This window comes from Ruminococcus sp. (assembly GCF_024684275.1).
The window spans coordinates 1-83761 of record NZ_JAIKXF010000053.1 but is presented as its reverse complement, the minus strand read 5'-3'; the positions used below and the strand labels follow the sequence as shown (position 1 = coordinate 83761).

Genomic DNA, 83761 nt, shown 5'->3' with positions numbered 1-83761 from the left:
TTTTTCGTTGCCTCTGTAGGTGGTGCGAGGAAGCTCTCGTCACCATCGTAAGGAGTGTAGTTCTTCTTGATAAAGTCTCGAACGTTTACGGAAGTGGTGCTCCAGCGGCCTTCTGTAAAGCCGTCCCATTCCTTTGGCCATGTATTGATCATAACACATTACTCCTTTATAACATAATTATTATCCATAGATATATTATCACATTGATTAATTTTTGTCAATCTCTCTATTTGCCTGAATCAGCCTGAAAATGGCGTTTTTGGTTTTATCAGATTACAAAACCGCGCCGTGACATAAAAACCGCCTTTGAACTTCAGCGTATTATTGAAGCGTTTCAGCGGTCGATGAATTACGGATATCAAAATGTTGTGAACTTGTTAGGGCAATTTGTGCATTTAATAGAACTTAGAACTAAGAGCTAAGAACTAAGATCGTAGGGACTCGCATTGCGCGTCCGCAAGCCGTTAGCTTGTAGTGAATTTCGCACTTGCGGACTGCCAAAGGCAGCCCCTAAAGATTGTTACTTGTAATTTCATTGTATACTGTGGGACGTCGAGGACTCCCAACAGGAGCTGCGACCCTCTGTCCTTCGGACATCTCCCTGTACTACAGGGAGTCACCGTCCCCTACAGATAATTATTTTCTGCTTACTTTTTTAGGCTTTTGCTTTGCCTTTTTTACGGGCTTTTCGTCAGTGGGAGCTATCCCGCGTTCGGCTTCCGCGCTTTCAAGCTTTTCAAATGAAAGCTTATAAAGTGTGCCTGCAAGGGGAACGCCCAACAGCATACCGAGGATACCGAAGAGTCCGCCGCCGATAGTTACTGCGGCAAGAGTCCAGATACTCGGAAGTCCTACAGTACCGCCCACTACCTTTGGGTAGATGATATTTCCCTCAAGCTGCTGCAATATAACTAAGAAAATGAGGAAAATAAGTGCCTGCATGGGATTTTCCGTAAGGATTATGAACGCGCTTACTCCTGCACCGATGAATGCACCGACTATAGGGATAAATGCGGTCACTCCCACAAGAGTACCCGACATAGCGGCATATGGGAGCTTTAACAGCTTCATGCCTATAAAGCACAGCGTACCCAGTATGATAGCTTCTATAAACTGTCCTACAAAGAAACTCTTGAAAGTATCGTTGGCAGTGTGTATAAAGTGAGAAGATTTATTGTTGAAGCTCTCGCTGAACCATAAACGCCTTAAACGGTTTATGTCGCATATGAGCTTATCCTTGCGCAGTAGCATATATATTGCGAAGATTATGCCGAGGACGATGTTGGTGAGGGTAGATGCTACTCCTCCTATTATTCCCCAGGCAGAGGATAATATGCCTGCAACTCCCGATGTAAGGACCTTTGACAGCTTTCCTGCAATGCTTGCCCAGTCAAATTCGAGATTTTCTATTTTCTCCTGTATATCGGGATATTCATTGAGCTTGCCTATGACGAAATCCTTTGATTTTGTAAAGGCAGGCGGTATCTCATCGTAGAGTACGCCGAATGCCTTGATTATCTCGGGGACCACTATACACATTATCAGTATTATCGCCGATATAGCTATTGTAAAGGAAAGCACAAGGCAGGTAGGGCGGCGAGTTTTGACTATCAAAGGCTTTTGGCTTTTGGGAAGGTAATGCTTTTCAAAGAAATTCATCACGATATTGAAGATGTAGGCTATGAAAAAGCCTATCATCAGCGGCTTCAGTGCTCCTAAAAGTATAGAAACCAGCTTTGTGAATATATAAAAATTCTGTACGGTAACGCATACTGTTATAGCAAGGAGAGCTATAAAGATATAGCGCCTTATCTCTTGTTTACTCATAGTCGGCTACAGATAAGCCATATCCCTCCGTTCATATCTCTATAATCTCATTATACATTATATGCAGGCATATGTCACGGGGATAAATGTTAAATTTGTGTGAACATTTGCAGTACTTGACCGCAGGCAGATTTCATGGTATAATATAACATATAGACTAACAACAGTTAATTATTTTATTTTATTATATTGAACGGAGGTATACATCATGCCAGGTTTAGACGATTACGCTCCTGCTGTCAGAAAGGTAATGACACTTTTTTATGTCATCGACACTTCCGGAAGTATGCAGGGAAGCAAGATAGGACAGGTAGAATCTGCTCTTGAGGAGGTCATGCAGACCTTACAGGAAATAAGCGACGAAAGTGATGACGCTGAGATAAAGATAGCAGTACTGGAATTCTCCACAGGTGCTTCGTGGGTAACTCCCGAGCCTGTATCCCCTGAGGGATACCGCTTCAAGACATTTGAAGCCTGCGGTGTTACAGACCTTGGTGCTGCCTGCAAGGAGCTTGACAAGAAGCTTTCGAGAAATGAATTTTTACAGACTGCCGCAGGTGCATATCCGCCTGTAATACTCCTTTTCAGTGACGGCGGTCCTACAGATAACTGGGAGAGCGGACTTGACGCACTCAAGAAGAACAACTGGTACAAGCGTTCCATAAAGATAGCTTTTGCTATCGGTGATGATGCTGATAAGGACGTTCTTGCACGCTTCTCGGGAAGCTCTGAGACTGTTCTCGATGTAAAGAACAAGGATCAGCTCAGACTTATGATAGAAAAGGCAAGCGTTATCACAAGCGTTTTTGCAAGCCATTCAAGTACTGTTGACAGCGATACAGACCCCGTTGAGATATCCAAGAAGCTGGCTGAGGACGTTCAGACTCAGACCAACGATGCGCTCAGCGATGCCAATACTGCCGACTGGGACGAATCCGACTGGTAAGGAGAAAATATGGAGAGATTATCTTCCTTTGCTCAGACAAGCATCGGAGCTTCTCATCTTAGCCGTGAGCTTATATGCCAGGACAGCTCTCTCTGCGGTGACTTTGAGAATTATTCATTTGCGGCAGCTGCCGATGGTCACGGAAGTCTCTGCTATCTGCGTACAGATAGAGGTTCTAAATATGCGGTCGAGTGTGCTGCGGAATGTGTAAAGGAGTTTTTGGAGGGGCTTGATGATGCTGACGAGGTACTTAAAGACGAGCGTCAGCGCGAGCAGCTCTTCAATCAGCTGTGGCGCAGTATCATTGCCCGCTGGCATGACCTTACGGAAAAGGATTTCCTTGACAACCCCTTTACCGAGGAGGAGCTTGACCGTATCCCCGAAAAATTCGCAGGCTATCGTACAAGATACGAGGAGGGCGATTATATAGGTGCATACGGTACTACCCTTGTGTTTGCGGTAGTTACCGATAATTATGCCTTCGGTATGCAGATAGGCGACGGAAAATGCGTTGTCATTGACGGCGACAGCAATGTTTATGCGCCTATTCCCGAGGATCCGCGCTGCTATGAGAATGTTACCACTTCCATGTGTCAGGACGATGCAGCTCTTTCGGCAAGATTTTTCTATCTGCCAAAGGGACTTATGCCTGCGGCTGTATTCCTTTGTACGGACGGCGTTGAAAACTCATACTGGAACGAGGAGCAGCTTTTCGGCTTCTTCCGCGGTCTTGCACTTACCTTAGTGGAGAACGGCATGGAGGAAGGAATACGTCAGCTTGCGGAATTCCTGCCTGCTATGACCCGCAAGGGCAGCGGCGATGATGTTACCTGTTCAGGTATAATTGATATGAGAAGGCTCAGTGCCTGCTCGGACGGCATACGTGAGGATCTTGCCGCAGCAGCACCTATCGTAGATGAGAATGTCAGCGATGATGATATCATTTACATTGATGAGTCTCAGCCGCAGGTCGTTACAGATGCGGTCTCAGATGAAAATAACGATGCCGAAAACTCTGACGATGAGCAGCAGTCTGAGTGATAATTAAATGATAGTGTAGGGGCGTACAATGTACGCCCCTTTGTTATGCATATAAGTTTTTGTGAAGCAGTACGGTGATGATAGCTTTAAATAAAAAGTGACAAATGTCACTGGGATAGTGACAAATGGCATCTTGTATAAATAAAGCCTCGGTGTTAAAATAAACACATATTATGGGGGCGTTCATTTTTGGGGTGAAAAACGTTTACGGTACCGAACGTTTTATTATTTTATTTTAGGGAGGTTTTATTTTATGAGATCAATTTTGAAGAAGGCTTTATGTTTACTTTCGAGTGCTGTACTTCTGTGCAGTGCAACGGCTATTACAGCAAGTGCGGACGATCCGCCTGCAATATCCGGCGTCAGTGATAGTATCAATGGTCAGGTGCTCAGGCAAACGAGAAAGGTGTATTACATTGAGGATAAGGATTACGAGTTAGAGCCCGGGGAAAAGTAGAACTGAAGGTGGAAAAGCGGAGAGTGGATTCAGAACTTGCCAGTATCAGAATAAGCTATCAGTGGTACAGGGACGGCAAAGAGATACCAAATGCAACATCATCAAGCCATCTTGCATCATCAAAGGGCAATTATTATTGTAAGATAACTCGCAGATCGACAAAAAAGGTCGGCTCAAAGCTAACTCATACATCATCGTCTGTAGATACAAACACTGTAACGGTATACAGAAAGCTTTACATAGACTATCAGAATGAGTTATCATACATCGGAAATGCAGGTACTGCTACGATATATGTTGTTGCAAGCGGCGGAAAGGGTCCTTATACCTATGAATGGACGCTTGACGGAAAGAAGAAGAGTGATTATACGAGGTATATTATAGGTGTAGATGAAATAGGCACATGGCAGTGTAAAGTCACTGACAGCAGAGGAAAGGACGTAACGAGTAAGCCTATTAAGGTGTCTTATCCGCCGCTCGCAGTTTTAAGCTATACAGAAAGTGCGCTTATCAACTCATGGACTGAGGCTGATATGCGTCCCGATGCAACAGCAACGATAACTGTCAAGACCTCGGGCGGAACAGGGCATAATACATACTTTTTAGAGAAAAAGACTGAATATGGCGGCTGGAAGGAAGTTGCATATTCGTATGAGCCTAAGTTTGATATCAGAAGAGATCAGATAAAAGATAATCCCGATACTTATTCTACAGTAAATTACGGTATTGACGGCTGGTACAGGACTTATTTCTCGACTAATACAAATTACTACCGCATAATAATAAGAAGCTATGGCGATTGGGGAAAAATAATAGATCGTACTGAGACAGGAGAGATAAAAGTTACCTGTGATAACGGTGCTGTATCTTACCAGAAGCTGGACGGCTTTGAGTATCCTTGAACTGTATAATTTTTGGGGCGTACTTATGTGCGCCCTTTAATTATGCCCTGACTATGTCGTGATTTGTCGTATTTTGTCGAAATAGACGATTTTGAAAAAAGCCCTTGACATTACAGAACGAATGTTCTATAATATAATCACAAGGAATAGAACGTTAGTTCGCAAAAGCTATCTTATCAAGGGTACAGCGTAATGCTGTTCGTGCTTCTTTATTTGTTTTTTAGGGGGCAAATAACTATGACCAAGCTTATCAACGATTACACCAAGAGCTGCTTCATGGTGAAGCGGCGTATCTCAGAGCTGACCAGAATGCGTGATTCTCTTATGAAAAGCGGCAATATCCTTAGGGTCAGGGAGCTTGACCTTGACCGACGTATAGAACTGCTGTATGAGGAGCATGGAGAAATGCAGGCGGTCATAGCTCATCTTACCGCTTATAAGAGGAGGCGTGAAGGCATTGTCGAAACGTAACTCTTATAAAGATACATTCACCGGGGAGGCTGACAAGGGCATACGACGCATACTGGGCTGCGATAAAGAAGAGGAGGGAAATACGCAGAGACTGCGCCGTGTACTGTTAAAAGTTATTAATAATGAGCTTACCCCGAGACAAAAAGAGATAATTATGCTATACTATTTTAAGAACATTGATACTTCTGATATAAGTGAAAGGCTGGGAGTGTCGCCGCAGGCTGTTTCGGCGGCGATGTCAAGGGCACGTATGAGAATGTTCAGGATACTGCAATATTACATCTGAGGAGGGGACTATGGATACACCTATATATGACTTTCTTGTGAAATATGCTTCATCGGCAGTGCTCCGCGCTCATATGCCGGGACATAAGGGAAAAGCTCCTGTTAAGGAGCTGGAGGGCCTTTATTCTCTCGATATAACTGAAATAAAGGGGGCAGACAGCCTTTTCGAGGCTGAGGGCATAATCGCTGAGAGCGAGAGAAATACTGCGGAGCTCTATAGTAGCGTGGCTTCGGCTTTTTCAGCAGGAGGCTCGACACTGTGCATACAGGCTATGCTGGCTTTGATGAAAATGGAGAGACGCAGAGTTATCGCCGCAAGGAATGTGCATCGTGCATTTCTCAACGCCGCTGCTCTTTTAGGGCTTGATGTTACGTGGATAATGCCCGAATACAGCGGCGGGATACTTTCGGGAGAGCTGTCGCTTGCAGATGTGGAGAAGGTGCTTTCTGCAAGCGCTGAGCCTGCCTGTCTTTATGTGACTTCTCCTGATTATACAGGCAAGACCGCTGATATATCGGCTCTTGCGGAGCTTTGTCACCGCTATGGAGCAAGACTCCTTGTGGACAATGCTCATGGTGCGCATCTTGCCTTTTTTGAGAAAAATCTGCACCCTATCGCTCTGGGAGCTGACCTGTGCTGCGACTCTGCACATAAAATGCTGCCTGCACTGACAGGAGCGGCTGTGCTGCATACCTCATGCAGTGAGTATGCGCCGCTGCTCAAACAGGCTATGAGCTTTTTCGGGTCAACCAGTCCGTCTTACCTTATCATGGCTTCTCTTGACCTCTGCAACCGCTACATCGCCGAGTGCATACGAGGCGATATTGCTGCGGCTTTGCCGCAGATAGTCGCACTCCGCGAAAGCTTTAAAGGAAGGCTTGTTTTTGCCGAGGGAGAACCGTTCCATATAACGGTAAAGGCTGCCGAAAGCGGCTTCGACGGAACAGAGCTTGCGGAGCTTCTCCGTGCCGAGGGCGTTGAATGTGAATATGCGGACAGTGAGCTTGTAGTGCTGCTTATGTCGCCTTTTTCTTCCGACCTTGATTTTGTAAGGCTTCGCGCCGCGCTTGAGAGCGCGGTGGCGGGAGCTTCACGGAAAAGCTGCATAAGACCGATAATTACGCCGAAGCTCCCGCATATGGCTTTAGCCATACGCGAAGTCGCCTTTGCTCCGTCAGAGGAGATACCTGTAGGAGAGGCTGAGGGACGCATCTGCGCATCGGTAAAGGTGCCTTGTCCGCCTGCAATACCCATAGCTGCAAGCGGTGAGGTCATCGACAGTAACTGCATAGAGCTTTTCAGGGCATACGGCATAAAGACGGTAGTCGTCGTGAAAAAATAGGCTGAGCTATTGCAATTTTCAGCGATATGTGTTAAAATGAGATATATTATTTTTGCGGAGGTGTCTGTATGAGTGACATGAACGAAAAGGAACTCGATGAGCTTGAAGAAGAGGAAGCAGCAGAAAACTATATCACGCTCACCGATGATGACGGTAACGAGGTATCCTTTGAGATAATCGGTACTGTTGAATATAAAGAGCATCTTTATGCCGTACTTCTTCCATTCGATGATGAGGACGATGAGGTAGTTATTCTTGAAGTTATCCCGGGTGAGACTCCCGAGGAGGACGACTTTGTATCAGTTGATGATGACAAGTTTCTCGGTGAAGTTTTCGAGGAGTTCAAGAAGAATTACGAAGGCGAATACGAATTTGAGTAATGCATGATTAAAGGGCGCACAATGTGCGCCCTTATTTTTGTTGTTATTTCATTGAATGAGAGAGCGGCGCAACGCCGCTCTCTGACAATAGTAATTATACATAAAACTAAGCGTGAAACTTTGTTCAAAACGCAGAACATAAAAAATACTTTTTCAATAATCAACGGTTTTCCATTGAATTTCAGTCTTTTTCAGCCCTATTATAGAAAGGTAGCGGGACGTCGAGGACTCCCAACAGGAGCCGCGACCCTCTGTCCTTCGGACATCTCCCTGTACTACAGGGAGTCACCAGCCCCTACAATTCAAATCCGTCCGCGAAGCAGACACATTAACTCTCAATTCTCAACTCTCAACTCTTAACTTGCGGACGACCAACGGTCGTCCCTAAAAGCTAACGGCTAAGGGCTTAAAGGCTTGCGGGCGGCGGGACGCCGCCCCTACAAGCTATTTGATAGCGCCTGCCTTGTAGGCTTCAAGAAGCTGGCGCAGGTCGTTTATCTTGTCAACTATCTCCTCGCCCTTGTCGGTGTCGGAAATATTCGCACGGCGGTCAAGCTTCTCGACAAGGTGTATTGTCGGAGTATTGCCGCTTTCGCCAGCCACAAAGGGCTTGTGCTCGGCAAGATTGAGACTGTGTGAGTCGTATATCAGGGTATAGCCTGCAATTCCTGTTGTGGACTGGTAAGCTTTGGAAATACCGCCGTCGATGACGAAAAGTTTTCCGTCAGCCTTTACGGGGCTTTCTCCGTTCTTTATTTTTACAGGCACATGACCGTTGATGATGTGACCCTTTTCGGGGTCAAGTCCGAATAATTCCAGCAGGGACATACAAACCTCTGCATTTTCCGAGAATGTATAATAGGCGTTGTAATTCTCTGTGTGCAGCGACTTATCGGAAAGAAGTCCGCGCTCAAAGAAAGCCATTTTGTCCTTGCCGTAAAGAGGAGACTTTGCTCCGCACCAGAGATACCACATATAATCGCTGGCAAACTCCTTGTCCTCGCCGTTTCCGAAATATGCCTGATTTACAAGCTCGCCCAGCTTGTCAAGGAGTGCCTTGCCCGAGTATTTTTCGCCCTTTATGCTGACGCTCTGGAGCTGGCAGTTTTCGTCCATAGGTATACAGCCGTGGAAAAGGAGATTGTTGTTGCAGGTCTTGTACATTGCTCCCTTTGCGTAAATGAAGCGGATATGCCTCTGGAGCTTTTCACTGTGTCGGAAGGACGCTGTAAGCACCTTCATAAGCTCTGCCTCACCCTCCGAAAGAGTGAGAGGAGACTCAGGGTCAACGGTAGGGAAACTCTTATCAAGAAGCATATGTATCTTGCCGTTTATGGTGACTGAGCCTGCTTTGAAGTTGGTCTTTCCGAAAAGGTCGCGGTCCTGCATTTCCCATTCGGGGTGCTTTGCAATGAGCTGACCTTCCAGCTTCATCTGTATAACGGTTATGGCTTTGTGCATTTTTGCCGCAAGGTCGAGGTCAACAGGGTCGTATATATTGTCATCGAGAGTGCTTGGAATATAGCGTTTGCAGTCGTCGCCTGCATAGGTCTCGCTTGCAAAGACGGCAAGTGCGCGGAGGTTCAGTCCGTAGCCGTCTTCGAGCACATCGAAGTTGTTGTAGCGCATAGCGATGCGGATAACGTTTGCAATAAGAGCAGGATTTCCTGCGGCGGCACCCATCCATGAGATGTCGTGGTTGCCCCACTGTATATCAACATCGTGCATCTTCATAAGCTCGTCCAGGATAATGTCCGCACGGGGACCTCTGTCGAAGATATCGCCGATGATATGGAGCTTGTCTATGCACACGGACTGTATCAGCCTGCACAGGGAGATTATGAAGGTCTCGGCAATGCCTGTGCTGATGATAGCGCTGATTATCTCGTCGTAGTAGTAGTCCTTGTTTACGTCATCAGTGACGTTTAGGAGCTCGTCAAGTATGTATACCATATCGTTAGGTATGCGCTTTCTGATGCGCGAACGGGTATATTTTGCGGAAACTGCCTCGCATACGAGTATGAGCCTGTAGATGCTGAGTCTTTTCCATTCGTCGGACATCTCGCCGCTGTTTGTAAGGCGTGATATCTCCTTTTCGGGGTAGTATATGAGCTCCGCAAGCTGTTCGCGGTCACGGGCGGAAACAGTCTTTCCGAGGACTAAGTCTATTTTTATCTTTATCATGCCCGAGGCACTTCTCAGCATATGCAGAAAGGCTTCGTATTCGCCGTGCATATCACTGAAAAAGTATTCCGTACCCTTTGGGAGACTGCGTATAGCTGACAGATTTATTATTTCACTGGCGGCACTTTCGATAGTTGGGTACTCCTTTGCAAGTAGTCTGAGATATTTTATATCCATTGATGTCCTCCCTTCAGAGCTGTTCCATAAGCTTGTCTATGAGTTCCTTTTTTGCAAGTCCGTCCGAGAAAGCCGTAGCACCGCCGCAGGCTGTGCCAAGCTTCAGAGCGTAGTCATAGCCCTCGGAAACGCCTGCGATAAAGCCTGCAAGCATAGAGTCGCCTGCGCCTACAGAGTTCTTGACCGTGCCTGTACAGGCTCCGCATTTGTAGAGCTTGCCTGTTTCGTCAAGGAGCACAGCTCCCTTTTCAGCCATAGATACGAGAACGTTCCCTGCGCCCATAGCCTGAAGCTTTACTGCGTGTTCAACTATCTCATCGTAGGTGGTTATATTTACGCCGAATATCTCACTTAGCTCAAAATTATTGGGCTTGATGAGAAAAGGACGGTATTTCAGCATATTCATGAGCAGACGCTTGCTTGCGTCGGCAACTATCCTTATATCACGGTCTGACAGCCTTGAAAGTATCTTTTCGTATATGTCGTCGGGGAGACTGTTTGGTATGCTTCCTGCCAGCACAAGGGTGTCGCCGTCTTGTATTTCATCGAGCTTTTCCATGAGCTGCCCGATAGACTCGCTGTCGATATGCGGACCCTGTCCGTTTATCTCGGTCTCTTTGTCAGCCTTTATTTTTACGTTGATACGTGAGCTGCCGCTTTTCAGCCTTACGAAATCAGCGTCTATGCCCATATCCTTTACGCCCTGCTCAATGGCTTCACCTGTAAAGCCTGCCGTAAAGCCGAGTGCCTTGCTCTTTATACCAAGCTCGGCAAGTACAGCGGATACGTTTATGCCTTTGCCGCCGAAGAATATCTCCTCAGACTCGGAGCGGTTGACACAGCCTGGCTGTATTCGTTCGGTGCGCAATACGTAGTCTATTGCGGGATTGAATGTGACCGTGTAAATCATTTTTTAAGACTCCTTTTTTATTTCGGATCAAAAAGAAAGAAGCGTCTACCATTGGTAAACGCTTCCTTGGTGCGAGTAATGGAAATTGAAATTAATGCAGCCGTGATAAAATTTCCTTGTTATCTCAATAACGGCAGATCATCCATGATAGAGCATCGCCGTCAGTGTTTACCAAATGATATTATATCACAGATCTATCGCTTTGTCTACCACTCCGGGGATCAAGGACAAAGAGTGAGCATACCTTATCAATTTCAGCCGTTCCACCAGTTATTGTTGTTATTGTTCCAGTTGTTGTTCCACTGGTTCCAGTCGTTGTTCTGCTGCTGATTATTGTTCTGGTTGTTCCAGTTGTTATTCTGGTTCTGGTTGTTGTTCCACTGGTTCCAGTCGTTGTTCTGCTGCTGATTATTGTTCTGGTTGTTCCAGTTGTTCTGGTTCTGGTTGTTGTTCCACTGGTTCCAGTCGTTGTTCTGCTGCTGATTGTTGTTCTGGTTGTTCCAGTTGTTCTGGTTCTGGTTGTTGTTCCACTGGTTCCAGTCGTTATTCTGCTGCTGATTGTTGTTCTGGTTGTTCCAGTTGTTCTGGTTCTGGTTGTTGTTCCACTGGTTCCAGTCATTGTTCTGCTGCTGATTGTTGTTCTGGTTGTTCCAGTTGTTATTCTGGTTCTGATTATTCCAGTCCCAATTATTATTGTTCCAATCATTATTTACAACACCATTCCATGTGTTGTTGTTCTGATTGTTCCAATCCCATGTATTATTCTGATTCTGGTTGTTCCAGTCGTTATTCTGCTGGTTCTGGTTGTTATTCTGGTTATTCCAGTCGTTGTTGTTCTGGTTCTGGTTGTTGTTCTGATCGTTCCAGTTGTTCTGGTTCTGATTCTGATTATTCCAGTCCCAGTTATTATTGTTCCATTCGTTATTTACAACGCCGTTCCATGTATTGTTGTTCTGATTGTTCCAGTCCCATGTGTTGTTCTGGTTCTGATCATTCCAGTTGTTCCAGTTATTGTTCTGCTGGTTCTGGTTATTATTCTGATCGTTCCAGTTGTTCTGCTGGTTCTGGTCGTTATTCTGGTTATTCCAGTCGTTGTTCTGGTTCTGATCGTTATTCTGCTGGTTCCAGTCATTGTTCTGCTGCTGGCTGTTATTGCCGCTGCCGCCGCCGTAGACCTTTGTTACACCCGGGATAGTTGACTCTGTAGAGCCTGTCTTGTAGAAGTGGTAAAGACCTGCTGCTGCGCCTACGAAGCCTGCATTATAGTCGCAAGCTACCTCGTTGCCCACATAGTCGGAACGAATATCTCTGTATGTACCGTTAGCGTCTGTAGGACCGCCGCAGAGAGCGCCTACAAGAAGATTTTTGTTCTGTACGCTGTCATTTCTCTCGCTTGCGTCTGCATCGGGAGAAGAAGCTCTGTGATGCGGGTTCTTTGAGGAATTAGACTTGAAGCCTACAACGAGACAGTATGACTGTCCGTTTGCAAAAGCCTTGTCGCCTGTAAGGTACTGCATCTGACCCTTAGCCCATGCGGAGTCTGCCTTGTTGTACTTGGAAGCGATAAGCGAGCACATCTGTGCTGTAGCGTTGTGTCTTGCGCTGCCCCACTTATCATAGAACTTATAGCCGTCGCCGCTGCCCAGGTCGTGAACGCCGCTCCAGTCGCCTGTGATCTCAGCCTTGAGGATAGCAGCTCCGGGAGCTACGTTTTCCCAGTTCATTACCCACCATGCTTCGGGGCAGTCGTTGAGGTCGTTAAGGTACTGGTTGTCCTTTGTAGCAAGGTAAAGCCATGCTGCTGCCCATGCGAGCTCGTCCTTGGAGCCGCTTTCACCGCTGCTGTAGAATTCGCATGAATAAGTTGCAGGATTTTTCTTTGAGAAATCATAAAGAGCCTTAGCGTATTTAAGATCCTCTGTGTTGCCGAAGTTTACATAGTTAGCTGCAAGAGCTGCTGCGTATTCGGCAGTTACGTTTGCTGCACCGCCTGTAGACCAGAGCATACGTCCTCTGTCGCCCTGATTTTCAGGAGCTCCCCAGTAGGAGTGGTCAACGCCGCCTTCGCCCTTTTCGATAAGCACCTTTGAAACGGTGTTGCCGTTGAGGACTGTAGCGTCGCGGAAGAACTTAGCAAACTTGTCTGTGATGACCTTGAGGTGAGCGGTCTGACCTGTTGCGTCAAAAGCGTCCTTGAACTCGTAGTAAGCCCAGCCGAGAGTAGCTGCTGTGTAGCCCTGTGGCTGACCGAACATTACGTGGTCGCCTGCGTCGTGGAAACCACCCGGTACTTCGTCGTTTGTGTGGCAGTTGCCTCTCCATGAGAGAGCGCAATCGGAATTATTGCCGCACATATTTGCGTCATAGAAATAGAGGGAATACTGAAGGAGTTTTGCGTAATTGTCGCCGTCTGCTGCATTTGCTGAGAGAGAGGGAGTTACTGCTGCGATAGGTGAAACAAATGCTGCAATAGCAGTTGCACTGCTGATTATGGCTGATTTTAGCTTTTTTGATGATATCATGTTATCACACTTCTTTCATAAATTCTATGCCTATAACATGTTCGACTATGATTATACAGGGTTTGAAATGAAATTTGGTAACAAAATAGTAACAGTGAGGTTACAATACAGTAAAAACGAGCGGTTTATTTACATTTTTGTCGTAATGCACAAAAAGTTTTATCAAAATTGTGCGCAATAACTATAACTATTGTGCTGAAAAGATGAGAAAATAGCAAGGTACAAATTTCACTCCTGCCGAAACTTCGGCTGGTAACTTGTCAAACTCAATGCCTTATGTGTGATGTACTATTGTGTCGGATAGTTCGGAGCACGGCTGATGAAAGAGGGGCGGCTTTGATATCAGGCTTGGAACAAAAGGAAAAATAACAAATATGGACTTGTGAAAACTGTGTATGTTAAGGTTTGTTTGCGGTTTAAAAGCGGTTTTGAAAAATATATAAATCAGGTGCTTTAAAATGTGCCTGCTTATACGGTTTGTACAAGTTGTAGTGCTATTCATTGACATATTGCTATATTAATGGTATAATTAACACAAGATTTCGTTTGAAAATGTCAGTTTTTGTAATTAAAAATACGGAATGTAATTAGAAACTGTTAATATACGCAATGAACATGATACTGCGGCAGCAGCGGTCTGAGAACAGGGATTTCGTCTGAAACTGATAAAAGCATTTTTGCATTAAAGCATATGGAAGGGTATAAAAGTTAAAAACTGATAACCGTCCATTGGATTTATAAAGGAGAAAAATATGAAGATCCCGTTTGTATCTTTCCTTCCTATGGAGAAGGAATTGAATAATGACATCAGAGATGCCTTTGAACGTGTTTTTGCTCGTTCATGGTATATTGAAGGCAAAGAAGATGAAGCGTTTGAGCAGGCTTTTGCCGAGTATTGCGACTCGAAATACTGTGTAGGCTGCGGCAATGGTCTTGATGCGCTAATGCTTGCGCTGAAAGCGCTCGGTGTTGGAGCAGGAGATGAGGTCATCGTTCCCTCGAACACATATATCGCAACAGCCCTTGCGGTCACATATGTGGGAGCAACACCTGTATTTGTCGAACCCGATATCAATACATTCCTGATCGACCCTGCACTGATCGAGGCGGCTGTTACCGATAAAACCAAAGCAATAATGCCCGTGCATCTTTATGGACAGGCTTGTGATATGGACGCTATTATGAGCATAGCAGGGAAACACGATCTATATGTGGTCGAGGACTGCGCACAGGCTCACGGTGCTACATATAAGGGCAGGAGAGTAGGCTCATTCGGTGATGCCGCAGGCTTCAGCTTCTATCCCGGTAAAAATCTTGGAGCGCTGGGCGATGCGGGAGCTGCTGTCACCAACAACAGGGAAATTGCAGATAAGATCCATGCTCTTGGCAATTACGGTTCCGATTATAAGTATCACCACATATATAAAGGAAATAACAGCCGACTTGACGAAATGCAGGCTGCGTTCCTTTTAGCTAAACTCTCTCATCTTGATAGAATGAACGAAGAGAGAAGGCGGATCGCAAAGCTGTATTCAGAAGGAATCAGCAATCCTAAGGTCATTACTCCTGTAGTAAAGGGAGAATGTGTTCCTGTTTGGCATATCTATGGCATAAGATGTGCTGAGAGAGATGCTCTTGAAAAGCATCTGAATGAAAAAGGCATCGGTACGAATAAGCATTATCCTATCCCGATGCATTTGCAGGAGTGCTATAGAGATTTGAACATTCCGCAGGGAGCACTCCCCATTGCTGAGGAGATCAGTGCTACCGAATTGAGTATCCCTATGTATTATGGTATGAAAGATGAAGAGATCAGGTATGTGATCTCTGCTATAAATGAGTTTTAAAAGGAGATTGCTATGTTATTAAGAAGACTTGAATTGAGAGATGCTCCGTTGATGCTTGAATGGATGCACGATAAGCGTGTGGTTGAAAATCTTAAAGCGGATTTCGCTTCAAAGACTCTGTCTGACTGTGAGGATTTTATCAGAGCAAGCTGGGAAGATAAGCGCAACATACATCTTGCAATTGTTTCGGATACAGATGAGTACATGGGAACAGTCAGCCTTAAATATATCGAAAATGAAACGGCTGAATTTGCTATTACAGTCAGAGCTGAAGCCATGCGCAAAGGATACGCGTGGTACGGCATGGAAACCATAATAGAAAAGGCATTTGATGAATATGGTCTTGAAAGCGTTTATTGGTGTGTATCGAGAGCTAATGAGCGTGCTGTAAGATTTTATGATAAGCACAACTTCCACGAGGCTCTTGATATTCCCGCACACGTATTGGTCAGATATTCGGGCATGGATAACCTGAAATGGTATTCGGTTCTTAAAGGCGATGATTTTACGACCCGAGATGCAGTTGCAGGCTGTAAGGTGATACATATTAAGACAATTCCTACGGTGAATGCAGGAGAGCTTTCCTTCTTTGAGACTACACACGATATCCCGTTTGATATCAAGAGAATATACTATATCTCAAAAGTGCCTGAAGGAGTTAGAAGAGGTTTTCATGCTCATAAAGAGTTAAAACAACTGTTGTTCTGTCCCTATGGAAGGATACAATTGATCCTTGAAAATACAAACGGTCGTGAAGAAATAGAGCTGTTCGACCCGTCTATCGGTGTAATTATAGATCAGCCGACCTGGAGAGAGATGCTGTGGCTGCAAAAGGATTCTGTACTGTGTGTTGCGGCTTCTGATTTCTATACGGTCGAAGATTATATCAGAGATTACGATGAATTCTTGAAATTTATAAAGAAATGAGAATTATAATAATTCGAGAGACCGTGTTTGACTATATAGATCCATAAGCTTAGACAAAAAAGAGGCTCGCTGCTCATAGGAGCAGGAGCCTCGGCGGCTTATGATTTTGCATAAAAAAGAAGCGCTTACCATTGGTAAACGCTTCCTTGGTGCGAGTAATGGGACTTGAACCCATACGTCCTTCGACACACGCCCCTCAAACGTGCCTGTCTGCCTATTCCAGCACACTCGCATTGCTGTCTCTCGACTGCTTTAATATTATACCAGATAAAAAAAGTTTTGTCAACCCTTTTTTAAAAAAAATCCAAAAAAATTTTTTTGCATGAAAAACAGGCAGGAATAGATTTGTTAATATAAAAAATAAAATATGTTCCTCTTGACTTTTTTTCGCAGTTGCTGTATAATATTATCTGTTGATGCTGATGTGGCACAGTCGGTAGCGCAACGCCTTGGTAAGGCGTAGGTCGTCGGTTCAAGTCCGATCATCAGCTCCAGCGGGGAGCCCCCGCAGGCAAGTTCGCGTCTCGGTAAATCCGGGGCGCGAATTTTTTCCGCGCATGAAGTAGTATCAATATTGTAACACATACACAGTGGGGAGCCCCCACAGGCATATTCGCGTCTTGGTAAATCCGGGGCGCGATTTTTATTTCGCGCATGAAGCCGTTGACAAATCGGATAAAGGTGCTATAATATCTATATACAATATAACTAAGGGAGGCTCTTTATGATAAAGAGGATTATTGCTACATTACTTTCAGTCACTATGGTTTTCGGCACTTCTCTGTGTGCCAATGCCGCAGATACTGACGCAAACAAAGCCGCAGCTAACATCGCAGTAAAGCTTGGCGACGCAAACAGTGACGGCGCAATAAACGCTGTTGACGCATCTATCACACTTTCAAACTACGCAAGGTACGCTACATCTAAGGACAAGCCCACCGAATTCGAGCTTGCAACTCAGGACGTAAACGGCGACGGATCTGTAAACGCTGTTGACGCCTCGACTATACTTAGCTATTATGCATACACATCTGTGGGAGGAAAGCTAAATTTCCCCGAATACCTAAAGGACCCGAACGCTGATCCCAAAGACAGCACAACAACAACAACAACAACTACTACCACTGCTGCAAAGACTACAACAACCACATCTATTTCTGTTACAACAACTTCTGCCACTACAGCTAAGCTTGTTTCTTCCACAACTACAACCACCTCTGCTGTAACAACAACTACCACAAAGGTTACAACTACTACGGCTAAGCCTGTATCCACAACAACTACCTCAAAAGCAACAACTACGACCAGCGCCACAAGCACAACAACAGTAACATCGACAACTACATCACCTGTAAGCACTACTACAATTATTAACCCCAAGGAATATGATTGGGAAAAAGATAATTTGTCTTTTATGACCAATGCACTCCTCGAAGAAATTGTTACTGATGATAACAAGATTGATATCAGTGGTTTTTTCAATAAAGCAGACATAAAACCAGATACAGATATTAAAATCAAAGACACAGATATAGCTCTTGTAGATCGTATAAACCCAGTCATTTTTGTAATAAGCGATAACACATTAACAATTTATCCGCCAGGCACTAAAAAAGAAGTTGTTACGATTGACTATACTGCAAATACAACAACTTTTGTTCCTTATTGTTTCAAGGACTTCAATGGCAATAAAGTGAAAGATTCTATTATGGACATATCCACATTTGAATTAATTATGGAATTAGATTCAGAATGTGAATTAAATCCAGCAGGTTTTTCAGATTATTTAAAAAGCAAAAACGGCAAATTTTCAGAGATTGATAAAGGATTCTATTACGTACGTTACTATGATAATAATAGCATACGTACTTGTGCGGTTGTGACTCCTGATTCTTATTCAAAATATTTTGTTGAATGTGAAATTGACGAGATGATACTTAGCTATCCAGTAAAAACAACTGTGCCATGTCTACTTGATACAACATATCTGTATATCGAAGATGCTATGGTTTATCCATCGCTGATTTCAGGCGTTGCTACTAACAAAGAGTTGAACTCTTTAATTAAAGCTTTCAAAATAGTTGATGAAACTGATGATAATGGCAAGATTCATCATATTCTTCGTCCTGTTGAAGAATTAGAAACCACCCCTGTATAATAACAAACAGCCATACAGCGGAAAGCTCCGCTGACATATCCGCGTCTCAGCAAAACGGGACGCGGATTTTTTGTGCTCAACTAAAGTTTTTCCGCCGTAATCATTGCTATTCGAGTAATTATGTGATACAATATCTTTATATGAAATTCATATGTATAAGGAGAATGAGATGGAATACAAATACAAAGCTTTTATAAGCTATCGACATATCGAGCCCGATATGCAGGCGGCAGAAAGGCTTCAAAAGCTCCTCGAAGCCTACAAGCCACCAAAGTCACTGGGCATAAAAAAGGAAAACTGGCGTATCTTCCGTGATGTTTCAGAGATCCAGTCCAGCAGCGACCTCAGCGAGATAATCAAGAACGCTATAGAGTCGTCGGAATACCTGATAGTTATCTGTTCACCGCAGTACACCGAATCCAAATGGTGCTTACAGGAGCTCACCCGTTTCCGCGAGCTCCACGACAACAAAAACACCAACATCATTACCCTGCTGGTAAACGGCGATCCGAGAGAGTCATTCCCAAAGGAGCTGACCTACGCCGAGGTCACCACCACCAACGAAAAGGGTGAGGAGGTAACGGTAAAGGTAGATGTTGAGCCCCTTGCCGCAAATATTGTTTCAGACAACATCAAGGACTCGATGAAGAAGCTGAATACCGAGTATCTCCGTATAGCCGCTCCCCTGCTGGGCTGTGATTTCAACGACCTGTTCCAGCGTGAAAAGCGCCGTGAGGCTGCAAGAAGAAGACGTATCTTCGGCGGAGTTTCAGGCATACTCTCGCTTATTTCCATTATCAGCATAGCTTCGGCAGTCACCATAAACGGCAAAAACAAGCAGATACAGAAGCAGAATGACCAGATAAAGGAACAGAACGCCGAGATAGAAAACAAGAACAGCGAGCTCCTTGTTGAGAACGCAGGTCACCTTGCTGTTGAGTCTGAGAACCTGTTCAAGGAGAGCAGTCTTATCCCTGCCGTAAAGAAGGCTGTAGAGGCTCTGCCCTCTGAGGGAGAAGAAAAGCCCGTGCTCCCCGAGGCGGAGTATGCCCTCTCACGCGAGCTTGGTATGTTCAAGCACACACAGACAGTCCCTCAGCTGTCATTGAAGCATGAATGTGCAGTTGAACAGCTTTCATTCATGGGCGGAGGAAAGTCCGTAGTATCACAGGACGCTACAGGAGTATACTTCTGGGACGCTGAAACAGGCAAGCTTATTAAGAAGCTGTCCGTCACAGACAGCGAGTTCGCCTCAGAAGCAGGAAGCTCCAACGAGCTGACAGCTTATTTCGACATTGATACGGATAAAACAGGAACTTATTTCAACAATACAAGCGCACCCAGCAGTGTTACCTACGAAAACAGCTCTGTTTTCAATAAAATATACACCTGTTTCGTACACGCTGTTGACAAGGACGAGCCCGGCACAGGCGGAGATGTATACATCACAAACTCCGACAAAACCTTATGGCGCATTGACGGCGCTACAGGTGAGATAAAGTGGAAAGCTCCAAAGTCAGAGAAGGCTTACTTTTACAAAAGTGTCATTGTGGACGAGAAATACGTTCTGCGTATGTTCAATGACAAGCGTGAGCTTGTGAGCGGCAAGGCTATAATGGGTGACAACATCTTCCTTGAGATAATCGACCGCGAAACAGGCAAGGAAGTTGACACCGTAAAGCTTGACTTCAATAACAAAGCCGCAAGTCTGTACTTGGACTTCGAGATAAAGGCAGTCCGTGACGGAGTCGTTTATGCTGCCTTTGACTCAGGTATTCTGGCAGCTTACGAGATAAAGGACCACGCTCTAAAGCTCAGAAACAGTATTGAGCTGAATTACCCCGTTGCGGCAGGCATAAACACCAATTACCTGCAATTCATCAATAACGAGCCTGTCATTGCAGCCTGCAGCGTAATGGCTTTCACCCTGACCACCGACATCTCACGCTGCGACAAGGATATGAAGGAGAAAAAGTGGACAGCTTCCCTCCCCGTCAACTATCAGAACAATGGCAAGATGTTCCTTATGTCTGCCGACACCACAGGCTATGAACATGACGTACTTGCCGTCACCACAAACCGCACCCTTTCCTTTGTGGACTATGAAAACGGAAAGCTCATAAAACACCTCCCTATAGACGGCGAAATGGTAGACGTATCCTTCAGTCAGAGCGGACTTGTTATGTTCACTCTTGCCAGCGGCGAGGAATACACAGTAAGCCTGAAAAGCTTCACAACGGGCAAGGATTCCGACCAGGCAGCATACAGAGTCCAGACCATGACCACAAAGGTATCCCTTTGCAGCTACAGTCTCGGCAGGTATGTCACCGCAGAGAATTACTCAAATACTGCCTATATCCAGTACCCCAAGACAAACTCGTCCTTCACAGATATTGACACAGGCGAATTTATGTATAACCGCAATATCCTTGCAGTATCCGATGACGGCTCAAAGGCTGCTGTTGTCTCTACATACTACCCAAACGGCGAGTACAAAACGGACAGCAAGCTCACAAACCACCTGTTCATCTATGATACAGCGTCAGGCTCACTTACAGAAGTGACCGACCTTGAAGGCAGCAGGATAAACTCTGCCGCATTTATCGGCAATGACAAGTTCGTCGTGAATACAAACATCAAGGACGCCAATGAGGACTCCACCATGCTAATAAACGTGGCTGACGGAAAAGCTTCAGAAATAAAGGACGCACCACAGGCTAAGCGCAGAAATAATGACCTTATCCCGACAGAGGGCGGCGCTTATTACTTGGCAGATATGGGCAAAAATATTGTGTTCATCTCCGCTGACGGCGGCTTCAGGTCATGGGCACAGAAAGATGAGGATTCTATACTCGCAGACAAGGCAATAGTCAACGAGATGTACGCCGTTTCGGGCAGCAAGGCTGCTATGCTGGCTGAACTCAGCAATGACGAGGGCAAGACTGCTCTGATCGTTCACGATTTCTCAGTGGGTCAGCACATAGAGCTCAAATTCAACGCAGACAGTGATACTGCTCCCGAGGTACAGCGTATCTTCTGGCAGGGCGCCGACACTGTGGGAGTGCTTTTCAGTGACCGCACAGTCGGTCTTTTTGACGCCACAAAGGGTGTGCGTAAGGCAACTGTTTCCCTTAACGGCACAAGTCAGGAGCCTGTTTCCGTCGTTCCTGTCAGCGATGATAAATTTGCTGTGCTCTGCCGCGATTCCCACCTTTACGAGATGAACGCAGAGGGCTTTACAGGAAGAAGCTGCCGGCTTGATTTTGCAAGTGACTATGACAATAATATCTATGAATCCGATAGCTCATCTGCTGCTTTGCTTGAAACAAAGCCCTCAGCAGACGCAGGCAGAGTTTACGCAGTATGGGACAAGTCCCACGCATGGCTGCTTGATACCTCACGCTTCAATGTGCGCTACAGGATAGACGATTTTTCCGCAGCATCAAAGTCAGGCGACAAGGTTTTCATAAGCGATGAAAACAAAAACAAGACAGGCTTCTTCCCTGTTTATACCACAAAGCAGCTTCTCGGCGCCGCAAGAGATTACCTTTCGGCTCTGGGCGAGGCATGAAAGGACTGACAAATGAGCAACAATAAAAGTCGTAAGAATACTACGCGGATGATATTTCTGCTGGCAGTGCTTTCATTCCTGATAGCCACTGCACAGGGTATCATATACTACAAGAATTACGATTCCTTCTTCAAGGTGCTTCTGGTACTGCAAAACAGTATCAACGCATTCGGCTTCAAGGCTTCGGTAACTATCAAGGACACCGTCGCCTTTATGAAGGATAATCCCTCGGTGCTCAACAAAGGTATCGGCTATGCATACTGTATCGCAGTATTCACCGCTCCCTACTGTACTATTTCTTTCATATATAAATTCTTAGAGCGCCTGCTCAGATTCATAATATTCTTCCGCAGAGACAAGAACTGCCGCCATATAGTAATTTTCGGCTATAACAGTGACATTAAGTCAATGCTGAAAAACAACAGGTCTGACCCGAAAAAGACCTGTATACACATAGTTACCAACGAGTCTGTCGACAACGAGGAGATATACCGTCTCAACAAGGCAGGCTATGTCGTTCATTACGCAGATGTGCTCAAGGCGGCAGACTCCGAGCTGCGGACTCTCCTTGCAAAGACACGTATCGACATCGCCACCAATATCATACTCTTCGAGACCTCGTCAATACGGAACTTCTCACTTTTACAGCTCTTCCGTCTCAACGAAAAGGACTCCGAGGATAGGATAAAGCTGGCACAGGGAGCTAAGGTATCATGCAGGTGTGAGGAGGAGGGCATAGGCAGACTTATCGCCGAGTACTATAACAGCGCCGCAGGCACTGACGCATACTTTGACCTTGAGCTTGTGGGACTTCCCGAGATGCAGATACACAAGATGTACTCAGACCACCCTATCCACTCGGTATATCTCGGCACAGACACTCCCCTGAAGGACTGGACAGCACATCTTCTGGTAGCAGGCTTCGGTCAGCTTGGACAGCAGGCTGTATTGCAGGCAATGAATCTGGGAGTAGTCCACGAGAGCAACCGCATAATCATCGACGTTTTTGACAGCAATATCAAGGCAAAAAAGGCAGTGTTCCTCAATCAGCTCAGCCACGATACCTTTGAAATTACCGACAGCAGCGTTATACTGAAAAGCAGCGCCGCTGACGGGCTTCTGGAGATAAACTTCCACGAGCTGAACATCTCACATCTCAGCTTCTATGACACCATACGCAGCAAGCTCGACGCCGAGCCCTACACATACGCAGTCATAGCCCTTGAAAACATCGACCTCTCGGTACACTGCGCTATACAGCTTGAGGAGCTCTTTGACGAACGCGGATTAAAGCTGCCCATACTCATGAGAATGGACACCGACAGGCGCCTTGCAGGCTATATCTCCGCAGAAAACAGCACTCTTGCCGACGTAAGCCTTATCGACGACAGAAGCATCGTCATAACCCTCGACATGATAATCAACCGCGAGATAGACCGGCTTGCCAAGAACTACAACCACTTCTACAACAATATCAAGCTCATTACCGCCGATGAAACAGGCACTGCCGACAACGCTGAGGCGGACCCCGAGCAGGAATGGAACAGGCTGCGGCTTTTCCGCCGCTCATCAAGCAAGGCTGCCGCATATCACGACGAGGTGAAAAACGATATAATCCCGAAGCTTGCCGCAGAAAACGGCACAGAGCTCTCTGAAAAGCTGGAGGAGCTCATCGGCAGTAATGGCTCACTTATGAAGTACACAGGCTCAGCATGGCAGATGAACGGCAGTGAGGAGGAGGTCCTTGAAAAACTGAAACAGGACAGCTTCGCCTACAGCCTCGCTTCCTTAGAGCACCGCCGCTGGTGCTGCTATATGGCTTCTATCGGCTGGCGCTCGGGAGAACGCAGTGACAGGTTCCGCAGAAATCCCTGCCTTGTGCCTCAGAAGGAGCTCATGGAAACAAATCCCGAAATGTGCAAGTACGACCTTATGTCGCTTATGGCAAGATACAAAGCCCGTAATTAGCTATGCTAATTCGGGCTTTAGCCTTTAGCCTGTAGGGAACGCCGCCCTCGGCGTTCCGTCAAAAAATATACACCTGCCATTAAGGGACGCCCTCTCTTGCAGGGCCCCCTAATCGGGTCCGTCCCCTCTGTCCTTCGGACATCTCCCCATCTTATGGGGAGTCACTCTGCCAAAGGAACACAGTCCCTTTGGAATCCCATTCATAGGCTCAACAAATTTAACTGTTAACACAACTCCGCAAGTTATGCGTTGACATTTGCGCCGATATGGGGTAAAATGAAATCAGACCGATAGCTGACGGCTATCCAACAGAAAGGACTGAGTTTATGAAGATATTCAAGCGCTTATCCGCTTTTACTGCGGCGGCAGTAACTGCCGTGTCTGCTTCAGCGGCGGCTCTGCCTGCATTTGCAAAAACTACTCCTGACGTTGTGGACTATGAGGAGACCGAGAACAACTGGGCTAAACTCTTGCAGTACACCCTCTACTTCTATGACGCTAATATGTGCGGTACGGGAGTTTCCGAAAACAACCGCCTTTCATGGCGCGGAGACTGCCACGTTTACGACGCAAAGGTACCCATGCACTCAATTGATGACAACCACTCGGGAACCAATCTCCCCGAGGCATTCATGACCAAGTACAAGGACATACTCGACCCCGACGGTGACGGCTTCATTGATGTTTCGGGCGGCTTCCACGACGCAGGCGACCACGTAAAGTTCGGACTTCCCGAGGCTTATGCGGCTTCTGTTGTGTCATGGGGCTACTATGAGTTTCGCGACGCCTACAAGGAAACAGGTCAGGACGCTCATGCAGAGACTATATGCCGCTATTTCTGCGACTACTTCATGAAGAGCACCTTCCGCGACGAAAACGGCGATGTCCTCGCATTCTGCTATCAGGTTGGCGACGGAAGCGTTGACCACGAGTACTGGCAGTCCCCTGAGATAGACGCTATGGGACGTCCTGCTTTCTTTGCAACCTCTGAGCTCCCCACCACAGATGACGTATCTGAGAGTGCGGCGGCTCTTGCTATCAACTACTACAACTTCAAGGACACCGATCCCGAGTACGCTGAAAAGTGTCTCGACTACGCAAAGGCACTTTTCGACTTTGCCAACAAGAATGAGAAAAAAGTGGGCGCAGGCGGCGACGGTCCTATGAGCTTCTACACATCAAGCAAGTGGGAGGACGACTTCTGCTTTGCCGCAGGCTGGCTATATCTTATAACAAAGGACCACGATTACCTCGAAGCCTGTGAAAAATACATCGACTACTACGCTCCTCCCGGATATGTCCTCTGCTGGAACGATATGTGGAACGGCGTGGGACTCATATTCGGACGCATACAGGACATCTATCCCGAGGTATGTGAGGAGACCCGCGTGGCTATCGGCAGAGGTCAGTATGAGGTTCTTGACTTCTGGGAAATGGAAGCTAAAGCCCTCAATACCGTTATGAACAAAAAGCTCACTCCCGCAGGCTATTTCCACCTTGATACATGGGGAAGCGCAAGATACAATACCGCGGTGCAGTTCACGGCTCTGGTATACGACAAGTACAACAAGGGCAAGGACAAATACAACGAAAAAAACCCCGACTATACCTTCTCAGACTGGGCTCTGGGACAGATGGAATACATCATCGGCGATAACCCTCTGGGCAGGAGCTATGTTGTAGGCTACGGCGAAAATTCCGTAAAATATCCTCACCACCGTGCGGCTTCGGGACTTACTATGGCTGAGGATCCTGCCGAGCACAAGCACGTTCTCTACGGCGCTCTTGCAGGCGGTCCTGACGAAAATGACGAGCATAACGACGTCACAAAGGACTGGGTATACAACGAGGTGACTATAGACTACAATGCAGCTATAGTCGGTGCGGCAGCAGGACTTTACCTCTACAAGGGAGACAAGACCATGAAGCCCGAGGAAAACTTCCCTCCTGCCGAGAAGGTAGACGATACACAGCTCTTCTCAGGCGATGATTTCTGGGTATCGGGCTATTGCTCAGAGGCTCCAGAGGCTACAGGCTCAGGCGTTACAAAGCTGACATTCTTCGTGAATACGGATTGCTTAGAGCCCCATACAGACCTGTCAGTGCGCTATTATTTCAGCATAGAGGAATTCGAGAACAAGGCTATCCCGGGAAGCTTTGTACTGCAAAAGACCTACGACCAGGTAGAGACTGAGGTTACTGACAAATCCGCTGTGCTGTCACAGCCAAAGCAGTACAAGGACGATATATACTACATCGAGGTATCATGGCCTGACTATGCAGTTGCCAACTCCAACAAGAAGTATCAGCTCATTATCGGAAACTACTTCGGTGAGAAGTGGGATTCCTCCAACGACTGGAGCCGAAAGGGCATGATAGACCTTGACGAGCTGGGCGAGGACTATGACAACATCGTAAGCGGTGTAGAACTGGCAAAACGCTGTGACAACGTGTGTGTTTACGCAGACGGCAAGCTTGTAGGCGGTACAGAGCCCGACGGCACAAAGCCTGCTAAGGTATACAAGGTGGCACAGCTTGTAAGACTCCGCAAGATGATACTTGGCGTATCTCCGTTCAGCAGCAAGGAAGCCGCAGAACAGTTCGACTTCAACGGCGACAAGAACGTAGACCTGTACGACGAGATACTGCTTAGAAAGCTCCTTATCAAGCAGGGCTGATATAACGAAAAAACATAACATTACGAAGAAAGGCTCCCATTGGGAGCCTTTCTTCTTTCTCTGTTTTCTTTTCTATATTTATCATGTTTTCTTTCAGTCTGCAACGGTCTGAGGAATTGCAAAACATACAAGTTCCTCGTCGATGTTCATGAACTTCATATAGTTCTTCATCTGTTCAATGACCTTTTCCTGCTCTTTGATATCAAATGTGCCCAGATATACATAAACCTGCTTGTCACCCTGACTGATTGATGTAATCATGGAAACAGGGAGCTTGTGCTCTGTCTCATAGGCAATCAGAAGAGCGTTTACGTCGTTAAGGTCGGTTATCTTTTTCTCGCCGAGAGGGAGCTTCACGCTTTTCAGCGACTTTGCAAGCTTCATAAGCTCTGCTTCTGATCCGAAACATCTTACCTTGCAGTAATGTCCGTCGTCTAAAGCGAAAATCACGCTGATATCGTTCTGACCGTCCTTGCTGCTGTCGAAGATAAAGTATTTATCGTCGATGACCTTTGTTACATTAAAGCCAAAGCGGTTCTTTATATAATCAGACATAGACTGACCTGCGTAATCCTTGCCTCTGTTGAAGTAGTATAACTGATAGTTCATGTCATATGCCTTTACATGATAGAGAATGCCTATATCCTCAAAATTCGCATAAGGACCGAGCCAGACAGGCGGATTTACATAGTCGTCGCGGAGCTTTACTGCGTCATCGCCTGTGACTTCGGCAAAGCGATAGATAAAACCGTCCTTTTTGAAGCTCTCGAACATCTGCTTCATGGTCTCGTGGGCGTTTACATTGTAGTCGTTAAGGTCATAGCTTCTGATAAGCTTTATTGCTTCGTCTGTTGTATTAACGCCTACAGATTGTGCTAAAGGAGTTAAAGGCTCGCTGTCATCATCGAGACCGAGAAGCTTCATCTGTATCTTCTGAGCATCGCCAACTGTGAGACCGTTGCCGTCAAGGTCTGCGTTTTCCTTGCCCTGTGCTGTGAGATGTACCTTTGCAGTACCATTTTCACCGTATTTATTCGGATTTGCAAGAGACTGCATAATGAGAACTACATCTGACATATCCATCTGACCGTCGCAGTTAGCGTCGCCCTTCTCTTTGCTGACTTCAACGATATCTATGTTCACATAGCCTGTGAACGCACAGCCATTTGTCCAGCAGCCAAACATTGCCTCGCCTGCTTTGAGAGCCGTTACCTTAAAAGTATCGCTTCCATCGGTATACTCAACTGAAATATTGTCTGTTCTTGCTTCTACCCAGCCGCCTTCATTCTTCTTTGTCTCGGGATTGTAGAAGCGTCCCTCTCTTGTCTCGCCTGCTGTCATAGGAGACTTGTCAAACTCTACTGTAGGCCAAAAATCATATATCACAGTAGTCGTAGAGGTAGATGTTGTAGTCGCAGTGGTAAGATATGTGGTCTGAGAATTTGCCTGTTTAGTTGTTGTAGTTGTGGGGCTGTCTCCGTTTTCATCAACTACTTTGAATTCAACGCTGCCCATAAATGCGCAACCCTTTGCACCAAAGTTGATATGCGCACGTCCGGGTTCAAGAGCTGTTACCTTAAAGGTGTCGCCGCCCTCTGTATACTCGACCTTTACCGTCTCAAAAACAGCATAAACAGAGCCGCCGTCAGTCTTTTTTGTCTCGGGATTGTAGAATTTTCCCTCACGTACTTCGCCCACTTTCATAGGAGATGTGTCAAACTCTACTGTAGGCATAAAATCATATATCACAGAAGTAGTCACTGTCTGAGTTGTGGTAACAGTAGTTGTCGGCACAGTCCATACAGCTGTGGAAGTAGTTACATCGGCGGGCGCGTCTGATACTGTGACATAAGCCTTTACAGTAACGTCTCTGTCCTTGTAGGTGATAGTCGCTTTTCCCGGTTTAAGACCTGTTGCCGCAAGACCGCTCTCGTCAAGTGAGATAACGTCCTCGTTATCAACTGTCCATGATTCGGGACGGGCAGTGCCGCAGTAAGCGATGTATGTCTTGTTGCCTACAGCAACATTGTAATCCTTCCACATAAGCGAAAAGTACTCGTTATTAGCTTTTGTTGTTGTGGTGGTAGTAGTTATTGTAGGATCATACATGGTAGTTGTCATAAGAACGCCGTTGCTGAACGCCATGTATGTAAAGCTGTTTCTGTCAATATGGTTTGCCGAAGCAAATTTAAGAAGCTCGATATAGTCGTCCTCGTTCATATCGAACTCTATTACTACAGTATCCGAATACTCGGGATATTTGTCAGGTGCTGCGCACGTTATGTTCAGACCTTCCTCCTCAATGAATTTATTAAACATCTCACGGATCAGAGAAAGATCGGTTATTTCCGCCTCATCTGATATAGCCGCAGAAGGCGCCATGTCCTCCGCAACAACATAGTTCGGCGTGAATGCCATAGATGTCATACCCATTGTCAGCGCAGTGATGAACGTCAGTATTCTCCTTTTATTCATAGTAATACCTCCCTTTTGAATAAAGAATGGCAGCTTGCTGTGCAGAACCTTTTTTTGGGGAGCAAATTGCCTGATTATTTACTGTTCACTTATTAGACGTTTGAGAAATGGAAAACTCTCACACTTTTTCAAAAAATTTTTTGAGAGCACAAAAAAGGCTGTACCCAATTGGTACAGCCCTGATGTTTTATGCTATCCTTATGCAGTTTCTGCCGCTGGACTTAGCCTCATACAGCGCATTATCCATACGTCTGTAGGCTTTCTCAAAGTCATCTGATGGATTAAGCACCGTAACACCGATACTGCAGGTGATATTTCCGACAACTTCAAATTCCTCTGAAGCAACCTTCTGACGGACTTCCTCTGCTATCCTTGCAGCTTTTGAACGGTCTGCCCCGTAGCATACAGCCACGAATTCTTCACCGCCCCAGCGTCCGACTACTCCATTACAATTATCAAAGTAAGTTTTAAGTATATCAGCGAAATGCCTGAGAGTAATATCACCGACAGAATGACCGTGATTATCGTTTACGTGCTTGAAGAAGTCAATATCCATTATCATCATAGAGACAACCTCGCCTTTTTTTACCTGATTTATAAAAGCGTTTGTTATCTCTGTTTCCATTCTGCCGTGATTGAATATCTTTGTAAGAGCATCTTTATAAGCAAGAGCTTCAGATTTATCCAGTGCTTCTCTGAGAGCCTTAGTCGCATCATTGATATCCTGAACCATGTATATAAAACGATAGTCCTCGGGATTGCTGGTACGCACACGGCTGAATATGAGCTTTACCCATATCTCTTTTCCCTCAAGGTTCATCATAAGGCAGTCTAATGATTCTGTAGCTCCGGGAGCAATTGTATTTTTTAGATTTTCAGGATCGGACAATTCGAGGAATTTACCCGTAAACTTTGAATTAATAGCATTTACTATCATCATTCGCCACTGAGTATACTTCAGTTCCTGATTCACTACATCATCTGACAATTCAGTAACACTGATACTGTTGATAGTATCCTTTGCTATATCTATATACATAGAGAACAGATAAGTATTCTGGAAAGATTTGACCTTCTGAGTAGTCAGAGTATCGTCTACAGACTGGCTTTGATCAAGCTCGTCAAGTATAAACAGATATGTTTCTTTTTCCTTTAACGGATAAACAGTCACCTGTATGTCTTTAGATACATCGTTAATGACGACCTCTACCTTTCTTGAGTAAATTCCTGAAAACAAGCCTGATGTCTTAACAAACCCCTTATATTCACTGACCACAGTGTCAGAGGAATTGCTTAAATGATACCAGAGCTTCTCAATAAGGTCATGGTACTTGCCTGTATCCTCTAATACAGCGTTGAAAATACCCTTTTTATGAACAGATCTATAGGAATCAGCGTTACTGTCGGCAACGACAATAGCTCCGACATTATCTTTGAAATAGGCGATAGCATCGTCTAATGTCATATCATTGATATTGAATTTTTCCATAATAAGTCCCCCTAATAATGTTTTTTGATGAAGCAATACAAGCTTCTGAGCAAATAAAAATAATAAAGTGGTGATATTCAGACAGCTTTTTCACAGCTGTTAACATATATTGTACATAATAAATAATAACACATTTTTATCTAAAAAATGAGAACAAATTATGAACGAGCCCCAAAAGCAGGTTCAATTTGTAGCTTTGAACAATGAAGAGCATAGTTCTTTGGAAAATTTGACAAAAAAGCTTCCCTGCAAAATACAGGGAAGCTCATAATTTGCCGTTAATTATTCAAATTCGTATTCACCGTCGTAATTCTTCTTGAATTCCTCGAAAACCTTGCCGAGAAGCTCGTCATCGTCAACAGAAACAAAGTCATCTTCATCCGGAGTCTCTCCAGGGATGACCTCAAGAATGACTACCTCGTCGTCCTCGTCGTCGAATGGCAGAAGAACTGCGTAAAGGTGGTAGCTGTACTCAACATTGCCGATTATCTCAAATGAGACCTCGTTGCCGTCGTCATCTGTGAGGGTGATATAGTTCTCTATTTCGTCTTCCTCCTCAAGCTCGTCGAGTTCTTTTTCGTTCATATCGCTCATGGCTTAACCTCCGCAATAGTATTTTACTATATTCTATCATAAATACTGAGAAATTGCAATAGTCTGCGCTAATTTTTCACCACAAGGACCGTTTTTATGCCATATGCACGGAACAGGTCTATGCACTCACTGTCGATCAACTCACCGCTGACGGCTATGGGTATTGCAGGCGGACATGGTACCTTGACCGACGCACAGATACGTCCCTCAGCTTCCTCAACAGGAATTTCCTCAGACTCTGCAAAGGCGGCTTCACAAATGGCTAAAGCCATTTGCGGGAGCTTCGGCTGAAAGCTAAAGGGCTCAATACATACGGGAGAAGCTCCCGATGCCGCGCTTTCCAGCGCGGCTTGAAGCCGCCTGTAGTCCTCCTCAGCCGAAAAAGGTGACATAAGAAGTATAACCAGCTCATCATCGGCATACTCACATTCCACGCCCTCTTTTCTAAGAAGCTCCGCTAATTCGCTGCCGCAGAAGCCGCTTTCAGCGGCTTCGACCGTAATATGAAATGGTTCGGAATCCGCAAATACATAAATCCCTGAGAGTGCGGAGCGAAGCTCCGCAAGCCGCGGCATCGCCGCGGCAATGTCGTCCCTGATACTCTCTGAGATATAGCGGTTGCACAGGTCAAGAGATGCCATAATAAGATATGACGGACTTGTTGAGCCAAAAAGGCTCGTCGCCTGCTTGAGTCTCGGGACATACTCCTCACATGAGGTATGCAGTATCGCTGCTCCCGTAAGAGCAGGCAGCATTTTATGTGCAGAATCGCAGCAAAGATCAGCTCCCAGAGCTATAGGGTGCTGATTCTTCTCCATAAACGCCAGATGTGCGCCATGGGCATTATCCACAAGGAGCTTCGCTCCATAGCTGTGGCATAGCCGAGCCAGTGCGGCGGTATCCGCCAGCCTGCCCGTGTAATCAGGTGAGGTCACATAAACACAGGCTGGCGTGTGGTCGGCGGCTAATGCCGCCGCCACGTCGGCGAGCTGAAGCTCGCCCGACAGGATACCGCCGCTGTATCTGGGCATTATCCACTGGACGTCCAGACGAAGCAAAGCCGCCGCATTGAGAAAAGCGCGGTGAACGTTCCTGACCGCTATTACGCGGCGGCGCTCCTGCTTCATAAGAGCCAGCATAGCCTGTATGCAGAGTGTTGAACCTCCTGCTGAAAACACAGAAGCCTTGCTGCCGTATAGTCTCGAAGTATTGTGCTCGCTCTGAGCGATTATTCCGTCAGCCTCAAAAAGGCTGTCCGCCCCATTTATCTCGGTGATGTCAAGTGCAAACAGCTCACCAAGCTCTGCATCGGTATTCCCTTTGTGACCGGGCATATGAGCTCTGAGCGTACCCGAAGCAGCGTAGCTTCGCAAAAAATCATATATAGGAGTATCCATAATGCCTCCTCAGATGTAATATTTAAGTATACTGTAAATTTTAGTTTTGGCGCGTGACATAGACGCATAGACCGCCTGCTGGGACACACCAAGCCTTTCGCTTATAGCTGCCACATCAGCGTCCTTAAAATAGTATAGCATAATTATCTCTTTTTGTCTCGGTGTCAGCTCATTATTAATAACTTTTAACAGAATACTGCGGAGCCTTGACGCACTTTCGTCCTTTTTTCCGCGGCTGAGGATTCGCTTAATGCCAATATCCTCTCTGCCCTTCATTTTGTCTGAATACCTTATATCAATATTTCTCAACGCTCTCACGCCTCCTGTTGTACGAAGTGAGATGAGAAATTATCGCCTGCATTTCGCCGTGCTCCTCATAGAGCAGCTGAATGCGGCGGTCAAGGTCCAGCTCTGAGACTCTGCGGATATCCCCCCTTTTAAGCAGAGCCCTCCTGAGTGTGGAAAGCTCGGTTATGCGCTGTTTTACCATATCACGGCTGTTGGTGTAGTTTTTGATGAGTTGTGTCATGATTTGCCCCCTTATTAATAAAAAAGAAGCACGAGTAGCTTGTCGCTGCACCCTTGATAAGATAGCTTTGAGAACTAACGTTCCATTCCTTGTAATCATATTATAGAACATCTGTTCTGATTTGTCAAGAGCTTTTTTCAAAAAAATTATTATTCGACACTTTTCGACATAAAACAGCATGAAAAAGAGGCGAACCATGTTCGCCCCTACGTTTCATTCTTCATTCTCTATTTTTAATTCTTCATTTTCTACGTCTGAAATGACCTGCTGGGATTCCTCGTCAGCATATTCGATATTCTCGGGTACTGCCTCCTCAGCCATTGCCGCTGCGGCAGCAGCCTCAAGGTCCTCGCGTATTCCGTCCGAGCAGGCGCCCAGCTTCGGCATATTGATGATACCCGAGCAGGTAACATCGTCGCCGCTGCCCTTTTTCGTCATAGCAGGCAGAAATTCCGCCAGCTGTGTCACTCCGTCCTCTAAGCCGTTTTCAACTATAGTAAGGGCAAGACCGCGGAAGAAGCCGAAAAGCTGCTCCTCATTCCAGTATGAGTTCTCAACACCGTCAGTGCAAAGAAACACAGCCGCAGGCATAAGTCCCTTTGGAAGATAGAAAAATCTTGCCGAAAGTGCTGCGTCGTCCTGACACATGGACGTGGTAACGTTCTCATAGCACCGCGGATCATCGGGTATAGGCGCACATACATTGCTGTCGCCGTCGATGACTACGCATTTTCCGTCACCTATCTGAGCACCAAAGGCATAGTCCTCGGTGACTACCGCAAACAGAAGCGTCGTTCCATAAGCGCCGATATACTCACCGCTCTCATAGCGCTTTATATATGAAGCAAACTTCTCCGGGATACGGCTGTACTCCTCCTCGGTAAAGGGCTCGTTTTTAAAGTCCTGCTCTGTCTTGTCATGCCAGCGCGCGATGATACTGCGCCAGAGCTGATTGAAAAGCTCCTCTCGCTGTCTCTCATCGGCAAGTACCTCGGCGGCATTTCCGACACTGTCAAGGAACTCTGCAACGCACTCTGCCGCGCACTCAACAGCAAATCTTGAGCCTCTCTCCGTGCGGAGATAGCATGGACTGCCGTGACCGTCAGCCGCCGCCGCAAATGAGTAGCTCTCATGGTCTTCGGAAAGAGAGCTGTCCTGACATACTATGTCTTTGCTGAGATGTGAGGCGCCGACGATCGTCTGAGCAAAGGAAATTATTTTTTCCATAGCCTCACCTTACCAGTCTGCTTCGTCCCAATCGGCGGTATTGGCGTCGCTGAGAGCCTCTGATGTCTGAGTCTGAACGTCCTCAGCAAGCTTCTTTGATATTTCAACAGGATCAGTGTCGCTGTCAACAGTACTTGAATGGCTTGCAAATACGCTGGTGATAACGCTTGCCTTTTCTATCATAAGGCGGAGCTGATCCTTATTCTTTACATCGAGAACCGTTTCCGAGCTTCCCGAAAAACGTGCAAGAACGTCCTTATCTGCATCATCGCCGATAGCGAACGCTATCTTGATAGAGCGCTTGTACCAGTTATTCTTTTTAAGAGCGTCAAGTCCGCTCTCCCAGTTATCTGTAGGACCGCCGTCACTGAAAAGGAGTATTACAGGCGGATATGCGCCGGCGGCAGTCTGTAAGAACTCATTTCGTGAGAGCTTTTTGTCAAGCTCCTTGCAGGCAGCTCCAAAATCGGTGACACCGCAGGCTTCAAAGGTCTTGAAGCGGTATCCCTCGGGAGAAACAGGCTCGGGAGTTACCCATGAAGCACCTGTAGAAAACTCCAGAACGGCAATTTTGATCTCTGCATCATCACTTTCATCGCTTATTTCCTGTAATGTCTGCATAACCTCTTCAAGAGCTGATTCTACTTGTCCTATTTTACTGCCCTGCATACTTCCCGAAGTATCAATGACATAGAAAAGTGTCATGACCTTTCTGACAGCAGGAGCGTAATCATCTAAACCTGGCATGATATTTACCTCCGTCCTATTCTTTATTAAGTACATAATAAACTAAATGTATTATAGCATAAAAGTACAGACAGGTCAAGTATATATAGGGCAGGTATGTATTTTATCCTCGTTCTCACAATTGTTCACACAAATTTAACATTTAATATCGTGACATCAACACATATATAATGTATAATAAATGTAAACTCAGTAACTGCCTTCAGGCGGTTACTGCCCCGAACACAGTTCGGTGAGCGCAAATTAATAAAGACATGATATATGATTGGAGGGCTTGCCGTTTTTCGGCTTACTATGAATAAAAACGACATAAAAAAATATATCTTTATCGCAGTTCTGGCTGTCGCCGTCTGCGTAATAACCCAGAATTTCCATGTACTTGCAAACCTGATATCTTTAGTGCTTGGCGCTTTAAAGCCACTTGTTATGGGCTTTATGATAGCCTATATCTTCAACATCATCATGAATTACTTTGAAAAGCACTACTTCCCGAAAAGCACATCTAAGGCTGTTACAGTAACGCGGAGACCTGTTTGTCTGCTGTGTTCATTTGCCATTGCCATTGCGATGGTGATCCTTGTCATGTATATAATCGTTCCCGAAATAGCCTCTGCTTTCGGAGTTCTCTACGCCGAGATACCGCCTGCCTTTACATCTGCTAAGGATTTCGTAATGGGCAAGCTCAATGAATACCCAGAGATACAGGAACAGATAAGCACCGTCGAATTCGATTGGGCAAATATTGCTGAAAAGGGTTCAAAGCTCCTGACATCGGGGCTCGCAGGCATACTCAGCTCCGCACTGGGCATAATAGGAGGGCTTACCTCTGCTGTTACGAACATCGTGCTGGGACTGATATTCGCAGTCTACCTTCTCCTCCGCAAGGATAAGCTCTTCCGCGACGGCAACCGTATCAGAAAGGCGTATTTCAGCGATGAATTCAACAAAAAAAGCTCTCATATCTTCCATACAGCCAACGAGACCTTCCAGAGCTTCTTTGTTGGACAGTTCGTGGAAGCTATAATCCTCGGCTCGCTGTGCTTCATCGGCATGAAGATATTGAAGCTCCCCTTCGCCGCAATGTCGGGAACTCTTGTGGGCGTAACCGCATTTATCCCTATCGTGGGTGCATTCATCGGTGCAGGCATAAGCGCATTCATTATCCTGACGGAAAGCCCGATGCAGGCGCTGATATTCCTCATATTCCTTATCATACTACAGCAGATAGAGGGAAATATCATCTACCCAAAGGTAGTGGGCGGCTCTGTTGGACTGCCGAGTATATGGACTCTTGCGGCTGTTACTCTCGGCGGCGGACTTTTCGGTATCTTCGGTATGATACTGGGCGTACCGCTGGCGGCTACGCTGTATAAGCTAAGCTTCCATGTCCTTGAAGCTAAGGAATCCGAGCTGGGGATAGCTTCTCCCGATGACAAGAAGCAGGTTAAGCTGCCCAAGCCAAAGAAACCGCAGAAGCCTAAAAAAGTGAGTAGAAAGTAGTAAGTAGTGATTAGTTTGTAGGGGCGGATATTATCCGCCGTAAAAAAGGAAACAACATGGAAGGATACAAAAATATCACCGAAGAAGAACTTAAAAAGCTCTTCGGCAAAACGATAACAGAGATAGAAACGCTTTACAACAGCGGAAAGATAAGCTGTATTTATCATATGCTCGGCAAGTGGTATATCTCCGAGCCAATTCCGTCTGCGTCAAGGCTTATACACGAAAGTCCTGACTGCCGCGGCGAGACCTTTGACAAATTCACCCTTGATGACGGCAGAACCGTAAAAAACAGAGTGTGGGTATTCGACACGGGAGCAAGAGTCGTTAAGGAAACAATCATCAGCGGTGAAACCGCTTTCTAATTGCTAATTACTTGTGGGACGTCGAGGACGCCGTCCCCTACTTAGCTCTTAGTTCTTAGCTCTTAGTTCTAAGTTCTATCTAATGCACAAATAAGCCAAACAAGTTCACACATTTTTGATACTCATCATTTCGGCATGAGCCGAATGTTCCAATTCTCCGCAAAAAATAATACGCCGCCTCAGGGGACGGCTGATAATTTGTAATCTGATAAAACGAAAAACGGCATTTTCCCGTTACCTGACGTTAATAGGCAGATTGACAATAATTAAACAATGTGGTAATATTATCTTAGATCATTGTAAAGGAGTAATGTGTTATGATCAATACATGGCAAAAGGAATGGGACGGCTTTACAGAGGGCAGATGGAGTCATACTTCTGTAAACGTCAGAGATTTTATCAAGAAGAATTACACTCCTTATGAGGGCGACGAAAGCTTCCTCGCCCCCCCTACGGAAGCAACAAAAAAGCTGTGGGACAAGGTAATGTACCTCTCCCGGCAGGAGCGCGAAGCAGGCGGCGTTCTCGACATGGACACCAAGATCATATCAACTATAACTTCACACGGTGCAGGCTATCTTGACAAGGACTTAGAGCAGATCGTAGGCCTCCAGACGGACAAGCCATTCAAGCGTGCATTACAGCCTTTCGGCGGTATCCGTATGGCTCAGCAGGCTTGCAAGGAGTACGGCTATGAAGTTGATCCCGAGGTAGTTGAGATATTCACAAAGTACAGAAAAACTCACAATCAGGGCGTTTTCGACGCTTATACTCCCGAGATGAGACTTGCACGTCACTCGGCTATACTCACAGGTCTCCCCGACGCTTACGGCAGAGGCCGTATCATTGGCGACTACCGTCGTGTAGCACTCTACGGCGTTGACCTCCTTATCGAGGACAAGAAGCACCAGATAGATACTTCACTGGTGAGAATGACCTCAAAGAATATCCGTCTCCGCGAGGAACTTGCAGAGCAGGTCCGCGCACTTCAGGACCTCAAAAAGCTTGGCGAGATATACGGCTTTGACATCTCAAAGCCTGCGGCTAACGCAAAGGAAGCCGTTCAGTGGCTCTACTTCGGCTATCTTGCTGCTGTAAAGGAGCAGAACGGTGCGGCTATGTCACTGGGAAGAACTTCCACATTTCTCGATATATTCATTCAGCGCGACATGGAGCGCGGTATCCTCACAGAGGAACAGGCTCAGGAACTCATCGACCACTTCATCATGAAACTCCGTATAGTAAAGTTCGCACGTACTCCCGAGTACAACGAGCTCTTCTCAGGCGACCCCACATGGATAACAGAATCTATCGGCGGCGTTGACGTTGACGGTCACCACCTCGTAACAAAGAACAGCTTCCGCTATCTCCACACACTGGAGAACCTCGGAACAGCTCCCGAGCCTAATATGACTATACTCTGGTCAACGAAGCTCCCGAGAAAGTTCAAGGAATACTGCGCTAAGATGTCTATCAAGACCTCGTCTATCCAGTACGAGAACGACGATATGATGAGAGTTGTCCACGGTGATGACTACGCTATCGCCTGCTGTGTATCATCAATGCGTGTAGGCAAGGAGATGCAGTTCTTCGGCGCGAGAGCTAATCTGGCAAAGTGCCTGCTCTACGCTATAAACGGCGGTGTGGACGAGCGTCTCGGCTTACAGGTAGGTCCTAAGTACAGACCTGTGGACAGCGAGTATCTCGACTTCGACGATGTTTGGGAGAAGTACATGGATATGATGGAGTGGCTGGCAGGACTTTATGTAAACACCCTCAACGTTATCCACTATATGCACGACAAATACAGCTACGAGAGACTGCAAATGGCTCTCCACGACAGAGATGTAAAGCGTTATTTTGCAACAGGTATCGCAGGTCTTTCCGTTGTGGCAGATTCTCTCTCAGCTATCAAGTATGCTAAGGTAAAGCCTATCCGTAAGGATATTGAAATAAAGGACAAGGCAGGCAATGTAACAGGCGTTGCAAAGAATGTAGTCGTTGACTATGAGATCGAGGGAGATTTCCCGAAGTACGGCAACAACGACGACAGAGTTGACCAGCTTGCAGTTGAGGTAGTACGCCGCTTTATGGACTGCATAAGAAAGCACCACACCTACCGCGACGGTGTACCTACAATGTCTATACTCACTATCACATCTAATGTTGTATACGGCAAGAAGACAGGTAATACTCCCGACGGCAGAAAGCAGGGTGTTCCTCTCGCTCCGGGAGCTAACCCTATGCACGGCAGAGATACTCACGGCGCTGTAGCTTCACTCTCATCTGTAGCTAAGCTCCCCTTCAGACACGCACAGGACGGTATCTCCAACACCTTCTCCATAGTTCCTAACGCTCTCGGCAAGGATATGGAGGTATTCGCAGGAGACCTTGATCTTGATAAGCTCAGAGGAGAATGATATGGGTGTTCCCGAAAACAAAAGCTCCCCTGCTGAGCTTGCAGACCTTATAGATCAGCTCATGTCGCAGGGAAGTGGTCATGTAAATATAGTCGGTAACGGCTCGGAGCTGAAAGTCAATACCGTGAAGAGTACGGATATATGCGGCACTAAAGGTGCCTGCTGTCAGCCCACAGAACTCGATCCCGATGATGATGAATTATGATCTATCGCCGTCAGGCAGTACAATAATTATGCATTATTAATTAATAATAGGAGGTTCATTATGGATAACCAGAAACAAGTTGACAACCTTATCGAGCTTCTTGACGGATACGTTGAAAAAGGCGGTCATCACCTTAACGTAAACGTATTCACACGCGAAACTCTCCTTGACGCTCAGGCTCACCCCGAGAAGTACCCACAGCTCACAGTAAGAGTTTCGGGCTATGCAGTAAACTTCGTAAAGCTGACTAAAGAGCAGCAGGACGATGTTATCTCAAGAACATTTCACTCAAGTCTCTGATAAACAGAAAAAGGCTGTACCGATCAAGGTACAGCCTTTTTCGTTTTATTTAGTGGCATTATCTGCATATATAGACAATATCATTGAAGCATCAACAGCGTCTACGCTTCCGTTTGTGTTCATATCAGCGGCAGTTTTCTGAGCTGCGGAAAAACGCGAGCCTCTTCCCGAGGAAACACTTGCATACTCTGCAAGAACTTCCGAAGCGTCGATAGCATTAATAGCCTTATCGCCGTTTACATCGCCCTTTGACAGGCTGCTCTGCACCTTCACAGTCGGAAAATCCTTGTATTCCACAGGAGAATCCATAAACAGCTGAACCCAGTTGGCAATACCGCCCTCATTGACGTATCCCACGCCGATATACTTATATTTGGAATTAAGGATATTATTTCTGTGGCCTTCAGAATTCATCCAGCCATTCATAACATCTTCGGGAGTAGGATAGCCTGCGGCGATATTCTCACCTACCCAGCTCCAGCTGAGCCCTGCGTCCTCAACAGCGGTGTAGCCGCGTCTTCCGTCGGGGCGTGTGTGGTCAAACTTATTCACTATTTCCTTTGCGCGGACAGAAGCCGCCTTATTCATGGATACAAGCGCCTTGACAGGCTGGAGACCTCTTTTTGATCTCTCGTTGTTCACAAGCTTTACTACCTGCTCAGCATAAGCGTCAGCATTTGCCGAAGAAGCTTCAACTATGTTGTCGCCAAGCACAAATGCAGTATCAGGGGCAGCAAAACTCGTCATCGGCAGCAGAGCCGATAAAGTCAGCGCTATTGAAATTACAGACGCAAAAAGCTTTTTCATAAAAACCACTCCGTTTCTGCATATTTCCCCCAAAACAATGCACTTTTTATCTTTTCAAGCCGCTGAACTGCGGCAGCAGCGGCAAACATTATACACAGTGTTTATCTGCTGCTTAATGTCATTATATCATAAGTTGACTGACAAGTCAACAGGAATGACGAAAATTCGCATATTACACAGTGAGAGGAACCTCTCGTTCAGCACAATAAACAAAGGGAGCTGTACCAAATAGTACAACTCCCTGTATAGTATACGATCCGTAATAAATTACTTGATCTCGATTGTAGCGCCAGCCTCTTCAAACTTAGCCTTGAGCTCGTTAGCCTCAGCCTCAGAAACGCCTTCCTTGATAGCCTTAGGAGCAGACTCAACGATCTCCTTAGCCTCTTTAAGGCCAAGACCGAGAACTTCCTTAGCAACCTTGATAACGCCCATCTTAGCGTCGCCGAAGGAAGCAAGGATTACGTCGAACTCTGTCTTAGCAGCAGCAGCGCCGCCAGCAGCACCGCCAGCAGCAGGAGCAGCAGCGATAGCAGCTGTTACGCCGAATTCCTCCTGGATAGCGTCTACGAGCTCAGAAAGCTCGAGAACAGAAAGAGTCTTGATATCTTCAACAAATTTTGTGATCTTCTCAGAAGCCATGATAATAATCTCCTTTTTTAATAGTATTTGCCCTTGTGGGCTATGGTTTTAAGCTGCGGAGCTTGTCTCCGCAAATGTGTAATGGAAGCTCAAGCGGCAATTAAGCAGCTTCTTCCTCCTTCTTCTTGTCTGCAACAGCGTTGAGTGTAGCAGCAAGCTTCTGCAGTGGGCCCTGGAGAGAGCCAACGAGCTGAGCGAGAAGAGTGTCCTTTGAAGGGATCTTGGAAAGAGCGATAACTCCAGCCTGATCATAGATCTCACCCTCAACGTAACCAGCCTTGAGATTGAACTTGTCATCTCCAGCCTTCTCAGCGAACTTACCGAGGATTCTTGCAGGAGCAGTCTGATCGTCGTTAGAAACAGCGAGAGCAGTTGTGCCGTTGAGAGCCTCTTCAAAGCCCTCGATACCGCATTCCTTGAAAGCGCGGAGAAGCATTGTGTTCTTCTCTACAAAGTAGTGGACGCCAGCCTCACGAAGCTCCTTTCTGAGCTTGGTATCCTCTTCAACAGTGATACCCTTGTAATCAACGAGAACGCCTGAAACGGAATTCTTGATGATCTCGGTGAGCTTCTCGACCTTAGCCTTCTTTGCTTCGAGTACAGCATTGCTTGGCATAGTGTGTATTCACCTCCGAATGAATTTTCATCGTATTCAGAGAGCAATAAAAAAGCCCATTCCGACAGCGCAGAATGGACAATGATAATTCTATCAATTGCTATTCCTCGGCGGGACTTACTGAGCCTTAGCTCTGCCAGCTGTCTTTAGAATACGATACTGTTTTTCACAGCTTGATAATTATACCATATTAATTTATGTTTGTCAAGTACTTTCTGAAAATTTCTTTAGAACTCAGAGCTAAGAGCTTAGAATTTAGAACTAAGTTTGTAGGGGGGGCGGCGTTCCGTCATTTGCGCACCGTAATATACATCATCATCACCTTCGGGCGTCCCTACAGGGGGCATCGGTACAACGACTATTATAATCTCAAATTTGTCCGCAGAGCGGACGCAACAATTACGCATTACGAATTAAAAGGGGCGGATAAGGGGAGCCCCCTCTGGCGGAACGCAGGTTACATTTACGAAGCTGAAATTTCAGGCACGGTAACCATATTTTTCCGTTAAGAGGAGGCGACTAATATCCGCCCCTACATATTACTTTTTAAGGTTTGCCTTTACTGTCTTAACGATGTTCTCAGCTGAGAGACCGAACTCCTTGAGGAGTTCAACAGCAGGCCCAGAGTGACCGAACTCGTCGTTGACGCCGATCTTGATAACTGGAACAGGACAGCACTCTGTAACAGTCTCTGCAACAGCAGAGCCGAGACCGCCGATAACGCTGTGCTCCTCGGCAGTAACGATGAGGCCTGTCTCCTTAGCACACTTGCAGATAAGTTCCTTATCGAGAGGCTTGATAGTGTGGATATTTACTACTCTTGCAGAGATGCCCTCAGCCTCAAGAGTCTTTGCAGCCTCTACTGCCTCATTGACCATAAGACCTGTAGCAACGATAGTAACGTCCTTGCCGTCCTTCATAACAACGCCCTTGCCGAGCTCGAACTTATAGCTTGCTGCGTCATTGATGACCGGTACAGCAAGTCTGCCGAAACGCATATATACAGGACCGTTGAAGTCGAGAGCAGCCTTTACGGCAGCCTTTGCCTCAACATCGTCGCATGGGTTGATGATAGTCATACCCGGGATAGTTCTCATAAGAGCAATATCCTCGTTGCACTGGTGTGTAGCGCCGTCCTCACCAACTGAGATACCTGCGTGTGTAGCGCCTATCTTTACGTTGAGGTGTGGATAGCCGATAGAGTTTCTTACTATTTCAAAAGCTCTGCCTGCCGCGAACATTGCGAATGTGCTTGCGAAAGGTATCTTACCGCAGGCTGCAAGACCTGCTGCAACGCCCATCATGTTAGCCTCTGCGATACCGCAGTCGAAGAAACGGTCAGGATAAGCTTTCTTGAAGATACCTGTCTTTGTAGCAGCAGCAAGGTCTGCATCGAGGACTACTAAGTCCTTATATTCATCGGCAAGCTCCTTGAGAGCCTCGCCGTAGCTTTCTCTGGTAGCCTTTTTGATCACATCTGCCATTGTATTAGTCCTCCAATTCCTTTAACTGCGCGTTAAGCTCTGACATAGCCTGATCGTACTGTTCCTTGTTAGGAGCTGTACCGTGCCAGCCTACCTGATTTTCCATGAATGAAACGCCCTTGCCCTTTGTGGACTTCTGGATAATAGCCACAGGCTTGTCCTTTACTGAATCAGCCTCTGTGAAGGCTCTGTCGATGTCGTCGAAGTCGTGAGCGTCCATAGTGATAACGTGCCAGCCGAATGCTGCGAACTTATCTGTGATAGGCTCAGGTGAGCATACCTCGCTGATAGGACCGTCTATCTGGAGACCGTTGTTATCTACGATAGCAACGAGATTTGTCAGCTTCTTATGAGCTGCGAACATAGCAGCCTCCCATACCTGACCTTCCTCGATCTCGCCGTCGCCGAGGATAGTGTATACTTTGTATGACTTGCCGTCTATCTTGCCTGCGAGAGCCATACCTGCTGCTGCGGATATGCCCTGTCCGAGAGAACCGCTTGACATATCAACGCCCGGGATATTGATACATGGGTGTCCCTGTAAGAGCGCACCGATGTGGCGGAGAGACTTGAGCTCCTCTACTGAGAAATAGCCCTTCTGAGCCAGTACAGAGTAAAGAGCAGGAGCAGTATGTCCCTTTGAAAGAACGAATCTGTCTCTGTCGGGAGCGTCAGGATTCTTAGGATCGTTGTTCATCTTGTTGAAGTAGAGATAAGTAAGCGTATCGCTGATCGAGAGGGATCCGCCGGGGTGGCCCGATTTGGCATTGTAGGTGCCCTCGATAACGCCCATTCTTACCTTGCAGGCTGTTTTCTGCAATTCTTTTTTAAGCTTTGCGTCCATAGTGACCTCCAAAAATTTAACGGCTTAACGCCGCTTTATACAAATTAATAAACTTTGACAGCAGTAGGCGGGTGACTCGGTCGCCCCCTAATAATATATACTATTCAGACAGCCGCCCGCCCCTGCAATTATAGCTACACACATATTATACCGCAAAAAATGGGTAAATGCAAGACATTTTTTGCTCTAAATGTAAAATATTTATGTCCTTCACCTGAAAATCATCATTACTATGACAATTATATAAAATATCGAGAAGCCCGTACACGCTATGGCAGGAACAGATATGAGCATCTTATTCTGCCTTTCGTGGAGAGTTCCTCTGAGCCTCAGCGCCTTCATAAGGCACAGCGACGCTATCCACATGGGTATCGCAAATACCGCCAGTGCCAGCGTTGCCACATCGCTGAGAGTAAAGCTTGCGGCAGAGTCTGAGCTCCTGCCGTTCATGCTGCTGTAAACAAGCAGCCCGATAAGCCCCAGCACTATTATTACTGCGACTATATATACTATTATTGCCGCCTTCTTTTTCATTGTTCTACTATTTGCACCTTTCGATTATGTAGTCAATAAGCTCTGCTACAGCGCCCTCGTCGTTGGTGCGTGAGAGTACGATATCCGCCTTTGCCTTTACTGAATCCTCCGCATTGGCGGGACAAGCTCCCACATCGGCTTCGACTATCATCTCTATATCGTTGTCGAAGTCGCCGATAGACACGAAGGTACAGCCCTCCATGCCGCCGAGCCTGCGGTACTGTGCAAGAGCCGAGCCCTTGCTTACTCCCTTTGGGAGCATTTCAAGGAATATTTCCGAGGACTTTACAAAATCCACGCCCTCATAGCGCAGCTGTTTTACAAGGAGCTCCATATGGTCAACGTCCTCGGGTGACAGCGAGAACAGCACCTTGAGCCAGCCGCCGTCCTCTATGTCAGAGAGCTCCGCATAATTAGGCACTATACCGCACAGCTTTGTATGCAGCTGCTGGTAATCCGTATTGCTGAAAACGTAAGTGCCCTCAGTTTTCAGCACCTCTCCGCCTGCCTGCGGCATAAGCTCCAAAAGCTCTGCCGTGTAAGCCTTTGCTTCAAGCGGGAGAGGGTGTGTGAACAGCGTCTTTCCTGCGATATAATCGTGGATAGCTGCTCCGTTGTACATGATTATAGGATATTTCAGTCCCAGCACAGAGCAGAACTGGTCAAATGACTGGATAGTTCGTCCCGTTGCAACGGTAAAGCGCCCTCCCAGCTCTGTAAACCGCTGTATAGCGGCTCTGTCGGTGTCGGTTATCTCCTTTTTTGAGTTGAGGAGAGTTCCGTCCATGTCGCTGAGCAGGACTACTTTCGATATATCTTCAAACAAGGATATGCCTCCTACATCTTTTCAAGCTTTGCAAGTATGGATACAAAGTAATCGGGCAGGTCGCTGACGAACTCCATATACTCCCCTGTGGTCGGGTGGATAAAGCCTATCTTACGGGCATGGAGACATTGTCCGTCTATACCCTTATATGGCTTTCCGTAGACGTCATCGCCCAGTACAGGATGTCCGATATAGCCGAGGTGAACACGTATCTGGTGGGTGCGTCCTGTTTCAAGGCGAAGTCTCACATGAGCATAGCCGCCGTACTGCTTTATGACGCTGTAATGAGTAACAGCGTTCCGGGAGTTTTCCGCGGTAACGCACATCTTCTTTCGGTCGGTCTTATGCCGTCCGATAGGAGCGTCAACAGTGCCCTCGGTCTCTTTGAAATAGCCGCAGGCGACTGCCTCATACTCACGGGTGAAGCTGTGCTCTTTTATCTGCTCTGCAAGCTTTAAGTGAGAAGCGTCGTTCTTAGCCACTATGAGAAGTCCGCTGGTGTTCTTGTCGATACGATGTACTATCCCGGGGCGTATCACGCCGTTTATGCCCGAAAGGCTGTCTCCGCAGTGATAGAGCAGAGCATTTACCAGTGTTCCCGTATAATTCCCGTGAGCAGGGTGTACCACCATGCCCTTCGGCTTGTTTACAACGAGAAGGTCATCGTCCTCATAGACTATATCCAGCGGTATATCCTCGGGTACAGCGTCCATAGGCTGAGGCTCGGGTATCTCAACGGATATTTCCTCGCCGCCTCTCAGCTTGTAATTCTTGCTGACAGCCTTTCCGTCTGCAAGGACAAGTCCCTTTTCGATGAGTCCCTGCACAGCAGACCGTGTAAGCTCAGCAATATTGTCCGAAATATACTTATCTATACGGCTTCCCTTATCGTCGTGAGAAGCGCTGAGTATCACCTGTTCATTCATTATCTTCCGCCTTTTCGGACTCTGACGCCTCGGCTTTCTTAGCCTTTTCTATCTTGGGATCAATGAAAAGTGCGTACCAGATAAGCATGATGAAAGCAAAGGTAACGCAGATGTCAGCCACATTAAAAATAGCGAATCTGAACGGCTTGAACTCGAACATATCCACCACATAAGCAAAGCGGAAACGGTCGATAAGGTTTCCGATACCTCCTGCGATAAACAGCGCAATGGCTGTGCTGAGGAACTTAGAACGGCGATGCACCTTAAAAAGCACCACTGCGCCTGCTATGACAACAAGGCTTGTGAAGCCGATAAGAAACCACCTCTGCCCCGACATACTTCCGAAGATAGCGCCGTCATTTTCAAGGTAGGTCAGGTCGAATATCTTGAAATCGCCGATACGGATAAAATCCATAGTACCTACGGGTTTGAGCTCATGTACAGCCCAGTATTTAACGAGCTGGTCAGCTCCTACAAGGACAGCCACCAGCAAAGCAAGTATTATCAACAAGTGTGTATCCTTTCAATAAGACTGCCTGTCAGCCTAAAAAGCCGACAGGCAATATAGTACAAATTAAGCTTCTACAGCTATAGCGCATCTCTCACAGAGAGTCGGGTGGTCATGATTTGTGCCAACGTACTTGCTGTAGCACCAGCAGCGCTCGCACTTTTCGCCCTCAGCCTTAGCTACGGCAAATCCTGTCTCAGCTGCGCCTGATTTCTCGACCTCAACGCCTGAAACGATGAGGATATCCTTGAGCTGATCAGCCAGTGAAACGTATCTGTCATAGTCAGCGTCAGAGCTCTTGATGATTATCTTAGCCTCAAGAGACTTACCGATAGTCTTTTCGTTACGTGCGTCCTCAAGAGCCTTGTTAGCTCCGAGACGTGTATTGTAGATGAACTCCCACTTGTCCTTGAATTCGTCACTGAACTCAATACCGCTCTTCTCGGGCATCTGGTTGAGGAATACGCTGAGCTTGTCGTCGCCTGCGGAGTGAGGCATGAACTGCCATATCTCCTCGGCTGTGAATGAAATGATAGGTGCGGCAAGTCTTGTCATCGCACTGATTATGCGGTACATTGCCGTCTGAGCTGCGCGGCGGAGTACAGAATCCTCCTTCTCGCAGTAGAGTCTGTCCTTGATTATGTCAAGATAGAAGTTAGACATATCTATTACACAGAAGTTGTGGAGAGCGTGAAGAGCGATATGGAAATCGAATGCGTCGTAGCCCTCCTTCATCTTGTCGATGAGGTTATCCAGCTTCATAAGAGCCCATTTGTCCAGCTCTGTGAGCTGATCGTCACTTACGCTGTCCTTGTCGGGATCGAAGCCTGCACCATTTCCGAGGTTGCCCAGAATGAAACGAGCAGTATTTCTGATCTTCTTGTAAGCGTCGGAAAGCTGGCTGATAATAGGCTTTGAGATACGTATATCGCTGTGGTAGTCCGAAGAAGCTGCCCACAGACGGAGTATATCCGCACCGAACTGGTCGATTATCTCGCTTGGATCAATACCGTTTCCGAGGGACTTGTGCATTGCCTTGCCCTCGCCGTCAACTACCCAGCCGTGAGTGCAGACAGCCTTGTATGGTGACTGTCCCTTATATACAACAGATGTAAGGAGCGATGACTGGAACCAGCCTCTGTACTGGTCAGCACCCTCAAGATAGAGGTCAGCAGGCCATGAAAGGCTTGGGAAGTCCTTGCCCTCCATAACAGATGTATGTGATACACCGCTGTCGAACCATACGTCCATGATGTCATATTCCTTTGTGAACTCGCCGCAGCCGCACTCGCACTTGACGCTTGCAGGGATAAATTCGCTTGGATCCTTAGTCCACCATGCATCGCTGCCCTCCTTGCGGAAAAGCTCGGAGATAGCAGAGATAGTCTCGTCATTGCAGATAGGCTTGCCGCAGTCCTTACAGTAAACAACAGGTATCGGAACGCCCCATGTTCTCTGACGCGAGATACACCAGTCACTTCTGTCACGTACCATGCCCTTTATTCTGTCCTCGCCCCACTCGGGTATCCACTTTACGGACTCGATAGCCTTTATAGCCTCGTCCTTGAAGCCGTTTACCGAGCAGAACCACTGCTCTGTAGCTCTGTATATGATAGGGCTGTTACATCTCCAGCAGTGAGGATACTGGTGGACGATCTTCTGAGTAGCCAGCATAGCGCCCAGCTCTGTGAGCTTTGCAGCGATAGCCTTGTTAGCCTGATCTGTGTCCATTCCCTCGAATTCGCCTGCTTCAGCAGTCTGTCTGCCCTTTGAGTCAACACATACGATGATACCGATGTCGTCGTACTTCTTGCATACCTCAAAGTCCTCGACACCGTAGCCGGGAGCTGTATGTACGCAGCCTGTACCGCTCTCAAGAGTAACGTGGTCGCCGACGATGATCGGTGACGGACGGTCATAGAGAGGGTGCTTTGTCTTCATACCCTCAAGCTCTGCACCTGTGAAGATATGCTCTGTGGTATACTCGGTGATACCTGCGGTCTCCATAGTAGTCTTTACGAGCTCCTCAGCCATTACGTAGTACTCATCGCCTACGTGAACGAGGGTGTAGTTATACTCAGGACCGAGGCATATAGCAAGGTTGCCCGGGATAGTCCATGTGGTAGTTGTCCAGATAACGAAATATATTTTAGAAAGGTCAAGTCCAAGTCCCTTGAAGATACCCTTATCATCAGTTACATTGAACTTTACATAAATAGAATAGCATGGATCGTTTGAGTACTCTATCTCAGCCTCAGCGAGAGCTGTATTACAGTCAGGGCACCAGTAAACAGGCTTTAAGCCCTTGTACATATAGCCCTTCTTTACCATTGAGCCGAATACCTCTACCTGCTTTGCCTCATACTCGGGGCGAAGTGTCAGGTAAGGATAGTCATAGTCGCCCAGTGAGCCCAGTCTCTTGAAGCCCTTCATCTGATTTGCGACCTGTGTCATAGCATATTCACGGCAGTGCTTTCTGAGATCAACAGCAGGGATAGCTCCGTTCTCAACACCGATAGCCTTCATAGCCTTGAGCTCAATAGGAAGTCCGTGAGTGTCCCAGCCGGGGACATATGGAGCACAGAAGCCGTTCATATTCTTATACTTAACGATAAAGTCCTTGAGCGACTTGTTAAGCGCATGGCCGAGGTGTATCTCGCCGTTAGCATAGGGAGGTCCGTCATGCAGAACATAAGAAGGCTTGCCCTTGTTCTTCTCTATCATATTATAGTAGAGTCTTTCATCTTCCCATTTTTTGAGAGTTTCAGGCTCTCTCTTAGGCAGATTTCCGCGCATGGGAAATTCTGTCTGCGGTAAATTAAGAGTACTGTTATAATCCTGTGCCATACTATCCGATCCCTCTTACAAAAGACTGAGGGATCCTCCTTTCGATCTTTTTAATTTTTGATTATTCCTCGACCTCTGCCGCTACAGCAGCAGCGATCTCCTCTGCTGTCTCAGCCTTGTCCTCTGTCTCATCTTCCTCTGCCGACTCGTTGTCAAATGTCTCAGGCATAGATGAGATGAGCTCTAAGTGGCTCTTATACATATCGAACAGGCTCTTCTTGAAATCAGCTACCTGCTGCTGAGCCTCGATGAGAGCTTCCTTTTCCTTAGCGATCTCAGCGCGGTTCTTCTCCATAGCCTCAGCGTGCTGACGTACAGCCTCGTCCTCAAGTGCAGCAGCCTTTTCCTTAGCCTCTGCGATTATCTGCTCAGCCTTTTCGTTAGCGTCGTTGAGTACCTGATGTCCCTGCTTCTGAGCGCCGAGAAGAGCGTCCTTGAGAGCGTCCTCGTCTCTCATATACTCTCTTACCTTATCTGCAAGAACCTGTATCTTGCTGTTAGCCTCTGCACGCTCGCGCTCCATTTCGTCAAGTTCTGCCTCCAGCTGATTGAGGAATTCATCGATCTCCTCCTGCTTATATCCGAAAGCTGCCTTTTCAAATCTCTTATTTCTGACATCCTTTGAAGTTATCATTTCATTCACCTCTAAATATATTTTTTAAGATCAATGTGTATGCGTCCCTTTTTAGTAGAGCCGTTTATTTCTGAAAGCACAAATCTTCCAATTCCCCTAATTGACAATACATCTCCGCCCCTGAGTTCGTAGGAGACAGATGAAACAGGCAGATGATTCACCTCTGCCTTATCTGAACGGATAAGTGCCGCTGACTTTTCACGGCTGAGATGAGCAGCAAGCCCCACCACGCAGTCGAGCCGCAGTGAAGCCACTGTACCGCTTATGGTCTGGAATTTCTGAGCATTTTCCAGATCAAAGGGCTTGTCATCGGCTATTTTCACGCCGACTCTGCCGATCTTTGAGACAGATGAGATAATGCTCCTTGCAGCCACCTCGGTGACAAAAGCCTGAGTGATACCCTCAGAAACGACAATATCTCCGATTATCTCACGCTTGAGCTGCAAGCCCATAAAGCTGCCGAGGAAATCCCTGTGGGTGAGCCTGTCCTCGCTTCGGTAAGTAAAGGTCAGGCAAATAAAGGGGTATTCTCCCTCCACATAGTCCTCGCAGTAATCGGGATAGACCGCAAGCATTTTCCGTCTTGCGTCATCGTATCCGCCCCACAGCCTGTATTTCAGCTCACCTGTGTTCACGGCACACCATGCCTCGGCTTCCGCGCACTGTCTTTCATCGAAAAACGACGAAAAGACCGCTGAACCGTTTCTTTCACACAGGCTGACCATATCCGCAAGCCTTGCGGCAAAAAGCTTATCCGACGGCTCGTTCATCAGATGAATACGCCGTTGTTCTCCAGCTCGCCTACTAAGTCTTCGCCGATAAATCCTACATTATAAGGAGTAATGATGTAGGTAAGGTTAGCTACGGGCTTTAAGCTTCCGCCGTTTGCATATGCAACGCCAACGAGGAAGTCGATTATTCTTCTCTTGTTCTCGGGAGAAGCTGTCTCAAGGTTGAGAACTACTGTTTTCTTAGCAATGAGGTGGTCAGCGATCTGCTTAGCGTCTGTGAAAGCAGAGGGCTTTACCAGTACCACCTGCAGCTGTGCTGTAGTCTGTATATTAACGACCTTATTTCTTCTGCCGCCGCCGCCAAGACCGCTCGGTGCGCCCTCGTTCACGGGAGCATCTTCCTGATCGGAAGGCTGGAAACCGCCGCGCTCACGCTCGTGACGAACGGGAACATCAGCTTCAAAATCATCATCATCTGCAGCAAAGAAAAAATCCTTAATACCGTCAAAAAGTTTCATCTTAATACTCCTTCTCCGCATTATTTGTTTTTTATATTTCTCTTCACAGGATCAATGCGGAGTATCCCGTGTTGATCTCAGCATTCCGCTGCGAGTTACTTTGAGTAGTCTCTTGCGCCGAAAAGACCTGTTCCGATACGCACCAGTGTTGAGCCATACCTTATGGCTTCTGCGTAATCGTGAGTCATTCCCATTGAGAGCGTATCCATACCCTTTCGCTCTGAGGAGACCTTATCATAGAGCTCCTTCATTCGTCCGAGGAATATATCGCTGTCTGAGGGCGGCGGGATTGTCATAAGTCCTCTTATACGTATGCCTTCGAGCTCCGAGAGCCCGTCCATAAGCTCGTCCAGTCCGTCAGGAGCGACTCCGCTCTTGGAATCCTCTCCGCCGATATTGACCTCACAGAGGATATCCATTACCCTGCCGTTCTTAACGGCGAGGCGGCTTATCTCCTGTCCCAGCTTCAGGCTGTCAACGGATTGTATCATGCTTACGGAATTTATGATATATTTCACCTTGTTGGTCTGTAAATGTCCAATAAACTGCACCTCGGCAGACTTGTCATAAAAGTCAGCCTTTGAAAGGTACTCCTGCACCCTGTTTTCACCGAGAAGTCCGATACCCAGCTCAACGGCATGATTTACCGCCTCGGGAGCAACGGTCTTTGTGACCGCCATTATACGGACATCATCGTCGGAGCTTCGGTACTTATCCTTTGCTTCGGCGCATCTCTCTCTTATTATGCGCAGGTTCTCGTCGATATAAGCGAGATCATTATTTTTCGTCATCCTTATCGACTCCCTCTAACATAATATCATCGTAAAGCTGAAGATACTCGCTTTCGTGATGTACCTTTGAAAGGACATAATCGCTTCCCTCAAATCTTACATCTATCTTTTTAAAGAGCACCTGCTCACCCTTACGGATATAAACGCCCTTGCTTGTCATTACCTTTTCCTGCTCATTGCCGCTGTCGTCGGTATAGGTCTCCTTGACGTCGGCGAATCGGATAGCCTCACGGGGAACTTTAAGTCCCTCGCACTTCTCCTTGCCGTCTATAAGTGAGATGAGCTCGACTATCTCGGCTCTGTGCTGGACAAGCTCATAGTTGAACTTGCTGCACGAAATGATGATAAGGCTCCTGTCGGGCTTTTCATCGCGGATATCGTAAATAACAGCAGGGTAAGTCTCGGCGGAGGAATCAAATTTCAGCTTGACCTCCTTGCCGATCTCATACTCCTTTTTGGAGTTGTCAGCAACCACGGCGAGATACCAGCCATAGCCGTCGATAAGCTTTCCGACGACATTTGGTGCTGTTGATTTTTTATCAGTGATCTCATCTATCTTGGCACAGGTGAGCTTGTCCAGCGTCTTGCTGCTGAGCTCCTCCTCATAGCCGTCGATATAGCTGGCGAAATAAGCTGATCTCTGAGATTTTATGGTCTCGCTGGAGGGCAGCGAATCTGCGTCAAGCTTTGCGATCTCTGACTTTATATCGGATATCTTCTGGTCAAAGCCCTGTACCTCTTCCGTCATTATCTGGTATGTACTGAGCTGTACGAGAAGATCGTCCTTCACTGTTTCAAGGCTGCGGTAATCCCCCATATCCCTGTAGTAGATAAAGCTCCTGTAGCTCTCGTTGATATTTTCCGAGATGCTGGCAGGCTGGGCAGATTCCATAGTACCCGGATTCTGTATCTTTTCAAGGATATTCAGTTCCTTTTGCAGCGCAGCTTTCCGGCGCTTTATGCTGAGCTGTTCGTCGGAGGGATAGGCTTCCGCGATAACACTGCCGCTGCCTACCTTGCCGCCGTCGGACACATTATAGCTGAGTACGCCGTTTCCGCTGTAGAGGATTATCTCTTCATCTCTGATGAATACGCCCTTGTACTCCTTTGAGGACACCGAAGACGCCATGAGAGCCGAGACCGTATTGCTCTCTCTGTTGCGGAAGTTATAAACTATGCTGACAAAGATTATCAGAAGCAGCACAAGCACGACGTTTCTCAGCGCCTTGACCATGAAGCTGCCTTCCGACCTGGTAAATCTCATTCAGATCACCCTTAGTCGTTCTTTTCTGAAGCGTCGAGGATAGAAACTGCTCTTGCGGGGATAATAGTGGAAATAGCGTGCTTGTAGACCAGCTGCTGCTTACCGTCACAGTCGAAGATAGCAACATAGCTGTCAAAGCCTCTTACCATTCCCTTGAACTGGAAGCCATTGGTCAGGATAATAGTTACCATTATCTTGTCTTTTCTGCACTGATTAAGAAATACATCCTGCAAATTGATTGTTTTGTTCATACACATTCTCCTATCTGGCATATTTGTTTGTCTGCGTATTTTGATGTGTAAAATATTTTGTCAAATACAGTACACATAAATACACACAGTTCATTATATCACATTTAAAAATAATTTGCTATAGTTTTTTTGCATTTTTCTAATATTTCTTCATTTTTATTAAATCTGTCCAAAAAAAGCCATTCTATACGCCCGTTTTTCCGGAACCACGTCAGTTGACGCTTGGCATAATGCCGCGTTTCCTGCTTGATCGTGCCGATACAGTCAGAAAGCTCTGCTTTTCCCTCGAAATACGGGATAAGCTCCTTGTAGCCGATAGCGTTTGCAGCGGTCTTCATGCCGCTTTCCTCCCACAGCTTACGTGCCTCATCGACAAGCCCTGCCTTCACCATTTCGTCAACGCGCAGGTCAATGCGGTCGTAGAGAGTCTGTCTGTTTTCGTAATTAAGCCCTATTATCAGGGAGCTATAGGGACTTTCCACTAATTTGCTCTCACGTTTCAGTTCGCTGAATCTCCGTCCCGTAACGTGACCGACCTCCAGTGCGCGAACAACTCTCACCAGATTATTGGGGTGTATGCCCTCTGCGGCTTCGGGGTCAAGCTCCGCAAGCCGTGCATGGAGCGCCTCGTTTCCGTGTTCCTTTGCGAAGGCATAAAGCTCCTGACGGTAAGCCTCGTCGCTGCCGCCCTCGGAGAACTTCACATTTTCAAGGAGAGAATCCACATAAAGTCCCGTACCGCCCACTATTATGGGGAGTTTTCCGCGGGAGAGCACTTCCTGTATCTTCTCGTTTGCAAGCTGTACATAGTCTGCGGCACTGAAGCTCACGTCCCTGTCGAGGATACCCATGAGATGATGTGGTGTCCCCTGCTTTTCTGCTTCTGTGGGCTTTGCAGAGGCTATGTCCATGCCCTTGTATATCTGCATGGAATCGGCGGAGATGACCTCTCCGCCGTAAATCTTCGCAAGCTCAACGCCCAGCCATGTCTTGCCCGATGCCGTAGGTCCGACCACCGCCAGCACGAAGGGCTTTTTATTCTTTTCGTTCATTATCAATTTCTCCGGACTTTATTCTCTTTATCATTTTTGCTGTCTGCGCCTTTTTCTTACCTTCACTATTATAATAGCAGCTGTTATTATGAAAAGCAGCACAGCAGCTGTTAAAGGCACCAGCACTATCATGAAATAGGGCGGTCCATTATTCACATTGCAGGTCAGACTGCTGCCGTTTGCCGCTATAGTGTACGCAGGCATACCCCAAAATGATTTTTTGACCTTGACCTCGTTGGTGATACCAATGACATTTCCGTCCTTATCACAGTATGCGAGCTTTATGTGACGGAAGTGGCTGAATATCTCATCGCTTGGGATACTCAGCTTAAGGAGCATACGCTTTTGGTCAAACTCAGGCGTAATGTCACATTCCTGCAATTGCGCGAAATTATGCCTGAAAAGCATACTTGTATAGCCGTCCTTGCTGTATTTTGCGATCTCGCTGTCACGTCCTGCTTCCAAAAGCTGTCCATTGTTCTCGTTAAAGTCAGTCTCCGCCTTATTCCAGCTGCCTTTCAGCAGTATATCAGCAAATACAGTCCCATCGGGGACTTCACCGAGACTTATTCCCAGACGAGATTGGTCAACATTCCACGCAAAAGCATTTATACCGCCGAATACGCACATAAAAAACGCAAAATAAACTGCAATAAAGGCTTTAACTGCTCGTTTCATACTGTCTCCTTACGTTCTTTTGAACTGATGTGAGATATTGCTCTTGGTCATGGTGAACATAACAGGTCTGCCGTGGGGACAATGGCGTATCCTCTCGTCGAAGTAGACCTGCTCCGCAAGGGATTGAAGCTCCGCGATATCGTTCTTGTCGTTGCCCTTTATTGCCGATTTGCAGGCAACTGTGTGGAGCATATCGTCCAGCACATGAGACTGTGGGTCATGGCTGTACATACGGAGATTATTGGCAATCTCCGAGATTATGTCCTCCATGTCCAACTCCATAATGAAGGTGGGAACAGCCGTTGCCACAACACAAGGCTTCTCCGAGAAATCAAAGGCAAAGCCTAAGTCTGCAAGGAGTTCCTGATTTGCTTCAAGTGCGCTTATCTCGTCACCTGTGAGGAGCACTCTTACTCCCGTAAGGAGCTGCTGGCTGTACTGTCGGCAGTTGCGGCTTTTCAGTCTCTCGAATATGATACGCTCGTGGGCAGCGTGTTTGTCTATCATTATCATAGTGTCATCGCCGACTTCCGCAACCACATAAAGCCCGAATGCCTCACCGATAACACGTATCTTAGGCTTTTCTGTCCATACAGACTCCTTAGGAGCTTCGGGCTCCGCAGACTTCTGCACAGGCGCAGCCGTGAATGCCTGCTGTGTGATGTAGCTGAATCCCTCCACTGCCTTCGGCGGCTCGGGCTCCGAAACAGGCTCGGGAGCTTTTATTGTCTCGGGAACTGTCTCCGCTGCGGGAGCTGTTTCAATGAACTTATCAGCTATGGGAGCTGACGCCTGTACAGGCTTTTCATCGTATGCCGGACTGGGCGTTATATCCGCAGTATACGGCTGTTCCTCTGTAACAGGCTTTGGCGCTGTATATGCAGGCTTTGGCGCTTCATACACAGGTGTGGGAGCTTCTGCCAGCTTCTGCTCGGTCTCCTCTATCTTGTCAACAGGAGTGAACATGAATTCCTGCTGCTTCATCTCCTCCTGCTCGGGAGCAGCCTTAGTCCAGTCCGCATGAGGCTTCAGCTCAAATTCATAGATAAGGCCGTCCTGCATCATGGCATTCTTCACCGCAAAATAGACTGCGTCGGACACGGCTTTCTCGTTGGTGAAGCGCACCTCTGCCTTAGTGGGGTGGATATTTACGTCCATAGTGCTGGGCGGCAGGTCAATGAGAAGTACGCAGGCAGGGAATTTCCCTGTCATTATCATATTGGTGTAGGCGTTTTCCAAAGCCGCAGAGCACAGCCTTGAACGGACGTATCTGCCGTTTACGAAAAAGTTCTGGAAAGCACGGTTGTTCTTTGAGTACAGTGGCTTTATGACATAGCCGCCAACCTTCACGCCCTCGTATTCGTAGTCTACGGGGATAAGGTCACGGGCGAAATCACGTCCGTAGACCGCATATATCGCCGAAAACAGCTCCCCGTCGCCGCTGGAGTTGAATTCCGTGCGGTTGTCGCGGATAAATCTGAAAGCTATATCGGGGTGTGACATGGCTATTTTCTGGAGGATAGTGCTTACCGCATTTCCCTCGGTGACGTCCTTTTTCATGAACTTGCGCCTTGCCGGGACATTATAGAACAGGTCGCGGATTATGACGGTAGTACCGTCGGGGCAGCCGCTTTCCTCGTGGGACTTCTCAACACTTCCCTCAATGGTATAGAGAGTGCCGTAGAGTCCCTCTTTCTGCTTGGTCATGATCTCTACACGGGCTACAGCGGCAACAGAGGCAAGAGCTTCTCCGCGGAAGCCGAGAGTAAGGATATTGTCAAGGTCCTCTTTAGCGCTTATCTTGCTTGTGGCATGACGAAGAAAAGCCTTTGGTACGTCATCAAAGGACATTCCGCAGCCGTCGTCGGTTACGCGCATATATGTGGTTCCGCCGTTTTTTATCTCAACGGTGATATGAGAGGCTCCCGAATCTATGGAGTTTTCCACCAGCTCCTTGATTACCGATGAGGGACGCTCGATGACCTCGCCTGCGGCGATAAGCTCTGATATTTCCTTGCTAAGGACGTTGATAGGGGGCATTTATTTACTTCCTTTCTGATTTGAAGCGCAGTTCAGACCAGCTTTATCCGGTTTGGTGTGAGTATTACTCCGCCGTACTCGATATGCTCGGCAGTATAATCAGCTGTGTCCATGCGTCCGAACTGCTTTTCCGATACAATAGCGAATGGACAGGCACTCGGAGCAGCCCCCTCCTTTATATCCATTTCGGGAGTTATCCCCTCACCAAGCTCCAGCTCAGTCTGCATGGTGCGTGTTTTCGGCAGTATCCAGAGCTTTGAAGCTATGGCTTTCAGCTTCTCAACAGCTTCCTTTTTGTAGGTATCTCCCTCAACGTGAACCTCCTCCTGAGGTATCAGCAGGGTAAAGGTATACTCTCCGCGTATAGGCGACTCATTCATGATAAAGCCGCGGAACTCGGAAAAGCCGTCATATTCAAAGCGCATCTGCTTGTAATCGTTGGAAGCGTCCTCGTCGTAGCCCAGCTCGAAGTCCTCCTCCAGCTTTTTCTGGTTCCATTCCATAATGTCCTCTATGGACTCATTTTCATAGCTATTCAATCCGCCCTTGAATCCAAGTCCTGAGTGCTTGATATAAGCGGTAAGCTCCTTCATATTGTCAAAATCCAGCTCTGCGCGGCTGTATTCCATTATCAAAGAAAAATAAGCAGGCATGATTTGCACCTCTGTTTCAATTCATAATTCATAATGCATAATTTTATATTTGCGGACGACCATTGGTCGTCCCTACACGTTTTCTAAAGTTGAGAGTTTAGATTTGAGAGTTGACGAGACGTCGCCCCTACTTAGCTCTTAGTTCTTAGCTCTTAGCTCTAAATCGGCTAAAGGCTCGGAACGCCGAGGGCAGCGTTCTCTACTGAATAGCTTTCAGCATATCTCTGAGGAGCTCGCGGCACTCGCTGTCCGTAAGCTCGTCGATATTGGTCTTTTCCAACATTTCCAGAGCCGCTTCTCTGCCCAGACTGCCGAAGCTTATCTGCCCCGACTCCTCGCGGACTGCCGCAGGACGCTCCGCAGCATGAGCTCTCTCCATTTCTTCAAGGAGCTCCTTTGCCCTTGTGACCACCTTTGCAGGAAGTCCAGCCAGCTTTGCAACGTCAACGCCGTAGCTCTCGTCCACACCGCCGCGGACTATCTTGCGCAAAAAGCGTATGGTGCCGCCGTGCTTGTTTACGGCGATGCTGTAGTTCTTTACACCCTCCAGCTCGTCCTCAAGCCCGATAAGCTCATGGTAGTGGGTAGCGAAAAGAGTCTTGCAGCCCAGCTTCTTTGAATTGCAGATGAACTCCGCAACAGCACGGGCTATGCTTACACCGTCAAATGTAGAGGTTCCCCTGCCCACCTCGTCAAGTATAACAAGGCTGTCCTTAGTGGCGTTTTTCAGTATATCCGATACCTCGCTCATCTCCACCATAAATGTGGACTGACCTGCCGTAAGGTCATCGGAAGCTCCCACACGGGTGAATATCTTGTCCACCACGGATATTTTAGCGGAATCCGCAGGCACGAAGCTGCCTATCTGCGCCATGAGCACAATAAGTGCTGCCTGTCTCATGTATGTGGATTTACCTGACATATTAGGTCCCGTGATTATGGACATACGGTCAGCCTTTGTGTCGATGTAGAGGTCATTAGGCACAAACATCTCATCGGTAAGCATGAGCTCCACAACAGGGTGGCGTCCTGCTTTTATGTCGATAGAGCCGTCAATGACGATGTCGGGCTTGACGTACTGATTCCGCAGAGCTACGTCCGCAAAAGAGCATAGCACGTCCACAGCCGCAACAGCCGAGGCAGTTTTCTGTACCGCTTCCAGCTTTGTCGCAAGGAAGTCACGCACCTCAGAGAATATATCAGCTTCGAGGGAAAGAGCCTTGTCCTTTGCACCGAGTATAGAGTTTTCGGCGTTTTTCAGCTCCTCTGTGATGAAGCGCTCTGCGTTTGCGAGAGTCTGCTTGCGTATCCAGCCCTCGGGGATAAGGTCATAGTATGAGCGTGTTACCTCAAGATAATAGCCAAACACACGGTTGAAGCCTATTTTAAGGCTTTTGATGCCTGTTGCCTCTTTTTCGCGCTGTTCTATCTCGTCGATTATGCTCCTGCCGTTGTTCATTATGTGGCGAAGCTCATCAAGCTCCTTGTTGAAGCCCTCCTTGATAACACCGCCGTCCTTTACGGAGATAGGCGGCTCGTCCATAATGGCATTCTCAACAAGGTTTACCAGCTCGTCTAATGTAGATATTTCGTCATTATACCTCGCAAGGAGCTTTGAATCGGAAAGCTTTGCAAGCTCCTGCTTTACGAGTGGCAGCTGCATAGCTGTAGCCGAAAGGGATTTGAGGTCACGGGGATTGGCGCTCTTGTACATGACCTTTGTCATAAGGCGCTCCAGATCGTATACCCTGTCCAGCAGGTCTGTAAGGTCTGTGAGGACAACGCTCTTGCGGTAGAGTGCTTCAACTGCGTCAAGGCGCTCGATTATCCTTGCAGGGCTTTTCAGAGGCTGCTCTATCCAGTTTCTCAGCATACGGCGTCCCATTGAGGTCTTTGTAGAGTCCAGCACCCACATGAGAGAGCCTTTTTTCTCCTTACTGCGTAGAGTTTCCGTAAGCTCTAAGTTTCGCCTTGCATTGAGGTCAAGCCCCATGAACTGCTCGCCGCTCAGAAGCTCGATAGACGTAAATCTTGAAACCGATGTCTTCTGTGTATCGTTTATGTAATCGAAAAGTCCGCATACCGCCGCGCAGTCTGCTCCGTCCTCGCTTATGCCAAGCTCTGTTACGGATTTCACGCCGAATACTGCCGCAGCCATATCCCTTCGCGCAGATGGAGTGAAGCATATAGTATCGCGTAGAGTCACCGCACAGGAAAGCCTTACCTTTACGAACTCAGCAGCTGCTTTAAGTGACAGGAAGTTCTGTGGGAAGATTATCTCCGCAGGCTTGCAGCGTGAAAGCTCGTTGATGACGCCTGCCTCCAGGTCCTTGCCCTCGAAATAGCTGAGAGCCGCCTCACCTGTCGAAAGATCGGCAGAAGCAACGCCGCAGGTCTTAGTTTCCTCGTCGTAGAAGATACTGCATATATAGTTGTTGCTGCCGTCATCAAGCATACTGCTCTCTGTCAGCGTACCCGGAGTTACCACGCGGATAACATCACGTACAACTATACCCTTGGTCTCGGCAGGATCGGTGAGCTGCTCACACACAGCCACCTTGAAGCCCATGTCTATGAGCCTCTTTATGTACATATCCGCCGCATGATAGGGCACTCCGCACATGGGAGCGCGTTCCTCAAGTCCGCAGTCTCTGCCTGTAAGGGTAAGCTCAAGAGCCTTTGATACCACTACAGCATCATCGAAGAACATCTCGTAGAAGTCACCGAGGCGGAAGAACAGTATACAGTCCTTGTACTTGTCCTTGACCTCGAAGTACTGCTGCATCATGGGGGATATTTTACTTCTGTCGATTTCCATTGGTTTAGCTCCTTTACATCTTAGTTACGATAAAAAACAACAGCACGGTAAAAGCCGCAACGAACAGCACCGCTCCCACAGCCATAAGCACCTTAATGGAGCGTGACGGCTCGCCGTCGGTGTTTTTTATGGCAATATCATAGGCTTTTGCCCATTTTATCAGCTCTTCGCAGCCTGTGTCCGCCTTTTTGAGCCTGAGTACGGTCTTTCCGCCGCTATGCACCTTCACGTCCATGCCTTTGCAGCTTATCATGTCGATATCACTTGCAAAATAACCTCTGCCGTTTATCCTCAGCTCCTCGCCTGTCACATGGACAAGCCCTTTTCCGCCAAAGACCGCCAGCACCAGCAAAACGATACTGATGACACCGATAACGAACTCAGGTAAGCCACCATTATCTCCCGACAACTCACGGCGCATGAAGAATATCAATACGTCCCCTGCAAGTCCCGATAAAGCTGCCCCGAGGTATACCTTATTGACTTCCCTTGTCTGGGACGAGACCTCGATATCGAAGCTCCGCTTCGGCGGCGCAGAGTCATTCACGCCTATGATACGGTCTATCCTGTCGCGTCTTATCTCGCCTTCGGCACCTATGTATCTCAGCTCTGCCTGCTGATCCTTATCAAGCTCAATACTCATGGCTTATCTGCCTTTCAGTCCTAAATACAGCCCTATGAACACAGCTAATATCATAACGATAACTGCTGTTATCATATAGATATTCTGTGCCTTTTTCGGATCAGCGTCGGGATCGTCGTCTATCCTGATATGATTGCATCTTGCCCATTTTATAAGCTCGCCGCAGTTGTCAAGAGCTTTGCTGAATTTGACAATGTCCCTGCCCGCCGAAACTATCTTCAAGCCGTTCATAGCCGAGCCCTTAATGCAGTCTATCTCTCCGCAGTTATAGGTTCTGCCCTTTATTGTTATATTGTCACCGTCAACTTCAGCTATGACAGCCTTCTCCATACAGGCAGAATATATAAAACTGAATATCGCACAGATAAAGCACAAAGCTGCCAGTATAATGCCTGATACACTAAAAAAATCCCATCTAAAGAGCTTCATTCCAAGCATGGAAATTCCACAGACTAAAGCACTCCAACCACACCGTCTGTTTACCTTTATTGCCTCGGCACTGTTTCTGAGCTGAAAGCTGTATGGCGGCACACTTCCGTCAAAGCTGCCGATAAGATAGTTGACATATGCGATCTTATCATACAGTGCTCTGTTATTATTGTCCATATATATCAGTGACAGCCTGCGCATGAAGCACAGCTGCCTGTGCAGCCTGCCTCGGGTATCTGGCAGGTCTCAGGGTCCTCACCGTTTGCGCAGAGCTGGATTATCTGCTGGATATTGGTCACCAGCTTTTCAAGAGCCTGCTGTGCGCCTGAGAAAACTATCATCTTCGGGTTCTTCATTATCTTGTTGTAAACTGTCTTGAGTTCAGTATCCAGAGCCTTGATGTTGTCGGAATCGGGCTCCTCAGCACTCATAGCGCTGCCGAGGTTCATGCGGAGGTCCTCAAAATGTGCGATGTCCTCCTGAAGCTCCTTATCCTCATCGTTAGCCTTTTTAGCCAGCATATAAGCTGTGTATCTGTCATCGTTCTGAAGTGCCTTTCCAAGCTCTCTTGTTAATTCCATAATATCCATGTTTTTATTCTCCTTTAAATTATTGATTTATTCGTTATGCTGCAAAGATCAGCAGATATGATCGAGGTAAAGTCCGTCGAACTCCTCAGAAGTACCGTCTCCATGCTGGAAATACGACTTTATCTCACTGCTTGCATCGAATTTGTAAGCTCCCACGAATTCCATGCGTCTTATGCCCTTTTCTTCAAGAACAGCATCATACGAAGGAGTCTGCTCGTCAAGATTAAAGTCATAGTGGTCTGTTTGCTTTAATGTACCGTTTTCCCATACATTATACATTATGCTTGCCGAGCCCATATGTCCCCACAGGAGAACAAAATTCCCCGTGTTCTCGTCATAGCAGAAAGAAGTATGTCCGCCGCCGAACACTCCGAGGTCCTGAAGCTCGCAATTCTCATCATATCTGTAAATGTGTATGCGGAAATCAGCCTCACAGGTGCCGTATTTCAGGATAAGCTCGGGGATACCGTCAACATCGAGGTCACGGAGTGCATACTCGATGCTCACCAAGCCGTTATTCTCGGCAGCTGTTTCATCGAAAACTCTCTTTACCTCGCCCTGATAAACGGCAGGATACATATCCATTCGTCCCCCTGCGGAAACCATTCCGTCGGGCTCCTTTGTTGTATCGGCTTCTGTTGTTTCCTCGGCAGCTGTTGCTGAAGCAGCCTCTGCGGTCGTTGTCTCGGCAGCCGTTGTCACCTCAGCGGAAGCCGCTGTAATGCTTATGGGCTCTGTGGCTGCATTAGCGCTCTCAGACGAAGAGCTGCTCTGACCTGTTTTTCCGCAGCCTGCCAGAAGCAGTGCTGCAAGGCAGGATATTGCAATAATTCTTCTCAATTATATCGTCCCTTTCTTTATATGTCCCGAAACAGCCCAATTCATGGCATCGGTTATCTCAACGTCCACGAACTGACCTATAAGGGAGCTGTCTCCCTCAAACTCGACTATTATGAACTCGCTGCTCTTTCCTGTGAGCCAGCCGTCTTTTTTCTTCGATACGCCATCTGCAAGAACTCGCATAGTCCTGCCGATAAAGCGCTTATAGTGCTCGGTGGAGACCTCTCTCTGTACCTCAAGAAGCTCTCTCATGCGCTGTCCCTTTTCCTCATCGGAGATACTGTCGGGCATTTCTGCCGCCTTAGTACCCGAGCGCTTTGAATAGATAAATGAGTAGATATTGTCGTATCTAACCCTTTTCATCAGGTCGAGAGTTTCGCGGAATTCCTCATCGGTCTCGTCGGGAAAGCCCACGATAATATCAGTAGTCAGTGAAAAATCCGGGTCTCTGCGGCGTATCTCATCTACGATGCCGAGGTACTTTTCCACGGTATATCTGCGGTTCATGCGTTCAAGAACCGCACTGCTGCCGCTCTGTACAGGCAGGTGCAGGTGCTTTGCCGCTTTTTCGCAGTCAAATATGGCATCGATAAGCTCCTTTGAAGCGTCCTTCGGATGTGAGGACATGAAGCGTATCCAGAAATCCCCGTCTATTTTATTCAGCTCGCGGAGAAGCTGCGGAAAGCTGCATTTTCCATCAAGGTCATTGCCGTAGGAATTGACATTCTGTCCCAGCAGCATTATCTCCTTGTAGCCCTGTGATACAAGCTGTTTTACCTCGCCGACTATATCCTCGGGACGGCGGCTGCGCTCACGTCCGCGGACATAGGGCACTATACAGTAGGTGCAGAAGTTATTGCAGCCGAACATTATAGGCACTGAAGCCTTGAAGCTGCTGTCCCTCACCTGCTCCACAGTCTCGGAGAAATCGTCGTATTCGGTAATATCCGCCGAAAAACCTGCTCCCCTGAGAGCTTCGAGAAGAAGCTTCGGCAGGGCGCTTATTGCAGAGGTGCCAAGCACAAGGTCAACCTGTGGGTATGACTTCTTTATCTTTTCGGCAATATGGCTCTGAGCCGTCATACAGCCTGCAATGCCGATAATAAGGGACGGTTTGAGCTCCTTGAGCTTCTTCATGCTGCCCACAATGCCGAAAACTCTGTCCTCGGCGCTTTCACGCACGGCGCAGGTGTTGAGAATGATGAGGTCGGCTTCGTGTTCGTCCTCAGTAAAGCCGTATCCCATTTTTTTTAGCAAGCCCTTTATCTTCTCACCGTCAGACACATTCAGCTGACAGCCAAAGCTCCTTATGTAGGCTTTTCGGGGCTTATTCCCCAGCAGTGCCTTTATTTCGCTTATTTCCGCGGTATTGTCCTTCAATTGGCAAAACCTCGCCTTCTATGAAAATCCTGTAATGTATAATTATACCATATATAAAAGGAGATTTCAAGTGCCGATAATTGCGGACATCAAGTTTTACAAAAAAAGGACCTTCCGCAAGGGAAAGTCCTTTTCAATACAGCGATGTAATTATCTTACATAGAGATATCTTGAAAGAAGTACTGCGTCAGTGACATTTATCTTGCCGTCCTTGTTGAGGTCAGCGCGGGTTCTCTCAGCTTTTGTCAGAGGATCTACACCGTTGATATAATCAATGATAGCGTCAAGATCCTCGTTTGTTACATATGAACGGCCTAAAACGTTGCCTGATCTGATAGGACTAAAGCCGTTGATATCATAGGAGATAAGTGAGATATCTGTAACATCTACCTTGCCGTCCCAGTTTACGTCTGCTCTTGCAAGTCTGCTTGCAGGAATAGCCTTGATGCCCTTAACGTGCCAAGTAACAGCCTGAAGATCCTCGATGTCGATATCTGTATCACCGTTGATGTCGCCCTTCATTGCTCTTACTGCCGGAGATGAAGATGATTTCTTTGCGGCAGCTGCTCCCATAACTGTTGCTGCGCCTGCTGTCATAACTGAAGCCATAAGAATTGCTGCGATCTTGTTGAATTTCATTTTGAAATTCCTCCTTTAAAAATATTGTTTGCTAAATATATGACTTGTTTATGTCAAATATCAAGCATTTATATATTAACATTTTATCTCGATTTTGTCAATAGATATTTATATAAGATTTTTAAAGCTTTTTTTAAGATTATATGATATAATATATTATGTGAAAGTGTATACTCACTTACGAAAGGGGAAATTATTATGCTGAATATCAAAAAAACCGCAGCCCTGCTGCTTTCATCTGCAATTGCCGTTTCTTCTCTCTTTTCATGCAACGAAAAGAAGCCCCACGATATGGCAGAAGCCAATGAGTTCAAGGTAACGTTCCTCGACGTAGGAAAGGCTGACTCTATGGTGCTGCAGTCCGAAACAGGAACCGTAGTCATCGACTGCGGCGAGAAAGGCGACGGAAAGAAGGTATCGGCTCTCCTTGAAGAAAGCGGAACTACCGTTATCGATTACCTGATAATCACTCATTTTGATAAAGACCACGTAGGCGGAGCTTCAAAGGTGCTGAAAAACTTTGAGGTCAAGAACGTACTTACTCCCGATTATGAGGGAAATGTCAGTGAATACGACAAATTCAAGGAAACTCTTGACGGCGAAGGAATTACTCCTATGAAGCTGAAAGAGGATATATCATTCACCCTTGACGACGTGGATTACACGGTATATGCGCCGAAAAAGGACTTCTACGGAGAGGGCGACAGCTCAGAGAATGACTTTTCACTGGTCACTAAGGCTGTCCATCACAACAACACCCTGCTTTTCACGGGTGACGCTATGGAACAGAGACTTGACGAAATTATGGACATAGGGCAGTGTACCCTGCTGAAAGTTCCCTATCACGGCAGAAAGCTGGATAATATCGGCGATTTTCTCAAGGCTGTATCCCCGAAATGTGCTGTTGTATGCACCGAAAGCAGTGAATTTTCAGGAAAAGTACAGGAAACTCTCAAAGAAATGAAAATAACCACCTACGCTACCTGCTTCAACGGCGAGATAACCGCTGTCAGCGACGGCAGTCAGATAAAAATCGAAACCGAAAAAGGTTCATCTTTGTAATATTTAACAAAAAAGCGGCAGCAATGTCGCTTTTTGTTATATTTTATTGACTGGCGCTGTGTGAAATGATATAATTATCATATAGCCCACTTTAATAAATATATTGCCCGACAGAGGGGGAAACTATATGAGTAAACACGAGACCCAAATAAGAGCACGTAAGCGCAATTTCATAATAGCGCTCTCTTTACTGCTGATCACAAATATACTTATGGCTCTGACGCTTTCCTTACTGGCTAAGAAGGATCTGCGCGAGCAGATAGATCAGCGTATGCTCGACATCTCAAATACCGCAGCTTATATGCTGAACGGCGATGAGTTAAAGTACCTGCAAAAGGAGGACGAGGGTACAGAGCCCTACACCAGAGCTCTCGAAACTCTCCGCGCCTTTCAGGATAATATAAATCTTGACTACATCTATGGCATACGAGCTGAAGCCGACGGCTCATTTACCTTCACAATAGACCCTGCCGTTGAAGACCCCGGAGAATTCGGCTCGCCTATCGTTTCCACAGAGGCTCTCAGAAGCGCTGCAAACGGCATTGCCGCTGTTGACAAAAAGGCATATTCCGATGCATGGGGCAGATTCTATTCCGCATACAGCCCAGTTTTTGATTCCGACGGCAAGGTCTCAGGAATTGTCGGCGTTGACTTTAACGCCGAATGGTACAACGGAAAGCTCAATAATCATAAGCTTATATCTGTCATTATCCTTATTGCGTCTCTTATTGTAGGTATCGCAGTCTCATTCGTGATCATGTCCCAGTACCGCAAGCACCTCAAAGCAACCCTGAAGGAAATAGAACAGCTTGATTATACTACACAGAGGATCAGCGACTCTATGACTCAGTCTGCCATAAAGAAGCTGGATTTTCTTCCTAACAGCGAAAGAGATTTGCTGAAAACACTTGCAAACGGCGAGGAGAATAAGCAGTCCTATAATGATGAATACGAAGAAATAACGTCTAATATCCACTCAGTATGCAATAAGCTGAATAAATACATAAAGTACATGGATTCCAATATGTACAGAGACGCACTTACAAATGCCATGAACAAGGCAGCATACAGGAATACTATCAGACAGCTTGACGAGGATATAAAAAATGAACAGCCTGTTTTCTCTGTCGGCTTCTTTGACCTGAACGGTCTTGAAAACATAAACGCCCGATACGGCTTCGAGCCAGGTGACGAGCTGATGTTCCACTCCGCAAGACTGCTGAAAAATGTGTTCGGAAACGACAATGTCTACCGTGTTGCAGGCGACGAATTCATCGCTATCATGCGCGATAAAACAGCACTTGATATGGAGGAATATTTCGATGAATTCGACAAGGAAGTAAACAGCTTCAACGAAAGTAAAAAGATAGCTCACAGCCTCAGCATCGCAAAGGGATTCAACGTCTACAAAAAGGATATGCACGAGAATTACCGTCAGGTGCTTATTACTGCAAGAGAAAATATGCAGAACGACAAGGCTGAATACTACAGAAACAAAAAGGCGTGATGATCTATCACGCCTTTTTCGTCATCTTTCGGCGCCGCATCTGCACATTGACAGCAAAAAATGCCTGAGATTCAGCAATTTTAACTGTTGCATTTTCTGTTATCATGTGTTATAATAGATTGTAACCGTGCTTTTTAGGCAGATAATGCTTTTCTGGCACAAATTTTAATATTATGAAAAGAGGAAAACAAATGCCTGCAAATATTGTAGTCGGAACTCAATGGGGAGACGAAGGAAAAGGCAAGATCATTGATATCCTTGCTTCCCGCGCAGACGTTGTAGTACGCTCACAGGGCGGCAACAACGCAGGTCACACTGTTGTAAATAACGGTGAGGTATACAAGCTTCACCTTGTACCTTCGGGTATTCTTTACCCCAATGCACTCAACCTCATCGGCGCAGGTGTAGTTCTTGATCCTAAGGACTTTATCGGCGAGCTTGACAGCCTTGAGTCAAGAGGCATAAAGACTCAGGGACACCTTAAAGTAGACCCCCGCGCTCAGATCGTTATGCCGTGGCATATCGCTCTTGACGGTCTTTCCGAGGCTTTCCGCGGCGGCAAGGACATCGGCACTACCAAGAGAGGCATTGGCCCTACATATATGGATAAATACGAGCGCTGCGGCATTCGTATGTACGACCTCGTTCACCCTGAGGTGCTGGCTGAGAAGATACAGTCCACAGGCAAGCTCAAAAACGAGATAATCACTAAGGTATACGGCGGTGAGGCTTTCGACCTCGACGCTGTTACTAAGGAGTACACAGAATACGGCAAGAGACTTCTCCCATACATGGACGATGTTTCCGTTCTCACATTCGAGGCTCACAAGGCAGGCAAGACTATCATGTTTGAGGGAGCTCAGGCTACTCTCCTTGATATTGACTTCGGTACTTACCCATATGTTACCTCATCGCACCCACTGTCAGCAGGCGTTTGCGTTGGTACAGGCGTAGGTCCTAAGGTCATAACAAACATCATCGGCGTTGCAAAGGCTTACACCACCCGTGTGGGCAAGGGACCATTCCCGACTGAGCTTGACGACGCTACAGGCGATCAGATCAGAAACGTCGGCGGCGAGTTCGGTACTACTACAGGCAGACCAAGAAGAACAGGCTGGTTCGACGCTGTTATCGTTCGTCATTCAGTAAGAGTAAACGGTCTTGACAGCCTTGCTATCAACAAGCTCGATACTCTCGCTAATATAGATACTCTCAAAATGTGCGTGGCTTACAAGAAGCCCGACGGCAGCGTTATCAAGGAGTTCCCGCCCACACTGGAGGAGCTTGAGGGCTGTGAGCCTATCTATGAAGAATTCCCCGGCTTTACCGAGGATATATCCAGGTGCAGCAGCTTCGACGAGCTGCCTGCTAACTGCAAGAGCTACATCGCTCGTCTCGAGGAGCTGGTAGGCTGCCACGTAAGCATGGTAGGTATCGGTCCTGACAGATCTCAGATTCTGGAAAGATAATCACCAACGTCAGCCGCTTCGGCGGCTGTTCGCTTATCAGCATGATCTGCTGCGAAGGGAGGCTTTGCATGAAATTCTCCGTAAAAAAACTGGCTGCTGTCACAGCTATTGCTGTACTTAGCGCTTTTTCCACGCCTGTAACGGCTTATGCGGCTCAGGTATCCGTTCCCGAAGTATCACATAGCTGCGTTTTCAGCTCTACTGACGACGCCGCTATGCAGATGAGAAAGTATATCAAAGAGAGAACTGCCGATTTTGAGATAAATATCGACGCTTCTGTTGCTTCAAAGGAGACCGTTGGACAGCTCATGATATTCAAAGCCTTCGATGAAACAGGCAGCGGCTCAGAGGGAGATTATCTCCGCTTTTCTGTAAAAAAGCTTAACTGCAAGATATACTGGAAGAATAATGAATACAGGCTGGTCTATCATCTGAATTACTACACTACAGCCGCAGAAGAAGCAAGTCTCACACAAAAGCTTGACACGGCGCTTGCTTCGCTGAATACAGAGGGACTTTCGGACTATAACAAGTTCCTCCTGCTGTACAGATATGTCACCTCAAATGTGACCTATTCATCGGATATCTCGGATAAATACGCCTACACAGCCTACAGTGCCGTGGAAAACGGTCATGCCGTATGTCAGGGCGTAGCTCAGCTGCTATACAGGCTATGCAACGATTCGGGCATACCCTGCCGCATAATAGCAGGTATCGCTCATGACACGAGCGGAGCCCGTGAGGACAACTATCATGTGTGGCTGGTAACAAAGATAGACGGCAAATATTACCTCTCCGATCCTACGTGGGACCTCAGTGCAGAGGGCGATAACTTCCGATATTTTCTCAAGGGGAGCAACGATTTCGACAGTACCTTCAACATGAGGCATATTCCTCAGAATGACAACGGTCTGACCTTCCCCGAATATGATTCCGACGAATTCCGAAATGCATATCCCGTCTTTTCCGAAAATGCTCCCTCACCTAAATGCAGCGAGGGAGACATCGACGGAAACAACAGCATAAACGCTGTGGACGCTTCGGCTATCCTCAGCGACTATTCCCGCGTTTCTACCTGCGGTACAAGTGCTCTTACCGTATCGCAGAACAGCTGTGCCGACGTCAATAATGACGGCCGTGTAAACGCCGTGGACGCCTCCTGCGTTCTTGCGTATTACGCTTATGTCTCATGCGGCGGCAAAGGCTCTATAGATACTTATATTAAAAACGAGGTGTTGAAAAATGTACGATGAAAATAATCTCGGCGGCATCATGCCGGAGGAGATAGAATATAATCCTGACGCCCCAAAAAAAGAAGCTCCCACAGGAGTAAGCGCTCCCGTGCTTGACGACTTCGGATATGTAGCTCCTACAGCTAAAAAAGACGGACCTACAGGCGTCAGCGCTCCTGTTCTGGACGATATGGCATCATATAACCCTGCCGCAGAGAAAAAAGGCGCTCCTACTGGAGTTTCCGCACCTGTGCTTGATGACAATATCCCTTATACAAGCGAAAAGAAGGGCGCCCCCACAGGAGTAAGCGCTCCCGTACTCGATGATGCCTCTGTACCATATACTCACCAGCAGCTGGTCCTCTCCGACGAGGATATCATAGGCGGACTTACTCCCGAGCTGAAAGCACGTTTCGACGCTCTCCCTGCTGACAAGCAGCAGCAGATAATAGATATGAGAAGAACTCAGCTTGGTGCAGTCGCTCCTCCCGCACAGGTAACAGCTCCTGTGCTCGACGAGGATAATTACACACCTCCTCCGAAAAAGGAAGAACCAAAACAGCCTGAGGCTCCTATAACAGCTCCTGTACTGGATGACGAGCCTGAGCCCCCTAAGTATCAGCCGAAATACGTGGACGAGGACCTTGAAAGGGTAAAGGCTGAGGCTTCCAAAAAGGCAGTATCATCACAGCTTGTATCAGAGCAGAAGGATTCAAAGGAAAGTCTGCGCATGATGCTTCAGCTGAAAGAGGAAGCAAGGCAGAGAGAGGCAGAAAAGGGCTTCAAAATATGTATCGTGCTTGCTGTTATAGGCGTTATATCTGCTATCGCATTCTATCTGCTCTATTCTGGACAGTTAGGTCTTGGCTATAAGAACGGTCTTGAGGGCTTCGGCAAGATAATAAAGAACTCCTCACTGTACATTGCAGGTATCGTTGGCATATGTACACTTTCACTCATAGCAGGCATCAAGGGACTGAAATCCCTGTGCTCACTGGTGCTCCTGCTTTTCGGTATCGTTCAGATATTCCCGGGACTTCCCATGATACCACAGCACAAGGGCAATATGGGACTGGTAGTTGCACTGTATGCTATTGCGCTTGCAGGAACTGTAGTTTCATTCTTCATGCTCTCGGGCAGCGAGCCTGTGGGTAAGTATTTTACCAGAAACGATAATCTCAACAGACGTGAACGTGACGATTATTAACAGCAAAAAAGGCGCGACCAGTCGCGCCTTTTTGTTACTGTTCTTCTTTTTTAATACCGAATATGGCTCTCAGTATCCCCGATATGAATTTCGGGCTCTTGATGACCACTATCTTCAATATGTACCCCCTCCTTTGCAGGATATATGGGCATCTCTAAAAAACTATTTGGTCAAGGAAAAAACAGATAGGTTTTTAGAGATGCCCATATGTAATTATATTCCGCAGGAGGTCTTTTTGTTACACAACTATCTTAGGGGTTATGATGACCAGCGCAAGTCCGTCCTTTATGCGCAGCGACGCCTTTTCGCCCTCTATCTCATTGCTGACGCCTATGGGGAAGGACTGCACCATGCGGTAGTCCTCTAAGGGGTACTTTACGCCGCGGAGGTACTCTATCCCCACGCTTTCCGTCAACGCAAAGACTGAGAAATATACACCGCAGTCCATATTCTCGTATGTGACCGTTCCCTCATCAGCCTCCTGCACAAGCAGGTGACTCTCGCCCTTTATTTCAAGGTTACAGCCTTGCTGCAAGGCATATATCATAGCCTGTATATTGGCAAAGCTGTGCTCAAAGCGCTTTCCGCCAAGAGCTCCGTAGAGGTCTATGTTGCTGTAGCCAAGCTCTATAGCCTTTTTTACAGCCATAAGGGTATCCGTATCGTCCTTCTCGGGAACGCTTCTCAGCTCCTCAACGCCCTTAGGCAGCTCCTCGGTGTAGGAATCAAAATCTCCCACTATCACATCGGGAAGCAAGCCCAGCCGCAAAGCGTGTCTGTAGCCGCTGTCGGCACAGATGAAGCAGCTGTATTTCTCCCAGTACGACCACTGCTTGTAGCATCTGAGGTCAGGCATATCTCCGCCTGCAAATATCGCACATTTTTTCATTTGAGCTCCCACTCCTTTAACTGCTTTGCTTCTTCGTACATCGTCTTATAGCTTTCGTGTCTGCTTCGGGAAATATCTCCCTTTTCCACTGCCTCGACCACTGCACAGCCCTTTTCGCAAAGATGAGCACAGTCTCTGAAGCGGCACTTGTCCGTAAGTCCGTCAAACTCGCGGAAGCAGGCCGCCAGCTCCTCCTTGCGGATAATGTCATAGCGATTGGTCTCAAAGGTGGAAAATCCGGGAGTGTCGGCAATATAACCGCCGCCGCTGAGCTTGTAGAACTCTGCGTGACGGGTGGTATGTCTGCCTCTGCCAAGCTTTCGGCTTATCTCGCCTGTGGCTATATTCAAAGTAGGGTCAACGGCATTGAGCAGAGTAGACTTTCCTGCGCCCGAGTTGCCTGTAAAGGCACTTATCCTGCCGCTGAGCAGCTCACGTACTCTCTCAATGGAAGCCTCGTCGCCGTAGCTGACCTCAGCCACATCAATGCCGATACTGCCGTATATCTCGTGTATAGGACGGCTGTCCCCCAGGTCTGTCTTGGTTATGACCATTACGGGGGTTATGCCCTTGTACTCCGCAATGGCTATAAACTTGTCCAGAATAAGGTAATTCGGTGCAGGCTCGCAGGTGGACACTATGAATATGAGCTGGTCGAGATTTGCAAGGGGAGGTCTTATGATACAGTTTTTTCGCGGAGCTATCTCCGTGATGACGCCATCCTCAACGTCAACGCGGTCCCCCACGCAGGGACTTATCCCCCTGTTGCGGAAAACTCCTCTTGCCTTGCACTCATATATACCGTCAGGGGACTCTACACTGTAGAGTCCCCCTAAGCATTTTATGATTATTCCGCTTACAACGTTTTTACTCATCAATAGTGAACAAACTCGCTATCGCCGTTCCAGTAGCCTTCCCAAACCCAATGATCGTTATCATCAAAGTGTCCGTACCACTCCCACTGACCTTCGTTGTTGTACTTGCCGTAGTAGGTGTTGCCCTCTACGATAGAAGGATCTCTGCCAGCCTGTGTAGGAGGCTCTGTAGGAGTAGGTGCCTGTGTAGGAGGCTCTGTTGAAGGTTCTTCCTTCTTGAATGCGCCTACCTGCTCAAATGCGCCCCATGCGTTCTCGCTGTCTGTGGTATATGTGCCCTTAGCGAAGTTGAAGGTATAGGTTCCGTAATTAGCCTTAGCGCCTGTTGTAAGGTTTGTAAGGATAGCTGTAGCTCTTACGCTCTGTCCTGAGCCTTCGATAGTAAGTGAGTAGCCAGCCATTTCAGGACAGATGATAGTACCTGTCGATTCAGCCTTTGTCTTGTTCTTCTCATCTGTGAGGATAAAGTCTACGCTGAAACGTCCTGAAGCCTCACCCGGGAAGCTGAGATTAATGTCTACCTTGCCGTTAGGGATAGTACCGTCGCTGACAAAGAGAGTGATCTCTGAACCAGCTTCGATCTTTGTGCCCTTCTTAGGCTCCTGATCTACTACGATGCCCTCCTTCTCGTAGGAAGGTGTAGGCTCTGTCTTTACCTTGAGGTTCTTATAGCCTGCAAGAATAGCAGCATCCTCTGCGGTCTTGCCCACATATTCGTCCATAGTTACCTGCTCTGCGTTAGCGCCCATGCTGACATAGAGTACGACTGATGTGCCCTTGTGGACCATAGTGCCCTCCTCAGGCTCGGACTTGATAACGTAGTCAGGCTTGATTTCAGCGTCAGAGGTCTTTTGTACCGTGAACTGAAGTCCGCGTTCCTTGAGCTGAGTCTTTACAAGCTCAAGGTTTACATTTCGTACATGAGGTACCTCAACGGTCTCCATACCCTTACTGATAACTACCTTGCAGACATCGCCCTTGCTGAATACAGCACCCTTTTCGATGCTCTGACTGATGATAGTTCCCTCATCGGCTTCGTTGTATTCCTGTCCGTCGATCTCAAACTTGATATCGCTGCTGTAGGCTGCATAAGCCTGGTTGTAATCCCAGCCTACGAGATCGGGCATGGTCTTGCCGTTTTTATTAGCGCTGTTTCTGAGAAGTCCGCTGAGCATAGTTGCCACGAATATAACAGCAACTATGATAACAACTACGACTACAGCCGTAAGAACGGGGACCACCAGTGAGGAACGCTCTTCCTCCTCCTCGTCGTCATCGTCCTCGTCGTCGTCATATTCGTCGTAATTATCTGTATAGGCGTCGTTGTATCTCTGCGATACAGAGCCGCCCGATGAATAGCCCGAACCGTTTCCTGCCGAAGCTGCTGCCATTGCAGGAGCCTTTGCTGCATAAGCATTGGCTACCTCCTGACGACTTTCGGACTCGACCTCTGTGCCTGTTGAGCTGTCAAGTATCTCCTCGGGCTCGTCGGTCTCCTCTGTATAATAGCCGAAGGAGATATGAGGATCAGCCTTGAAGGCTTCAATATCGCTTATCATCTCGGCAGTTGTCTGGTATCTGTCCTCGGGAGCCTTTTCCATAGCTCTGAGAACTATCTCCTCAAGACCGTCGGGGATAGATGGATTGATAGCTCTTGGGCGCTCGGGAATATCGTGCATATGCATAACTGCGATAGCAACGGGGTTATCGCTGTCAAATGGCTTTCTGCCTGTGAGCATTTCGTACATCATAGCGCCCACAGAGTAAATATCGCTCTTTGCGTCGGTAACGCTGCCGCTTGCCTGCTCGGGGCTGATATAGTGAACGCTTCCGATAGCCTGATCGGTAGCTGTCTTTCCCTCCTCACGGGCAAACTTTGCAATGCCGAAATCCATGACCTTGATAGTGCCGTCAGTGAACATCATGATGTTCTGGGGCTTGATATCGCGGTGAACGATGCCCTTGTCATGAGCATGCTGGAGAGCACGAAGTATCTGTATAACGAAGTGAACCGTATCCTTCCATGTGAGGACCTTTTCCTCCTCGATGTACTCCTTGAGAGTGATACCGTCGATGTACTCCATAACGATGTACTGTATCTTCTCGGAGAAGCCCACATCGTATATCTTTACGATATTCGGATGTGAAAGAACTGCGATAGCCTTTGACTCATTGCGGAAGCGGCGGAGAAATTCCTCATTCTCTGCAAATTCCTTTTTGAGTATCTTAATGGCAACTGTTTTGTTGTCGATAACATCGACACCCTTGTAGACCTCAGCCATGCCTCCGACGCCGATGAGCTCGGTTATCTCATATCTTCCGTCGAGCTTCTTGCCAATATTCTTGTCCATTTCCTTTCCTCCTGCGTTAGTCAGAAATTACCGCAACGGTTACATTGTCGCGGCCGCCCTTGGTGAGCGCTAATTTTATAAGTTGATCTGCGGCGTCATCAAAATCTGAGTTTAGTATAACGTCGTATATTTCATCATCACTGCAATATCCCGAAAGGCCGTCCGAGCACAGCAGCAGACTGATCTTATCCTCATAGTCCAGCATGAATGTATCGGTGAGCACTGTTTTATCCACGCCGACTGCTCTTACGAGCATATGCTTCTGAGGGTGTACCTCCATTTCCTCCTCTGTGATCTTGCCCTGCTCAAACAGCACAGCGGCTACATTATGATCAGTGGTTATCCTGACGAGACCTGTGTCGGTGATGAGATAGGCTCTGCTGTCGCCGACATTGGCTATGAAGGCTGTTTTCTTGGTGACAAAGGCAGCTACACAGGTGGTACCCATGCCGAAGTTCTTGAAATCGAACCTTGCCCGTGTATATATCACGGAGTTTGCCGCCGATATCGATGATATAAGGAGCTTGCGGATATCCTCATCACTGAGGCTCTCCTTATAATCCGCCGAAAAACGCTGGAAGAATTCTTCTATTGCGAGCTCGCTGGCTTCTTTTCCAGCTCGTTCGCCGCCCATACCGTCGCACACGACGGCGAGCACATTATGGCCGAAGTATTCGCATCTGACCGCGTCCTGGTTTTCCTCACGCTTCAGACCTATATCCGTGCCGTAGCGAAACCTCAAGTATCCGCACCCCCATTCTGTTGACTTTGCTCAGCAGCGTCACGTCTTAGCTGTCCGCACGCCGCTTCTATATCGCTGCCGAGAGTTCTTCTCACGGTAGCATTTATCCCCCGCCTGCCCAGCTGCTTTGCAAATTCCGCAACGCCTGAGCGGGCTGTACGATAATTTCGTTCCCTGACCTTATTAACGGGAATAAGGTTCACATGGCAGTTCATGCCCCGCAGCAGCTTAGCCAGCTTATCGGCGTCCGCCGCGGAATTATTCACATCGTCGATGACTGCGTACTCAAAGGTTACGCGGCGTCCCGTTTTTTCGATGTAGTATCTGCAAGCCTCCATAAGACTTGACAGCTCGTATTTTTTATTTACGGGCATTATCTCGCTTCTGCCCTCGTTGTCTGCGCAGTGGAGCGAGACCGACAGAGTGAGCTGGAGCTTCTTGTCAGCCAGCTCATAGATACGCGGCACGATGCCGCAGGTAGAAAGCGATACGTGACGAAGGCTCATATCGTTGCCGTCCTTATGGGAGAGCAGCGCGAGGAACTTCATAACGTTATCGAAATTGTCAAGGGGTTCACCGATGCCCATGAGCACCACCCCTGAGACCTTTTTGCCCGAGTCCCTCTCAGACTCATATATCTGCATGAGTATCTCTGAGGGAGAAAGGCTTCTCACGTAGCCTGCAATAGCAGACGCACAAAAGCGACAGCCCATTTTGCACCCCACCTGAGTGGACACACAGATACTGTAACCGTAGCTGTACTCCATCAGAACGGTCTCCACAAAATTGCCGTCAGAAAGCCTATAAAGATATTTTACCGTATTATCTATAGCAGATTCAAGCTTTTTTTGCATAAATAGGCCATTTATACAAAATTTTTCTTTTAAAGTACTGCGCAATTGGATAGATATATCAGACATTTTGTCGAAATCAAGGACTCTTTTTACATGAAGCCACTGAAATATCTGCTTTGCGCGGAATTTCTTCTCTCCGAGAGCGGTGAGAGCCTCAGTAAGTTCGTCCAGATCAAGACTTAGAATATCTACTTTTTCCAATTTATCACCTTACTTTTTTCTGAATTTTGCAATAAAGAATCCGCTTCCGAATTTTGGCGGCATAAGTGTAGCCATTGTGCCGAATTTCTCTCCCATGAGCTGCGGCAGCTCTACAGCCTCGACCTCGGGGTGTTCGCGGAGAAGCCTCTCGCATACCGCTTCGTTCTCGGCTTTTCTCACCGTACAGGTGGAATATACCAGAGTACCGCCAGATTCAAGGTAATTCAGCGCATTGCACACTATTTTGTATTGTATATCGGGGAGTCCTGCAAAATCCTGGATATTCTTGTACTTTATCTCAGGCTTGCTGCCGATGACTCCCAATCCCGAACACGGGACATCACAGAGTATCTTCGTGAATTTCGGCAGTTCGGGGTTGAACTTCGTGGCGTCCCCTGCCGCCGCCTTTATATTGGTGAGACCAAGTCTCTCTGCACCTTTGCGGATAAGCTCTGCGCGTTTTTCGTGAAGGTCAAAGGCGTATATCTCGCCCCTGCCGCCCATGAGCTCAGCCATAGTAAAGGTCTTTCCGCCGGGAGCTGCGCATATATCAAGAACTCTGTCCTGCTCTGTGGGTGCAAGGCTCATGCAGCACAGCTGTGAGGCAAGCCCCTGAACGTGGAACCAGCCCTTTTTGAATGCCTCCGTCGCCGTAACATCACCGCTTTCCACAATAAAGCAGTTATCCATGAGCTTTTCAGCTTTGATACTGCCCAGTGCAGAAAGCAATTCTTCCTCCGTACACCTGATCGGATTGAGACGAAGATATGTGACATTTTTTTCAAGAGAAGCCGCAAGAAATCTCTCCGCCGCCTCCCTGCCGTAGTCCTCGGTGAGGCTCTTGACCAGCTCCGCAGGCGCGGAATACTTCACGGACATGGCTTTTTCGCTGTCTTTGGGGAGCTTCAGCTCCCTGCCGCCGCGTATAAAATTCCTCAGCACCGCATTTACCATGCCCGAAGCGCTGGTCTTGCGGAATTTCTTTGCGAGCGCCACGCTCTCGTTTACTGCGGCGTTGTCGGGAACGCTGTCCATATACATTATCTGGTATATGCCGCAGCGCAGTATATTCAGTATTATGCCGTCAAGCTTCCCTATGGGGCGCGAGCTGAGTCCGCCGATGATATGGTCGAGAGTCAGCCTGCGCTCTATAACTCCGTAATATAATGCGGAGCAGAGCTTTTTGCCGCGGTCGTCAAGGTCTGAGCCCTTCAGACCACTGTCAAGCTGGAGATTTGAATAGCTTCCTCCCGAAAATGTCTTATCGAGAAGCTTTACGGCAAGGTATCGCGGATCTGTCATTATCTTCTTCTGACTGAAAGGAGAAGTCTTATCAGCTGCATTATTGAAGCAAGAAGTCCTGCAACATATGTGAGAGCAGCTGCCCTGAGGACCTTGCCTGCGTGTGGGACCTCGCTCGGTTCAAGAATACCGTCGTTTGCAAGAGTTTTGAGAGCTCTGCTGCTTGCATCAAACTCTACAGGGAGGGTAACAGTCTGGAACACTACAACTGCCGCAAACATTGCGATAGAGAGATAAACAAATACTGTTCCGATAGAAAGGCTGCTGAGAAGAATGCCTGCGATAAGCACTAAATACCAGAGATGTGAGCAGATATTGGTAACAGGTACAAGCTTTGATCTGATAACTATAGGAGCATAGCTCTCAGCATGCTGAACGGCATGACCGCACTCGTGAGCCGCAACGCCGATAGCTGCTACCGAACGCTGTCCGAAGGTTGAATCGGAAAGTCTTACAACGTTTGCCTTTGGGTCAAAGTGGTCGCTGAGCTTGCCCTTTATGTGCTGGATCTCAACATACTGAAGTCCGTTTGCGTCAAGTATCATTCTTGCCACCTGATCTGCGGTAAGACCTCTTGAATTTGCTATCCTGCTGTACTTATTGAATGTTGAGCTTACATTTATCTGTGCTAAGAGCGGTAATATAAGTATCGCAAGATAAAGCACGATATAGATGCCGATATGGTCGCTTGCAGAACGTGTACCGTAGCTGCCTCCATAGTAGTGGTAATATCTTGCAAGCACCATAAACATATTCATGATATACATAATTATTCCTCCTTATCCGAGGATCTCGCCCTTTACGAGCTTCTTTCCTCTGAGAAAGTCCTCTGTTTTCATGCGTTTTTTGCCCTCGGGCTGAACCTCGCGGAAGATAACGGCTCCGTCGCCGCACTTCACCGCAAAGCTTGCCGTATCGACTACAGCACCGTTTTCTGCGCCGTCAAAGCTGCCCTGAGCTATCTCAGACTTAAACACCTTCAGGCGCTTGCCCTCCAGCATAGTAAATCCCGTAACACCGCGTATGGTATTGTGTACCTCGGCGGCAGACTTATTGAAGTCCAGTGCGCTCATCTCCTTGCGTATCATAGGAGAATAACAGCTGAGGCTGTCGTCCTGCACCTCGGGCTTCAATGCACCCTTTTCAACAGCGTCTATTGTCTCTGCAAGGACCTCTCCGCCCATTGCGGAAAGTCTTGCATAGAGCTCCTCATAGGTCTCGTTTTCGCCTATTTTGGTTGCTCTCTTTATGAGCATATCTCCTGTGTCAAGTCCCTCGCTCATCTGCATAGAAGTGACACCAGTCTCCTTTTCGCCGTTCAGAAGCACCCAGTTTATGGGAGCTGCTCCCCTGTACTTCGGCAGGAGCGAAGCGTGGATATTGATACAGCCGTATTTGGGCAGCTCCAGTATCTCCTTCGGGAGTATCTGACCATATGCCGTTACGACTATGAGGTCGGGAACTATATCGCGGAGTATCTTCATAGACGCCTCTGCGTCATCGCCCTTTCTCAGTGAAAGGGGCTGATAAACGGGTATCCCGTATTCCTCAGCCGCAGCCTTTACAGGGGTAGGTATAAGCTTATACCCTCTGCCCTTTGGCTTGTCGGGCTGTGTGAATACTGCCGCCGTCTCATGGCTGCTCTCTGCAAGAGTGCGCAGGCATGGTACGGCAAATTCGGGAGTTCCCATAAATACTATTTTCATTGCTTAGTCTCCTCGGGTACGAAGAATTCCTCGACTATCTCAGTGAAAACATGACCGTCGAGGTGGTCGTTCTCATGACAGGTACACTGTGCACCAAGCTCGGTGAAATCACGCTCGAACCAGTTGCCGCTGCGGTCCTGAGCCTTGAGGTGACAGCTCATAGGTCTTGTTACATAGCCCCATACATTCGGGCATGAAAGACAGCCCTCCTGAACTCTCTGCTTGCCCTCTTTCTTAGTTACCTCAGGGTTGATAGCCTCTATGCTGTCATTCTCGTCAAGGTGCATGATGAATATCCTGCGGCATATGCCTATCTGCGGTGCCGCAAGACCTACGCCCTCAGCCTTGTTGAGTGTCTCGTGCATATCGTCAAGAAGCTGTGCAAGCTTTTCGTCAAACTTCTCCACGGGCTTGCAAACCTTATGGAGCATCTCGTCCTTATCTGTTAAAATCCTTCTAAGTGCCATATTATCTATCCTTTTCTATTATACGCCCACATCGCCGTTCATATCAGCGTAAAGGGCTATGCCTTTCATTTCCTTCAGCTTTGCCGAATCCGTAAGGACTTCACTTATGAAGCCGCGCATTTCGGCATTATTCTTGCATTTCATTATTATCCTGTAGCGGTACTTTCCGTTTATCCTGCCGTATGAGCAGCGTACAGGTCCGAGGACTCTCACGGGAGTTTTAGGCTGCAATTCCTTTAATTTCCCGTTCATCAGCCTCAGCACAGCTTCCGCACCCAGTCTTACGGATACGTCCTCATTTCCCGAAAAGCAGAAAATGCACATATCACACAGGGGCGGAAATATCATCGCACGGCGGATAGCTATCTCCTCATTGTAAAAGCCCTTGTAATCCTGAGCGGCTGCAAGGTTCATGATATAGTGCTCTGGGATAAAGGTCTGTAGTATGGCGCGTCCGCGGCGCTCACCGCGTCCCCCTCGTCCGACTACCTGAGTGATAAGGGAAAAGGTGCGCTCATAGCTTCGGAAATCTCCCGCATACAGAGCCTTGTCGACAGAAAGGACTCCCACCAGCGTAACATTGGGGAAATCCAGTCCCTTGCCTATCATCTGAGTGCCTATCATTATGTCGTATTTGCCGTCGCGGAAGTCCGTGAAGCTCTTCTCGTAGGAATACCGCGAAAAAGTGGTATCAGCGTCCATTCTGAGTATCCTTGCCGACGGAAAGAACGTGGACAGCTCCTCCTCAAGCTTCTGTGTGCCGAAGCCCATATTTTTAAGGTGCTTCGAGCCGCAGCTCGGGCAGGTATCTATAGGCGGACTGACGTAGCCGCAGTAGTGGCACATCAGCTTGTCGTTTTTCTTGTGGTATGTCAGCGGTACAGAGCAATTCGGGCAGTACACAGGCTGATAGCAGTCGCAGCAGCTTATAATGGTGTGATAGCCGCGCCTGTTGAGCAGCAGTATAGACTGCTCGCCGTTTTTTAGGTTAAGGCTTATCTCCTCAGCTAATTTGCGGCTGAATTCCGTGCGGTTGCCCTCCTCGCGCTCAAGGTTCATATCTATGATACTCACCTCCGGCAGCGGTGCATTGCCGTACCTTTCCTTCATTTCGAGAAGACGGTATGCGCCCCTTTCAGCAAGGTAATAGCTCTCGATAGAAGGAGTTGCCGAAGCCAGCAGAAGCACTGAGCTATGCTGAGCACAGCGCTGCTTGGCAATATCATGCGTGGTATATCTTGGGGAGCTGTCCGATTTGTAGGAGCGCTCACCCTCCTCGTCGATTATTATAATGCCGATATTACTCAGCGGAGCAAATACAGCACTTCGCGTACCTATTACGATGTCCGCGTCGCCCCGCTTTATGCGCTTGTACTCGTCAAGCCTCTGACCGAGAGAGAGACCGCTGTGGATAACGGCTACTCTTTCGCCGAACAGTGAGCGAAAGCGCTTCAGTATCTGCGGAGTAAGACCTATTTCGGGAATGAGCAGCATTGCCTGCCGTCCCATTTTCACCGTATCGTCTATGAGCTTTTCAAAGACTGAGGTCTTGCCGCTTCCCGTAACGCCGTGAAGAAGAAATACCGCAGGCTTATGCTCATAAAGCTGTGCAAAGACTGCGTCATGGGCACTCTGCTGCTCGGGAGAAAGAGCTATATCCTCGGGACTTCTCTTTTCCTCCGCGTCGCCCTCAACTCGTCTCAGCACCTCTGCTTCGTATTCCTCTGCCGCGCCGTTTGCGCAGAGCCGCTTCACAACGGATTCCGTAACGCCGCACATATACGCAGCCTCACGGACTGTCGCAGAACCATACTCGCTGAGAAATTCCGCTACCTGCTTCTGCTTGGGCGTAAGGTCAAAGCTTTCGGGAGCGCTCATATACTTATCGGAAAGCCGCACCATTCTTACAGCCGCGTCGCCTACCGCCTGTCTGAACACATTGTCAGAGTCAAGGGCACCTGCGTCGCAAAGCTCGTCAGGGAGCCTTCTGCCGTTTTCGATGATATGCTCCTCAATAAGCGAATTAAGCTCCTTATTGTCCTCCGCACAAGCAAGAGCGTCAAGAAGCTC

The 83761-nt window shown here is 47.4% G+C and carries 74 protein-coding genes and 2 tRNA genes; 25 read left to right on the top strand and 51 right to left on the bottom strand.

Going from position 1 to position 83761, the window contains the following annotated elements:
- Nucleotides 1-636: 636 nt before the first annotated feature.
- Entirely contained in the window at nt 637-1827 is a 1191-nt protein-coding gene (locus K5677_RS05845) for an AI-2E family transporter (RefSeq protein WP_296725759.1), read from the bottom strand.
- A gap of 208 nt (nt 1828-2035) precedes the next feature.
- Between K5677_RS05845 and K5677_RS05840 the strand changes: the two genes are divergently transcribed.
- From K5677_RS05840 to K5677_RS05805, 8 genes are all read left to right on the top strand, one after another.
- Nucleotides 2036-2773: a VWA domain-containing protein gene (locus K5677_RS05840; protein WP_072952572.1), complete on the top strand. Its 738-nt coding sequence runs from the start codon at nt 2036-2038 to the stop codon at nt 2771-2773.
- A 9-nt stretch (nt 2774-2782) separates the two neighbouring features.
- Complete coding sequence (locus K5677_RS05835) at nt 2783-3814, top strand: PP2C family serine/threonine-protein phosphatase (protein WP_072952571.1); 1032 nt, start codon at nt 2783-2785, stop codon at nt 3812-3814.
- Nucleotides 3815-4067: 253 nt separating this feature from the next.
- Nucleotides 4068-4271: a hypothetical protein gene (locus K5677_RS05830; RefSeq protein ID WP_296725757.1), complete on the top strand. Its 204-nt coding sequence runs from the start codon at nt 4068-4070 to the stop codon at nt 4269-4271.
- Between the two features lie 23 nt (nt 4272-4294).
- The gene (locus tag K5677_RS05825; RefSeq protein WP_296725756.1) at nt 4295-5173 is read left to right on the top strand and encodes a hypothetical protein; all 879 of its coding nucleotides are present in this window, start codon (nt 4295-4297) and stop codon (nt 5171-5173) included.
- 237 nt (nt 5174-5410) lie between these two features.
- Nucleotides 5411-5644: a hypothetical protein gene (locus tag K5677_RS05820; RefSeq protein ID WP_072952569.1), complete on the top strand. Its 234-nt coding sequence runs from the start codon at nt 5411-5413 to the stop codon at nt 5642-5644.
- The gene (locus K5677_RS05815; protein WP_296725752.1) at nt 5622-5930 is read left to right on the top strand and encodes a sigma-70 family RNA polymerase sigma factor; all 309 of its coding nucleotides are present in this window, start codon (nt 5622-5624) and stop codon (nt 5928-5930) included. Before K5677_RS05820 ends, K5677_RS05815 begins: the two co-directional genes overlap by 23 nt.
- Before the next feature lie 10 nt (nt 5931-5940).
- Nucleotides 5941-7272, top strand: a complete 1332-nt coding sequence (locus K5677_RS05810) for an aminotransferase class V-fold PLP-dependent enzyme (RefSeq protein WP_296725751.1) — start codon at nt 5941-5943, stop codon at nt 7270-7272.
- Nucleotides 7273-7340: 68 nt separating this feature from the next.
- Entirely contained in the window at nt 7341-7652 is a 312-nt protein-coding gene (locus tag K5677_RS05805; protein ID WP_296725749.1) for a DUF1292 domain-containing protein, read from the top strand.
- A 444-nt stretch (nt 7653-8096) separates the two neighbouring features.
- Here the strand turns inward: K5677_RS05805 and K5677_RS05800 are convergent, their stop codons facing one another.
- From K5677_RS05800 to K5677_RS05790, 3 genes are all read right to left on the bottom strand, one after another.
- Complete coding sequence (locus K5677_RS05800) at nt 8097-10013, bottom strand: fructose-1,6-bisphosphatase (protein ID WP_296725747.1); 1917 nt, start codon at nt 10011-10013, stop codon at nt 8097-8099.
- A 13-nt stretch (nt 10014-10026) separates the two neighbouring features.
- On the bottom strand, nt 10027-10923 hold the full coding sequence (gene pfkB, locus K5677_RS05795; protein ID WP_296725745.1) for a 1-phosphofructokinase: 897 nt from the start codon (nt 10921-10923) through the stop codon (nt 10027-10029).
- Nucleotides 10924-11177: 254 nt separating this feature from the next.
- Complete coding sequence (locus tag K5677_RS05790; RefSeq protein WP_296725744.1) at nt 11178-13445, bottom strand: glycoside hydrolase family 9 protein; 2268 nt, start codon at nt 13443-13445, stop codon at nt 11178-11180.
- A gap of 752 nt (nt 13446-14197) precedes the next feature.
- Between K5677_RS05790 and K5677_RS05785 the strand changes: the two genes are divergently transcribed.
- Both K5677_RS05785 and K5677_RS05780 read left to right on the top strand, forming a co-directional pair.
- On the top strand, nt 14198-15292 hold the full coding sequence (locus K5677_RS05785) for a DegT/DnrJ/EryC1/StrS family aminotransferase (protein ID WP_296725742.1): 1095 nt from the start codon (nt 14198-14200) through the stop codon (nt 15290-15292).
- Between the two features lie 12 nt (nt 15293-15304).
- Nucleotides 15305-16219, top strand: a complete 915-nt coding sequence (locus tag K5677_RS05780) for a GNAT family N-acetyltransferase (RefSeq protein WP_072952345.1) — start codon at nt 15305-15307, stop codon at nt 16217-16219.
- Between the two features lie 147 nt (nt 16220-16366).
- On the opposite strand, the gene K5677_RS05775 is transcribed toward K5677_RS05780, so the two are convergent.
- A tRNA-Leu gene (locus tag K5677_RS05775) sits at nt 16367-16451 on the bottom strand.
- Nucleotides 16452-16637: 186 nt separating this feature from the next.
- Here K5677_RS05775 and K5677_RS05770 point away from each other — a divergent pair.
- The 5 genes from K5677_RS05770 (at nt 16638) to K5677_RS05750 (ending at nt 26594) form a co-directional block, all read left to right on the top strand.
- Nucleotides 16638-16713: transfer RNA gene (locus K5677_RS05770), tRNA-Thr, on the top strand.
- 230 nt (nt 16714-16943) lie between these two features.
- A complete protein-coding gene (locus K5677_RS05765) occupies nt 16944-18377 on the top strand; it encodes a dockerin type I domain-containing protein (RefSeq protein WP_296725738.1) in 1434 nt (477 codons plus the stop codon).
- Between the two features lie 169 nt (nt 18378-18546).
- Nucleotides 18547-21948 carry a TIR domain-containing protein gene (locus K5677_RS05760; protein WP_296725736.1) on the top strand — a complete coding sequence of 1134 codons (3402 nt, stop codon included), beginning with the start codon at nt 18547-18549 and terminating at the stop codon, nt 21946-21948.
- A 12-nt stretch (nt 21949-21960) separates the two neighbouring features.
- On the top strand, nt 21961-23916 hold the full coding sequence (locus K5677_RS05755) for a hypothetical protein (protein ID WP_296725733.1): 1956 nt from the start codon (nt 21961-21963) through the stop codon (nt 23914-23916).
- Between the two features lie 326 nt (nt 23917-24242).
- Nucleotides 24243-26594 (top strand): glycoside hydrolase family 9 protein, encoded by a 2352-nt coding sequence (locus tag K5677_RS05750; RefSeq protein WP_296725731.1) that lies wholly within the window; start codon nt 24243-24245, stop codon nt 26592-26594.
- A gap of 93 nt (nt 26595-26687) precedes the next feature.
- Here the strand turns inward: K5677_RS05750 and K5677_RS14450 are convergent, their stop codons facing one another.
- The 8 genes from K5677_RS14450 to K5677_RS05710 all read right to left on the bottom strand — a co-directional run bounded on the left by K5677_RS14450 (nt 26688) and on the right by K5677_RS05710 (nt 35052).
- Nucleotides 26688-29069, bottom strand: coding sequence for a hypothetical protein (locus K5677_RS14450; protein WP_366849003.1), 2382 nt, complete (start codon nt 29067-29069; stop codon nt 26688-26690).
- 187 nt (nt 29070-29256) lie between these two features.
- On the bottom strand, nt 29257-30558 hold the full coding sequence (locus tag K5677_RS05740) for a GGDEF domain-containing protein (protein ID WP_296725730.1): 1302 nt from the start codon (nt 30556-30558) through the stop codon (nt 29257-29259).
- 282 nt (nt 30559-30840) lie between these two features.
- Nucleotides 30841-31152, bottom strand: a complete 312-nt coding sequence (locus K5677_RS05735; RefSeq protein ID WP_296725727.1) for a DUF1292 domain-containing protein — start codon at nt 31150-31152, stop codon at nt 30841-30843.
- Nucleotides 31153-31220: 68 nt separating this feature from the next.
- A complete protein-coding gene (locus K5677_RS05730; protein WP_296725722.1) occupies nt 31221-32549 on the bottom strand; it encodes an aminotransferase class V-fold PLP-dependent enzyme in 1329 nt (442 codons plus the stop codon).
- A 9-nt stretch (nt 32550-32558) separates the two neighbouring features.
- A complete protein-coding gene (locus tag K5677_RS05725; protein ID WP_296725721.1) occupies nt 32559-32858 on the bottom strand; it encodes a sigma-70 region 4 domain-containing protein in 300 nt (99 codons plus the stop codon).
- The gene (locus K5677_RS05720) at nt 32845-33078 is read right to left on the bottom strand and encodes a hypothetical protein (RefSeq protein ID WP_296725719.1); all 234 of its coding nucleotides are present in this window, start codon (nt 33076-33078) and stop codon (nt 32845-32847) included. Before K5677_RS05720 ends, K5677_RS05725 begins: the two co-directional genes overlap by 14 nt.
- A 213-nt stretch (nt 33079-33291) precedes the next feature.
- Complete coding sequence (locus K5677_RS05715; protein ID WP_296725716.1) at nt 33292-34305, bottom strand: PP2C family serine/threonine-protein phosphatase; 1014 nt, start codon at nt 34303-34305, stop codon at nt 33292-33294.
- Between the two features lie 9 nt (nt 34306-34314).
- Nucleotides 34315-35052, bottom strand: a complete 738-nt coding sequence (locus tag K5677_RS05710) for a VWA domain-containing protein (RefSeq protein ID WP_296725713.1) — start codon at nt 35050-35052, stop codon at nt 34315-34317.
- Between the two features lie 294 nt (nt 35053-35346).
- On the opposite strand from K5677_RS05710, the gene K5677_RS05705 reads away from it, so the two are divergent.
- The 5 genes from K5677_RS05705 to grcA3 all read left to right on the top strand — a co-directional run bounded on the left by K5677_RS05705 (nt 35347) and on the right by grcA3 (nt 39842).
- A complete protein-coding gene (locus tag K5677_RS05705) occupies nt 35347-36552 on the top strand; it encodes an AI-2E family transporter (protein WP_296725712.1) in 1206 nt (401 codons plus the stop codon).
- Nucleotides 36553-36608: 56 nt separating this feature from the next.
- Nucleotides 36609-36917 (top strand): hypothetical protein, encoded by a 309-nt coding sequence (locus tag K5677_RS05700; protein WP_296725710.1) that lies wholly within the window; start codon nt 36609-36611, stop codon nt 36915-36917.
- A gap of 317 nt (nt 36918-37234) precedes the next feature.
- Complete coding sequence (gene pflB, locus K5677_RS05695) at nt 37235-39337, top strand: formate C-acetyltransferase (protein ID WP_296725709.1); 2103 nt, start codon at nt 37235-37237, stop codon at nt 39335-39337.
- Nucleotides 39315-39542, top strand: coding sequence for a hypothetical protein (locus K5677_RS05690; protein ID WP_296725707.1), 228 nt, complete (start codon nt 39315-39317; stop codon nt 39540-39542). The genes pflB and K5677_RS05690 overlap by 23 nt, the downstream gene beginning before the upstream one ends.
- Before the next feature lie 60 nt (nt 39543-39602).
- The gene (grcA3, locus tag K5677_RS05685) at nt 39603-39842 is read left to right on the top strand and encodes an autonomous glycyl radical cofactor GrcA3 (protein WP_019679089.1); all 240 of its coding nucleotides are present in this window, start codon (nt 39603-39605) and stop codon (nt 39840-39842) included.
- A 45-nt stretch (nt 39843-39887) separates the two neighbouring features.
- Here grcA3 and K5677_RS05680 read toward each other — a convergent pair whose 3' ends face one another.
- From K5677_RS05680 to K5677_RS05550, 27 genes are all read right to left on the bottom strand, one after another.
- Nucleotides 39888-40649, bottom strand: coding sequence for a CAP domain-containing protein (locus tag K5677_RS05680; protein ID WP_296725704.1), 762 nt, complete (start codon nt 40647-40649; stop codon nt 39888-39890).
- Between the two features lie 267 nt (nt 40650-40916).
- Nucleotides 40917-41291, bottom strand: coding sequence for a 50S ribosomal protein L7/L12 (gene rplL, locus K5677_RS05675; RefSeq protein ID WP_296725702.1), 375 nt, complete (start codon nt 41289-41291; stop codon nt 40917-40919).
- Between the two features lie 100 nt (nt 41292-41391).
- Entirely contained in the window at nt 41392-41907 is a 516-nt protein-coding gene (gene rplJ / locus K5677_RS05670) for a 50S ribosomal protein L10 (protein ID WP_296725699.1), read from the bottom strand.
- Nucleotides 41908-42446: 539 nt separating this feature from the next.
- On the bottom strand, nt 42447-43391 hold the full coding sequence (locus tag K5677_RS05665; protein WP_296725697.1) for a transketolase family protein: 945 nt from the start codon (nt 43389-43391) through the stop codon (nt 42447-42449).
- Nucleotides 43392-43395: 4 nt separating this feature from the next.
- A complete protein-coding gene (locus K5677_RS05660) occupies nt 43396-44235 on the bottom strand; it encodes a transketolase (protein WP_296725695.1) in 840 nt (279 codons plus the stop codon).
- 210 nt (nt 44236-44445) lie between these two features.
- Nucleotides 44446-44769 carry a hypothetical protein gene (locus K5677_RS05655; RefSeq protein WP_296725692.1) on the bottom strand — a complete coding sequence of 108 codons (324 nt, stop codon included), beginning with the start codon at nt 44767-44769 and terminating at the stop codon, nt 44446-44448.
- Between the two features lie 7 nt (nt 44770-44776).
- Entirely contained in the window at nt 44777-45595 is an 819-nt protein-coding gene (locus K5677_RS05650; protein WP_296725691.1) for an HAD family hydrolase, read from the bottom strand.
- An 11-nt stretch (nt 45596-45606) separates the two neighbouring features.
- Nucleotides 45607-46521 (bottom strand): RluA family pseudouridine synthase, encoded by a 915-nt coding sequence (locus K5677_RS05645; protein WP_296725688.1) that lies wholly within the window; start codon nt 46519-46521, stop codon nt 45607-45609.
- Nucleotides 46514-47029, bottom strand: a complete 516-nt coding sequence (lspA, locus tag K5677_RS05640; RefSeq protein WP_296725686.1) for a signal peptidase II — start codon at nt 47027-47029, stop codon at nt 46514-46516. Before lspA ends, K5677_RS05645 begins: the two co-directional genes overlap by 8 nt.
- A gap of 66 nt (nt 47030-47095) precedes the next feature.
- On the bottom strand, nt 47096-49876 hold the full coding sequence (gene ileS / locus K5677_RS05635) for an isoleucine--tRNA ligase (RefSeq protein WP_296725684.1): 2781 nt from the start codon (nt 49874-49876) through the stop codon (nt 47096-47098).
- A 61-nt stretch (nt 49877-49937) separates the two neighbouring features.
- Complete coding sequence (locus K5677_RS05630) at nt 49938-50510, bottom strand: DivIVA domain-containing protein (protein ID WP_296725681.1); 573 nt, start codon at nt 50508-50510, stop codon at nt 49938-49940.
- A gap of 11 nt (nt 50511-50521) precedes the next feature.
- Nucleotides 50522-51280 carry a YlmH/Sll1252 family protein gene (locus K5677_RS05625; protein ID WP_296725679.1) on the bottom strand — a complete coding sequence of 253 codons (759 nt, stop codon included), beginning with the start codon at nt 51278-51280 and terminating at the stop codon, nt 50522-50524.
- The gene (gene sepF / locus K5677_RS05620; protein ID WP_028516112.1) at nt 51280-51759 is read right to left on the bottom strand and encodes a cell division protein SepF; all 480 of its coding nucleotides are present in this window, start codon (nt 51757-51759) and stop codon (nt 51280-51282) included. The genes K5677_RS05625 and sepF overlap by 1 nt, the downstream gene beginning before the upstream one ends.
- A 95-nt stretch (nt 51760-51854) precedes the next feature.
- Nucleotides 51855-52550, bottom strand: a complete 696-nt coding sequence (locus K5677_RS05615; RefSeq protein ID WP_296725674.1) for a YggS family pyridoxal phosphate-dependent enzyme — start codon at nt 52548-52550, stop codon at nt 51855-51857.
- A complete protein-coding gene (locus tag K5677_RS05610) occupies nt 52537-53814 on the bottom strand; it encodes an HlyD family efflux transporter periplasmic adaptor subunit (RefSeq protein ID WP_296725673.1) in 1278 nt (425 codons plus the stop codon). The genes K5677_RS05615 and K5677_RS05610 overlap by 14 nt, the downstream gene beginning before the upstream one ends.
- Nucleotides 53815-53825: 11 nt before the next feature.
- On the bottom strand, nt 53826-54065 hold the full coding sequence (gene hfq / locus K5677_RS05605) for an RNA chaperone Hfq (protein WP_019679069.1): 240 nt from the start codon (nt 54063-54065) through the stop codon (nt 53826-53828).
- Nucleotides 54066-54169: 104 nt separating this feature from the next.
- Nucleotides 54170-55117 (bottom strand): tRNA (adenosine(37)-N6)-dimethylallyltransferase MiaA, encoded by a 948-nt coding sequence (gene miaA / locus K5677_RS05600; protein ID WP_296725672.1) that lies wholly within the window; start codon nt 55115-55117, stop codon nt 54170-54172.
- A gap of 30 nt (nt 55118-55147) precedes the next feature.
- Nucleotides 55148-55795: a hypothetical protein gene (locus K5677_RS05595; protein WP_296725670.1), complete on the bottom strand. Its 648-nt coding sequence runs from the start codon at nt 55793-55795 to the stop codon at nt 55148-55150.
- A 9-nt stretch (nt 55796-55804) separates the two neighbouring features.
- Complete coding sequence (gene mutL / locus K5677_RS05590; protein ID WP_296725668.1) at nt 55805-57835, bottom strand: DNA mismatch repair endonuclease MutL; 2031 nt, start codon at nt 57833-57835, stop codon at nt 55805-55807.
- A gap of 32 nt (nt 57836-57867) precedes the next feature.
- A complete protein-coding gene (locus K5677_RS05585) occupies nt 57868-58488 on the bottom strand; it encodes a hypothetical protein (RefSeq protein WP_296725666.1) in 621 nt (206 codons plus the stop codon).
- Nucleotides 58489-58687: 199 nt separating this feature from the next.
- Nucleotides 58688-61306 carry a DNA mismatch repair protein MutS gene (mutS, locus tag K5677_RS05580; RefSeq protein ID WP_296725664.1) on the bottom strand — a complete coding sequence of 873 codons (2619 nt, stop codon included), beginning with the start codon at nt 61304-61306 and terminating at the stop codon, nt 58688-58690.
- 13 nt (nt 61307-61319) lie between these two features.
- On the bottom strand, nt 61320-61949 hold the full coding sequence (locus K5677_RS05575) for a hypothetical protein (protein WP_296725662.1): 630 nt from the start codon (nt 61947-61949) through the stop codon (nt 61320-61322).
- Nucleotides 61950-61952: 3 nt separating this feature from the next.
- Nucleotides 61953-62555 carry a hypothetical protein gene (locus K5677_RS05570; RefSeq protein WP_296725659.1) on the bottom strand — a complete coding sequence of 201 codons (603 nt, stop codon included), beginning with the start codon at nt 62553-62555 and terminating at the stop codon, nt 61953-61955.
- Between the two features lie 5 nt (nt 62556-62560).
- Nucleotides 62561-62968, bottom strand: coding sequence for a YlbF family regulator (locus K5677_RS05565; protein WP_296725658.1), 408 nt, complete (start codon nt 62966-62968; stop codon nt 62561-62563).
- A gap of 48 nt (nt 62969-63016) precedes the next feature.
- The gene (locus K5677_RS05560; protein WP_296725656.1) at nt 63017-63808 is read right to left on the bottom strand and encodes a hypothetical protein; all 792 of its coding nucleotides are present in this window, start codon (nt 63806-63808) and stop codon (nt 63017-63019) included.
- A complete protein-coding gene (gene miaB, locus K5677_RS05555) occupies nt 63809-65188 on the bottom strand; it encodes a tRNA (N6-isopentenyl adenosine(37)-C2)-methylthiotransferase MiaB (protein ID WP_296725655.1) in 1380 nt (459 codons plus the stop codon).
- Nucleotides 65189-65338: 150 nt separating this feature from the next.
- Entirely contained in the window at nt 65339-65827 is a 489-nt protein-coding gene (locus tag K5677_RS05550) for a dockerin type I repeat-containing protein (protein ID WP_072300636.1), read from the bottom strand.
- A gap of 198 nt (nt 65828-66025) precedes the next feature.
- Here K5677_RS05550 and K5677_RS05545 point away from each other — a divergent pair, with 198 nt between their 5' ends.
- From K5677_RS05545 to K5677_RS05525, 5 genes are all read left to right on the top strand, one after another.
- Entirely contained in the window at nt 66026-66889 is an 864-nt protein-coding gene (locus K5677_RS05545; protein WP_296725652.1) for an MBL fold metallo-hydrolase, read from the top strand.
- Nucleotides 66890-67016: 127 nt separating this feature from the next.
- Entirely contained in the window at nt 67017-68396 is a 1380-nt protein-coding gene (locus K5677_RS05540) for a diguanylate cyclase (protein ID WP_296725650.1), read from the top strand.
- 191 nt (nt 68397-68587) lie between these two features.
- A complete protein-coding gene (locus K5677_RS05535; RefSeq protein WP_296725648.1) occupies nt 68588-69865 on the top strand; it encodes an adenylosuccinate synthase in 1278 nt (425 codons plus the stop codon).
- A 68-nt stretch (nt 69866-69933) separates the two neighbouring features.
- Entirely contained in the window at nt 69934-71118 is a 1185-nt protein-coding gene (locus K5677_RS05530; protein ID WP_296725646.1) for a transglutaminase domain-containing protein, read from the top strand.
- Nucleotides 71108-72304, top strand: coding sequence for an ABC transporter permease (locus K5677_RS05525; protein ID WP_296725643.1), 1197 nt, complete (start codon nt 71108-71110; stop codon nt 72302-72304). The genes K5677_RS05530 and K5677_RS05525 overlap by 11 nt, the downstream gene beginning before the upstream one ends.
- Before the next feature lie 34 nt (nt 72305-72338).
- Here K5677_RS05525 and spoVM read toward each other — a convergent pair whose 3' ends face one another.
- The 11 genes from spoVM to priA form a co-directional block, all read right to left on the bottom strand.
- Nucleotides 72339-72413 carry a stage V sporulation protein SpoVM gene (spoVM, locus tag K5677_RS14445; RefSeq protein ID WP_366208667.1) on the bottom strand — a complete coding sequence of 25 codons (75 nt, stop codon included), beginning with the start codon at nt 72411-72413 and terminating at the stop codon, nt 72339-72341.
- Between the two features lie 129 nt (nt 72414-72542).
- Nucleotides 72543-73193: a thiamine diphosphokinase gene (locus tag K5677_RS05520; protein ID WP_296725642.1), complete on the bottom strand. Its 651-nt coding sequence runs from the start codon at nt 73191-73193 to the stop codon at nt 72543-72545.
- The gene (gene rsgA / locus K5677_RS05515) at nt 73190-74068 is read right to left on the bottom strand and encodes a ribosome small subunit-dependent GTPase A (RefSeq protein ID WP_296725640.1); all 879 of its coding nucleotides are present in this window, start codon (nt 74066-74068) and stop codon (nt 73190-73192) included. The genes K5677_RS05520 and rsgA overlap by 4 nt, the downstream gene beginning before the upstream one ends.
- On the bottom strand, nt 74068-76419 hold the full coding sequence (gene pknB / locus K5677_RS05510; protein ID WP_296725638.1) for a Stk1 family PASTA domain-containing Ser/Thr kinase: 2352 nt from the start codon (nt 76417-76419) through the stop codon (nt 74068-74070). Before pknB ends, rsgA begins: the two co-directional genes overlap by 1 nt.
- 16 nt (nt 76420-76435) lie before the next feature.
- The gene (locus tag K5677_RS05505) at nt 76436-77161 is read right to left on the bottom strand and encodes a Stp1/IreP family PP2C-type Ser/Thr phosphatase (protein WP_296725637.1); all 726 of its coding nucleotides are present in this window, start codon (nt 77159-77161) and stop codon (nt 76436-76438) included.
- Nucleotides 77158-78216, bottom strand: a complete 1059-nt coding sequence (rlmN, locus tag K5677_RS05500) for a 23S rRNA (adenine(2503)-C(2))-methyltransferase RlmN (RefSeq protein WP_296725629.1) — start codon at nt 78214-78216, stop codon at nt 77158-77160. Before rlmN ends, K5677_RS05505 begins: the two co-directional genes overlap by 4 nt.
- Nucleotides 78217-78225: 9 nt before the next feature.
- Nucleotides 78226-79518, bottom strand: a complete 1293-nt coding sequence (gene rsmB, locus K5677_RS05495; protein WP_296725627.1) for a 16S rRNA (cytosine(967)-C(5))-methyltransferase RsmB — start codon at nt 79516-79518, stop codon at nt 78226-78228.
- Nucleotides 79518-80285, bottom strand: coding sequence for a zinc metallopeptidase (locus K5677_RS05490; protein ID WP_296725626.1), 768 nt, complete (start codon nt 80283-80285; stop codon nt 79518-79520). Before K5677_RS05490 ends, rsmB begins: the two co-directional genes overlap by 1 nt.
- A gap of 12 nt (nt 80286-80297) precedes the next feature.
- Complete coding sequence (fmt, locus tag K5677_RS05485; protein WP_296725624.1) at nt 80298-81224, bottom strand: methionyl-tRNA formyltransferase; 927 nt, start codon at nt 81222-81224, stop codon at nt 80298-80300.
- Nucleotides 81221-81691 (bottom strand): peptide deformylase, encoded by a 471-nt coding sequence (def, locus tag K5677_RS05480; protein WP_296725622.1) that lies wholly within the window; start codon nt 81689-81691, stop codon nt 81221-81223. The genes fmt and def overlap by 4 nt, the downstream gene beginning before the upstream one ends.
- A gap of 18 nt (nt 81692-81709) precedes the next feature.
- Nucleotides 81710-83761: primosomal protein N' (gene priA, locus K5677_RS05475; protein ID WP_296725620.1), on the bottom strand; the 2052-nt coding region annotated here is incomplete at its 5' end.

What these genes read in the sequence shown, in the direction of transcription:
- K5677_RS05595 (WP_296725670.1), bottom strand. Translation starts at nt 55,795, where the DNA reads ATGAAACGAGCAGTTAAAGCCTTTATTGCAGTTTATTTTGCGTTTTTT.
- K5677_RS05730 (WP_296725722.1), bottom strand. Translation starts at nt 32,549, where the DNA reads ATGGATACTCCTATATATGATTTTTTGCGAAGCTACGCTGCTTCGGGT.
- K5677_RS05750 (WP_296725731.1), top strand. Translation starts at nt 24,243, where the DNA reads ATGAAGATATTCAAGCGCTTATCCGCTTTTACTGCGGCGGCAGTAACT.
- K5677_RS05655 (WP_296725692.1), bottom strand. Translation starts at nt 44,769, where the DNA reads ATGAAAAAGAAGGCGGCAATAATAGTATATATAGTCGCAGTAATAATA.
- K5677_RS05625 (WP_296725679.1), bottom strand. Translation starts at nt 51,280, where the DNA reads ATGAACGAGCCGTCGGATAAGCTTTTTGCCGCAAGGCTTGCGGATATG.
- K5677_RS05710 (WP_296725713.1), bottom strand. Translation starts at nt 35,052, where the DNA reads ATGCCAGGTTTAGATGATTACGCTCCTGCTGTCAGAAAGGTCATGACA.
- rsmB (WP_296725627.1), bottom strand. Translation starts at nt 79,518, where the DNA reads ATGACAGATCCGCGATACCTTGCCGTAAAGCTTCTCGATAAGACATTT.
- K5677_RS05565 (WP_296725658.1), bottom strand. Translation starts at nt 62,968, where the DNA reads ATGGATATTATGGAATTAACAAGAGAGCTTGGAAAGGCACTTCAGAAC.
- K5677_RS05490 (WP_296725626.1), bottom strand. Translation starts at nt 80,285, where the DNA reads ATGTATATCATGAATATGTTTATGGTGCTTGCAAGATATTACCACTAC.
- K5677_RS05830 (WP_296725757.1), top strand. Translation starts at nt 4,068, where the DNA reads ATGAGATCAATTTTGAAGAAGGCTTTATGTTTACTTTCGAGTGCTGTA.
- K5677_RS05550 (WP_072300636.1), bottom strand. Translation starts at nt 65,827, where the DNA reads ATGAAATTCAACAAGATCGCAGCAATTCTTATGGCTTCAGTTATGACA.
- K5677_RS05780 (WP_072952345.1), top strand. Translation starts at nt 15,305, where the DNA reads ATGTTATTAAGAAGACTTGAATTGAGAGATGCTCCGTTGATGCTTGAA.
- K5677_RS05765 (WP_296725738.1), top strand. Translation starts at nt 16,944, where the DNA reads ATGATAAAGAGGATTATTGCTACATTACTTTCAGTCACTATGGTTTTC.
- K5677_RS05615 (WP_296725674.1), bottom strand. Translation starts at nt 52,550, where the DNA reads ATGACGAAAAATAATGATCTCGCTTATATCGACGAGAACCTGCGCATA.
- K5677_RS05575 (WP_296725662.1), bottom strand. Translation starts at nt 61,949, where the DNA reads ATGAGTATTGAGCTTGATAAGGATCAGCAGGCAGAGCTGAGATACATA.
- sepF (WP_028516112.1), bottom strand. Translation starts at nt 51,759, where the DNA reads ATGAAACTTTTTGACGGTATTAAGGATTTTTTCTTTGCTGCAGATGAT.
- ileS (WP_296725684.1), bottom strand. Translation starts at nt 49,876, where the DNA reads ATGGCACAGGATTATAACAGTACTCTTAATTTACCGCAGACAGAATTT.
- K5677_RS05740 (WP_296725730.1), bottom strand. Translation starts at nt 30,558, where the DNA reads ATGGAAAAATTCAATATCAATGATATGACATTAGACGATGCTATCGCC.
- rplL (WP_296725702.1), bottom strand. Translation starts at nt 41,291, where the DNA reads ATGGCTTCTGAGAAGATCACAAAATTTGTTGAAGATATCAAGACTCTT.
- K5677_RS05610 (WP_296725673.1), bottom strand. Translation starts at nt 53,814, where the DNA reads ATGAGATTTACCAGGTCGGAAGGCAGCTTCATGGTCAAGGCGCTGAGA.
- K5677_RS05700 (WP_296725710.1), top strand. Translation starts at nt 36,609, where the DNA reads ATGGAAGGATACAAAAATATCACCGAAGAAGAACTTAAAAAGCTCTTC.
- K5677_RS05540 (WP_296725650.1), top strand. Translation starts at nt 67,017, where the DNA reads ATGAGTAAACACGAGACCCAAATAAGAGCACGTAAGCGCAATTTCATA.
- rsgA (WP_296725640.1), bottom strand. Translation starts at nt 74,068, where the DNA reads ATGAGTAAAAACGTTGTAAGCGGAATAATCATAAAATGCTTAGGGGGA.
- pknB (WP_296725638.1), bottom strand. Translation starts at nt 76,419, where the DNA reads ATGGACAAGAATATTGGCAAGAAGCTCGACGGAAGATATGAGATAACC.
- K5677_RS05520 (WP_296725642.1), bottom strand. Translation starts at nt 73,193, where the DNA reads ATGAAAAAATGTGCGATATTTGCAGGCGGAGATATGCCTGACCTCAGA.
- pfkB (WP_296725745.1), bottom strand. Translation starts at nt 10,923, where the DNA reads ATGATTTACACGGTCACATTCAATCCCGCAATAGACTACGTATTGCGC.
- K5677_RS05660 (WP_296725695.1), bottom strand. Translation starts at nt 44,235, where the DNA reads ATGGACGCAAAGCTTAAAAAAGAATTGCAGAAAACAGCCTGCAAGGTA.
- K5677_RS05630 (WP_296725681.1), bottom strand. Translation starts at nt 50,510, where the DNA reads ATGATAACTTCAAAGGATGTCAGAAATAAGAGATTTGAAAAGGCAGCT.
- K5677_RS05840 (WP_072952572.1), top strand. Translation starts at nt 2,036, where the DNA reads ATGCCAGGTTTAGACGATTACGCTCCTGCTGTCAGAAAGGTAATGACA.
- miaA (WP_296725672.1), bottom strand. Translation starts at nt 55,117, where the DNA reads ATGAACGAAAAGAATAAAAAGCCCTTCGTGCTGGCGGTGGTCGGACCT.
- hfq (WP_019679069.1), bottom strand. Translation starts at nt 54,065, where the DNA reads ATGAACAAAACAATCAATTTGCAGGATGTATTTCTTAATCAGTGCAGA.
- K5677_RS05705 (WP_296725712.1), top strand. Translation starts at nt 35,347, where the DNA reads ATGAATAAAAACGACATAAAAAAATATATCTTTATCGCAGTTCTGGCT.
- K5677_RS05735 (WP_296725727.1), bottom strand. Translation starts at nt 31,152, where the DNA reads ATGAGCGATATGAACGAAAAAGAACTCGACGAGCTTGAGGAGGAAGAC.
- K5677_RS05800 (WP_296725747.1), bottom strand. Translation starts at nt 10,013, where the DNA reads ATGGATATAAAATATCTCAGACTACTTGCAAAGGAGTACCCAACTATC.
- K5677_RS05760 (WP_296725736.1), top strand. Translation starts at nt 18,547, where the DNA reads ATGGAATACAAATACAAAGCTTTTATAAGCTATCGACATATCGAGCCC.
- K5677_RS05525 (WP_296725643.1), top strand. Translation starts at nt 71,108, where the DNA reads ATGTACGATGAAAATAATCTCGGCGGCATCATGCCGGAGGAGATAGAA.
- K5677_RS05785 (WP_296725742.1), top strand. Translation starts at nt 14,198, where the DNA reads ATGAAGATCCCGTTTGTATCTTTCCTTCCTATGGAGAAGGAATTGAAT.
- K5677_RS05720 (WP_296725719.1), bottom strand. Translation starts at nt 33,078, where the DNA reads ATGACACAACTCATCAAAAACTACACCAACAGCCGTGATATGGTAAAA.
- K5677_RS05680 (WP_296725704.1), bottom strand. Translation starts at nt 40,649, where the DNA reads ATGAAAAAGCTTTTTGCGTCTGTAATTTCAATAGCGCTGACTTTATCG.
- K5677_RS05835 (WP_072952571.1), top strand. Translation starts at nt 2,783, where the DNA reads ATGGAGAGATTATCTTCCTTTGCTCAGACAAGCATCGGAGCTTCTCAT.
- rplJ (WP_296725699.1), bottom strand. Translation starts at nt 41,907, where the DNA reads ATGCCAAGCAATGCTGTACTCGAAGCAAAGAAGGCTAAGGTCGAGAAG.
- K5677_RS05755 (WP_296725733.1), top strand. Translation starts at nt 21,961, where the DNA reads ATGAGCAACAATAAAAGTCGTAAGAATACTACGCGGATGATATTTCTG.
- K5677_RS05665 (WP_296725697.1), bottom strand. Translation starts at nt 43,391, where the DNA reads ATGGCAGATGTGATCAAAAAGGCTACCAGAGAAAGCTACGGCGAGGCT.
- K5677_RS05570 (WP_296725659.1), bottom strand. Translation starts at nt 62,555, where the DNA reads ATGGACAATAATAACAGAGCACTGTATGATAAGATCGCATATGTCAAC.
- pflB (WP_296725709.1), top strand. Translation starts at nt 37,235, where the DNA reads ATGATCAATACATGGCAAAAGGAATGGGACGGCTTTACAGAGGGCAGA.
- K5677_RS05715 (WP_296725716.1), bottom strand. Translation starts at nt 34,305, where the DNA reads ATGGAAAAAATAATTTCCTTTGCTCAGACGATCGTCGGCGCCTCACAT.
- mutS (WP_296725664.1), bottom strand. Translation starts at nt 61,306, where the DNA reads ATGGAAATCGACAGAAGTAAAATATCCCCCATGATGCAGCAGTACTTC.
- grcA3 (WP_019679089.1), top strand. Translation starts at nt 39,603, where the DNA reads ATGGATAACCAGAAACAAGTTGACAACCTTATCGAGCTTCTTGACGGA.
- K5677_RS05530 (WP_296725646.1), top strand. Translation starts at nt 69,934, where the DNA reads ATGAAATTCTCCGTAAAAAAACTGGCTGCTGTCACAGCTATTGCTGTA.
- mutL (WP_296725668.1), bottom strand. Translation starts at nt 57,835, where the DNA reads ATGCCCCCTATCAACGTCCTTAGCAAGGAAATATCAGAGCTTATCGCC.
- K5677_RS14450 (WP_366849003.1), bottom strand. Translation starts at nt 29,069, where the DNA reads ATGAATAAAAGGAGAATACTGACGTTCATCACTGCGCTGACAATGGGT.
- K5677_RS05820 (WP_072952569.1), top strand. Translation starts at nt 5,411, where the DNA reads ATGACCAAGCTTATCAACGATTACACCAAGAGCTGCTTCATGGTGAAG.
- K5677_RS05845 (WP_296725759.1), bottom strand. Translation starts at nt 1,827, where the DNA reads ATGAGTAAACAAGAGATAAGGCGCTATATCTTTATAGCTCTCCTTGCT.
- K5677_RS05535 (WP_296725648.1), top strand. Translation starts at nt 68,588, where the DNA reads ATGCCTGCAAATATTGTAGTCGGAACTCAATGGGGAGACGAAGGAAAA.
- K5677_RS05585 (WP_296725666.1), bottom strand. Translation starts at nt 58,488, where the DNA reads ATGCCTGCTTATTTTTCTTTGATAATGGAATACAGCCGCGCAGAGCTG.
- fmt (WP_296725624.1), bottom strand. Translation starts at nt 81,224, where the DNA reads ATGAAAATAGTATTTATGGGAACTCCCGAATTTGCCGTACCATGCCTG.
- K5677_RS05810 (WP_296725751.1), top strand. Translation starts at nt 5,941, where the DNA reads ATGGATACACCTATATATGACTTTCTTGTGAAATATGCTTCATCGGCA.
- K5677_RS05545 (WP_296725652.1), top strand. Translation starts at nt 66,026, where the DNA reads ATGCTGAATATCAAAAAAACCGCAGCCCTGCTGCTTTCATCTGCAATT.
- K5677_RS05805 (WP_296725749.1), top strand. Translation starts at nt 7,341, where the DNA reads ATGAGTGACATGAACGAAAAGGAACTCGATGAGCTTGAAGAAGAGGAA.
- K5677_RS05790 (WP_296725744.1), bottom strand. Translation starts at nt 13,445, where the DNA reads ATGATATCATCAAAAAAGCTAAAATCAGCCATAATCAGCAGTGCAACT.
- def (WP_296725622.1), bottom strand. Translation starts at nt 81,691, where the DNA reads ATGGCACTTAGAAGGATTTTAACAGATAAGGACGAGATGCTCCATAAG.
- K5677_RS05645 (WP_296725688.1), bottom strand. Translation starts at nt 46,521, where the DNA reads ATGAATGAACAGGTGATACTCAGCGCTTCTCACGACGATAAGGGAAGC.